Source organism: Galbibacter sp. PAP.153 (genome assembly GCF_037029175.1).
Classification (GTDB): Bacteria; Bacteroidota; Bacteroidia; order Flavobacteriales; family Flavobacteriaceae; genus Galbibacter; species Galbibacter pacificus.
Genome location: NZ_JAZEUN010000004.1, coordinates 57,672 through 173,014 on the forward strand (window position 1 = coordinate 57,672; position 115,343 = coordinate 173,014).

General features: G+C 40.1%; 79 protein-coding genes and 1 tRNA gene (2 of these 80 cut by a window edge). 62 read left to right on the forward strand and 18 right to left on the reverse strand.

The features are described from left to right. From glpK to UXI14_RS03065, 8 genes are all read left to right on the forward strand, one after another. Positions 1–1,190: the 3' portion of a glycerol kinase GlpK gene (gene glpK / locus UXI14_RS03030; RefSeq protein WP_277898358.1), read on the forward strand. 301 nt of this gene lie to the left of the window's left edge; 1,190 of the gene's 1,491 nt are visible here — the last part of the coding sequence; the start codon falls outside the window, past its left edge; its stop codon occupies positions 1,188–1,190. A 17-nt stretch (positions 1,191–1,207) separates the two neighbouring features. After that, complete coding sequence (locus tag UXI14_RS03035; protein ID WP_335964767.1) at positions 1,208–1,939, forward strand: MIP/aquaporin family protein; 732 nt, start codon at positions 1,208–1,210, stop codon at positions 1,937–1,939. A 22-nt stretch (positions 1,940–1,961) separates the two neighbouring features. Continuing rightward, entirely contained in the window at positions 1,962–3,161 is a 1,200-nt protein-coding gene (locus tag UXI14_RS03040; protein ID WP_335964768.1) for a phospholipase D-like domain-containing protein, read from the forward strand. Between the two features lie 335 nt (positions 3,162–3,496). After that, positions 3,497–4,069, forward strand: a complete 573-nt coding sequence (locus UXI14_RS03045) for an RNA polymerase sigma-70 factor (RefSeq protein ID WP_277898361.1) — start codon at positions 3,497–3,499, stop codon at positions 4,067–4,069. 49 nt (positions 4,070–4,118) lie between these two features. After that, complete coding sequence (locus UXI14_RS03050) at positions 4,119–5,252, forward strand: FecR family protein (RefSeq protein ID WP_335964769.1); 1,134 nt, start codon at positions 4,119–4,121, stop codon at positions 5,250–5,252. A gap of 92 nt (positions 5,253–5,344) precedes the next feature. Continuing rightward, entirely contained in the window at positions 5,345–8,701 is a 3,357-nt protein-coding gene (locus UXI14_RS03055; protein WP_335964771.1) for a TonB-dependent receptor, read from the forward strand. An 11-nt stretch (positions 8,702–8,712) separates the two neighbouring features. Further along, a complete protein-coding gene (locus UXI14_RS03060) occupies positions 8,713–10,341 on the forward strand; it encodes a RagB/SusD family nutrient uptake outer membrane protein (RefSeq protein ID WP_335964772.1) in 1,629 nt (542 codons plus the stop codon). Positions 10,342–10,466: 125 nt separating this feature from the next. Then, positions 10,467–12,494, forward strand: coding sequence for a sulfatase-like hydrolase/transferase (locus tag UXI14_RS03065; RefSeq protein ID WP_335964774.1), 2,028 nt, complete (start codon positions 10,467–10,469; stop codon positions 12,492–12,494). Positions 12,495–12,640: 146 nt separating this feature from the next. Here the strand turns inward: UXI14_RS03065 and UXI14_RS03070 are convergent, their stop codons facing one another. After that, positions 12,641–14,239: a DUF6377 domain-containing protein gene (locus UXI14_RS03070; RefSeq protein WP_335964775.1), complete on the reverse strand. Its 1,599-nt coding sequence runs from the start codon at positions 14,237–14,239 to the stop codon at positions 12,641–12,643. A 422-nt stretch (positions 14,240–14,661) separates the two neighbouring features. Between UXI14_RS03070 and UXI14_RS03075 the strand changes: the two genes are divergently transcribed. The 15 genes from UXI14_RS03075 (at position 14,662) to UXI14_RS03145 (ending at position 34,755) form a co-directional block, all read left to right on the forward strand. Continuing rightward, positions 14,662–15,186 carry a DUF5004 domain-containing protein gene (locus UXI14_RS03075; RefSeq protein ID WP_335964777.1) on the forward strand — a complete coding sequence of 175 codons (525 nt, stop codon included), beginning with the start codon at positions 14,662–14,664 and terminating at the stop codon, positions 15,184–15,186. Between the two features lie 7 nt (positions 15,187–15,193). Then, complete coding sequence (locus UXI14_RS03080; protein WP_335964779.1) at positions 15,194–16,267, forward strand: hypothetical protein; 1,074 nt, start codon at positions 15,194–15,196, stop codon at positions 16,265–16,267. Positions 16,268–16,306: 39 nt separating this feature from the next. Continuing rightward, the gene (locus UXI14_RS03085; RefSeq protein ID WP_335964781.1) at positions 16,307–19,240 is read left to right on the forward strand and encodes a TonB-dependent receptor; all 2,934 of its coding nucleotides are present in this window, start codon (positions 16,307–16,309) and stop codon (positions 19,238–19,240) included. Between the two features lie 30 nt (positions 19,241–19,270). Next, positions 19,271–20,773, forward strand: coding sequence for a RagB/SusD family nutrient uptake outer membrane protein (locus UXI14_RS03090; protein WP_335964782.1), 1,503 nt, complete (start codon positions 19,271–19,273; stop codon positions 20,771–20,773). A gap of 126 nt (positions 20,774–20,899) precedes the next feature. Further along, on the forward strand, positions 20,900–22,162 hold the full coding sequence (locus UXI14_RS03095) for a glycoside hydrolase family 71/99-like protein (protein ID WP_335964783.1): 1,263 nt from the start codon (positions 20,900–20,902) through the stop codon (positions 22,160–22,162). Positions 22,163–22,185: 23 nt separating this feature from the next. Then, positions 22,186–24,198 (forward strand): glycoside hydrolase family 97 protein, encoded by a 2,013-nt coding sequence (locus UXI14_RS03100; RefSeq protein WP_335964784.1) that lies wholly within the window; start codon positions 22,186–22,188, stop codon positions 24,196–24,198. A gap of 213 nt (positions 24,199–24,411) precedes the next feature. Further along, positions 24,412–25,371 (forward strand): sugar phosphate isomerase/epimerase family protein, encoded by a 960-nt coding sequence (locus UXI14_RS03105; RefSeq protein ID WP_335964785.1) that lies wholly within the window; start codon positions 24,412–24,414, stop codon positions 25,369–25,371. A gap of 43 nt (positions 25,372–25,414) precedes the next feature. Then, on the forward strand, positions 25,415–26,998 hold the full coding sequence (locus UXI14_RS03110; RefSeq protein ID WP_335964786.1) for a beta-N-acetylhexosaminidase: 1,584 nt from the start codon (positions 25,415–25,417) through the stop codon (positions 26,996–26,998). Positions 26,999–27,199: 201 nt separating this feature from the next. Continuing rightward, positions 27,200–27,273: transfer RNA gene (locus tag UXI14_RS03115), tRNA-Arg, on the forward strand. 442 nt (positions 27,274–27,715) lie between these two features. Beyond that, a complete protein-coding gene (locus UXI14_RS03120; RefSeq protein WP_335964787.1) occupies positions 27,716–28,711 on the forward strand; it encodes a type IV toxin-antitoxin system AbiEi family antitoxin in 996 nt (331 codons plus the stop codon). Then, the gene (locus UXI14_RS03125; RefSeq protein ID WP_335964788.1) at positions 28,686–29,525 is read left to right on the forward strand and encodes a nucleotidyl transferase AbiEii/AbiGii toxin family protein; all 840 of its coding nucleotides are present in this window, start codon (positions 28,686–28,688) and stop codon (positions 29,523–29,525) included. The genes UXI14_RS03120 and UXI14_RS03125 overlap by 26 nt, the downstream gene beginning before the upstream one ends. 1,095 nt (positions 29,526–30,620) lie before the next feature. Next, positions 30,621–31,469 (forward strand): hypothetical protein, encoded by an 849-nt coding sequence (locus UXI14_RS03130; RefSeq protein ID WP_335964789.1) that lies wholly within the window; start codon positions 30,621–30,623, stop codon positions 31,467–31,469. Between the two features lie 34 nt (positions 31,470–31,503). Beyond that, a complete protein-coding gene (locus tag UXI14_RS03135) occupies positions 31,504–32,394 on the forward strand; it encodes a hypothetical protein (protein ID WP_335964790.1) in 891 nt (296 codons plus the stop codon). A gap of 39 nt (positions 32,395–32,433) precedes the next feature. Beyond that, positions 32,434–33,615, forward strand: a complete 1,182-nt coding sequence (locus tag UXI14_RS03140; RefSeq protein WP_335964791.1) for a gliding motility-associated C-terminal domain-containing protein — start codon at positions 32,434–32,436, stop codon at positions 33,613–33,615. 702 nt (positions 33,616–34,317) lie between these two features. Beyond that, on the forward strand, positions 34,318–34,755 hold the full coding sequence (locus UXI14_RS03145; protein WP_335964793.1) for a hypothetical protein: 438 nt from the start codon (positions 34,318–34,320) through the stop codon (positions 34,753–34,755). Here the strand turns inward: UXI14_RS03145 and UXI14_RS03150 are convergent. The 4 genes from UXI14_RS03150 to UXI14_RS03165 form a co-directional block, all read right to left on the reverse strand. Next, positions 34,738–35,019, reverse strand: a complete 282-nt coding sequence (locus UXI14_RS03150) for a hypothetical protein (RefSeq protein WP_277898382.1) — start codon at positions 35,017–35,019, stop codon at positions 34,738–34,740. The two genes, UXI14_RS03145 and UXI14_RS03150, sit on opposite strands and share 18 nt — an antisense overlap. Positions 35,020–35,047: 28 nt before the next feature. After that, positions 35,048–35,506, reverse strand: a complete 459-nt coding sequence (locus UXI14_RS03155) for a hypothetical protein (protein ID WP_335964794.1) — start codon at positions 35,504–35,506, stop codon at positions 35,048–35,050. Positions 35,507–35,528: 22 nt separating this feature from the next. Continuing rightward, the gene (locus UXI14_RS03160) at positions 35,529–35,711 is read right to left on the reverse strand and encodes a hypothetical protein (RefSeq protein WP_277898384.1); all 183 of its coding nucleotides are present in this window, start codon (positions 35,709–35,711) and stop codon (positions 35,529–35,531) included. Between the two features lie 549 nt (positions 35,712–36,260). Then, the gene (locus UXI14_RS03165; RefSeq protein WP_335964795.1) at positions 36,261–37,295 is read right to left on the reverse strand and encodes a LacI family DNA-binding transcriptional regulator; all 1,035 of its coding nucleotides are present in this window, start codon (positions 37,293–37,295) and stop codon (positions 36,261–36,263) included. A gap of 311 nt (positions 37,296–37,606) precedes the next feature. Here UXI14_RS03165 and UXI14_RS03170 point away from each other — a divergent pair, with 311 nt between their 5' ends. The 24 genes from UXI14_RS03170 (at position 37,607) to UXI14_RS03285 (ending at position 67,415) form a co-directional block, all read left to right on the forward strand. Further along, on the forward strand, positions 37,607–39,808 hold the full coding sequence (locus UXI14_RS03170; protein WP_335964796.1) for an SUMF1/EgtB/PvdO family nonheme iron enzyme: 2,202 nt from the start codon (positions 37,607–37,609) through the stop codon (positions 39,806–39,808). Positions 39,809–39,974: 166 nt separating this feature from the next. Further along, positions 39,975–43,100, forward strand: a complete 3,126-nt coding sequence (locus tag UXI14_RS03175; RefSeq protein WP_335964797.1) for a TonB-dependent receptor — start codon at positions 39,975–39,977, stop codon at positions 43,098–43,100. A 32-nt stretch (positions 43,101–43,132) separates the two neighbouring features. Further along, a complete protein-coding gene (locus UXI14_RS03180; RefSeq protein ID WP_335964798.1) occupies positions 43,133–44,713 on the forward strand; it encodes a RagB/SusD family nutrient uptake outer membrane protein in 1,581 nt (526 codons plus the stop codon). Between the two features lie 79 nt (positions 44,714–44,792). Next, complete coding sequence (locus UXI14_RS03185; RefSeq protein ID WP_335964799.1) at positions 44,793–46,409, forward strand: ADP-ribosylglycohydrolase family protein; 1,617 nt, start codon at positions 44,793–44,795, stop codon at positions 46,407–46,409. A gap of 84 nt (positions 46,410–46,493) precedes the next feature. Next, positions 46,494–47,438, forward strand: coding sequence for a ribokinase (gene rbsK, locus UXI14_RS03190; protein WP_335964800.1), 945 nt, complete (start codon positions 46,494–46,496; stop codon positions 47,436–47,438). A gap of 25 nt (positions 47,439–47,463) precedes the next feature. Then, on the forward strand, positions 47,464–48,468 hold the full coding sequence (locus UXI14_RS03195) for a GRP family sugar transporter (RefSeq protein ID WP_335964801.1): 1,005 nt from the start codon (positions 47,464–47,466) through the stop codon (positions 48,466–48,468). 286 nt (positions 48,469–48,754) lie between these two features. Next, entirely contained in the window at positions 48,755–49,045 is a 291-nt protein-coding gene (locus tag UXI14_RS03200) for an RNA polymerase alpha subunit C-terminal domain-containing protein (protein WP_335964802.1), read from the forward strand. A 69-nt stretch (positions 49,046–49,114) separates the two neighbouring features. After that, a complete protein-coding gene (locus tag UXI14_RS03205; RefSeq protein ID WP_335964803.1) occupies positions 49,115–49,711 on the forward strand; it encodes a dihydrofolate reductase family protein in 597 nt (198 codons plus the stop codon). A gap of 118 nt (positions 49,712–49,829) precedes the next feature. Further along, positions 49,830–50,306, forward strand: coding sequence for an anthrone oxygenase family protein (locus UXI14_RS03210; protein WP_335964804.1), 477 nt, complete (start codon positions 49,830–49,832; stop codon positions 50,304–50,306). A gap of 44 nt (positions 50,307–50,350) precedes the next feature. Continuing rightward, positions 50,351–50,839 (forward strand): hypothetical protein, encoded by a 489-nt coding sequence (locus UXI14_RS03215; RefSeq protein WP_335964805.1) that lies wholly within the window; start codon positions 50,351–50,353, stop codon positions 50,837–50,839. Positions 50,840–50,983: 144 nt separating this feature from the next. Then, on the forward strand, positions 50,984–51,433 hold the full coding sequence (locus UXI14_RS03220; RefSeq protein WP_335964806.1) for an SRPBCC family protein: 450 nt from the start codon (positions 50,984–50,986) through the stop codon (positions 51,431–51,433). 134 nt (positions 51,434–51,567) lie between these two features. Further along, positions 51,568–51,984: a DoxX family protein gene (locus UXI14_RS03225; RefSeq protein ID WP_335964808.1), complete on the forward strand. Its 417-nt coding sequence runs from the start codon at positions 51,568–51,570 to the stop codon at positions 51,982–51,984. Then, complete coding sequence (locus tag UXI14_RS03230) at positions 51,977–52,336, forward strand: DUF1801 domain-containing protein (protein WP_277898398.1); 360 nt, start codon at positions 51,977–51,979, stop codon at positions 52,334–52,336. The genes UXI14_RS03225 and UXI14_RS03230 overlap by 8 nt, the downstream gene beginning before the upstream one ends. A gap of 142 nt (positions 52,337–52,478) precedes the next feature. After that, the gene (locus UXI14_RS03235) at positions 52,479–52,931 is read left to right on the forward strand and encodes a VOC family protein (protein WP_335964809.1); all 453 of its coding nucleotides are present in this window, start codon (positions 52,479–52,481) and stop codon (positions 52,929–52,931) included. Between the two features lie 426 nt (positions 52,932–53,357). Next, the gene (gene arr, locus UXI14_RS18135) at positions 53,358–53,765 is read left to right on the forward strand and encodes an NAD(+)--rifampin ADP-ribosyltransferase (protein WP_345786376.1); all 408 of its coding nucleotides are present in this window, start codon (positions 53,358–53,360) and stop codon (positions 53,763–53,765) included. Positions 53,766–53,890: 125 nt separating this feature from the next. Beyond that, the gene (locus tag UXI14_RS03245) at positions 53,891–54,763 is read left to right on the forward strand and encodes a sugar phosphate isomerase/epimerase (RefSeq protein WP_335964811.1); all 873 of its coding nucleotides are present in this window, start codon (positions 53,891–53,893) and stop codon (positions 54,761–54,763) included. A gap of 307 nt (positions 54,764–55,070) precedes the next feature. Next, positions 55,071–55,631, forward strand: a complete 561-nt coding sequence (locus tag UXI14_RS03250) for an RNA polymerase sigma-70 factor (protein ID WP_335964812.1) — start codon at positions 55,071–55,073, stop codon at positions 55,629–55,631. 70 nt (positions 55,632–55,701) lie between these two features. Then, on the forward strand, positions 55,702–56,847 hold the full coding sequence (locus tag UXI14_RS03255) for a FecR domain-containing protein (RefSeq protein WP_335964813.1): 1,146 nt from the start codon (positions 55,702–55,704) through the stop codon (positions 56,845–56,847). A gap of 170 nt (positions 56,848–57,017) precedes the next feature. Continuing rightward, positions 57,018–60,335: a TonB-dependent receptor gene (locus UXI14_RS03260; RefSeq protein ID WP_335964814.1), complete on the forward strand. Its 3,318-nt coding sequence runs from the start codon at positions 57,018–57,020 to the stop codon at positions 60,333–60,335. 23 nt (positions 60,336–60,358) lie between these two features. Continuing rightward, entirely contained in the window at positions 60,359–61,837 is a 1,479-nt protein-coding gene (locus UXI14_RS03265; RefSeq protein WP_335964815.1) for a RagB/SusD family nutrient uptake outer membrane protein, read from the forward strand. A gap of 65 nt (positions 61,838–61,902) precedes the next feature. After that, a complete protein-coding gene (locus tag UXI14_RS03270; RefSeq protein ID WP_335964816.1) occupies positions 61,903–63,504 on the forward strand; it encodes an arylsulfatase in 1,602 nt (533 codons plus the stop codon). 34 nt (positions 63,505–63,538) lie between these two features. Continuing rightward, positions 63,539–65,221: an FAD-dependent oxidoreductase gene (locus tag UXI14_RS03275; protein WP_335964817.1), complete on the forward strand. Its 1,683-nt coding sequence runs from the start codon at positions 63,539–63,541 to the stop codon at positions 65,219–65,221. An 8-nt stretch (positions 65,222–65,229) separates the two neighbouring features. Then, positions 65,230–66,684: a carbon starvation CstA family protein gene (locus UXI14_RS03280; protein ID WP_335964818.1), complete on the forward strand. Its 1,455-nt coding sequence runs from the start codon at positions 65,230–65,232 to the stop codon at positions 66,682–66,684. Next, the gene (locus tag UXI14_RS03285) at positions 66,684–67,415 is read left to right on the forward strand and encodes a GDSL-type esterase/lipase family protein (RefSeq protein ID WP_335964819.1); all 732 of its coding nucleotides are present in this window, start codon (positions 66,684–66,686) and stop codon (positions 67,413–67,415) included. Before UXI14_RS03280 ends, UXI14_RS03285 begins: the two co-directional genes overlap by 1 nt. 83 nt (positions 67,416–67,498) lie before the next feature. Here UXI14_RS03285 and UXI14_RS03290 read toward each other — a convergent pair whose 3' ends face one another. The 4 genes from UXI14_RS03290 to UXI14_RS03305 form a co-directional block, all read right to left on the reverse strand. Continuing rightward, entirely contained in the window at positions 67,499–68,296 is a 798-nt protein-coding gene (locus UXI14_RS03290) for a 6-phosphogluconolactonase (protein WP_335964820.1), read from the reverse strand. Positions 68,297–68,562: 266 nt separating this feature from the next. Continuing rightward, positions 68,563–69,738, reverse strand: coding sequence for a DNA-binding transcriptional regulator (locus UXI14_RS03295; RefSeq protein ID WP_335964821.1), 1,176 nt, complete (start codon positions 69,736–69,738; stop codon positions 68,563–68,565). Positions 69,739–69,878: 140 nt separating this feature from the next. Continuing rightward, positions 69,879–71,489 (reverse strand): SusD/RagB family nutrient-binding outer membrane lipoprotein, encoded by a 1,611-nt coding sequence (locus UXI14_RS03300; protein WP_335964822.1) that lies wholly within the window; start codon positions 71,487–71,489, stop codon positions 69,879–69,881. 12 nt (positions 71,490–71,501) lie between these two features. Beyond that, positions 71,502–74,717 (reverse strand): SusC/RagA family TonB-linked outer membrane protein, encoded by a 3,216-nt coding sequence (locus tag UXI14_RS03305; RefSeq protein ID WP_335964823.1) that lies wholly within the window; start codon positions 74,715–74,717, stop codon positions 71,502–71,504. A 610-nt stretch (positions 74,718–75,327) separates the two neighbouring features. Between UXI14_RS03305 and UXI14_RS03310 the strand changes: the two genes are divergently transcribed. The 14 genes from UXI14_RS03310 (at position 75,328) to UXI14_RS03375 (ending at position 99,078) form a co-directional block, all read left to right on the forward strand. Then, positions 75,328–77,403: a glycosyl hydrolase family 18 protein gene (locus UXI14_RS03310; RefSeq protein WP_335964824.1), complete on the forward strand. Its 2,076-nt coding sequence runs from the start codon at positions 75,328–75,330 to the stop codon at positions 77,401–77,403. Between the two features lie 208 nt (positions 77,404–77,611). Then, on the forward strand, positions 77,612–78,694 hold the full coding sequence (locus UXI14_RS03315) for a glycoside hydrolase family 5 protein (protein WP_335964825.1): 1,083 nt from the start codon (positions 77,612–77,614) through the stop codon (positions 78,692–78,694). Positions 78,695–78,721: 27 nt separating this feature from the next. Then, on the forward strand, positions 78,722–80,287 hold the full coding sequence (locus tag UXI14_RS03320; protein WP_335964826.1) for a beta-N-acetylhexosaminidase: 1,566 nt from the start codon (positions 78,722–78,724) through the stop codon (positions 80,285–80,287). 26 nt (positions 80,288–80,313) lie between these two features. Then, a complete protein-coding gene (locus tag UXI14_RS03325; protein WP_335964828.1) occupies positions 80,314–81,786 on the forward strand; it encodes a sodium:solute symporter family protein in 1,473 nt (490 codons plus the stop codon). A gap of 23 nt (positions 81,787–81,809) precedes the next feature. Continuing rightward, positions 81,810–82,943 carry a hypothetical protein gene (locus UXI14_RS03330; protein ID WP_335964829.1) on the forward strand — a complete coding sequence of 378 codons (1,134 nt, stop codon included), beginning with the start codon at positions 81,810–81,812 and terminating at the stop codon, positions 82,941–82,943. 263 nt (positions 82,944–83,206) lie between these two features. Continuing rightward, positions 83,207–83,800, forward strand: coding sequence for an RNA polymerase sigma-70 factor (locus tag UXI14_RS03335; protein WP_335964830.1), 594 nt, complete (start codon positions 83,207–83,209; stop codon positions 83,798–83,800). A gap of 69 nt (positions 83,801–83,869) precedes the next feature. Beyond that, positions 83,870–84,859 (forward strand): FecR domain-containing protein, encoded by a 990-nt coding sequence (locus tag UXI14_RS03340; RefSeq protein WP_277898422.1) that lies wholly within the window; start codon positions 83,870–83,872, stop codon positions 84,857–84,859. A gap of 143 nt (positions 84,860–85,002) precedes the next feature. After that, a complete protein-coding gene (locus UXI14_RS03345) occupies positions 85,003–86,376 on the forward strand; it encodes a sulfatase-like hydrolase/transferase (RefSeq protein WP_335964831.1) in 1,374 nt (457 codons plus the stop codon). Positions 86,377–86,562: 186 nt separating this feature from the next. Next, positions 86,563–89,847: a TonB-dependent receptor gene (locus UXI14_RS03350; protein WP_335964832.1), complete on the forward strand. Its 3,285-nt coding sequence runs from the start codon at positions 86,563–86,565 to the stop codon at positions 89,845–89,847. Between the two features lie 12 nt (positions 89,848–89,859). Next, positions 89,860–91,515: a RagB/SusD family nutrient uptake outer membrane protein gene (locus UXI14_RS03355; RefSeq protein WP_335964834.1), complete on the forward strand. Its 1,656-nt coding sequence runs from the start codon at positions 89,860–89,862 to the stop codon at positions 91,513–91,515. Between the two features lie 53 nt (positions 91,516–91,568). Further along, positions 91,569–93,044, forward strand: coding sequence for a sulfatase (locus tag UXI14_RS03360; protein ID WP_335964836.1), 1,476 nt, complete (start codon positions 91,569–91,571; stop codon positions 93,042–93,044). A 37-nt stretch (positions 93,045–93,081) separates the two neighbouring features. Beyond that, the gene (locus tag UXI14_RS03365; RefSeq protein ID WP_335964837.1) at positions 93,082–94,947 is read left to right on the forward strand and encodes a sulfatase; all 1,866 of its coding nucleotides are present in this window, start codon (positions 93,082–93,084) and stop codon (positions 94,945–94,947) included. 432 nt (positions 94,948–95,379) lie between these two features. Further along, a complete protein-coding gene (locus tag UXI14_RS03370; protein ID WP_335964838.1) occupies positions 95,380–97,881 on the forward strand; it encodes a TonB-dependent receptor in 2,502 nt (833 codons plus the stop codon). A 66-nt stretch (positions 97,882–97,947) separates the two neighbouring features. Next, positions 97,948–99,078, forward strand: a complete 1,131-nt coding sequence (locus tag UXI14_RS03375) for a PepSY domain-containing protein (RefSeq protein ID WP_335964839.1) — start codon at positions 97,948–97,950, stop codon at positions 99,076–99,078. 297 nt (positions 99,079–99,375) lie between these two features. On the opposite strand, the gene UXI14_RS03380 is transcribed toward UXI14_RS03375, so the two are convergent. Beyond that, entirely contained in the window at positions 99,376–100,254 is an 879-nt protein-coding gene (locus UXI14_RS03380; RefSeq protein ID WP_335964840.1) for a retropepsin-like aspartic protease, read from the reverse strand. A 444-nt stretch (positions 100,255–100,698) separates the two neighbouring features. On the opposite strand from UXI14_RS03380, the gene UXI14_RS03385 reads away from it, so the two are divergent. Next, the gene (locus UXI14_RS03385) at positions 100,699–102,498 is read left to right on the forward strand and encodes a rhamnogalacturonan lyase (protein WP_335964841.1); all 1,800 of its coding nucleotides are present in this window, start codon (positions 100,699–100,701) and stop codon (positions 102,496–102,498) included. Positions 102,499–102,572: 74 nt separating this feature from the next. Here UXI14_RS03385 and UXI14_RS03390 read toward each other — a convergent pair whose 3' ends face one another. From UXI14_RS03390 to UXI14_RS03425, 8 genes are all read right to left on the reverse strand, one after another. Then, positions 102,573–103,571 carry a glycosyl hydrolase gene (locus tag UXI14_RS03390; protein ID WP_335964842.1) on the reverse strand — a complete coding sequence of 333 codons (999 nt, stop codon included), beginning with the start codon at positions 103,569–103,571 and terminating at the stop codon, positions 102,573–102,575. 3 nt (positions 103,572–103,574) lie between these two features. Further along, on the reverse strand, positions 103,575–105,710 hold the full coding sequence (locus tag UXI14_RS03395) for a hypothetical protein (protein WP_335964843.1): 2,136 nt from the start codon (positions 105,708–105,710) through the stop codon (positions 103,575–103,577). A 5-nt stretch (positions 105,711–105,715) separates the two neighbouring features. Further along, a complete protein-coding gene (locus UXI14_RS03400; protein WP_335964844.1) occupies positions 105,716–109,324 on the reverse strand; it encodes a DUF4450 domain-containing protein in 3,609 nt (1,202 codons plus the stop codon). Between the two features lie 110 nt (positions 109,325–109,434). Then, a complete protein-coding gene (locus UXI14_RS03405; protein WP_335964846.1) occupies positions 109,435–110,850 on the reverse strand; it encodes a hypothetical protein in 1,416 nt (471 codons plus the stop codon). Between the two features lie 16 nt (positions 110,851–110,866). Continuing rightward, positions 110,867–112,012 carry an alpha-hydroxy acid oxidase gene (locus UXI14_RS03410; protein WP_335964847.1) on the reverse strand — a complete coding sequence of 382 codons (1,146 nt, stop codon included), beginning with the start codon at positions 112,010–112,012 and terminating at the stop codon, positions 110,867–110,869. A gap of 11 nt (positions 112,013–112,023) precedes the next feature. Continuing rightward, a complete protein-coding gene (locus UXI14_RS03415) occupies positions 112,024–113,397 on the reverse strand; it encodes an FGGY family carbohydrate kinase (RefSeq protein WP_335964848.1) in 1,374 nt (457 codons plus the stop codon). A 10-nt stretch (positions 113,398–113,407) separates the two neighbouring features. Next, the gene (locus tag UXI14_RS03420; RefSeq protein ID WP_335964849.1) at positions 113,408–114,685 is read right to left on the reverse strand and encodes a sugar isomerase; all 1,278 of its coding nucleotides are present in this window, start codon (positions 114,683–114,685) and stop codon (positions 113,408–113,410) included. Between the two features lie 111 nt (positions 114,686–114,796). Then, on the reverse strand, positions 114,797–115,343 hold the 3' end of the coding sequence (locus UXI14_RS03425; RefSeq protein WP_335964850.1) for a bifunctional aldolase/short-chain dehydrogenase. 1,550 nt of this gene lie beyond the right edge of the window; the window shows 547 of its 2,097 coding nt (coding positions 1,551–2,097); its start codon lies off the right edge, out of view; it ends in the stop codon at positions 114,797–114,799.

Here is a 115,343-nt window from a genome sequence, read left to right on the forward strand (position 1 = left end):
TTTGGCAAGACCGTAGAACTTCGGCCTATTGCGATGAATTGATAGATAAAGGCCTTGAACCCATGATTAGGGAAAAAACAGGTTTGGTTATCGATGCCTATTTTGTGGCCACGAAGGTAAAATGGATACTCGATAATGTTCCCGATGCAAGGACAAAGGCTTCTCAAGGGAAATTGGCCTTGGGCACAGTAGATTCTTGGTTGGTATGGAACTTGACCAACAGGGACAAGCATATAACCGATGTTACCAATGCTTCCAGAACACTGCTTTTTAATATAAATACATTGGAATGGGACCAAGAACTATTGGAATTGTTTGATATCCCGGCAACAATGCTGCCAGATGTATGCGATTCCAGTGGAGAACTGGCCAAGACCTCGGGGGCAATATTTGCTAAGAAAATACCAATTACAGGGATAGCCGGAGACCAACACGCAGCTTTATTTGGCCAGATGTGTACAGAGCCGGGAATGGTAAAAAACACTTATGGAACGGGTTGTTTTATGCTGATGAATATTGGCAATAAACCCATTATTTCTAAAAACAAGCTGATAACAACAATAGCTTGGAAACTTGGAGGTCAAATTAATTATGCCCTGGAAGGGAGTATCTTCATTGCCGGCGCAGTCGTGCAATGGTTAAGGGATGGTCTCGGGATTGTTAATTCGGCTTCAGATATTGAAGAATTGGCAACAAAAGTCGAAAATACCGATGGGGTATATTTTGTTCCGGCTTTTACGGGCTTGGGTGCCCCTCATTGGAATCAACATACCCGGGGAACCATAGTGGGAATTACCAGAGGAACAACTTCCAGCCATATTGCACGGGCATCCTTGGAGAGTATTGCATTTCAAACATACGATGTGCTCAAAGCCATGGAAGCCGATGCCAATGTTGAAATTAAAGATTTACGTGTAGATGGCGGGGCTACTGAAAATAACTTTTTAATGCAATTTCAATCCAACATATTAAATGCAAGGATTGAAAAGCCTGAAACTTCAGAAGTAACTGCCTTGGGAGTTGCTTATTTGGCTGGACTTGGAGCCGGAATATGGAAAAATACTGAAGAAATCCGTAATAAATGGAAAACCGAAACCGTATACGAGCCAGATACTAAAATTTCTACCCAAAAGGAGCTCGATAATTGGAAAAAGGCAGTAGAAACTGCCAACACCTGGTCTGATAATTAAATTTAAAAAAATAGATGATGTCACAATTTACAGCAGAATTTTTAGGAACCATGTTTTTAATCCTAATCGGAAATGGAGTTGTAGCCAATGTTTTGCTTAAAGATACAAAAGGAAACAATGGGGGCTGGATAGTAATAACAACAGCATGGGCCCTTGGTGTATTTACAGGGGTTGTTATTGCGGCGCCATATAGTGGGGCCCATTTAAATCCGGCTGTATCCATTGGGCTGGCCATTATTGGCAAGTTTTCATGGAATTTGGTACCCGTGTTTGTTATGGCCCAATTGGGAGGGGCAATGCTTGGTAGCTTTTTAGTGTGGGCAATGTATAACGACCATTATCGGAGAACAGATGATGCAGGACTTAAAATGGCCACCTTTTGTACATCCCCGGCAATAAGGAATAATTTTAAAAACATGTTAAGTGAAATTATCGGGACCTTTACTTTGATCTTTGTCATTTTTCATTTTACAGAACCAGTTATGAACAACGATTTGCAAACCCCCATTGGTATGGGTTCTTTGGGTGCCATACCCGTATCTTTTTTGGTATGGGCAATTGGTCTTGCGCTTGGCGGTACAACGGGCTATGCAATAAACCCGGCCAGGGATCTTGGCCCCAGGATATTATATGCGTTATTGCCCATAAAGGGAAAGACAAATATTTGGGGATATTCATGGATTCCCGTGCTAGGCCCCATAATAGGTGCTGCCATAGCCGCCATACTTTATATTGCTTTAACTGTATAACCAATAAATACCATCTTGTACCATGAAATTTCATAGCCCCATAACCAAAGCTTATAAAAAGCACTGCACGCTTTTAATTATTATACTGTATGCCGTATGTATATCTTGTATTGATAAAAAAACAGAGCGTTCAAAATCAATAGATCATGTTGTATCGTCGCATGTTACTTTGTTTAGCGATCTTAAACTTATAGGAGGACAAAAACCATCGACCATGATCATGGATTCTTTGATAAACCTGGTCGATAGGACTTATGAAAAAGATACCATTTACATGGGGATATACCTGTTTGAGCATCAAGGATTGATAAATGCCCTAATTAGGGCCGGGAAACGAAAAGTACAGTTAAACATATTGGTCGATTCCAGTAAAAGAAGCAATAATGGAAATACTGTAACCACACTTTCTGCCATGAAAGAGCACAGTGAAGTGGTAACCATAAAAAACAATAATGGGGCATCGGCAATTAATCATAACAAGTTTGTACTGTTCTCCGGAACTACTTTTTTAGGTGAAAGACAAAAAAATATAGTGTTTCAAACATCTCATAATTTTATTGAAAAAGGAACGCATAAAATACAAGATGCAAATATTATCTCCAACCGGAACCTATATGATGCGTATGTAGAGTATTGGTTTATGATGAAATCTCATAAAGACAGCACGATGAATAATTATGAGTTTATGGAATTTTATGATGAGCCCTCGCATATCCGGGCGCAATTTTATCCCAAAAGGCACAATGGTAAAGTTATGGAGCCCGACGGAATGGTAACCTTGTTAAAACAAATAAAAAATCCAGATAAAGCTTCAGTCCAAATAGGAATGTCCGACTGGTCTGACTCCCGAACAGAAATAGCCGATGAGCTCATACGGTTATGCGGGCAAGGGACAAAAGTAACGGTAATTACAAAAAATGGAAAAGGGCTCAAATTAATGGGTAAATTAGAAGAAATAAAGCAACAAGGCGGACGAATAAAAATATATAACCTTGTAAATAAGGACAAGCCCAGGATAAACATTCATATGAAAACAATGCTCATCAAGGAAATGGTTCAAGGAAAACCAATGACCAAAGTGGTTACGGGAACACAAAATTTCACCAATAATGCCATTTGGAACAACAACGAGACCACATTGATATTTAACGATACAATTACCTATAAGCATTACAGTTTATTTTTTAAAAAATTGATGGAACTGCCGGGGGTAGACGGTTGAATATTGTGATCTGGGTTTATGTTGGGCAGGATGCCCATGGAGTTGGTCAATATGGAAAGGCGGGTAATTGTTCACAGAAATTTAAAATAAGGTTCATATTTTCTTTGTTTTTTATTGTAAGTTTGAGAACAAAGCCATTCGGCAGATGCATGATAAATTTATTTTGCGGCTGCATATGGGATGGTGTTGTATTAAAGCCTCATTTTTTAATGCTGATATAAAAACTATATTTCCATAGTTTAAAAAATGATGAGGGGCCCATATGCACGGGTTGAACTTTTTATGGATATAAGAAATTTATTGACCGCTATTTTTTTAATGAATATATTGTACTGTTGGACCATAATTTACTATTAATAAGCATTCAAAAAAAAGACACAAGAGCCTTCAAGGTTTTGTTCAATTCTTTATATGAAGATTTGGTGAATTATGCCTTTAGGTATACCTACAACATTAGTGTAAGTGAAGACATTGTGCAGGAGGTTTTTATCTACCTTTGGGAAGAGTCGCATTTAATCTCCATAAAAAAATCTTTAAAATCTTATTTATTTATCACCGTACGCAATCGTTGTATTAACCATTTAAAAACTATTAAAATTACAGATACTGACCATTTAATAGATCTTAATTTAATTACCACACTCAATAGCGATATCTTCGAAACATACAACGATGAGGAAAAAGTACGTCTGTACGAAAAAGTTCACGAAATTATTGCGGTTCTCCCCGACAAAATGAAGCAGATTGTAATAATGAAATACATAAATGATTATAAGTACAAGGAAATTGCAGACGAACTGGATGTTTCCATAAATACGGTAAAAACCCAGCTTAAGCGTGCAAAAGACAGAATTTTGCATGCTTGTACGTTGTTTGCAATAATTTTTCACATTTTTTGTCACCCATAATAACTTTTTTAGTGTCGTATAAATACGGAGACATTATAAATTGTTATAAATGGAGTTTAAGCTCTTGATAAAAAAACTTAACGGAGAACTAACCGATGAAGAAAAAAACAGCTTCGACAGTTGGTATGAAGAATCTGAAAAACACCGGGAATATTTTGCAAAGGTAAAAGAGAATTACTACAAAGAACCTTTTAGTGTAAATACAGATAAGGCCTATTCAAACTTAAAGGGCAAATATAATTTAAAGAAGAAAAAAAATCAGCCCTATAAAAAAGTTGCCATTGCAGCAATTACAGTCGGTGTTGCTTTTATGTCCTATTTATTGTATAAGCCAGGTCTTAAAAAAGAGAAGCAGCCGGCGGTGGTAAGCACAACCCTAGAGATTCCTTATGGCTCGAGTAAGGCAATTTTAAGCAAAGACGACGGAACAAAAGTAGTTCTCAGCAAAGGCGTAAAATACGAAGACGACCAAATTATAAGCAACGGAAAGGAAATTGCATATAAACATGCCGATAATAAAAGCGGGGAGGTCAATTACAACACCTTGAAAGTTCCCAGGGGCGGAATTTTTAAAATAAAACTTTCAGACGGCACCTTGGTCTGGCTCAATTCAGAATCAGAAATCCGCTATCCGGTTTCATTTAACAAAAATCAATCCCGAAAAGTAGAATTACACTACGGAGAAGCCTATTTTGATGTATCTTCCAGTGAAAAAAACCACGGTACTTCTTTTGAAGTTTTGTCGCATAAGCAATCCATAGAAGTTGTGGGCACCCAATTTAACGTAAAGGCATATAAGGAAGATCCGGTAATAGCTACTACTTTGGTGGAAGGTAAGGTAACAATTGAGTCGCCTGTTTCCAGACAAAAATTAGTTCCTGGAAATCAATCCATATTCAACAAAAACAATACTGAAGTTTCTGTAAATACCGTGAACGTCCACGATTATATTTCATGGAAAGAAGGCTGGTTCAGCTTTACCGATAAACCCTTGAAAGAAATCATGAAGGTACTGTCGCGTTGGTACGATGTGGATGTAATTATCGAGAACACAAAGGCCGGCGAAATAAAGTTTAACGGCGTATTTAATAAGAAACAGGATTTAAAACAAATACTTTCAATAATTGAAAAAACTAACGAGATAAATTTTGAAATAACCAATAAAACCGTTGTTATGAAATAAAAAAGAGGATGGCATTTAGACCTGCAAAAATTTAAACTACCATCCTCGACTAATTTAATTAATTAAATATTAACTAACTAAATCTGATTTTTATGTATTCTAAAATTAATGAATTCCTCATAAAATATGGGGGACGCATTGTATTGGGCATTATGAAAACATTTATTTTCTTTTGTTGCTTTATCACATTCGCATTCAACCCCAAAGAGGGCTATTCGCAAAATGCAAAAATCGTAATTAATTCTGATTCTGAGCTTTCTATCGAAGAAATTTTTGGATTGATTAAACGGCAAACGGACTATACCTTTATTTACCGGTCCGATTTATTTGAAGATTTCCCAAAAGTTCAGCTTGAAAAAGGAATTATCAAAGCAGGAGACTTACTGGAGAAGAGCCTTGCCGGTGAAGGTTTCACCTATTCCTTTACCAAGGAAGGAACCATTCTTTTAGAAAAAAAGTCGGTAAAAACACTTAAAACCTTACAGCAAAGCGTGAGCGGAACCGTTTATGATAATGAAGGTTATCCGTTACCGGGTGCAACCGTTTCGGTAAAAAATAACGAAGGGATAGGCACCCAAACCGATTTTAACGGGGTTTACAGCCTAGAGATAAACGACCTTGAAAATACCGTTCTCGTTTTTAGATATTTGGGCTTTAGAACGTTGGAAGTGTCTTTGGATGGTAAAAGCACCTTGGACGTAACTCTGGAAGAAGATGCGCAAAGCCTGGACGAAATCGTGGTGGTTGGGTATGGCAAGCAAAAAAAGGTGTCCATGACAAGTGCGGTATCATCGATTTCCAGTGACGAACTGGTAGAGCGCCCTACAAAAAATCTTAGTGCTGGCCTACAGGGTCTGGCGCCGGGATTGACGGTTATAGATAGAGGCGGTTCGCCGGGCAGCTCAGACGTAAATATGTACATCCGTGGGGTTACAACCTTGGGCAACAACAATCCCTTGGTAATCATCGACGGTATTGAAATGAACATAAATGACGTAGACCCGAATAATGTGGAATCCATATCAGTGCTAAAAGATGCTGCATCTACAGCCATTTATGGTTCTAGGGGGGCCAATGGCGTTATCTTGATAACCACCAAGCGGGGTAAAAAAGGAAAATTTGCCGTAAACTATAACCAAACGCTGGATATGCAAAACCTTACGGTGGAGCCAGAGCATATGGAAACAGAGGCTTATTTGAGGCTACAAAACACGGCATATCAAAACCGTGGAAGCGACCCTTTGTATTCTGAAGAAGAAATACAAAAATACGTAGATGGAAGCGACCGCTTGAGGTACCCGCTCCCGAACGAATTTTTTGATGCCGTAATACAAGACGATGCACCTATGCAAAGGCATGCCTTGTCTATTGCTGGAGGAACCGAAATACTGCGTACCAATGTCATGTTGAATTACTTCGATCAAGACGGGATTTATCCAAATCAAAATCTCAAACGATATAGGGTCCGTGTAAACAACGATATCAATCTTTCCGAAAAACTTTTGGTCAGCGCAGATGTAAGCTTGGCCAAGAAAGACCGCCATACATTTAGGGATCAAGATAATGTTTACCATAGAATGTTGCACAGTTCTCAATTTACGGTTCCGCGATTCCCCGATGGAACATATGGATTGAGCAAACAAAGACACAACCCATTGGCTTGGACAGATACCAATATTGTTGGCGCCACAGATGCCACTACCTATAATGGCCTTGTTAATTTAAAGGCTACTTGGGATATTGTGCCCGGTTTGTCGTTCAGTTCTCAATATGCCGTTGATCTTAGCGATTATTCATCGGTTACAAACATACCTACGTATGAAATTAGGGATTATTTCAATCCGGATGTTGTGCTTAAAAACAACGAGGTAAATCAACTAACGGAATACAGGAGCCAATCTCTTCAAAAAACATGGAACAATACGCTTACATACAATCTCGTCCTTGGAAAACACGATATGAGCGCATTGGCGGGATATTCAGAAATAAGTTATGATTATAAGGAACTCGAAAGCAATGGGCGGAACTTTTATAACGACGACCTTCGCGATCTAAGTCTTAGCGACCCGCTAAACCGTGAAATTAATAGTTTGTATACAGATTGGGGGTTGCGCTCGCTGTTCGGAAGGTTGAATTATTCTTTTGATGAAAAATATATTTTAGAATTCAATATGCGCTACGATGGATCTTCCAGGTTCCCCGAAAACAACAGGTATACTTTTTTCCCTTCAGTGGCCGGGGCTTGGCGAATTTCAAAGGAGCCATTCTGGAATTCGGTTAAAAGCGTAATAAACGAATTTAAAATCAGGGCTTCGTGGGGAGAAACCGGGAATCAAAACGTAGGTCTTTATACGTATTACGATAACCTTAACTTGGCAAATTATTATGTCTTTAACGGTGTTCCCGTTACGGGCGTCCGTCAAACAGATTTTGCAAGCCAAGACCTTACTTGGGAGACCACCACCCAAACCGATATTGGTTTCGACATGAGTTTCTTTCAAAATAAAATCAATATTGCCCTGGACTGGTTTAAAAAGGAAACCGAAGGTATTTTACTGGAACTGCCCATTCCCGGGATTGTTGGTTTAAATCCATCGGCAACCAATGCAGGTTCTGTTGAAAACAAAGGTTGGGAGCTTCAGGTAAACTACCAGAATGCCGTTGGAGATTTTCGGTACAGTATAACCGGGAACATTTCAGATGTAAAAAATAAAATTACAGACTTGGCAGGAACAGGACCTTATTATGCTAACGAGCAGGATATGTTTATCCGCAAGGAAGGAGAATCTATAGATGCCCTGTTTGGGTATGTTACAGATGGCCTTTTAACTCAGGAAGATATCGATAACGATTACCCCACATATGCATCGGATGCAACGGCGGGAGATATTAAATATTTGGACATAAGCGGGCCGGATGGCGTCCCCGATGGAATGATAACTGCCGATGACAGAAAGGTTATTGGATCTTCCATCCCTCGTTTAACATATAGTTCGGTTATAAACCTGGGCTGGAAAAATTTTGATTTCAACCTTCAATTACAAGGAGTTGGAAATAAAGATATAATGCTTTATGGGGCTTTGGTGGAAGCAGGTTCCTGGGAAGGTTTTACAATCGACATTGCAGAGGACTACTGGACACCGGACAATCTTGATGCAAGATTCCCGAGGCCTCAAAAACAAAACAATAAAAACAGTCGCCCTTCAGATTGGTGGATGGTAAATGGGGCATATTTAAGGGTAAAAAACCTTCAGTTTGGGTATAGCCTTCCTACGGATGTAATTAAAAAGTTTGGCGTGAGCAGGTTGCGCCTTTTTGTAGGGGGAACCAACCTTTGGACGATTTCCGACCTGAACGAATGGGGACTTGATGCCGAAGCAGCCACCGGAAGGGGTGTTTTTTACCCAGCTACTAAAACATATACACTAGGATTAAACGTAGGATTTTAAAAATTAGAATCATGAAAATATTCAATATAAAATTACTTATTCCGTTGGTATCCGTACTTGTACTGGTTTCCTGCGAAAAAGATCTTTTAAATACAGAGCCTTCAAACGAATTGAGCAATGCCAATTTCTGGAAGACCCAAAAAGATGCCCTTAATGCCGTAAATGCCATGTATGCTTTTCTACCAGATTATAACGAAGTTGAATGGGACAGGATGACGGATATAGCAACTACCAATAGCCCAGCCCAGCAAACGGTTACCATTGAACGTGGGGAACACGATGCTAGCTTGAGCAGATTTAAATCTAATTGGGATGGTGGATATCAAGCTATAAGGGCCGCCAATTATTTTTTAGAAAACATTGATAAGGTTCGCGAGGAAGACCCTTCGGTAAGTCAAGATATTATCAATAGATACAAAGCAGAAGTACGCTTTGTCAGGGCATTTTTCTATGTTCGTCTAACCATGCTTTTTGGCGATGTGCCCTTGATTACCAGAACCCTTAACATTGAAGAATCAAAAGAAATAACAAGAGACCCCCAACAACAAATATGGGATTTTGTAGCTACAGAATTTGATGAAATAAAAAATGAACTGCCAAAAGCATACAGTGGAAACGACATTGGCCGAATTACAAAAGGGGCCGCCTTATCCATGAAGGCAAGGGCAATGTTGTATGCAGGACGCTGGAACGAAGCTTCGGTAGCCGCAAAAGAAGTTATGGATTTGGGAGAGTATGAGCTTTATCCTAATTTTAAAGATTTATTTAGTTATGAAGCAGAAAATAGCAACGAAATAATTCTGGATAGGCAAAGGGCAAAAGATGTGGCCGCCCATAATTTTTTTGCCAGCCATGCACCGGTTAGTTTAAATGGGAGCGTAGGCATTTGTCCCACTCAAACCCTTGCAAATGCATACGAGACCGTAAATGGTTTGCCAATAGGTGAAGACAATTCTTACAATCCTTTAAACCCGTATGCAAACCGGGATCCTCGAATGGGATATACCATGTTTATTCCTACTTTTTCTGATGATGTACCCGGCGATGTACTTTTTAATGGACAGGTATATGACCCGCGCCCGGATTCTGGCACGGGCGATGAAATTGAAGTGGATTTTTACCGTACAAAAACAGGATATAGCATAAAAAAATATATTAACGAAGAAGAATTGAACGACAGAAGCAATGGAGGCGTTAACTTTATATTGATACGTTATGCCGACGTATTGTTAATGTATGCGGAGGCCAAAATAGAAATGGGCTCCATAGACCAAAGTGTTTACGATGCAATAAATGAAATAAGGGGCCGAAACGATGTTAATATGCCCGCAATAGCACAAGGGTTGTCGCAAACAGAATTACGTAAGGTAGTCCGTCATGAACGAATGGTAGAATTGGCTTTGGAAGGGCTTCGGTTTTTCGATCTGCGCAGGTGGAAAACTGCCGAAAACCTTATGAAAGGAGTTATTCCCGGGATGAATTATATCCCGATAGGGAAGCCTACGGAAGCTTCAGCTATCGAAGAATTAACATATGGGGGTACAACGCGTGCATTCAACCCAAACAGGGATTACCTTTTTCCCATCCCTCAAGAAGAACGGATCCTTGTTCCTTCATTGGAGCAAAACCCAAATTATTAATATTTTAGCAATTGCCCGTAATCATTCAAAATAAAATATTTAATGTCCGCCCATTTTGAAAAGGCATGCTATTACGGATGATTACGGGCATTCAAAATACACTTTAGATTAAAACTTAAGACCTGATGAAATATCTATTTTTTACAGTACTGACATGCCTCTTTATTGGTTGCAAGGAAAAAAAGCAAGTTTCAGAGAATTTTAGCAAGCCAGACCCCAAACCAAATATTATCTTCATTTTGACCGACGATTTGGGGTATGGCGATATTGGGGTGCTTTTCCAAAATCAAAGAAAGAAAGAAGGAAAGCCTCATTTTAAAACCCCGTTTATTGATGAAATGGCAAATAGCGGTATAACCCTTGCAAGGCATTATGTGCCGGCTCCCGTATGTGCACCTTCGAGGGCTTCCTTGTTGTATGGGGTCCACCAAGGACATTCAAACATTAGAAACAACCAATTTGACAAAGCCCTTTCTGACGTTCCAAATATGGCGTCCATGCTCAAGGAAGCAGGCTATGCAACAGCTTTGGTTGGGAAATGGGGGCTACAGGGGTTAACAGGGAACAGCCCAGATACATGGAAAGCATTCCCGACCAAAAGAGGGTTTGATTATTTTTTCGGTTATGTAAGGCATGTAGATGGGCACAATCATTATCCTGCGCACAAAGCACATGACCGGCCTAAAGTAGAATTGTACGAAAATAATGATGAAATTTCGGGAAAATTGGAAGGATGTTATACAACGGACTTGTTCACGGCCGCGGCCAAACATTGGATTTATAATCAGGCAAAAAGTAAAAGCAGACCTTTTTTCTTGGAACTGGCGTTCGATACGCCCCATGCCGGGCTTCAAATTGCACCATCTCCATACCCTGAAGGTGGCGGGGTTAATGGCGGAATTCAATGGAAAGGGACTCCGGGAAGATTTATCAATACGGCAGATACTACCATAGACGACTATTACCATCCCGATTATGCCAAGAAAGATTGGCCAGACCCCCAAAAAAGATTCGCTAGCATGGTGAGGCGCATAGACAATGCCATTGGCGATATCAGGCAACTTTTAAAAGACCTTTCGATAGACAGGGAAACATTGATAGTGTTTACGTCCGATAACGGGCCTCATAACGAATCGTATGGCTATGGAAAATACGATCCTACCTTTTTTGATAGCTTTGCTAATCTTGATGGCATTAAGCGAGATACATGGGAAGGAGGTATCCGTGTGCCCACGTTTGTAAGCTGGCCCGGCCATATCCCGGATGGCATTAAAAACAATCAGCCGAGTGCTTTTTACGATTGGATGCCAACATTTGCTGAAATAGCAGGCATTGCACCCCCTGCCAGGACAGATGGAGTATCGTTATGGCCAATATTGAATGGCGAAAAGGAAACTAACGATGGAATGGTTTATATTGAATATAGCCAAAACGGGAAGACCCCGGAATATTCCGAATTTGAAAAACGGCACCAGGGAGCAAAAAGAGGAGAAATGCAGGTTGTTTATTTGGAAGGCTATAAAGGCATCCGGCAAAACATACAATCTCAAGATGATGATTTTCAGATATACAATATTCAAGAAGATGCTGAAGAAACCAAAGATTTAGCTTCTTCAAGCCCTTATTTTGAAGCACTTCAAACCCGGATGAAGAGCAAAGTGCTACAAAGCCGCCGACCGGATCATGAGGCAAAACGGCCTTATGACGGAATAATTGTTCCCTCGGTTAAATTAAAAAACATAAAAAAAGGCATACAATATACTTCCTACAAAAAAACAACCTCATGGATTCCGGATGTTAGGGTAATAAAGAACCAGCAACTGGCAAATGGAGTGCAAAAGGCATTAAATATAACCAACATTGTTAAAGGAGACTCCATGGTCGTTAGCTACAAAGGATATCTACATGCCCCAACTTCTGGTGAATATACCTTTAGCCTGCAAGCAGATTCAAATAGTATTTTAAGAATCCACAATGCAAAAGTAATCGATATGGAAGATAGGGAAGCGCCTTTAGAAGCCAAGATAATGTTGGAGAAGGGATATCATCCCCTTAATTTAATTTATGCACACAATAAAGGAGAACCCAGCTTATCTCTTAAATCAAAAGGACCAAACGATATTGTTTTTAAAGAAATGGATTTTAGTTATTGATGGAAGTTTGTAAGATTATAGAGTGGAAAATACAGCTATAAGTTATGAACTGAGTAATTTGTATAGTAAGGATTGAGTTTTTGAAACTTATATCTTGGCCATATATTTAAAATTGAATGGATATATTTATAATTACCCCCCAACCATCAATATGTTTTAATCTCCATAATCCGTTTATCAAAATTATCCTTGTGTAGGGATTTACTTTTTATTCTGGTTTTATAGGTATAGATGGTTGTAATGGAAAGTTCCAAAAAATTGGCAATTTGGTTATTGTCCTGTATTCCCAAGCGGTATAATGCAAAAATCCTTAATTCGGGGCTTAAAAGCTCGTTGGTTTTCATATTGTATTGATGCTCAATGGGAAATAGGCTGTTAAATTCTTCAATAAAAGTTGGGAATAATTTCAAAAAGATTTCATCGAATTGACGAAACAGGTTTTCGCGCTCCTTTTTTACACTGTACCTGTTTAGTGCCGGGAGGACATCATCAAACTTCTTCGAAATAATTTTTTGGCGGGTAGTTTTTTGTAAGGTATCCAGTTTATTAATAAAATCGGATGTTGCCTGAATGAAATAGGTAATATATTCTTGCTTTATAGTATCGGCTTCGCGTAAATGCACGTTTAATTCCTGCAATTGTTTGTAGGAGGCCGTTAATTCTTTTCTGGATTTGCTTTTGGACTTAAGCTGTTTAAAAATTATAATTAAAAAAACAATGACAATGATTGCCAAAACGGCCAGTAAGGTAACCATGATTTCAAGGAAGCGGTTTTGCTTCGAGATGTTGTACATCTGGGCTTCCTCGATAATAGGAAGAATACTGGATATTTGAATTTTTCGGTGCCTGGCATTGTAAAAAGTGGCATCGTCCATTGCCAAATGGATATAGGTATTTGCCTTTTTAACATTTCCGGCTTTGTATAGTTCATTGGCAAGATTCCTTAAAGCCACGGTTTCCTTGGTAGCACTTTGAATATCAGAGATGGCAGCCAGGGCCAAGTATTCAATGGCTTTCTCCTTAAACCCGCGCTCCGAGAAAATATAGCCAAGGCTCGAAGTGGCAATCCCATAAAATTCGGGAGAAAGGTCGTAGTTATTGATCCAATATTGAAAGGCAAATTCGGCTCCTTTAAAATCCTGTTGTTTCATGCGCCTCAAACTTTCGGCAGCCCAATAATCGTTATCGTTTTCATCCACCAGCTCCAGAGCTTTGGACAAGCATTCGTTGCCCTGTTGTATGTAATGGATATTAAACCTGCTATCGTTATTATAATCGGCCAGATCGTAATAAGTTCTTGCTTTTACCGAGTAATACTGGAATTTGTTCTCTTTATTCAAGGTTTTTACGTCAATACTGTTTAGTGTATCTATAGCCTCTTTGAAAAGTCCGGAAGATAACAGCACAAAACCTTCCTGTACCTTTATTTCGTTTTGAAGTTCGGGGGTTTTAAGGGCAATGGCCTTTGTTTTTGCTTTTTCGAGGTAATAATATGCAGAGTCGTATTTAAAAGATTTGTATTCTTTAAAGAGCGATAAATAAGTGTGGTATAGTTGAACGCTATTGCCATTTACCACATATTTTTGAACATCTTTTTTAAGCGCCTGTATGGCATCGTATTTTTTTTGAATATAAATTTCTTTTCGGGCAATTTCACGATCAAGCCGATTCAGGGTATTCTGTGGGTCCTGTGAAAAGGATAAAGTATAAATAAGGATAAAAAAAATAGTTGCAGTATAGCGCATGCTGTAGTTGGGTTATATAGGATAAAAATCAATTTAAGAATAATAAAATATAAAGCTTAAATTAATCAAAAAACAGTAAGTTTTTTAATTAAAATGAGTTATTGCCTCAAATGGTCCTATTATTTATTATATCGATAAATATTGGATGCAATATATGTGTTTTTGAAAAAAATACCTCTAAAAAAATACTGTTTTAGCAATGTGTATTGTTTAAAACACCTATAAATTTTTAAATATTATCTAGATTTTTTAGCGGTATAAAAAATATTAATCAATTAAAAATCAATAAATTAAGTTATTTGTTGGCTCGATATTATCTTGATTTTAACTATATCGTTTTCTTTCCCTTCAATTTGCCCATAGTTTTGATTGATTCCAAAATGGAATTGCAACTAACATAAATTAATCAAACAACTAAACGTATGAAAAGTCTACGCCTAAAAATCCTGTTATTGGGGTTATCTCTGGTATGTTTCTGGGGATGCAACAAAACCGACGACGGGAGCTACACAACACCCATTACACTTTATGAAAAAGTAGGCGGTAGTTGGAGCCTAAAAAGCTTGAAAATGGTAGATGAATTTGCAAAGGCAAACGAGATCAAGCCAGACGAGCAGAATTTGGAAAGCTTTTTTAATTATCAGGATTTTAAATTATTGCTGAATGTAGATCAAACAATGAACCCCACTTCTTATAAAGTAGAAGGAAATGTGCCACCATTGTTTGAGCCCTCGGGTTATTGGGAATTAAGCTCACCTTTTCAGCCCACTACTGCCAATGCGGTGCGCATTAAACTTTACAGCGATGCTTCAAAATCAAAACTTACTGAAGAATTGCGGCTAACCTCCATTCCGGGATCTACAAGTGATATGCAGGTGCAATTGGTAAGAAGCTCCGAAGGTACTGCTTACCTCTCTTATATTTTTAATCTAACGGCAACTAACTAACGATATTATGAAAAAACTACTATACGCACTCTTTTTGCTATGTTTTTTAGCACCCATAACGAGCAGGTCGCAAGAGGAAGCCGGGGACGTTTCCAAAATTTGGTCTTACCCCGTAATTTATAATTATGACGAAGAAGTTACTTGGTATTTTGATATGGCCGGAACGACCTTTACCGAGGATGAAGATTTGTATATATGGATTTGGTCACCTTCTGAACCCGATGCCGGGAACTGGGAAAATTCATCAGATTTTGCAAAACTTTCTTATGAAGGAAACTTTATATGGAGCTTTACCTTGACGCCAACAACGTATTTTTCTGTTTCTGCTGAAGATATTGCCGCAAGTGCAGGGTTTTGGCTCCGCCTGAAAAATAAGGACGGAAGCAAGCAATCGGGCGTTGCTCAGGTTAGCTATATGCCTTTCAATGATTTTGAAACTGCCAATGAGCTAATACGTTCCTATCCAACCAAGCCGAGTTTGGACGAAGGCTTGAGCATTCTTTTTAATGCCAATTTAGCCGAAGGCTTCGATGGGGTAGAGAGTGTGCATTTTCATAGCGGACTTAACGATTGGGAAGTATTGCAGGAATATCAGGCATGGCTCCCGGAAATTAGTGCAAAGACCCAATTAAAAGACTTAGGGGGCGGAATCTATAAAATGGACCTTATTCCATCAGAATACTACGGAACGGAAGACGGCTATGTAATGACCAACTTGAATTTTTTAATGGTTGCCAAAGATTGGGCGGCGACCATTCCGGATCAGGTACTTAACGCTGCCGAATACATCCCGCCGCCACCGCCGGAATTTAAGTTTTTCCCCCTTCAGATAAGTCAAAAAGATTTCCTGGGAATGATTAGGACAAACAACGAACGGGGTGTTACAACTTTAAAATATACCATAACGGCCGGTTCTAAAATAATTGAAGGGGAATTTACCGGAGGAACCAGCGAAATTAAGGGTTTTGTGGACTTGGTTACAGAATTGCATGGAATGCCCGGGTTGAGTCAAATTCACGTGTTGGTGAGCGATAACAATGATAGGGTAATTACAGATACAACCATGCCGCTTAAAAAATAGTGCTGGTATATAGCACATTTACAACCAAAAAAATAAAAAATGAATACAAAAAATACAAATTATAAGTTGCCAAAACTTGCATCTTTTAAGGCTTTGGTACTAATTGGGTTATTGCTGATTTCTATTGTTTCGGCCAGGGCCCAGGATAAAAAAACAATATCGGGAACCATTTTCGATAGCGATGGGCAACCACTAGCAGGAGCCACGGTAATGGAAAAGGGGACTTCCAATGGAACTACTGCCGATTTTGATGGAAATTACTCCATAGAAACAACTAACGGAAGCACTTTGGAAATATCGTTTGTTGGGTTTGTTACAAAGCCAATTGTAATTAACAATACAACAGCTTCGCCCCTGAACGTAACCTTGGAAGCCGATATGGTGAGCCTTGATGCCGTAGAATTGGTGGCCGTAGGTTATGGGACCATGCGTAAATCGGATTTAACCGGGGCCATATCAACAGTAAATTCCGAAGAGCTTGTAAAAGGAACATTATCTTCAACAGAACAAGCTTTACAGGGTAAAGTAGCCGGGTTAACGGTTGTTCAAGGTACGGGCGATCCAAGTAGCGGGGCCACTATGCGCTTGCGGGGCGGTACTTCTTTAACGGCCAGCAATAATCCTTTAATTGTAATCGATGGGATTCCCGGCGTGGACATCAATCAGGTGCAACCAAATGATATAGCTTCAGTAGATGTGTTGAAAGATGCTTCGGCCACAGCTATTTACGGTTCCCGTGGGGCCAATGGGGTTATCATCATCACCACAAAAAGCAAGGCAGCAGGGTTTTCCGTGTCCTATTCGGGAATTTCAGGAATTAGTTTTGCTTCCAATCATCTGGATATGTTGTCGGCCAATCAATGGCGGTCTTATGTAAGGGGAAATGAAACCGTTGGTGCTATCGATTACGGGGCAGATACCGATTGGCAGAAGGAGCTGGAACGGGCTGCATACCGCAGATCGCATACCTTGAGTATGTCTGCCGGCGGCGAAAATAGCGGAATGAGAAGTTCCATTACTTATTTTGATAATGAAGGGATTGTCAAGACCACGGGCCTGCAACGGTTAAGCGGAAATATTAATGTGCACCAATTTGCCTTGGATAAGAAAATCCGTTTCGATGTGGGACTTTTTGCTACCATCGATAAATGGCATCCATTGGATTACCGCATTTTTGAACGTGCTTTTAATTTGAATCCTACAATTCCTGTATATGATGAAAATGGGAACTTTACCGAAGTGGGAGGGACCCTTTATGAAAACCCAGTAGAGATCCTGACACATAGAACCACCGATGATAAAAGAAACAGGTTGTTGGGCTATTTTAAAACGGAATTCAATTTTACGCCAGCATTAAAAGGGGTGGTAAATCTTTCGTTGGAAAACAATGCCCATACCGGAAATACCTATAAACCATCTACAGCTGTTTTAGAAGGGCGTACCGAAGGCGGTTATGCCCAGAAAGTATACGACGAATATACCAATATGCAATTGGAAGCTTACTTGAGCTATACCAAAGAATTTGGAAAGCATATGCTTAATGCCATGGGCGGATATTCTTACCTTGAAAATACATATGAGGGGTTTGGGGCTCAAAGAAGTGGCTTTGAAACCGATCTGTTTGAGTACAATAATTTAGGTGCCGGACAGGATTATCGTTTAGGAGATGTATATTCCTACAAAGGAAAGTCTAATTTGGTTTCTTTCTATGCAAGGGCAAATTATTCTTACGACAGTAGGTATATGGTTACGGCCACCGTTAGGGAAGATGGTTCTAGCCGGTTTGGCGATAATAATAAATGGGGATTCTTTCCGTCGGCATCTATGGCATGGAACATTGCCAACGAAGAATTTATGGACGGAACCAATAATTGGTTGAATCAATTGAAACTCCGTGGCGGATATGGAGTAACAGGAAACCAGGATGGAATAGGAGAATATAAATCGTTGTCCATATTGGGCGTGGGGCAGGATAGTTATTACGATCCCGCTACGGATAGCTGGAAGCTGGCATATTCTCCAACACAAAACCCAAATCCGGACCTTAAATGGGAGTCTACCGAGCAATTTAACGTGGGATTGGATTTTGGCTTGTTTGGCAGGATTACAGGTTCCCTGGAATGGTACAGCAAGACAACCAAAGATTTGCTTTATACATACCAGGTTCCCCAACCTCCTTATTTGGTGGGCACCATGCTTGCCAATGTGGGCGAATTGTCTAATAAGGGTATAGAACTCACCCTGAACGCCAACATTATAAACAACGATAAATTTAAATGGGATGCCAATCTTAATTTGTCCAGCAATGAACAAAAAATAGAAAAGCTATCCAATCAGGTTTATGAGACCGACGTAATTTACAGCGGTTCGTTACACGGTTTATCAGGAATGTCCAATCAGTTTTCCCAGATTATCAAAGAAGGATATCCCGTAGGAACTTTTTGGGGTTACGAAAGTAGCGGACTTGATGAAAACGGGGCATTTATCTTAAGCGAAGAAAAAACAGATATCGGCGATATTCAACCTTCCTTAAATGTGGGTATCGGTATGAATTTTACCTATGATAATTTTGATTTCAGCTTCTCGGGTTATGGAATGTTCGGCCAAGATGTGCTAAATGCCACCAATATGATGCTGTACGATCCAAACCGATTGCCAGCATATAATGTGCCTGATGATTTTTTAGATAGCGGAATTACCTCCGATCCAACATATTCAAGTTATTGGGTTGAAGATGCTTCATTTTTTAGGTTACAAAACGTTACGTTCGGTTATACAGTTCCTATGGACAAAGTATTTTCAAAATTACGCTTATACCTAATGGGCGAAAACCTTGCTGTTTTTACTGGGTATAATGGCGTGGATCCCGAGGTAGACATGACCGGGCTTGCAGATCCGGGGCTGGACCGCTTCAACAATTACCCAAGACCAACTACCGTTTCGTTCGGACTTAATATCACATTAAAAAATTAAAGGAACAGTTAGATTATTAAACCTATTAAAATGAAAAAAAATATTATAACCATACTCGTTACAACTTTATTGGTAACTGCTTCCTGTACAAATATGGAAGAAGAACTATACGATAAGGTCCAAGACGACGATTTCGGAACGACTCCCAAAGAAGTGGAAGCTTTGGTTGGGGGTGCGTATTCTTCGTTGCGAGGATTTAGCGATGAAATTTCAAATTCCTTTCCAACCTGCGAATATGTTTTCTTTTTAAATGAAGTAGCCTCTGATGAGGCCACCATCCCGACAAGGGGCCAAGATTGGTACGATGGGGGCCGCTACCAGCAAACACAGCGCCATACATGGGATGCCGAAAACGGAATGATTTTATCGGCTTGGCGGTACTGCTACACAGGCATATCTAAAGTAAACTCCATTATTTACCAAATAGATCAATCGGGGTTAAGTGAGGACGATAAAAAACCTATTTATGCCGAGTTAAAGGCCATAAGGGCATATTATTATTACAGGCTTTTGGACATGTTTGGGAATGTTCCCATTATTACAGACTTTAAGGACCAGGAACTTCCTGCCAATTCCACACGTAAAGAAGTGTACGATTTTGTGGAAAGCGAATTGTTAAATGCCCTCCCTTACCTGCGTTCTGAAATTGTATATTCAAAATTCACAAAGAATGTAGCCTATACCTTGCTTGCCCGGTTGTACCTTAATTCTGAAGCTTTTGTGGGAATTGCACGTTGGCAAGATTGTATTGCCATGTGCCAACAAGTTTCCGGATATTCCATCAACCCAGATTTCTTTGCCAATTTTGCTACGGAAAATCAAGGTTCCAACGAGCTTATTTTTGCCATTCCATACGATTCTGATGCGGGGACTGTTGGAAATTACCTATCGTCCATGACCTATCATTATTTGCACCAGTTTACGGTTTCTGTAACCGGGGATTATCCTTGGTGTGGAAACGGGATTTGTGCACAACCTGGCGCGTATTCTAAGTTTTTGGATACCGATAAACGTAAGGCCAGCATGCTTGAAGGCGAACAAATAAACTTGGCCACCGGCTCGGTATTGATTATGGATAGCGGCGAGCCCCTTATCTATACCGAAGCGATTGAAGATTTTACCAATGCGAAACAAAATGAAGGAGTACGCTTGAGTAAATACGAGGTAAAGGAAGGTGAAAAATGGGAAAGAGACCACGATTGGGTGGTTATGCGCTATGCCGAGGTTTTGATGATGCAGGCAGAATGTTATGTACGCATGGGATCACCAGAATTGGCACGGCCGTTTTTAGACCAAATAGCACAAAGGGCAGGTACTGAAACCCCGGATGTAATAGATCTTGATTATATAAACGACGAATTGTTGAGGGAATTTGCCTTTGAGGGCCGCAGAAGGACAGACAACATACGTTTTGGAACTTTTTTCGAACCGTGGTGGGAGAAGGAAAGCACTCCAAAATATCGTGGGATTTTCCCCATACCGCAATCAGAGCTGGATAAAAACAAAAACCTAAAACAAAATCCGGAATATTAAAATACAGTAGAAGCAAAGGGGCTTAGATTACATATTTATAAACCCAATAGTTAGCTTTTTTGAACACGGCAAGCCCCTTTGTTATACTGGTTTTGGATACTAGATTATTAATTGAAATGAAGAATAATGTACACATACACAAAACTGTTTTTAGGGCTGTTTTACCTCTTTTTTTGCTGTTCTTGTGATGGGGATTCAGGAGAAGAAACGGTTTCTCCAGAAAAAGAGTTTAAAGTAGAAGAATTAGCCGCTAAACCTGTAGATAAATCCAATTCGGCCAAGCTTTTAATGCATTACATGAGCTGGTTTGAAACCAAGGAAAGTAGTGGCAATGGGCAATGGGGCTACCATTGGACCATGAACCATAGCAATCCTGATATTGTAGGAAAAAATGGAAAAAGAGAAATAGCTTCTCATTATTATCCGCTTATCGGGCCTTATCATTCGGGAGATAAAGATGTAATAGAATACCATTTGCTTTTGATGAAATATGCAGGCGTAGATGGAATTTTAATTGATTGGTATGGAACGTACAATTTAAACGACTATGCCATCATCCATGAAAATGCAGGGCAACTTATAGCCATGCTCGATAAAGTTGGACTGGAATATGCTTTTGTTTACGAAGACCGCTTTCTCAATAATATTGTAGAAGCCCAATTGGCCTCAACACCTGTAGAGGCCGCCAAAAAAGATATGGTTTATCTAAAAAATAATCATTTTGGCAATTCAAATTATATCCAACTGGACCAAAAGCCGTTGTTAATGGTCTTTGGCCCCATTACTTTAAAATCACCCGATCAATGGATTTCTGTTTTTGATGAAAGTCAAACCGAACCCTCTTTTTTAACACTTTGGAACCAAATAAACGAGGCCGGAGAAGTTGTCGTGGGAGAATATGCATGGGTTTATAAAGGGCAATCCTATTTAGAAGACTTTTACCAAACACGGATTAAGGAACTGGATTTTTCCATAGGAAGTGCCTATCCCGGATTTGAAGATTTTTATGCCGAGGCCGGAGTAAATGCCGGTATCGATTGGGAAATATCCCCTTTAAACGGGCAAACCTTCAAAGAAACCTTGACCCTCTTTAAAAACTCTTCGTTAGATTGGTTGCAACTTATTACATGGAACGATTTTGGAGAAGGAACTGCCATAGAACCAACAGACGAACTAGGTTTTAAGTACGTTGAAGCACTTCAAGATTTTGCAGAAGTTTCACAAAACAAGGACGTTTTTGACGTAATATATCAATTATATCAGCTAAGAAAACTTCATAAAGACAACAGCTCCATTCAATTGCAACTGGACCAAGCTTTCTACCATTTCGCAGCGCTTCAGCCGCAAGAGGCAAAAACAATAATAAATAGCATAAAAAACAAACCCTGAAAACATATACAATGAATATGCGAATGTTTCAAAGGAATATACTGTTCCTCACATTAATAGGCTTATGCCTTTCCTGTACAAAACCAGTAAACGAAATATTGGTTTCCTCGCCCAACGGAAATCATCAATTACTATTTAAACTGTCAACCAAAGGAGAGCCACTTTATCAAATCAACAGTAATGGAAAAAAAGTGATCACGCCTTCAGAACTCGGAGTCGCTTTTGTAGGTCAAGATAGTTTAAACAGCGGCTTTGAATTACTTGGAGTTGAAAAAAATAGCGTCGATACTACTTGGAGCCAACCATGGGGCGAGTTTGAATTTATTAGGGATCATCATAACGAATTGATTGTACATTTAAAAGAGACCGATAAAAAACACCGTTTGTTGAACATTGTTTTTAGGGCATTCAATGACGGAATTGGTTTTCGTTATGAATTTCCGGAACAACCGGAATTAAAAGAAGTACAAATTTTAGATGAGTTCACGGAATTTAATTTTCCCGAAGACCAAAAAATATGGTGGATCCCCGTACATGGTGAGAATAGTTACTATGAAAGTTTCTACCGAAAAACCCCGATGAGTGAAACAGACACCATTAATACCCCGGCTACCATAGAAACCAACGATAGTCTATTTGTGGCCATACATGAAGCAAATTTAACCGACTTTGCATCCATGACCCTAAAAAATACCGGGGGGAGCCATTTTAAAAGCGAACTGGTCCCTTGGTCGAATGGTGTAAAAGTATATGCCAGCACGCCATTTGTAAGTCCTTGGAGAACACTTGTTATAGGCAAAAAACCAGGCGATCTGGTAACATCGACTTTAATGCTTAATTTAAACGAACCTTCAAAAATAGACGATTTATCGTGGATCAGGCCTTCCAAATACATTGGAATATGGTGGGGAATGCACTTGGAAAAATTTACTTGGGGGCAAGGAGAAAAGCACGGGGCCACAACAGAAAATACCAAAAACTATATTGACTTTGCTGCCGAGAACGGCTTTGATGGCGTCTTGGTTGAAGGTTGGAACCAAGGTTGGGATGGCGACTGGACAGCCGACGGAAATGCTTTTAGCTTTGTGAAACCATACCCAGATTTTGACCTTGAGGAAATAGGCAAATATGCCGTACAAAAAAATGTGCGCTTAATTGGACATCATGAAACGGCAGGGGCAGCCAGGCACTATGAAGATGAAATGGAAGATGCCTTTAAGCTATACCATAAAAATGGGGTCAATACCGTAAAGACCGGATATGTAAATAAATATTTGGATAAAAAAGAATGGCATGATAGTCAATATGGCGTACGGCATTATAGAAAAGTAGTTGAAACAGCGGCAAAATATCACATAATGATCGATAATCATGAACCTGTAAAGGGCACCGGCCTGCAAAGAACATATCCTAATTTAATGACGCAGGAAGGTGGGCGCGGACAAGAATACAATGCCTGGTCGCCCGATGGCGGGAATACCCCCGAACATACAACTGTTGTCCCGTTCACACGGATGCTTTCCGGACCTTTTGATTTTACCCCGGGGAACTTCAATTTTGATTATGAAACCCCAAACGGAGCAATGGTTAATACAACCGTAGCCAAACAGTTGGCTTTGTATGTAGTGGTTTTTAGCCCGTTGCAAATGGCATCAGACCTTCCCGAAAATTACAGGGACCGACCGGCTTTTGAGTTTATTAAAAACGTACCGGTTTCCTGGTCCGATACCAAAGTGTTGAATGCCCAAATTGGTAAATATGTAACCATGGTCAGAAAAGACCGTAAAAGTGGAGACTGGTATCTGGGTTCCATAACCAATAAAGAGGCCCGTAATATGGATATTTCCTGTAATTTTTTAGATAAGGGCAATACATACGAAGCCACTATTTATACTGATGGAGAAGGCGCTAATTATAAAGATAACCCTTATCCGGTAGGAATTACAAAAAGAAAAGTAACATCAAAAGATACCATAAACATACATCTGGCCCCGGGCGGAGGAACGGCCATAGCTTTTAAGGCATTAAAAGAATAATTTAAATTTTGAGTTAGCGTTTTTTAGTTTACATTATCTTTAAAAGATCGTTTAATTATCAATAGACGGTCTTTTTTTATTATATAAAAGCAAGTCTTTGTAAGAAAACGACAATCTATTTGTAACATATTTATAAAAGTGATAGATTTATAGCTTCATTTTTATCAATAATTAAAATATAGACGACATAATTAACTACCAACCGAATCTAAAATGAAACGAAGAAAGTTTGTAAACAATACAGCCAAAACAGGCTTGGCGCTTACCTTTTTGGGGGCCATGGCCTGTAAGGAGCAGTCAAAGAAAAAAGAAGCCCCAATAGCCGAAATGGTAGAAGACGTACCATTGTTTTTTAAAATTTCACTTGCCCAATGGTCTTTTCACCGCGCATTAAAATCTGGGAAAATGGATAATTTGGATTTTGCAGCCAAAGCCCAAGCCCTAGGTTGTGAAGGCTTGGAATATGTAAATCAGTTTTTTGCAGACAAGGCCAAAGATACTGCATATCTTTCCCAAATGAACGACAGGGCAACTTCTGCAGGTATGAAAAATGTTCTTATCATGATTGATGGAGAAGGCCAATTGGCCGATGTCGATGCCAAAAAAAGGATGGAGGCCATAGAAAACCATTACAAATGGGTAGAGGCTGCCAAATTTTTAGGATGCCATGCCATTCGTGTCAATCTGGGCGGTGGAAAGGAAATGGAAGAAGCTTCTAAGGCAGGAATCGATTCATTGACAAAACTGTCGGAATTTGCAGCTCAGGAAAATATCAATATACTGGTAGAAAATCACGGAGGGTTCTCATCAAACGGGGCTTGGTTGGCCAATGTAATGAAACAGGTTGAAATGAAGAATTGCGGGACATTGCCGGATTTTGGAAATTTTTGTGTGGAATATGGCGAAAATTGGAGCTGTAAAAAAGAATACAATAGGTATAAAGGTGTAAAGGAAATGATACCATATGCCAAAGCCGTAAGTGCTAAATCACATGATTTTGATGCTGATGGAAATGAGACCCATACCGATTATTTAAAGATGATGAAAATGGTGAAAGAGGTGGGTTATACCGGCTTTGTGGGCATTGAATACGAAGGCGAAGGCGTTTCAGAAGAAAAAGGAATCGAACTTACCCGGGATTTGCTCATTAAAGTGGGCAAGGAATTAAGCTAATTATATTATTTAACCAACGCTATAGTTTTCTAGATATACATATATGAAACCACTAAAACCCTTGTCAACAAAGCCGTGCTTTTTATTAATGTTCATTGCAGTTATATTTTTGACCTCTTGTGAAAAAAAGGATAAGCCGCACACGCATTTATCCGATCGAAGTTTAATTCCAGTTCCGGCACAGGTGCATGAAATGGATGGAACTTTTGAAATATCAAAAAACACGATTTTATATACTGATGGAAATAAAGAGCTGGACAAAGTAGCCCAGCAATTTATCAATGACTTTAAAGGTCTAGGCAACCTAGAATTGAAAACCGCATCTTTAGCAGAAGGTATTGATAACGGGATTGTTTTTAAACTGTCTCAACAGATCGATACTGAAGAAGGATACACACTAAAGGTAACCGATCACCAGATTCAGCTTGAAGCCAAAAATCCCGAAGGTATTTTTAGGGGGTCACAAACAATTTTACAGTTGCTTCCCGCCAAACAAACAGAAGGCTGGTTGGTACCGGCCGTTGAAATAGAAGATTTCCCGCAATATGCATACAGGGGAGCCATGCTCGACGTGGCCAGACATTTTTTTTCGGTAAATGATGTAAAACGGTATATAGATTTAATGGCCGCATATAAATTTAACGTGTTGCATTTGCATTTAACCGATGACCAAGGTTGGCGAATAGAAATAAAATCGTGGCCAAAACTTACCGAAATTGGCGGAAGCACTGAAGTTGGCGGGGAAAAAGGAGGTTTTTATACCCAGGAAGAATATCAGGACATTGTAAAGTATGCTGCCGAAAAATATATTACCATAATTCCCGAAATAGACATGCCAGGCCATACAAATGCCGCCTTGGCATCATACCCCGAACTTAACTGCAATGGCAAGGCTACCGAACTTTATACGGGTACAGAAGTTGGTTTTAGCTCTTTTTGTACCGATAAGGAAATTACCTATAAGTTTATAGACGATGTAATTAAGGAACTGGTTGCCCTTACGCCAGGGCCTTATATCCATATTGGTGGTGATGAATCGCATTCTACCGAACTGGAAGATTACATACCATTTGTAAACCGTGTGCAAGATATAGTTTATAAATACGGTAAAACCCCCATTGGTTGGGACGAGATACGTCACGCTAAATTAAAGAACACTTCTGTAGTACAGTTTTGGGCCAATAAAGAAAATGCATTGGCAGCTGTGCAACAAGGCGCAAAAGTATTAATGTCGCCTGCTTCCAAGGCATATGTAGATATGAAATACGATTCCATAACGCCGCTAGGATTAAGCTGGGCGGGGATTATAAATGTAAAAACAGCATACAATTGGGACCCGGCAACCTTGGTTGATGGCATTGGCAAGCCGGAGATTGTTGGGATCGAGGCACCTTTGTGGACCGAAACATTGAGCAAAATAGAAGATGTTGAATATATGGCCTACCCAAGATTATTGGGCTACGCAGAAATAGGTTGGTCGCAAGATTCGCTTCGGTATTGGGATTCGTATAAAAAAAGACTGTCAATGCAGTACCAATACTTAAAACAAAAGAACATCAACTTTTACGAGTCGAAATTAATTCCGTGGTATAAAGCAACTGTTGATTCCACAGCACATAAGCACTAAATATTATCTATAACTTTGGGTGATTTAAAGAGGACATTTATTAAATGAAATAAGAGAAAAATTAATACGATTATTGTTTTTCAATGTTTTGCACGGGCAAAAAAAAGGTACAGAGTAATTTTTGAGAAACTTTGGTTTATTATTAATAATAAAATATTATATTTGCACCCGCATTTGCTAATAGTAAAATGCAAAACAAACGGCCTCGTGGCGCAACTGAATAGCGCATCTGATTACGGCTCAGAAGGTTCCAGGTTTGAATCCTGGCGAGGTCACTTTTAAGAATTCAAATTCTTTACAAAACCACGTAATTCCTATGGAGTTGCGTGGTTTTTAAGTTTTTGGGCGTTCATTTAATTTGATGTGATTTCATTGAAAATGTCAGTTATCCGTCAGTTCATTTTCAAAGTGTCAGTTCAACTGACACTTTCATCAAAAAAGCCGTAACGTATTGGTATAGTTGATTTTGACTTTTCGTCTGTAATGTTTAATCATTAAAACGACGACAGCTATGCGTTCTACAAGCTATGTTTTAACGAGTAGTTAGTTCAGTTCAGCCACTTCATTTCCTAAAGCTGTCGTTATAACGGCCTTATCCCTCTATATTTTCTTGCTACCCTACTTGTTTTCCAAATGCTTTTCATATATTTGTTCACTTTTTATATTCGTTCACGAATAATGAACTATGAAATATGATGAACAAAAAGAGTTGACAAAATGAATGAAGTAGATATTTTAAATAAAGCAATTCATAATTTAGAAAAGGACATTCCTATAACTTGGAAATGGAAAAATATGGATTACAATAACGATATGGGTATTGATGGAATATTGGACTTAACGATAAACAAGCATAATATTTTAATGTTTGTTGAGGTCAAGAAAGATGTTAAAAACCATCAGCTATTTAACATTATTGAATACAATAACAGGTTTGAAAATTTTCTTTTAGTTGTCGAAAAGCTATATCCAAAAGTAAAGAGAGAACTTCGGGAAAACCAAGTAAATTATCTTGAAGGGAATGGCAATGTATACATCAATGAAGCTGATTTTTTTCTATATATAGATACTAATAAAACCACCAAAAACCAAAAAGAAAAAGTAAATCGAGCTTTTACAAAAACAGGATTAAAAGTAGTATTCCATTTTTTACTAAATCCACAACTATTAAATGAGACACAACGAGAAATTGCAGGCATTGCCAATGTAGCTTTAGGTAATATTCCCCTTATCATACATGGTTTGTTAGAAAATAATTTTATTTTAAAACTAAATAAAAATGAATACGTCATTAACAATTATGAAGAGTTGTTAAACAAATGGATAACAGAATTTGAGCAGACATTAAAACCCACAATATTCAAGCAACGTTTCAAGTTTCAAAATGAAAATCAAGACTGGAAAACATTACAGTTAAATACAGAAAAAACGGTTTGGGGTGGAGAACCTGCAGGAGATATTATGACCAATCATCTACGTCCGGAAAAATTCACCTTGTACACTAATGAAGCAACAAGGGATTTAATGATAAATTACAGATTATTGCCGGATGACGAAGGTACTATTTGGGTATATGAAAAGTTCTGGGCAACGGATTTCAATAACATAGCACCCAAGGAATTGATTTACGCAGACTTAATGATTAACAACGATAAAAGAAGCAAAGAGACAGCCAAAATGATTTTTGATGAGTACATCCAGCCAAACCTATAAGCAGCTTGCAATTCCTTACTTCAAAGAAGTTTTTGACTGTATTGATGAAGTAATGATAAAACTAAATGTGCCTTATTATTTAATTGGAGCAAGTGCAATAGCACTGGAGCTATTGAAAGACGGGATCAAACCAAGTAGAGGCACAAAAGATATAGATTTTGCCATAATGATAGCTTCCATACAAGAATTTGAATTAATTGTAGAAGAATTAAACAACTACGGTTTTAATAAAGTAGAAGCCCCTTGGACTCTTTATAACAATGAGTTTAATGTGACCATAGATTTACTACCTTTTGGAGAAATCGAAGAAAATTTTACAGTCAATTTCAATGAGCGTTATACCGATTTACACGTTTTGGGCTTTAGTGAAGTATTGCAAAATCCGGAGACAGTTCAGATAGAAGAAAAGTCAGTACAAATTCCGTCCTTACCGGGAATGGTCATTTTAAAACTAATTGCCTGGAGCGACAGGCCCGAAGAACGTGATACTGATTTGTATGATATTTTAAGAATTATTGAACATTATTTCGATTTGAATTTTGATGAAATAGTAGAACATCACAACGACACCTTTCCGGAAGAAGGTGATTTAGACCAACTTAAAATTGCAGCAAGAGTATTGGGCAGAAAAGCAAGCCGGTTTTTAAATATTTCAGAGGTAATTAGCAATAGAATTATAAAAACTCTAAACGATAATATCACAAACCCTAAAAACTCTGCAATAGCAAAACAGTGGGTTAGTAAGAAAGAATGGGACTTGGAATATGTTGTTCAAATTTTGGAGGAGTTTAAAACAGGGTTAAAAGAGCAATGATTTTACATATGGATAAAATTGATAGTGAAAATTTTGAACAACTAACAAAAATTTTTTTTTCAGATTTATTAAGATTGAGTATGTAATCCATAAGGAATGAATTGCAGATTAAGCCCACAGGGCAAAAAATCTCCGCCATTCATCCTTCACGGCTCGCCCGGTCTTTTTTGCCCTTCCCCGTCCAGTCGCCTATGTGGTTTTTTCCAACGCTTCCGGCACTTGGAAAAAACAAGTGCCGGGCTCCAACGCTCGAAACCATCCCAAGCTATGTTTACATAACGGGCAGTTATAGTTCAGCCGCTTCTCCCACTACCCCCTCAAAGCTGAAAGCCATAACGTTATTATGTAAAATAGCGGCGCACCCCTGCTTTTGTCCCGTCTATAAATCTAATTCGCCGCTATTCACGAGTTCCTTTAAAAACAATAAAATCCATACGAGTAAATAGCTGCTCTTCGGGAGAGAAAAGTGATTTTTTATATGCAAATGCCGATGAAAGTACCGCTATGGTTATTGTGAACAGGGAAATGGAATTCAATGGAAGACTGGAAAAGATGTTTTTCACCTTGATTTGGGAAAAGTCAGTTTCAGGATGGAAAATTACCAAAGAATCTGTATCTGTTAAACCAATTTAGTACAAAAGAGGCTGTCTAAAATTAAGTGTTTTTAGACAGCCTCTTTCATCAAAAAAGCCGTAACGTATTGGTATGGTCCATTTTGACTTTCGTCTATGATTGTTTAATCATTGTAGAGACGACTACTATGTCAATTACCGACACATTCTGAGATAGCGCGTATGGAAGCGTATGGGATTGGTTTTCTACAATTTTTTTTATATTTTTATAAATATCAAGACCTCTATGTATCTTTTTAAGATGCATTTTTATGTTTCTTCCCCCGGTCTAAAAATGAATTTACGCTTAACTCCCCCTTACCTCTTTTTTTAAGTTAAACCAAACTATAGATGTTATGAGGACAAATCTACCGTTTTTAAGGACCCTTTTTAAAATAACGATAACACTTCGGAAGGGATTGTTGCTAAGGCGTATGTCAAGTTTTACACTGCTCCATAAATAGACTTTTAAAGCTCCTGAGATTTGAAACTTAACCATTTCCTTATCCTTTCAATAGGGGTATTCATAAATGCCCTTCCAGCCGGTGCCTATGGGCAAAGGGTGTATGCCACGGTACAACAAAACGGTGTTTCTTTACCGTTATTGGCAAATATAGACAATCCACAAGGAGCAGTTGATACCATCTACACCAATTTTTCTACCCTAAATGTGAGTATTGGCGGGGTGGGTCTTGTATATGCCCAGCAGAACCTTCAGTTTACGGGTGCGCTTCGGCCTTCTCCTTCCTCACCGATTATTATAAAATTTGGAGCTGGAAATACACTTTTGGGACTGGTCAATGCATTAATTGTTCAGCGGACCAATGGAGGGATGAATACAACGGTAGGTACGGCATATTCATCATCTAGATTGGCTACACTGATAACCTCTAATGCCGGGTCCAATGCAACGGAAGTATCGATTCCCATACCGGGGCCCAATACTGCAAGCGACGGAATCCGCTTACGGATAAATACTGCTTTGGGAGTGGGAGTAGCTGCTAACCTCTTTTATGCTTTTTTTATCGTGCCCCCGATACCTGTTAATACTGCTATATCCATCTGTGAAGGAGAAACGGGCCTGATTGAGATAGCTAACTTTCAACCGGGTTATACTTATCTATTATATGACTCCCTTATCGGAGGGGCCCCGATATTAAGCGGTAACTCCCAGGTGATTTCCTTTAATGTTGCAGACCTGTCCAGTGGAAATTATTACCTCGAAGCTATAGAACCTGGTACCGATTTTGCATCAGCCAGGGCTGCCATTCAGATAGTAAAGTATTCTAAGCCCGGAAATCCGGATATTGTTATCCATATAAACGAGAACTAAAAACAATTGAAATTTAACCTAAAAATCACTACTAATGAAAACGTTCAGCAAATTTTTTTTTACAACCTTTTTGGTAACACTGTTATTGAGCTCCTATCAAAATTATTCCCAGACTGTACCAGCCCCTCAAGTTCCAATTTCAACCCCAACGGACCTGGATGTAGGGACTATTGATAGCGGGGCGGCAACGGTTACTGTAATGGATGAGGCAGTTCTATTTTATAATCCAGCCACCAGTGGTCCTTCCATTACACTAACGGCCAGTGTGGATGATGGAGAGGGAAATGTATTTGATTCCTATCAGTGGTATCTGGTCACTGCAGATGGAACTGAAAATACGGTAACAGGTCAGACTACCGCAAACCTTACCCTCTCTGGCCTTGCTCCGGGATATCATAAATACCGTATCTATGGATTATTGGATAATGAAGGGGGGACCGTAACCTGTCAATCTGAAGAATATCAGGATATAATCCTTTTTGTGTTGCCGCCTCTTGAGGTGGAAACTACCGTAAATTTAAACGGGAACCCATTGGGATATTGTGCAAATGATATTCCCGATGTGCCCATAAATTTATCGGTTACCAATCTTACGGCTGATTATTCTGCCAGCACCAACGGTTATGAAAATCCCCTGGGAAATGACTTTGAGGTCACCTATAGTTGGTTCGCAGTTTTAGAAGGCGGTACTGCCAATCCTATCGACCTTGGTACAACCACTGACAATTATGATATTTCAATTACGGATGCGGGAAGTTATACCTTTTATGTTGAAGTTGAATATGTGGTCAAGACCGATGACGGTTCAAGGGACTATATAACTTATGCAGGGGATGTGATAGATGGTTCAGGCGACCCATTGGAAATAACCGTCACCCCGATACCCGGAGCTCCGACCATTACCATTGGGGGTATTACCGATTAAATATGTCATGTGTAAAAACAAGGCCTTTTTGTATATATCATGAACTTATCCATGCATATTCGTTTTTCTTTATATCATATCAGGGTATATCTGGGCATGTTGGTTGTTTTTGCCGGGTTCCTTGAGAGCGGTTATGCCCAATCAGAAAATCAACGGATAGTTGTTGCCCCTGGAAAGTCTGTAGAATTAAATATTTCATCAAAAGGAGCAACACACTATATATGGTGGCGAAACGATACAATCATTAATGTGAGTGGCAGTAATTATATGGCAAAAAAGGAAGGGGTATATAGAGCCATGGCATACAATGGGTATGATTGTACGTCGATACTTTCAAATAGTGTCGAGGTTGTGCATGAAAATATCCCTGAAGAGTTTTCCGTGCAGCATTTTTGTGATATGGCAATGCCCACCATTATGGAAATAGATGTTGGTATGGAAGACTTGATTTGGTATGCGACAGAGGAGAGGGAAATAAGCCTACCTGCGACCACACGACTGGAGGATGGAAAAACATATTATGCTTCCAGTATAGGGACACCGGCAAAATATGCCGTTCAGGTATTTATGGATGCCTGTATTGATATTGCCCTCCAAAAAAATGTAGACAGGACCCAAGCCCCTGTCGGGTCATTGGTAAACTTTACTGTTTCGGTTTCCAATAATACCCAAATATCAGCAGCAAATATCCTGGTTAAGGAACCGTTGCCCTCCGGTTATATATACCTTAGCCACCAATCCAGTACCGGTGCTTATCACGTGACCGATGGTATTTGGGAGTTGCCCGTTCTGTTGCCCTATGCGAAGGAGACCCTGGCAATAAAGGTCAGGATTGCCAAAGGAGATAATTATCTCAATAGTGCGGATTTGTTGTATTCTGAACCAGAAGATTTCGTATTGAGGAATAATGTTGCAACCGCGTCCGTAAATCCATTGTGTATAATAGTATTTGATATTTTCACCCCCAATAATGACGGGATGAACGATGCATTTAAAATTGGCTGTATTGAGCATTATCCAGAGAACGTACTCAAAATTTATAATAGAAACGGGGTTTTGGTATATCATAAAAAAAGGTATGACAACAGTTGGAAAGGATATAGTAACGTACATGGTGCAATTAATAAAAACGAACGTTTGCCCGCAGGGATCTATTATTATATTTTGAATTTGGGAACTGATATAAAACCGATAATGGGATGGGTCTATATGGGGTATTAATTTTGGACAGCGATAAGAATGGATTGTTTATGAAAAAGCTTTTTTCAGTATCGATTAACCTTTGAACAACATCTAAATATAAAAGAGAAACTCATTACTGAGATGTAGCTCAAAATATAAAGTAACGGTCCCCCTTATGAGTTTATAACGGTTCCAAGGCATACATACCCCGGCAAGAGAACTATTGTCTAATCCTTTTTGGATATCATTGCTCGAGCTAATATAGTGATGCTACCTTATGCCCGTAGAAGAAGTGGACATATGATATTAGCGGCAAGTATGGTATTTGAGTTGCTATGTTTTTTGTAAAAACGTTTTTTAGGAAAATTAAATATATAGGAGGTAGCTATGACATATATCATATGCTATAAAAATCTTTAGTTTCTCAGCCTTACATTTCCTTTTTATCTGGAAATAGAAAAGGAGATGTTGTAAATAAATTGGACTTTATATGCCCGACCATCATAAAAATGATGGATAAAAATCATTGTATGCATGTTTTATATTCAAATGTTTAGGCAATGCATTGTAAGCCTCAATTTGTTATATTTGTATGGCCTGAAAGAGATTGTTATACTGTAATGAACCATGCTATGGGTTTGTGTTCGTGTAATGTGGTACACTGTTCAATTCGAGTTATGAAATTATAATAAAGATGCCTTGTAAAGGTAATAACGACAAGGGATAAGCAATTAATAAATAATGGCAAAACAGGATTATAATAGGGATATTTTAACGAGTGCTGAAAGATTCAAAGAAGTCTTGAAATTTTTAAAAATGAATGCTTCTCAAATGGACGGTATATTGAAATCAAAAGGGATTTTCAATGGTCGGGCCGTTTTAGACGGCACAGAGGATATCAGTATGCCCATGGCCAGGATCATTATAGAGAAATGGCCCGAGATTAATGAACTATGGTTGTTGACCGGGGAAGGTACCATTACAAAGGGGGAAGTTGAAACTGGGACCGGCATTTCAGTTGGGGATGTTGAAATTGTATTGAGGTGCTTATTGAACCACGAGGAAGTGCTCTTAAAAAATAAGATATTCAATAAGTGGTTGGAAAACAAAATATTAATACGGGAAAATAGTTTATTGAAGGAAATACAGGCCAAATATAATTTAACCGAAAAGGCCTAAACTTTTTCGAATTAAAAGATTCTCCCCTTTATTTTGATAGAATTCGGTTTCAAGCTTTCCGACCAGGTCCAGTTTATATAAAAGCCTTAAAAACTCTTCTTTTACCAACGCAAGCATATCAGCCTCTTCGCCTTTTTTGTGGGACTCTTTATTTTTATATTCATTTATAAGCTGCTCAAACCTCTTTATGGCAATATCATTTCTTAGCTCACCATTTCGATATTCGGATAAGAGTGTTTTTATTTGAATATTTAGTTCTTTCATTTTTAGGTTTTTATGCAGTAGCTTGGCGTTATTGTATTAGGGACTTGTTTACCTCGTTTATGAAACTGAATGCATTCTCAACAAATTCATCAGCTTCTTTTTTCTCCTGTAACCTTTTAATCCTGTAATTATTGAACAACTTGAAAATCAGAAATGAAATAAATAAAGAACAGGTTATATTAGCAATTTCATAGACATAGTCCGGATAGGGAGAATTTGAATCTATGAATACGTAGAATAAGTAATACAAGGCTACCGAACAGAACAATATATTGATCATATACGATAGTCGCTTAACCGATAAATTTTTGTCCGGGATAAAACCTATGACCCAAAAAGTAAACATAGAGAGCCCGAAGAGGATGTAATGGGTTCCAAAAGTATAAAGGAAACTTCGCGTACTGCTAAAGCCAAACAATCCGTCATCAGCTCCTTTTTCGAAAAAGATATGCCAAAAAGGAGCGGTGATAGCGGATAGTGAAAACATAATTAATAGAACAAGATAGATATTATCCCTTGTCCCTTGGGTTTTCAATTTCATCTTTATCGATAAGCTGGTAGTTTTCAATTTTAGATGGCTTTTCTTGGTTTGCTTTGTATAAGCTTTCTGTGTCTGTTACCTGATCATTAGTACATGAAAAACTCAATGTAATAATCATCATTAGTCCGATAAATAAAGATTTTTTGATCATTTTTATATAGTTTAAAAGTTAATAAGTTAAAATTAACTTTCTACTATACGCATATGCCTTCACAGGTTAAAAATTATCAAAAAATTATAAACAAAATCTACATAATGTATTGATTTTCATATGTGTTGATCTTATTCAATAAGATACAATATAATTTAAATTTTAATGGTTAAGGCCTCCCCTCATGCAAGTTAGGAGAACGTCAAATATAAAAAAAAACCTTCATTTAACAGTTATAGGGGACTAGTTTTTTTGATATATCCAACAACCCAAATAAACCCTAACGGATAGGGGTGCCGGGTACATCCTCTTTATAACCATTCCGATTTTTCGCTACCTCAGGGCTCAATCCATAGGAAAGAAATAGAAATTGCAGGACAAATTCCGGCAACATCCTATAGAAAATGTCATTGAAAATATAGAATTGTAAAAATTGCTGCCATAATCAAAGAGGCATAATTTAGGAATCGGGGATATGCCCAATTTTCATGAAATGGAAGTGTATTGCGGAAAAAGGAGCTGTTTTGGCTAGATGAAACTATTGATTTCCTAGTCCATAAGTCTTTTAACTGAATTTCTGATTTTAATAGTAGGCTTTAAAAGGATCTTGGAAGTATTTTGCTCTTCATCATATAATTTGGTATATAATAATTCCACGGCTACTTTACTGATATCTTCTACTGGTTGGACAACGCATGACAATGGTGTCGCCAAAAAATCCAGATAGGGGTGATCGTCAAAGGTAATTAAGGATATATTTTCAGGAATGTCCAATTTAGCCTCTTTAATGGCCTTCATACATCCCATGGCAATGGTATTGCTTAAGGCAAATATGGCGGTAGGCCTGTTTTTTTGTTTGAGCAACAGTCGAGTGGAAAGATATCCGTTTTGAAATGTGAAATTATCACCGATAATATTAAAATCATTGATTCCCGATTCTTTCATGGCCTCTTTAAAACCTTCGATACGGAGCTTATTCGTATTGGACTCTTGCACCCCTTGAATGCATACAATATTATGATGCCCATTTTCAATAAAATATTTAGCGGCCATATAGGCCCCCTTATAATTGTCTGTTGAAACAAAAGGAATGTCCAGATCGATGAAATAACGGTCGATGCATACTACCGGTATGCCTTGATTGTGTATCTCGTCAATATGTTCCCATTGATTTCCACAGGGGACAATAATCAGTCCTTCTATATTTCTGGAGACAAGCTGTCTCAATTCTTTTTTTTCAATTTCAGGATTTTCATCACTTTCCCCGATGATGGTAATGTAACCATGTTTCCTGATTTCTGTATTTATCCTACTGGATATCTCGGCAAAAAAGGGATTATTAAGAGAGGGGACAATTAAGGCTATGGTATTGCTTTTTCCACTTTTTAAATTAGCGGCGAATTGGTTCGGCACATAATTCAGTTCCCTGGCAACTTTTCTTATTTTTTCCTGAGATTTTTTCCCTATCCTATATTCCTTGGCCTTGTTATTTAGGACCCTCGATACAGTTGATATTGATAGACCTGTTTTTTCTGCAATGTCCCTAATATTTATTTTATTGCTATTATTTTCTTTATTTGGCATATATAGGATAAACGTTTGTACAAAGATACTTATTTTTCTTACATGATTTAATTTTTCATGTCATAAAAATTTTTTTTCGATAGATATGTTTGTATAAATTTAACATATCACTAATAATATAATAAAATATAAGGTCTATAAGTATCTTTATATCATTTTTACAAGGTGTTTTTTAAACATTTATCAAAATAATTTGCGCAAACGTTTGCATAATTCAAATTTCTTCTTTAGGTTTGTTTTGTAGAACTATGACAGACTGGTTTTAATATGCACAAACGTTTGTTTTAAATAAACTAAAATCTATTGAATTGATGAAAAGAATTTTGTACTTAATCATTCCCATGTTACTTCTTTTAAATAGAAGTGCTGCACAAGCGGTCGGTTACACAAGTTTATTTGAAGAGGTTTTTGAGGGGCCTGACCAAAATAAAGATTACCAAGCGTGGCACATGTCGATGGATCAATGGCGGGAGACGACCAGAAGGAGTATCGATTATGATTCTTCCCAATATAACAACCGCGAACTGGAGTGGATTAACAGCTCATTTATATATGTCCAAATGATGGCGCATGACCGTTACTTTTATGACCCATTGTCCAGTACCTATACCGTAGATCGTTATTTGGAGGATTTAGAGCAGAGATATGGTGGTATTGATGCTGTCCTGATCTGGCCTACCTATCCGAATATAGGCATAGATAACAGGAATCAGTTTGATCTTCTTCATGATATGCCCGGCGGAATAGAGGGGGTAAAGAAAATGATAGGTGACTTTCATTCAAAAGGGGTAAAAGTATTTTTTCCAATCATGATATGGGATAATGGTACCCGGAAAATCGACCTGCCAATGGCCCTGGCATTGGTAAAGGAAATGAAGCGCCTAGGCGCAGATGGATTAAATGGAGATACAATGTTCGGGGTTACACGGGAATTCATGGCCGCAGCGGACAGCCTAGACTATCCACTGATTTTTCAACCGGAACTCAGCATTGGGAGCCCCCAAAAATTTACACAAAAAAAAGAGACAGACACCTTGGAAGGGGACGGGGTTTCCAAATTAAAGCCTATCGAATGGAACCTGTCGAGCTGGGGTTATTTTTTTCCTTATGAATCCATTACCCCGGGGGTAAGTGTTTATAAATGGTTAGAACCCTCCCATCAGGTTTTTGTTACCAACCGGTGGGCAAGGGATAAAACGGATGATTTACAGCATGCTTTTTTTAACGGCATAGGCTATAATGCCTGGGAAAATATCTGGGGTGTATGGAATCAGATCACGGAAAGGGATGCAGCGGCCATTAAAAGGATATCGACTATTTATAGATCATTTCCGCAGATATGGAAGAGTAAACAATGGCGGCCCTATGTCCCGACCCTTCAATCACGGGTATATGCTTCGGAATTTCCCGGAAATGACCGGACCATTTATACATTAATTAACCGTGACAGTATACCAAGAGAAGGGGTTCAGCTCGAACTCCCCAATAAAAAAGGGGCCCTATATTACGATATTTGGAATGGAAAGGTATTGCAACCAGAAAAGAAAGGCAATAAGGTACTTTTGAACTTTCCGATCGAAGCACATGGATATGGTGCCGTATTGGAAATTTTAAAGGAAAGTGTCGATGGTACCATTGATAGTTTTTTAAAAAAAATGCATGACTTTTCAAATCGTCCTTTAAGTTCATTTTCTCGCAAGTGGGGGCCGCTTCCTCAAAAAATGGTGGAGATACAGGGCACCAGCCCCGTATTGGACATACCGGAAGGGATGATCTATGTTCCCGAAAACAATCATTATGAATTCATTTCAAACGGTGTCATGATCGAGGGGAATGACCTGCCTACTGCCGTAGGCATCCAACACCCATGGGAAAAACATCCCGCTCGTTCCCAGCAGCATTTGATGAGCATCAAGGCTTTTTATATCGATAAGTACCCGGTCACCAATGAACAATACAAATCATTTATGGATGCAACCGGATATGAACCTGAAGATAAGCATAATTTCTTGAAGGATTGGGATAATGGTACATATCCGGAAGGTTGGGCGAATAAGCCCGTGACCTGGGTATCGATAGAAGATGCAAGGGCATACGCCAAATGGGCCGGTAAAAGGTTGCCTCATGAATGGGAATGGCAATATGCGGCACAAGGCGGTAATAAGGACGTATTATACCCATGGGGAAGTATTATGGATACTTCCAGAATACCACCAATTGATTCGACCAGGACTTCCCGTTCAGTAACTGACGTGAATATTTTTCCCCAAGGCGCAAGTTCACTCGAGATAATGGACCTAACAGGTAATATTTGGCAATGGACGGACGAATATAGGGATGAACATACTCGGGCTGCCGTCTTGAAAGGGGGTGGATTTTATCGTTCTGCCACCTCTGATTGGTATTTTCCACGAGCTTATGAACTTAATAAATACGGTAAATATTTACTGATGGCCCCCAGTATGGACCGTTCTGCAACCATCGGGTTCAGATGTGTAGCAGATACACCATAACGAAGCAGGCACACCATTTATTTTTTAATAAATAGAACAAACGTTTGTTTTGTATAAGGACAATTGTAAAAATAATACCAGATCAAATAACTAATTAGCGAAAACACGCAATCAAATTCCTTGATGAAAAGATCGGAAGGCGAATTAACCAAAAACCAAGCAAATTATGAAAAATACTTTTTACGCAAAGGGGCACTATTTGAAGGTTATACCAAAAATTTGGTTCTTATCATGTATACTGATGATGGGTACTTACCATATGGCCAATGCACATAAGCCCATTGATACCGTTCGGATAGACCAAAATAAAGACATATATCAACAGTCCGTAACCGGTATCGTTACGGATGAGCAGGGCGTTCCGTTACCGGGAGCCAATATTGTGGAAAAAGGTACCAGTAATGGGGTAACAGCTGATTTCGATGGAAATTTCTCGATAGATATTTCTAATGGGAATGCAGTTTTGATTGTTTCCTATATTGGATTTGAAACACAGGAGGTTGCCGTTGATGGACAAGCAAACCTTGAAATACTTCTAAAGGAGAATGCTGCAAAGCTTGATGAGGTAGTGGTAATCGGTTATGGAACACAAAAGAAGGTCAGCCTAACCAGTGCGGTTGGTACGGTAGACGGGGAAACTTTGGAAAAAAGAACCGTAAAGAACGTGCAGCAATCGCTTCAGGGAAATGTATCCGGATTGACAATCCAGGATCAGGGAGGGGCGCCGGGGACCTCCAGAATGACAATGAGGATAAGGGGAGTAACGACTTTGAGCAACAATGATCCCTTGGTTATTGTTGACGGGATTGAGCAGGACCTTACCTATCTAAACCCAAATGATATTGAATCCGTATCCGTACTTAAGGATGCCTCTTCAACGGCTATCTACGGATCAAGAGCCTCTAATGGGGTCGTGCTTGTAACGACAAAACGGGCAAAGGAAGGCAAATTGAATGTTTCATGGAATTCCTACTATGCCATACAGAAATCCAATAATCAACCTGAACATATGGGCCTTGAAGATTATATGCGGATGCAGAATGTGGCATGGACCAATTCGTCGGGGAGCCCGATTTATACAGAAGAATACATTCAGGAATATATCCATGCAACGGACCGTCTTAAATACCCGCTCCCCAATACATGGTTTAATGAAGTTTTGCACCCTGCACCTCAAACGAGTAAGGCCTTATCCATATCGGGAGGAACCGAAAATATCAAATCGCTGGTAAGCCTCCGACATTTGGACCAAGAAGGAATTATACCCAATTCGGACTCGAAAATTTCGGAATTACGCATGAACACCGATTTTAAACTAAGCCCTAAATTGAACTTTTCTGCTGATTTCAATTACAGGCACCAAAGCGCTACAAACCCATTGGATGTAGACCATGTAATCAATGGAATGTTGCAAAACTCCCAATGGACGGTTCCGGTTTATCCTGACGGTACTTATGGAGTCTCTGCCGATGGTTCCAGCCCCTTGGTAAGGGCAAATCTTGACGGAACGGCCAAGGATTACCAAGATTATTTCTTGGGAAATTTAAAGGGCATATGGGAAATTGTGGGAGGCTTGAAGTTTACCTTACAGTACAGTCTTCGTGCCACGTTTGATAAAAGCAAGGATTTTTCAAACAAATATCAGGTACTGGACTATTATGACCCAGGTAAAGTATTGGTCAATAAGCCCATCAATAGTTTAACGGAAGGAAGGTCCGATATGCGGGAGACAACGTTGAACGGGCTTCTTAACTATACCAAAACCTTTGGGAACCATGATTTTAATGTGCTGTTGGGGTATTCGGAAATTGAGAACAAGGCCTCTAATTTATCTGCCTATCGTCAGGAATTTTACAGCAATGATATTCAATCGATTTCGCAAGGGGCCAATGATGGGACAAAAGATAATTCGGGTATTGATGTGGAATGGAGTTTACGTTCTTATTTTGGTAGGCTAAACTATTCTTATATGAATAAGTATCTTTTTGAAGCCAATGTCCGGTACGATGGATCTTCACGTTTTGCAAAGGGCAATCAATACAGTACCTTTCCATCCTTTTCTACGGGTTGGAGACTATCTGAGGAGAATTTTTGGAGCGGTTTAAAAAATACGTTCAATGAATTTAAACTAAGGGGTTCTTATGGTAAATCCGGAAACCAGGCGGTCGATCCCTATAGTTTCCTGGCGACATATAACTTACAGAGCTATTCATTTGGAGAGAACCCTGCCGTTGGCTATAGGCAAACAGATTTGGCCAATAGGGATATTTCTTGGGAAACAACTACACAGACCGATGTGGGACTGGATTTGCAAATGCTGACAAATAGGATTACGCTATCAGTTGACTACTATCACAAAAAGACAGAAGATATATTGTTGGAAGTTCCGGTACCGGCAACATTGGGACTGTATGCCTCGGCACAAAATATAGGCAGGGTGGACAATAAGGGATGGGAATTTACCCTGGGCCTACGAAACAGTTTTAATGAATTTAATATAAACAGCAGTTTTAATTTTTCAATCAATAACAACGAGGTAATTGATTTGGGGGGGACCGGCCCCTATATATATGGACTGTATGAAGGAAACGCATATCTAGGGGGTGCTAATGAATCCAGAGTGACTACCAGGGTAGGCCTTCCGATCCATTCATGGTGGGGGTATAAAACCGATGGATATTTTCAAACCCAGGAAGAAGTCGCCAATTATCCCACTATTATAAGTGATGCCCAACCGGGGGATGTTAAGTTCCTTGACGAGAACGGAGATGGAAAGATCACACCGGACGATATGGTTAATTTGGGACAGAGTTTTCCAAAATACAATTTCGGTGCCAATTTTGATTTCTCATATAAGGCATTCGCTTTAAATATCCAGTTACAGGGAGCAGCGGGCTATAAAGCCCGTGTTGGGGGAGCTTTGGCTGAAATGGGGATATGGGGAGGATTTACCCATAAGGTAACCGGGGATTACTGGACCCCCGACAATCCGGATGCGCGATTCCCCAGACCGCTAAAATTTGACCTTAGGAATATAATAATGGCAGATAGGGACCTGCTGGACGGAGCATACCTGCGGGTGAAAAACGTACAGTTGTCCTATAAATTGCCTGTAGCCTTCACAAGTGTATTGGGCATAAGGGATGCCAGTTTATACGTCTCGACAACCAACCTGTTGACCTTCGCCGCTTTAAATGATTTTGATGTGGATCCTGAAGAAGTTATAGGTGGACGTGCCGAACGTTATCCACAGACTTCATTGACTACCTTGGGTGTGAACATTAATTTTTAGAGAATATTGAAAAAAACATAAACTTTACAAAAATGAAAAACTTAAAATATTTCATACTGATAACCTTTATAAGTACTTCTTTTTTTAGTTGTGATGATGATTTTTTGGATACCGTCCCCAATGACAGGATTTCTTCGGAACTTTTTTGGCAAACAGATCAAGACGCAGTATTTGCAGCCAATGCAGTATACCCATTTTTACTGCAGGATGCCTTTAGTTTCACAATGTGGGATGCCATGTCGGATATTGGGCATGTTACCCTGCAATGGCGTGATGAGTCCCTTGTTGAAAAGGGCGCGCACAACTCATCAAATGGGAAGGTGGCTTCTGAATGGGCATTTGCTTATAGAGGGATACAGGCAGCCAATATATTCATGGGCAATGTTGAAAAAATGACCCCCCAGGATCCAGCTCTGATTGAGCGCTTAAAAGCGGAGGTCAAAGTCATTAGGGCATATTCATATATCCGGCTGGCCATATTATACGGGGACGTTCCACTTGTGGATCATGAACTGACCTTGGAAGAAAGCCGGGAATTGACACGGACCCCGGTGGAACAGGTTTGGGATTTTATTTCCGATGAACTCACTGCTGCGGCAGCTTCACTGCCGAAAGTCCAATCCGATAAGGGAAGAATAACAAAAGGAGCTGCCTTGGCCCTTAAGGCCAGGGCAATGCTATACGCTGGTCGATATACGGAAGCTGCCCTGGCAGCTAAAGAGGTGATGGACCTTCAAGTATATAGTTTGAACGCGTCCTATAAAGATTTATTCAGCTACCAGGCACAAAACACTGCCGAGATCATATTGGACCGGCAATTTGCAAAAAATGTCAACAACAACAACATATTCAATTTAACCACCCCCAATAGTATATGGCCACAAGTTAATCAATTTGTACCTCGAAAAAGGGCCGTGGATGCATACCAAATGGCAAACGGAAAGGATATTACCGATCCCACCAGTGGCTTTGATCCATATAATCCTTATATAAACAGGGATCCACGGTTAGGTTATACAATATATACTTTGGGGGATACCTTGTTAAACGGCACAATATACAATCCCGAACCCAATAGTGGAACCGGTGATGCCATAGGGTCATCTGAAAACTCTACCTTTTCGGGATTCAATGTTAAAAAATATTTGAACCCCGAGGATATGGCCCAACCTACCAATTGTGGTATAAACATAATTTTATTGCGTTATGCAGAGGTGCTGCTCACTTATGCCGAGGCTAAAATAGAAGCAAATGATATCGACCAAAGCGTATTGGATGCCATTAATGAAGTACGGCAACGCCCCGATGTTAATATGCCGCCCATAACCGTTATGGGAGGGCAAGAAGAACTCAGGGAAATCGTAAGGAAAGAACGCACCGTAGAGTTGGCATTTGAAGGCCTGCGTTATTTTGACATAAGGAGATGGAGAATTGCAGAAGACCTCACCGGGATTATCAAGGGGATGACTTATGAGAACAATAGCGGGGAGCTGGTGACCATAGCGTTAACGGGCTTTGACATTGCATTTGATAAGGAACGCGATTATTTATGGCCTATTCCCAATGACGAAAGGGTACTGAACCCCAATTTGACCCAAAATCCTGGTTGGTAATGGATTTTTGGCACTAAAAAACTATAAGTATATAAAAGTAAAATTCTTATAAACCGATTATAAACTTCAAAGATAGAATATGAAAACTATAAAAAAGACCAATGGCAGAATATACTCAATAATCGCCATAAGCTTATTGATGTTGAGTTGTGGCAATGAAAGTTCGAAAGCACAAGAACTGCCTTCCGTTACGATGCCCAAAGAAATCACACTGACCAAACAAGAGCTGAAGAATAAAATAAAGGGCGGATGGGCTGGTCAGACAATCGGGGTAACCTACGGGGGGCCTGCTGAATTTCGATTTAACGGAACGATGATCCAGGATTATGTCCAACTTGAATGGAATGATGATTTAATCGGCTGGTTTTATGATAACGAGCCGGGGCTGTACGATGATATCTATATGGACCTTACTTTTGTCGATGTACTTGAAAAAAAGGGGCTGGATGCACCTATTAGTGAGTTTGCAAAGGCATTCGCGTACGCTGAGTACCCATTATGGCATGCCAATCAGGCAGCGCGCTATAATATTATGAACGGTATAGAGGCCCCTGCTTCAGGACATTGGAAGAACAGTATGCATGCTGATGATATCGATTTTCAGATAGAAGCTGATTTTGCAGGTCTGATGTCACCTGGGCTTCCTAATGCCGCTTCCGATATTTGTGACAGGGTAGGACACCTTATGAACTACGGTGACGGTTATTATGCCGGGGTATATGTGGCCAGTATGTATACCCTTGCATTTGTTTCGGACGATGTGAACTTCATTGTGACCGAAGCCTTAAAGAAAATACCTTCCGAAAGCAAGTATTACCGTGCAATGCAGGACGTTATCGGATTTCACGAAAAATTCCCTGATGATTGGAAGCGTGCCTGGTTTGAAATAGAAAGGAGTAAATGGGCCCAGGACCTGCACTGTCCCGATGGTATTTTTTCACCTTTTAATATTGATGCCACTGTGAATTCAGCTTATGTTCTATTGGGACTCTTGTACGGCAAGGGGGATATTGCAAAATCTATGGAGATTGCTACCAGGGCAGGGCAGGATGCCGATTGTAATCCTTCGACCGTTGCCGGGATTTTAGGGACCATGGTCGGATATGACCATATACCGGATAAATGGTTAAAGGGACTAAAGAAGGTAGAGGACAGGGATTTTAAATATACAACGATTTCGTTGAACGATGTTTACGAACTTAGTTATAAACATGCCCTGGAGGTTATTGAAAGAAATAATGGTAAAATTGGTAATGACGAGATACAAATAATTTGTCAATCCCCTAAAACGCTTCCCTTAGAAGTTGCTTACCCCAATATTGAACCTACAGGAAACCTAAAGAGATCACGGGGTTCACTCTTTACGATTAATGACAATAAAGAGCATAGTATCGAATTTAGCGGTACGGGAATCGTTATAAAAGGCGGGATTGCCGGATTAAGCTTTTCCGGAAGCAGTGAACCTTTTGAAAATTATATCTATGAACTGGAGGTCAATCTGGACGGAAAGGTGGATAAGGTGATGAAACTTCCGGTTGATTACAAAAAGCGATCCGCAGAACTTTATTGGAACATGGAACTGCCAAAAGGGGACCATGTAATTAAATTAAAGTGGTTGAACCCTATGGAGCAAGGAAAGATAACCATCAATGAGTATGTGGCTTTTTCAGGCCAAAAAAACACAAATCATAATTAAGGGAACCGTGCTTGTACAAGGCCGTTTTCATTATAAGATATGTATGGAAAAATTTAAATGAAGTCAAATTATTAAGAATTATTGATGAATAAAATAGTAGTAATTGGAAGCTCCAATACTGATTTAATATCGAAAATGGAGCACTTTCCAATCCCCGGTGAAACCATAGAAGGAGAATCCTTTTTTCAGACCATGGGAGGAAAAGGGGCCAATCAGGCCCTGGCAGCACATAAACTGGGAGGAAATGTACAGTTTGTAACCTCTTTGGGAAAAGATTCAAACGGAAAGAGTACTATGAAGTATTATAAACGGGCACAGCTGGATGTGTCTTTATCTTTGATCACGGATGAAATCCCCTCGGGCACGGCTATGATATGGGTCGATGGGAAAGGTGAAAATAGTATTGTCATAAATTCAGGAGCCAATAAAATGCTTTCCAGCACCTATATCGATAAGATACAAAAGGTTATAGCCGAGGCATATATGGTCGTCTTACAACTTGAAATTCCCTATGAGACCGTAAAGAGAGTTTGTGAAATAGCCTCTCGAAACAAAACGAAAATATTTTTTAATCCAGCTCCTGCGCAAAGAATTGATGCAGAGATTATAAAGATGACCGATATTCTCGTGGTCAATGAAACAGAGGCCAGAATTATTTCCGGTGAAAAATCTGGAAAATTGGAACAAGAGAAGATGATTGATAGACTGAGGGCCATGGGAGCAAAAACGGTTATATTGACCTTGGGAAAGAAGGGAAGTATTTTTAAGGATGGCCGGACCATCATATCCGTACCTGCTTTTTCGGTAAATGCGGTAGATAGTACTGCGGCCGGGGATGTTTTTTGTGGTGCCATAGCGGCAGAGCTCTCCAAAGGAAGCTCATGGGAGAATGCCCTTGAGTTTGCGACGGCAGCATCTGCCATATCGGTGACTAAGATGGGGGCACAACCTTCCATCCCAACGGAAAAAGAAGTGTTGGAGTTTTTAAAAAGCAATACCTTAAGAATTAAGGCCAAGGCTGATTTATAAAAATAAACCTAAAATATAAACCATTATGTATATAGTAGATAATTATCTGGCAGCCATCGTTTTTTGTTTTATCACCATGTTGTGTTGGGGTTCTTGGGGAAATACCCAAAAACTTTCCAGCAAAGAATGGCCATTTCAGCTTTTTTATTGGGATTATGCTTTAGGGGTATTTTTAATGACAGTGGTAATTGCATTTACAATGGGTTCGATGGGAGATCAGGGAAGAAGTTTTATTCCGGACTTGCAACAAGCCGATGGGCACTATGTTTTTTATGCACTTTTAGGAGGGGTTATTTTTAACCTGGCCAATTTACTCTTGGTCATCGCCATTGATATTGCGGGAATGGCCATTGCCTTTCCGATAGGAATTGGCCTGGCGCTTGTCCTGGGAGTCGTCACTAATTATATAGACAATCCGGAAGGAAATCCATGGTTACTTTTTTTAGGGGTCCTTTTTGTGGTCATGGCCATTGTTTTGGATGCCATGGCCTATAGACAGATTTCGGAAAAGATCAAAAGTGATTCCAGAAAAGGGATTATTATCTCTTTGTTAGCAGGGGTTGCTATGGGATTCTTTTATAAATATGTTGCGCTTTCCATGTCCATGGATTTTGTAACTCCTGAGGCCGGAAAGCTTACTCCTTATAGCGCATTGGTTATATTTGCCGTTGGACTATTCTTATCGAACTTTGCTTTTAATACCATAAATATGTACCGCCCCATTTCTGGGACCCCTGTTATGTATAAAGATTACTTTGTACAAGGATCGACAAAGCTTCATCTGATAGGGGTTCTCGGAGGTGCTATATGGGGCCTGGGAATGTCTTTTAACATTATCGCTTCGGAACAGGCGGGTCCCGCCATTGCCTATGGCCTGGGGCAGGGGGCTACCATGGTAGCAGCATTATGGGGGGTTTTTATCTGGAAAGAACTGAAAGGGCTCCCGAAATCCAAGAACTGGTTATTGATATTGATGTTTACCTTTTTTGTAATCGGAATAGGATTGATTATTTATTCAAAAGAAATATAAACCAGAAATTCATTTGATTTTTTAGAGTTGTATTAGTTAGCTTTATGTTAAAGAGGCCGCCTTCTATAAAGGCAGCCTCTTTTGTTTTGCAATATGTTGAAGCCTTCCATATAGTACGATGTACTGGCCAAATAGTCTCCCGAGTCCCAAGGTTTTTTTCACTCCATAGGACAGGAGGTGGCAGAATCAACCCTTTTGTTAGTCGTTTTCACACCTCTAAGTTACCAATATTTACTTTTATCTTTGGATAGGCATTAAATTCAACTAAAGAAAAGAGGCATCTAAAATGAAGATATTAAAGACATGCGATAAGGGACATAAATTTTATAAAAGCTCAGATTGCCCCACTTGTCCAATTTGCGAGGCTGAAAGAAAACCTAAAGATGGATTTCTTTCACTTCTTTCAGCCCCGGCGAGAAGGGCATTAGAGAATAACAATATTGCCACTTTGGAAGAGCTTGCAAATCATTCAGAAAAAGAGATACTCAGTTTTCACGGGTTGGGGAAAAGTTCTATCCCGATATTGAAAAATGCCATGAAAGAACAAGGCCTGTCATTTATAGGTGCAGAAGGATAGCAATTTTTAGCTACAATGGATTGAGCATACGGCATATCAAAAATTAAATTGGATTAAAAAGATTTTAAGATGAGAAAAATAACTGTTATGGCCATGATTACAATGGATGGGGTCATGCAAGCTCCGGGCGGGCCTGGAGAAGATAGATCGGGTGGTTTTGAATATGGTGGCTGGGTTGCGACCTATGGCGATGAAACCTATAAAAAAATATTGCAAAAGGAACTGGAACAAAGGGCCGATTATTTACTGGGCAGAAAAACATTTGAGATTTGGGAGGGGTACTGGCCTGAACATAGCGATTTTTGGCCAGGCATCAATGAGGGTACAAAATATGTTTTATCCAATACCAGAGGAGACTCACATTGGAAAAATACCGATTTTATAAAAAGTATAGCAGCTATTAAAAAACTTAAAAACTCGCATGGACCGGATATTCAGGTTTGGGGTAGTAGCAAACTCGTTCAGCTATTACTTAAGAATGACTTGGTGGACGAACTTTGGCTTAAAATTTTTCCATTGACATTGGGTACAGGGAAGAAACTGTATGGCGATGGAACCGTGCCAGCCGCATTTGCATTAACAGAAAGCACCATTACTTCAAAAGGAGTATTTATAGCTAAATATGAGCGTGCCGGCAAAGTTGGTACCGGTAGTGTGAAGGTCTGAAAATAAGTGAAATTTTTCAGCTGCCATATTGGGAATTACTATATAACCATAAAAAAGGCAGAATCTTATATTTTAAAGATTATTGGTTTTTATTAATATAAACTTAAATAAAGAGCCTATGAAGTTTAACATAGTTATAGCTATAAACCTAATATTGTCAATGTTGGTTACCGGTGTTTTCTGGGGCACATGGTTTACATTGACCCGCTCTATAGACCAATTTTCAGCAGCAGAATTTATACATATTGGCAAGGTCATAATTGCGAATGTTGCCAATCCCATGAAAATACTAATGCCGCTGACCATTTTATGGTTAATTGTTCTAACTGGCATGAAATACCCTACAAAGGGCAAGGATTTTTATTTGTTTTTTGGTTCGCTGTTGTTAATGATAACTACTTTATTGATAACTTTATTGGTTGAAGTTCCTATTGATGATGAAATTAAGACTTGGACAGTGAACAATATTCCCAATAATTGGGAATCCATTCGTGAAAAGTGGGCATGGTATCATGGACTGCGTACCGTAACCTCAATTTTTTCATTTGTTGTGCTATGTGTAGGCTCGGTTTTATGTAATAAAAGGCCTGTTTAAACTCAACAGCTAGTGGGTTCTTTTTAAAGCGTTTAATTTTTCATATGAGAAATTTGAATGATATAAGAAAACCTTATAAAGGATTCCATACCAATAATCTGCTAGTGCTTTCACTCTTGGTGGGAACACTGGATATTTTGGCGGCTGTTTTATTAACGCTGTATTATGGTGGAGACCCCATAAAAATGCTCGGTTATATTGCAAGTGGCGCCTTAGGCACGAAAGCTTTATCGGGAGCTTTATATTATGCAGTTATCGGGTTGTTCTTTCATTATGGAATAGCCTTTGTATGGACCGTGATTTTTATGTGGGTATATAAAAAAGTTCCATTTCTGTCACAACACAGAATTTTAACGGGCATGTCATACGGACTTATTATTTGGTCGGTAATGGACCTTATAATTATACCTTTATCATTAATCACCCCAGGTCCGTTTAATATTGCCCGCGCCATAACCGGAGCCTTAATACTTATATTGGCCATAGGGCTGCCACTTTCCTTTATAACAAAAAACAAATTTCCAAAGGGTTAAAGCCAATGTTACTAAAAAGTTGGCCTATTTGGTTTAAGATGACGCAATTGACCCTTTTATTGTGCGTAATCGCAACCCTTTAATTCCATGAATCCGTCTTAATTTTGGAATATAAAACAAGTCGAATTTAAAAATTAAACAATCATGTCAAAAAACACTGTAACATTACACCGTATTCTGGCCACTTCGCCAGCGAAAGTTTTTCGTGCATTTTCCAATGAAGATGCCTATGCATCATGGCTTCCTCCTTATGGTTTTGTCTGTAAGGTCCACCAAATGGAATTCAAGGAGAAGGGCAGCTATAAAATGTCTTTTACAAATTTTTCAACTGGTAATGGACATTCATTTGGGGGAGAATTTATAGAAATAAAAGAAGCAACACTGATTAAATATACGGATAGGTTTGATGACCCCAATTTACCAGGGGAAATGATCACTACCGTGCGGCTATCAAAAGTTTCATGCGGAACAGAACTGCACATTACACAAGAAGGTATTCCCGATGCCATTCCAGTGGAGATGTGTTATTTAGGCTGGCAGGAATCGCTGGAGAAATTGAAAAAATTAGTAGAACCAGAAATACCAGACGCATAGAGCGGGGATGATGAATAATCATACTTCATTAAATAATACATCCAAACCCAATACGGTTAGGCAGGAAAGATAGTTCGGGCATTGGGCAAATTATTAAGCAAAAGTAACATGAAACAATTAAAACAAGGAAAACAATGAAAACTCAGGTGATAGAAAACAAGAATAATAAAAGCATTCATACAAAAAATAAAATAGTCTTTTGGATAGCTACAAGCATTATATTTTTATGGGAAGGATTAATGCCATTGGGCACGCTCTTGTTTGCCCATGAATATTTTAACGCTGGTACCAAACCATTGGGCTATCCCGATTATTTTGCCTATTCACTAATTGTTTGCAAAATTATAGGGGCAACTGCCTTAATGTTGCCAAAACTGCCCATAAAGCTTAGGGAATGGGCATACGCAGGACTGACGTTCAATCTAGTTTTTGCGGTCATTAGCCATCTAGTGGTAGACAAAAACATCGGTTATATTTTAATGCCTGTTGTAATTGGGGCAATACTTTCAGTATCTTATTATCAAAACCAAAAAATTCAAAACAATGGCTAAAACTAACTACCAAACAATTGATGAATACCACAGCACATTCACTGGAGATGTTCTTAAAAGAATGCAGCGCATCCGGGAATTGGTGCATAAGGTTGCACCCGAGGCCAAAGAAGTGATAAGTTATCAAATCCCCGCCTTTAAGATAGACGACAAGTATTATTTAATTTATTATTGCGCATTTAAAAATCATTTAACGCTTTCCAGTCCATGGTCGGAGGCTATTTTAAAGAAATTTGAAGCAGATTTAAAAGGAATGAAAGTATCAAAATCTGCAATACAATTTCCACATAATATGGAATTACCGCTCGATTTAATAGAAAGAATTTTGAGATTTAGAAAGACCGAGATTTAGGCCACTGTTCAAAGATCATCTTTTTCTTCATTTGGGTTTAATGAAAAAAATAAAACCATCAGCATAAAGTATTAACTTTAGTTTACAGATGAAAAACGGAGGAAGGTTTTAAGCATATTTACTAATTAATTACACCAATTCTATGGCAAAAAGTAAATTATTAAGAATGGATAACGTAGGCATCGTGGTAGAATCTCTCGAGGATGCCATCACTTTTTTTACCGAAATGGGCCTAAAATTGGAAGGGCGGGCCACAATTGAAGGAGAATGGGCGGGGCGAGTTACCGGATTGGGCGATCAACGTGTGGAGATTGCCATGATGGTTACTCCCGACGGCCATAGTAGACTTGAACTTTCACGATTTCTTACCCCGCCAATTGTATCAGACCAGAGGACCGTCCCTGTAAACGCTTTGGGTTATTTACGGGCTATGTTTACCGTGCAAAATATAGATAATACGCTCGAAAGGCTCTACAAGCTGGGGGCAGAACTTGTAGGAGAAGTTGTCCAGTATCAGGACTCCTATAAGCTTTGCTATATCCGTGGTCCAGAAGGGCTTCTTATTGGCTTGGCAGAAGAGCTGGGCAATATATGAATTTTGCCCATGGCCGGTTTTATATAGCCCATAGTTGATGCCGTTACACAATTAACAATCCAGTAATAGGACATGAAAAAGAAGCAGAAAATGGAATTTAACCCAAACAACCCTATTGTTAAACTTTGCATCCAGGCCATGGAAATGGAAGGAAAAGGCAAAACTGAAGAAGCATACAGCTTATTTCTTCAAGCTTGGAATGAAGCAACAAATGATTTTGAAAAATTTCTTGCCGCTCATTATATGTCCCGGTATCAAAAGAATAGTTCCGATAACTTGAAGTGGCTCGAAACGGCCTTACAATTCGCCTTAAAAATAAATAATGCATCTGTTCAGAGTGCTTTTCCAGCGCTTTATATAAATATAGCCAAATGCTACGAAGATTTAAAAGATCCCGATAATGCAAAAAAGAACTACGAATTAGCTATTTCATATAAAAATAACCCTATCGACAAAGGCCCTTTTTATCATGGAACAAAAGCAGCTTTGCAAACAGGAGATCTATTAATGGCTGGAGGGAGTTCCAACTACAAGCCAGACCTTAAAATGAATCACATTTACTTTACGGCCCTGGTTAACGGTGCAGGACTTGCAGCCGCATTGGCAAAAGGCGCCGGACGTGAACGGGTTTATATTGTTGAACCGACCGGCAGTTTTGAAAACGACCCGAACGTTACGGATAAAAAATTTCCCGGCAATCCAACACGGTCATATCGCTCTACGGACCCACTTAAAATTGTTGGCGAAGTAACTAATTGGGTAAAACAAACCCCTGAGGAACTTCAAAACTGGCAAAAAAAATTGGCTAATTCCAAGCGAGATATCATCAATTAATCTCCGAACGATTTTTTTGATATTTATTTATAGTTGAGCCATCTTTTTTATAATGGGTACTTATTTATAAGCAAGCTATTAGTATCTTTATAATCTTAAGATGCATTAAAATTTAAAATTTTCTTATGAACAGAAGGAATTTTGTTAAGCAGACAGGCCTGCTTACGGCCGGTGCCATGGCCTTAAGCCATACCAATTTAATGGCACATGTTTTAAACAGCAGATCAATCAATCCGTTCGGGGTACAATTGTATAGCGTTCGGGATGTTTTGCCAAAGGATCCCGAAATGGTTATGAGGCAATTGGCAAAAATGGGATACAGGCAATTTGAGAGCTATAGCGGTCCGGAAGGATTTTTGTGGGGGCTTTCACCAAAAGAGATGCGATCATTTTTAAATGATATAGGGGTAAATATGGTAAGCACCCATTTTAATTATATGGAAGTTGCCAACAAACCGGATAAGTTGAAAAAAAATATTGAAATGGCCCAAGAAGCAGGCCTGAAGTATTTATTGTGCCCATATATAGGTGCACAGAAAACTTGGGATGATTGGAAAAGGATTGCCGAACAATTGAATAAAGTTGGTGAACAGGTAAATGAAAGCGGACTGAAATTCGGGTACCATAACCACGATTACTCATTCAAACCACTGGAGGGGGAGCTGCCCCAAGACTATTTAATTGAAAACACGGAACCCGAGTTTGTTATGTTCGAATTAGACCTCTGCTGGATCGATGTAGCAGGTGTGGATACAGCATTACATTTGCAAAAATATGGGAACCGATATGAATTATGTCATATAAAAGATTACACAATAATAAACGGTAAGCCTCATCAAAATGATCTGGGCCAAGGGAATGTTGATATTAAAAAAACGCTCAAAGCAGCCCTGGAAAGTAATATCAGGTATTTTATTGTAGAACAGGAGGAATATCCAAAAACGTCGCTGGAAAGCCTGGCATATGATGCAACTTATATGAAGGAACTTGAACTGTAAAGAACTTTTATGTTTCATAAAGACGGGTTGATTATTTTACTTCAATACTTGTGAAAAAATAATATAGCCAAAGAGGCTATTCCATATATGATGGGATAGCCTTTTTTATAAAACAAACATATCTGAAACACTTAATGTCCCTAACTTTTTACCCCTGGAAATTTATAGGGATGGTTTTTTTATATTTTGTGAACATGATCACGTAATTTATAATGGTAATATGGTATTATTATAAGAGGTTTTTTCATAGAAACATATTTTTTGTATAAATTTATTGCGATTTATATAAAAATAAAAGGTTGTTGCATTGGAAAAAGCAAATCTAAACATACATAAAACTTCAGCAGATAGTGATAACGACAGTTTATTTGATCATGTTTTCCGATTGTACTATGATAAATTGCTCCATATTGCTCTCGGATATTTGAATTGTAAGGAAGATGCCGAAGAGATCGTGCAGAACACCTTTTTAAAGTTATGGGAACGTCGGAAACAAATTGACAAAATAGCAAACCTGAACAATTATCTTTATACGCTAACAAAAAATGGTTGTCTGGATCTTGTAAAGCACCAGAAAATTAAAATAGGGTATTCCAGACAACATCAAACCATGCAACAGGAGTTCATCAACGATCAGGCAGCTTCGCTACTTATTGAAAATGAACTTAAAAGTAAAATAGACCAAAGCATAGAGCTTCTTCCGGAAAAATGTAGGCAAGTGTTCGTGAAAAGTAGGGTTGAAGGGTTGAAAAGAAATGAAATTGCAACCATTTTAAATATTTCCCCAAGGACCGTAGATAACCATATAGCGAATGCCCTTAAACATATGAAATTTCATTTAAGGGACTTTATATCCTTTCTTTTTTAATTTTTTAGAATTCTTTTTTAGGTAATCTTAACTTTTGAATCGTCTATATAATACTTAGGCATAGAATGGCATGGACGATTTAATATGGAAATACGTTAAGGGGGAGACCAATACACTCGAGTCGGAGCAGGTAGAAAACTGGATCAATGCCTCTGAAGGGCACCGCAAAAAATATCATTTGATAAAGGCAAAGTATGTATTGGGGACATTTGATGTAACCCAGGGCAATATCGATGTCGAAGCTAGGTTGACGAGTTTTAAAACTATGGCAACTAAACAACCAGCCCCATCTCTTAAGCCTTTGTTGAGGTATGCTGCGGCCTTTATTGTATTAATTGGTCTTGGTACGCTGTTTTTACTGATGAAGGGCGGCGATGTCAATATGACCGCACCTGAAAATGCAATAGTGCTTGAGATGGAAGATGGCAGTACAAGGGTGGTAACGGAAAATAATAAAGAAATTCTTAGAAATAAACAGGGTGAGGTAATTGGGGTACAACAAGAAAACGAACTGGTTTATACGAAGAAGGAGACAGCCGTCGGTACTGATCAGGTAAACTATAATACCCTTAAAGTCCCTTATGGGAAACGTTTTAATATAACATTATCAGACGGATCCAAGGTATATTTAAATTCAGGGACCTCCATGAGGTACCCGACTCAATTTTCCAATAAGGGGAACAGGGAGGTATATTTACAGGGGGAGGCTTTTTTTGAAGTAGCCAAGGATTCTAAACATCCATTTATAGTATCCTCTAACAATCTGAATGTTCGGGTTTTGGGAACTAAGTTCAATGTGTCCTCTTATGAAGAAGATAGTTCTGTGCAAACAGTTCTGGTAGAAGGCGCGGTAAGCTTGTATAATAGTGACGATAGTTACGATACTTCCAAAAAAACATACCTAACACCGGGACATAAGGCAATATGGGATAAAAAGCAACATGATATACAAGTTGAACAGGCCGATGTGTCCATATATACTTCTTGGATGGACGGTCAAATGGTTTATAAACATATGGCCCTTAAAAATATTTTGAAAAAGCTGGAGCGCCAATACAATGTAACGATTGAAAAGCCTTCCGATTCCTTGGGGAATCAAAAGTTTACTGCCACTTTTGACGGTACACAGTCGATTTATGAAGTATTGAAGACCTTTAAGAAGCACTATGGAATACAATATCGTATGGAAGGAGGAAAATTTATCATTAATAAATAAATATCAATTAACCTTTAAATAAAAATACAATGGATACAGACTAACTTTAAAAAGATCAAAAAGCACTCACAACGATAGTTACTTCTATAAAAGAAAATCGGAAAATGCGGCAACATTTCCCGATTTAGAAGTGATTAAATTTTATTAACCACAAACAGATTTATAAAAGTATGAAAAAACTACCTAATATAAGGGAAGAAATTCCCTTAGTTTTAAGTTATAGCTTAAAAATGAAACTTTCCGCCATACTGTTTTTCTTTATTCTCATCCAGGCAAACGCTAATTTAACTTATGGGCAGAAGGATAAAATATCATTACAGCTCGAACAAGTAAGCTTGGATAAAGTACTGAACAGTATTGAAAATCAAACCGATTACCGGTTTATTTATAAAGACGATGAAATTAATTATTCCCATTTGGTATCGGTACATGCAGATAAGCTGCCCTTGAGAAAGGTGCTGCCTAGGCTTTTTAAGGGCATGCAGATCGATTTTTATATAATGGATAATCAAATAGTCTTAAAACCAAGAAAGCCTGCCGTTCATAAGGGTTCGCTGCTAAAGCAGGTTCAGGTTAACAATATGCAACAGTCCGTTAAGGGCACCGTTGTCGATGAACAGGGACAGCCACTTCCCGGTGCAAGTATTATTGAAAAGGGTACCTCAAATGGGGTGGTGACCGATTTTGACGGAAATTATTCAATAACGGTATCGGGGCCAGCATCTATATTGGTATTTAGTTACGTGGGATTTGAAACCCGTGAAATGACCGTAGGAACTCAGACCACTATGGAAGTCTCCCTTTTGGCAAGTTCCCAAGGTCTTGAGGAGGTGGTTGTTGTAGGCTACGGGTCCGTTAGTAAGAGTGATTTAACGGGGGCGGTTTCAACTGTTGACTCTGAAACGATTAACGCCTTTCCTACAACCGATGTTCAACAGGCATTAAAGGGAAGATCGGCCGGTGTCAGGGTAGTACAGAATTCCGGACAGCCCGGCTCGGGAGTGCAGGTACAGGTACGCGGAGGAAATTCCTATTTAGGGAACAACAATCCTCTGTACGTAGTTGACGGGTTCCCGATTACCGGCGGGATTGATTTTTTGAACCCTACCGATATCGAGAGCATTAATATCCTAAAAGACGCTTCTGCAACGGCTATTTATGGCTCCAGGGGCGCCAATGGCGTAGTGATGATTACCACCAAGGGTGGGAGCAAGGGACGACGGGGTAATATTAATGTTCAAAGTTATTACGGGATACAGACCGTTATTGATACCTATGAGCTGCTCAATAACAGGGAATTTGCCCAAGTTGCGAATGCGGCAGCGGCGAATGAAGGAATCTCGGCGCCGTTCGACCTGAACAATTTACCAACCGTTGAAACGGATTGGCAAGATATAATTTTTAGGGAAGCGGCCATTCAGAGCCATACTATTACTTTTTCCGGAGGAAGTGAGTCGTCTTCCTATTCTGCCTCTGCAAATTATTTTGAAAACGATGGTATCATCATAGGAACGGGACAGAAACGGGGATCGGCCAGGCTTACTTTAGATCAAAAAGTGAACGATTGGGCGCGCATAAATGCCAACACCGTGGTAACACGGTTACAAATCGACGATGCAAATGTCAACAACGGCAATAGCGGAAGCAATATTTGGTCTGCCGCATTACAGGCCCCGCCAATGGTGCCCCCTTATGATGAAGCAGGAGGCTATAGCCCTGTCGATAGCTATCCTTTTAGTCCTGTGTCCATAAACAACCCATTATTGTACAATGAGGTGAAAAATCAAGTACTTTCTTCTAAAATGTTGGCCAATATGGCATTGGAACTAAGTTTTAACGAAAACCTAAAATTAAAAATCCAAGGTGGTACCGAGCAGGAATTTAGGGAACGGAATTACTATTCGCCGTCCATTTTAGTGAAAACGTCCCCTCAGGGTAATGCCGCTACCGATATTACCAGAGATGTATCTTACCTAAATGAAAATATACTTTCTTATGATAAAAATATAGGTGAAGACGATAAATTGTCAGCAATTGCAGGTTTTACCTATCAAACTTTTAAAAGGAGGTATAACCGTTCAAGTGCCACGGGTTTTCCAAACGATATTTTGGAAAATAATGCATTGGGAGGGGCAGAAAACACCAATCCTAATGAGTCTTCTGTGACGGATTGGAAATTACTTTCATGGTTGGGGCGTGTAAATTATAACCTGGATAATAAATACCTTTTTACGGCCAGTATCCGTGCCGATGGTTCTTCCCGATTTGGAGAAAATAATAAATGGGGGGTATTCTCTTCCGGGGCCTTTGCATGGCGGCTCAGCAATGAAAATTTCCTTAAGGACTGGGAAAGCCTTTCTGATATGAAATTGAGAATAGGGTATGGGCAAACCGGGAGTACTGCAATCAATTCTTACCAGTCTTTAAACACCCTTGGGCAGGTAAGGGCTACCTTTGGGAAATCCGATGCTATTGGTTATGCCAGTGTTTCGGCACCAAACCCGAACTTAAAATGGGAGACAACGACACAATTGGGAATAGGTTTGGATATGGCCTTTTTAAACAATAAATACAGATTTACGGTAGATTATTATAAAAAGAACACCAAAAACTTACTCGCCATTATCCCATTGCCCGGTTCTACCGGTTTCACCTCTCAGATTACCAATCTGGGGGAAATACAGAACACCGGGATGGAGTTTAGCCTCGGGGCCATTTTTGGGAAAAATGATTTTACCTGGGACGTTTCCGGGCAATTGTCTTATAACCGGAACGAAGTTATTACCATTGGCCAGGATATTTTGGGGGCGCCTTTGGACATTCCCTTTAGTTCTTCGGTAAATATCGCCAGGGAGGGAGAACCCTTGGGGATGTTTTATGGATTTCTTGAGGATGGATACGACGATCAGGGAGTCATTAAATACAAAGACTTAAATGAAGATGGCGTTATCAATAACGACGACCAGACTATTTTGGGAAATCCATATCCCGATTTTGTATTTGGGCTGAACAGTACATTGGCTTATAAAGATGTTAGTTTAAATATATTCCTTGAAGGATCGCAAGGGAACGAATTGTTCTGGGCAACCGGGGGCTATATAGCCAATTCATTTAGCACCGGCGGTAACCAACTGGTAGATGTATATAAGGATTATTGGACACCCGATAATACCGATGCTGCTTATCCGGCCCCCAGTGAAAATAGGTCCCAATTGCGTACATCGGACCGTTTTGTGGAGGATGCTTCATATATCAGGCTTAAAAATGTGAAATTGGCATATGATTTACCAGTGGATAAATTGGATGTTGGCATTTCGGCCTTGCAATTATATATCAGTGGACAAAACCTACTCACCATTTCAGATTTTCCGGGCCTGGACCCTGATGTTAATACGCGGGCTTCCACCGGGGACCTAAGAATAGGGATTGCACAAACGCCCTATCCGAATGCCAAGACCTTTACCTTGGGATTAAATATCAAACTATAACAAAATATATAAACAACGAAGACATGAAAAAACTATTCATACTTCTGATCATTGCAACGGTCAGCAGATCGCTTGTTCAGTGCGAAGGGGCATTGGAGGAATCTCCCGAGAGCCTTCTTGTCAAAGAAAATTTTTATCAAAACGAAGCAGATGCTTTTGCCGCTTTAACGGCCGTTTACGGTACTTTTAGTTCAGCCGGAGATTATCCTACCATCTATTATATGGCTCTTCTGGAGAACAGGGCGGATTATTCTAATGGAAGGGGTAGCCAGGCCGGGATCAGTAAATACGACGTTCCTTTGGACAATACGACCCAAAGCAGGGTCTTTAATGCCTATAACGACCTGTATTTAGGGATTAACCGGGCCAATGCAGTTATCGGTAATTTACCGGGTATCGAAGCTATGAGTGCCCCTGTAAAAGCACAATATATTGCTGAAGCCAAGTTCCTAAGGGCTTTTTTTTACATGAACCTTGTTAAGTACTGGGGGGGAGTGCCCATTCGTTTGGAGGAATTTACCTCACTGGATCAAATAGCCGCCCCAAGGGCTTCTGCACAGGAAATATGGGACTTGGTAATTAATGATTTAACGGAAGCGCTTCCGGATTTGGCGGATTCATTTCCCGAATCAGAGAGCGGGCGTGCTACGGTATGGGCGGCAAAGGCAGCTTTGGCCGACGCCTATTTAAATACTGAAGATTGGGCCAATGCGAAGGAAATGGCCAATGATATTATAGATAACGGTCCATACACACTGGTAGAGGTAGGACAGGCCAACGATTTTATGAAAATCTATGGCCCCGATGTCGTAACGCATGCCGAAGATATTTTCTCGGCACACCAAACAGCCACTAACGGAAATGCCATAGCCTTATATATTCACAGGGCCAATACCGGGTATTCGGTCGGGGGTTATCATGCATGGCTTCCCGCTGAAAATTCAGTAATCGGTACCAGTTGGGATACGGCCGATCTGAGGCGTCAATTTAGTATCTATACCGAATATACCGATGTAAATGGGGTTGTACAGCCTCTTCCGGATGACTCCCCGATGCTTTTTAATAAATATAGGGATCCTGGTGCTACCAATGGTTTTCAGGGGAGGAATAATGTGCCTTTTTACCGTTTGGCGGAAATGTACCTCATTTATGCGGAGGCATCTAGCGAAGAGGCCGGAGGGCCCGATGCTCTGGCCACCGAACGGTTGAATATTGTACGGAGAAGGGGATATGGGTTGCCGCTCAATAGTCCGTCCGCTGAGGATTATCCTGAGGGGATGAGCGCTACTGCTTTCAAGGATGTGGTCTTAAAAGAGCGGGCTTATGAATTAAATTTGGAAATGAAGCGTTGGAACGATCTCTTGAGGACCGGGAGGGCACAACAGGCAATTGAAGCAACGGGAAAGGCATGGAGCGATACAAGCTTGTTGTTCCCATTGCCCGTGGATGAAATTAATAACAATCCCGCATTAAGTCCCAGTGATCAAAATCCGGGGTATTGAGTCATATTATGTAATAGGGGGAATTGAATAATTTTTATTTGATCCCCTTTTAAAAGGATTTAATAATGAAAACATTATATCGAAAAAGGGAAAATACCTGCTCATGGAGTTTTCTGTTAAAACAGATATCCCTATATATTGGGTTTTGTTTTATGTTGGGATGTACGGGCATTCCTGACGAAAAGTCCGTCGAATCGGATATCAGCTCAAAACCAAATGTATTGATAATATTGGCAGATGATTTGGGATATGGAGACTTAGGGGCCTATAATGAACAATCTTTGGTACCTACACCAAATTTGGATACCTTGGCCTTACAAGGTGTTAAGTTTGTCAATGCCTATTGTCCCATAGCTGTTTGTTCTCCTAGTCGTTATGCCCTGATGACCGGTACTTACCCATGGAGGAGCTGGAATGTTTCCGGGGTCATGCGCAATTACGAGCGGTCCATGATGGCACCAGGACAGTTAACCCTGCCGGCCATGTTTAAGGCCTCGGGATATACCACTGCCGGTTTTGGTAAATGGCACCTAGGGGCTTCTTTTCCCACAACCGACGGAAAAAAACCAATAGGACATGGTAAATTTTACGACCCGGATAATGGCGCTAATATTGATTTAACGGGCGCTGTCCATGACGGGCCTATAGATCATGGTTTTGAGCAATGGTTGGGCTTTAGTTGTGCCAGTGAATGCTGGGTTTTGAAAGATAAAACCATTATAGGTGCTATGCAGCACGATTATTATACGGTAGAAAAGCATTCACAAGCAGGAAAAATAAAACAAATTCCCATGGATAGTTATCTTCCCATGATTACAAAGGCCTCACAAAACTTTCTAAAAGAAAAAGTTTCCAAAAAGGGAAAGCCGTTTTTTTTGTATTACGCGCCCTATGTTCCCCATGTTCCTTTAGCTGTTAGTAAGTCTTTTTTAGGAAGAACCCCGGCCGGGGCATATGGGGACTATGTTCATGAACTTGATTTCTATATTGGCGAATTGCTCCATACATTGGACAGTTTGAAATTGTCTGATAACACTGTCGTACTCTTTGCCAGTGACAACGGTTCGGCATTTAGAACTACCTATCAAGGGATGAACGCCTCAAATGCAGCCAATAAACTGCCAGGGCATTTTCGCGACACCATGGGCATTTATAAGGCACCTGCCAGTTCTTCTTTATCAGAAAAAGTACATAGCCCTAATGGGGCGCTGCGCGGTATTAAGAGCACAGCCTGGGAAGGTGGCGTAAGGAGCCCTTTAATTGTACGTTGGCCGGGGCATTTCCCTAAAGGGCTAACAACAGCAGCGCTTTTTGGCATGAACGATGTTATGGCAACCCTAGCACCGCTTACTGGATATATGTTAAAAGGGGGCGTAACTACAGATGGAATGAACTTATTGCCTGTGTTTTACGGGAAAGGAACAAAGAGTCGTAAATCCATAGTAGTTCAATCGGGAAACAATATTTATGGGTTGCGTAATGAAAAATGGAAATATATTGAAATGCCATTAAAAGAAGGAGGGACTTATGATGAATTGTACAACCTCGAAGAAGATCCTTCTGAAAATCATAACCTGGCAACTGTATATCCCGAACGGTTAGAGCAGATGAAAAAAGAGTTAGAGCAAATATTACAGGGGCAATCCACAACTGTAAAAACAAATTGAAAATCTAGTATAGGATAACTGAAAAAAATAAAATATGAACACAAAAAAGTACATAAGAGTATTGGCAATATTTTTACTGGTAACTACCAGTTGTAGGTCGAAACAAATGGAAGACAAAACAGGAATTGGGTCCCCACAAACAGCGGATGTTATTGTTTACGGCGGGACCTCTGCGGCTATTACAACCGCAGTCCAAGTAAAGAAAATGGGAAAATCGGTCATAGTGATCTCGCCCGATAAACATCTGGGCGGATTGTCTTCTTCCGGATTGGGCTATACAGATACCGGAAATAAAGAAGTTATAGGTGGGCTCTCAAGGGAGTTTTACCAGCGCATATATAATTACTATGCAAAAGATAGCGCATGGAAATGGCAGACCAGGAAGGATTATGGAAATGTAGGACAGGGAACACCGGCCATTGACGGTGCCAATAGGACTATGTGGATATTTGAGCCTCATGTGGCCGAGCAGGTATTTGAAGATTTTGTTTCAGAGTACAATATCCCGGTTGTTCGCGATGCTTATTTAAATAGGGAAAGTGGTATTGTTATAAAAGACGGGAACATTCAAAGTATTACGACTACAGACGGTCAAAGGTATTCAGGGACCGTTTTTATCGATGCTACCTATGAAGGCGATCTTATGGCATTGGCAGGAGTACCTTACACTGTGGGAAGGGAATCCAATACAACCTATGGGGAACGATGGAACGGGGTACAAACCAATGTTTTTCAGCACCCCCATAATTTCGGGGATCTGCATGTCAACCCATATAAGGTGCCGGGAGATCCCAATAGCGGTTTGGTAATGGGCGTCTCGAAAGAAGGGCCCGGAAATTACGGGGAGGCCGATGACAAAGTACAGGCCTATAATTTTAGAATGTGCCTTACGCAGTTGGACGAAAACAAGGTTCCTTTTAAAAAACCTGCCAATTATAATCCAGAACGCTATGAACTTTTGGCAAGGGTGTATGCAAAAGGCTGGGATCAGACCTTTCAAAAATTTGACCCAATACCGAATTTAAAAACCGACACCAATAATCACGGTCCTTTCAATACCGATTATATCGGGATGAGCTATGATTATCCGGAAGCGGATTATAAGCGCCGGAAGGAAATTGTAAAGGAGCACCGGGAATACCAACAGGGGCTTATGTATTTTATAGCTACAGATCCCCGTATTCCGGGGAAAGTCCGAGAAGAATTTAAAAAATGGGGATATGCAAAGGATGAATTCCAGGACAATGGAAATTGGCCCTATCAGATATATGTAAGGGAGGCCCGTAGGATGTTAGGGCAGTTCGTAATGACAGAGAACGAGATCTTGGGTAAAAAGAAAGTTGAAAAATCTATCGGTATGGGGTCTTATACAATGGATTCCCATAATGTACAACGGTACATTACCAAAGATGGGTTTGTGCAAAATGAAGGGGATATCGGTGTGCATCCCCACGAACCCTATAAAATTGATCTGGGCACCATACTCCCCAAGAAAGGTGCATGCACTAATTTGATTGTGCCGGTAGCGGTGTCGAGCTCTCATATCGCCTTTGGTTCTATCCGTATGGAACCGGTATTTATGATCCTAGGGCAAAGTGCAGCAACACTAGCGGTGATGGCTATTGAAACAAGCAAAGCTGTTCAGGATATAGCCTACGCAGATTTGAAAGCACAGTTGCTCAAAGATGGGCAACGCCTCGAGTTGGAAAAACATTAAAACAGGCTATGATTTCATTTTTGATATCCATCGCGGCATTAATCCTAGGTTATTTTTTATATGCCACTTTTTTGGAAAAAGTGTTCGGCATCGATAGGAACCGGACCACGCCGGCTTACCATTTAAAAGACGGCGTGGATTTCATTCCCCTCCCTACTTGGAAGATTTTTATGATACAGTTTCTTAATATTGCAGGGCTTGGGCCTATTTTTGGCGCCATTGCAGGTGCCATGTTTGGACCATCGGCCTTCTTGTGGATTGTACTGGGGAGTATCTTTGCAGGCGCGGCTCATGATTATTTCTCCGGGATGCTGTCCGTGAGGCATAATGGATTGAGCATTAGTGAGATTTCCGGAATTTATTTAGGTTCTTGGTCCAAACATTTAATGCGGTTCTTTACCATCATCCTTTTATTATTTGTAGGGACTGTTTTTATGATGGGCCCTGCTAAAATTATCGATGGAATGAGCAGCCATATCCTGAATTTCTGGATATGGGTGTTTATTATTCTCTGTTATTATTTTTTCTCTACATTGTTGCCGATAGATAAGCTTATCAGTAAGTTATATCCAATATTTGGTATTGCGATGTTTGTAATGACCATTGGCTTGATCATGGTGCTCTTTACCGGAGAGTACCATGTTCCCGAAATTCAATGGGGAAATTTGCACAATATGACAAGTTATCCGGAACAAACCCCAATGTTTCCGATATTATTTGTAACAATTGCCTGCGGTGCTATTTCAGGTTTCCATGCCACCCAATCCCCTTTAATGGCCCGTTGTATCAAAAGCGAGAGAAATGGAAAATTTGTTTTCTCTGGTGCAATGATTACCGAAGGTGTCGTTGCCTTGGTATGGGCGGCCGTATCGATGGCTTATTTTGGCGATGTTAGAGGATTGAACATAGCTATGGAAACCCATGACCACAATACTGCTTGGGCGGCTAATGAAATTTCCTTGAATATGTTGGGGGGAATTGGCGGGGTCTTGGCACTAATAGGTATCGTAGCTGCCCCCATTACCTCTGGTGATACAGCCTTTAGGTCCTGTAGGTTGATTCTGGCAGATATTTTTAAGTTGGATCAAAAGAAAGTCAATAAAAGACTTTATATAAGCATTCCTTTATTTATAACGGCCTTTGTGCTTACCCAAATAGAATTCGATATACTATGGCGTTATTTTGCATGGAGTAACCAAACATTGGCGGTGGTGGTACTTTGGACCATTACGGCCTACCTTATCAGGGAACAGAAATTGGCTTGGGTGACCTATGTCCCTGCCGTTTTTATGACCATGGTCAGTGCCACATATATCTTAATAGCCCCTGAAGGTTTTGAGTTGCCCAATATCTATGCCTATATAGGTGGAGCCTTTTTAACGTTGTTGGTTATACTGTTATTTCAAAATTATGTCAACAACAAACAGGGAAATATTTTAAAAGCCATAAACATATGGAAATAATGTCAAAAAGGGTAGGCGTTAGAAAATACCTGTTAGCAATCAGTAGTTTTTTAGTTGTAGCGTGTTCCAGTAATTCCCGGCAGGTAAAAGTGATTAATGCCGGGATTCCTGGAAATAATTCCGAAGAATTACTAAACCGTATACGGAGCGGATTTCCTTTGCCAATACCTGATATTGCAATAATTATGGTAGGAACAAACGATATGCTGAATACCGGTAAAATGTTGACCTATCATGATTATGAACATAATTTAAAGCTTTTGGTAGCATATTTTCAAAGAAAAGGGTCAAAAGTTATTTTGGCAAGCCCACCGCCTATAGACAGCATTTATTTATTTGAAAGACATGACAAAAAGGATTTTTTGCAATCACCAAATGTGAAGCTCGATTCTGTTAGAGAAAAAGCAAGACAAGTAAGTGCTGCCCTTAAAACGGGATTTGTGGATGTTTTCAAAGCGTTTAAAAACAAAAAGATCCCCGATCACAATCGGGATATTTTTATCCAGAATCCCATTAATACGGGTCAAAGGGATGGTGTGCACCCGACAGCCGAAGGAGCCAGGTTGATAGCCAGGTTGATGGCCGGTTATATACAAGACAATGGACTATGCCGGTCCGGGTGCAGCATATATTGTTTGGGCGATTCCATTACCTATGGGAAAGGGCTCAAAGGTGAAGGGTCAACCAATGGCGAGACGTACCCGGCTTTTTTGTCAAGGCTGCTGCACTAAAAACAAGGGGGGTGAAGGCCCTTTTGCATATAATTTAAATATAACAGGGACATTGTATAAGGGATTGTGCCACTGCACTTAATTTATATCGGATCGGGCTCAAAGGCATTGTTTGTATTTATTTTAATCCCGCCACCACTTTTTGCATCTAAGTATAATATGGCATGTTCCTTGTTTCGGAGAATTGTAGAGGGCCATTCTTCGGTAATTTCAGAAAAAAGGGTCTTTTTAACGGCCTTTGCCTTTGTTTTACCCGGCACCACACAAAACATATACAGGGAAGAGAGCAATGTGGGAATTGTGACCGTAATGGCCCGTTCGGGAACCGATGCCATGTCGGGAAAACAACCGTCGTTAACCTGTTGCATTTTACAATCAGCGTCCAAGGTTACAATTTTCACCGCTTTGCCATCTTTAAAATCCGCAGTATGCGGATCGTTAAATGCCAGGTGGCCATTTTCACCGATACCCAGACAGGCTATATCGATAGGGAAATTCGATAATAACCGTGCGTATCTATGACATTCAACCTCAAGGTCTTTTGCCCGTCCATTGATGTAATGAACACTTTTAAAATTAACTGCGCCAAAAATACGTTCCTTTAGATAGTACCCAAAACTTTGTGGGTCCTCCATGTTCAGCCCAATATATTCGTCCATATGGAAGGCATTCACCCTGCTCCAATCTATGTCCTGATTGGAAACTAATCGATTTAAAAGCTCATTTTGGGAAGGAGCTGCTGCAAAAACCATGTTTATTTCCTTTTTTACGGTCAATAATTCCTGGATTTTATTGGAAACATCAAGTGCTGCAGCAATTCCGATTCCACTTCTATCTAATAACAAATTGATTTTAAGTTTATCTTTATATATAGGGCTCATTAATTACCTTTCTTTATATTCGTTTACCGGATCCGTTATGGAGCCGTATTTTGTTTTGTCGTATGTTTTTACATCTTCAAAAGAAATAAATTCAAACCTAACTCTGTACTTAAAACACGTATTGTAAACCTCAAAAAACGTATATTTTCGGTTATGTTTTGAAAGGTGTGTTTCTTTTGGATTATACCCATAAAAAGAAATGCCTTTTTATCAAAGAGTAGGGACATCTATTTTTTGATATTTCAGCCTAGGTTCCATATAAGGGGTTAAAGGCTATTTTCATCGCCACGGTGAAAATGCATTTTTCTGTATTGTCCGGGACTCATGCTTTTAAATTTCTGAAAAATCCTAAAGATGTTTTTATAATCGCTGAAGCCTACCATCCTAGCGGCTTCTATAAGGGATAGTTCGGTAGTGATCAGCAGTCTTGAAAATTTTTCGACCCGCACCAGTTGGATGTATTGATAAATGGTGGTACCGGTTTCCTTTTTAAAGGTCTTTTCCAGGACACGCCTGGACATGGGAACCATATCGATGATTGTTTTTACGGAAATGGATTCGGCATAATTTTTTTCGATGTATTGAATTATCTGCCCAACATATTTATTGGAGACCACAAGCCTTTCGGTCGATTCCCTGGTAACGATGCTAATAGGTTTTATAATGACGTCAACAGGGGGGATTACTTTTTTGTTAAAGAAAGAATTTAAAAGCTCCCCGGTTAAAAAACCACCGTTGACAACGTCCAATTCAATAGACGACAGTTTGGGATCGGATATGTTGCACAACAGGTCATCGTTGTCCACTCCCAATACCGAAATCTCATTAGGGATATGGATTCCGGAGATTTTGCACAGTTCCGTGATGTGCAGTGCATGCTGATCGTCGCATGCAAACAGTGCAATGGGCTTTGGCAGATTTTCCAGCCATTTTCTTAAATTCTTATGGTTGACCTCCAACTTTTCATTTTGTTCCTCTTCGCTTGAATTGTACAGAATTACCTCGCCCCCTTTTTTTTCAATAGTGGAAATATATCCTTCGCCCCGCTCGCGCATCCATACTGTTTTTTTTACGTCATAATAAGCAAATTGGCGATACCCTTTCCTGTAAAAAAAATTGGCGGCCATGACCCCCGCATTAAAATAATCACCTGTAATATTGGAAGTTTGCTTGTTTCTCTCTTTATAGTTTTGGGCAATGATGGGAATGTTTAATTCCGTCAGCAAATGAATGTCTATTTCGTCGAATTGAGAGATAATGGCATCCGCTCCCCATTTTTTAGCCCATTTTATAACCCCTTCGGCTCCATAGAGCTCTTTATAGTACAATGGAAGCCTATAGAAATTCCACAAACAGGATTCTTTGGAGTAGTGTACGATCCCTTTCAGTAATTTCCTATTGTAATCACTGGACAAATCTGTTAATAGGAGTATTTTTTTCATAGGTGTTTTTTCATTGGACCGATAGTTTAAACTATGTATTTATGTGTGTCTATCAAGGGGTTATGGGCAAATATAGAGATAATCCTGCAAGTTGCCTGTATCGGCCTTGCAGGATTTTTTCAGCTAACTCAACATGATTTTTATTGTTCCACGTCCCACCAAACACGCTTTAACCAGTCGTCTTCACCTATTCTGGAAACAGCTTCTTCATAACTGCTTGTGTTTAGTTCCGCCTCTTGGCTCGGGTATTCCATCCTGCGGGGCATTTGTCCATTGGATTGGTTAAGGGACGGGACATAATTATGAAAAGTAACCTCGGGCATGCCGGAACGGCGATAGTTCGACCAGGCTTCCATGGGGTCCAATATATGCAATACCCATAGTTGTGTATTGATGTCCATAAGCTCTTGCCCGGGGGTGAGCGGGTTGGCATTGCTAAAGGCCGTAACATCGCTTTCATTTACTTCGGCGCCAAATATACGCCATTGCCTTACGGAGGCTTCTAGCCCATTCTTGTAATGTTCTGCGGCCGAACCCGGAACGTTCCAGCCCCTAAAAGCAGCTTCGGCCAGTAAAAACTCGACTTCGGCATAGCCAATATTGATAAAGGGCGCATCAAAAGCCTGAATGTATTTTGATGCACGCAGCAGGCTGTACCGGTATTCAATGGCCACTTCTTCGCCATTATAATTTATAGTCACCGGACCGCCGGGATATTTTGAGTTGGGATCCCAGGCATACCTTTGTGCCTGCATGGTGGAGGCAGCATAGGGTCCGCCACGTTCATTTAAGACCAGATCGGTAACATCGGTCCGGTTTTCATCCCTTAATTGAATGGTAGCATAATATCCATTGAGCAACCGCGGATCGTTCATGGCCTCCATGACTTCCACGATTTCGGTTGTAAGCCAAAACTCGCTCCCCCTGTCCGCACTGGACCCATATATTAAGTTTGCCACTCCATTTCCTTTTCCTATGCCCGTGGATGGGTTGCGGAAATCTTCATAGGTAACTGCGCAAATGTCTTCATTTGAAGTAAATACACCAGCTGCAACGGCCGTTTCTGCTTCTTGTTTGGCTTTTGCAGGATTTACCTTTACCAGCCGCATGGCTATGCGGAGCCGCAATGAATTTGCATATTTTTTCCACTCATTGATGTTGCTGTCGTATATGGCATCGTATTTGGCCAGTGGCTTGGAGGCGTCCAAAGCCTTGGAAGCTTCATCGAGTTCTTTAAAAAAATCATTGTAGATATCTTCCTGCCGATCGTATTGGGTAATGAGCTTATCTTCCAGATATCCCTTTCCTGCGTCAAAATAGGGGATATCACCATAATAATCGGTCAACCTTAAAAAGCACTGTACTTTTATTATCCTGGCCATGGAGTTTATATTAACAAGTGCCGGATCATCTTTGGTCGCATCGATTAAGGTGATGGTTTTATTGATGACATCCGGATAGTATTTCAACCATAGCCGTGACATTTCGGGCGCACTTTTTTGTGCGTTTCCACCATATTCTACCATTCCCCATAGCCCGGTCCACTGATTCATAAAACCGCCCGGATAATAAAAATATCGTGTTTGATCTTGCCAATTGGCGCCGGGTAGAAACTCAATGGTGGTTAGCATAATTTCTGGGTCGATTGTAGCTGAGGTATTCGGGTTGGTGTTCAGGTCATCAAAATTGGAACATCCCAACCACGATAGGCTCGCTATAATGAGGATGGAATATGTTTTTATATTTTTCATCTTTTATTTTTATTAGAATTTAACGTTTAATCCAAAACCGATAGTCCTTCTGGATGGCAGGGAGCCGTATTCGAATCCTTGACCGTTTGAAGAATTATATCCGGATTCCGGGTCTATGTTCTTAACCTTGGAATATAAAGTTGCCAAATTTCTGCCATAAAGAGATAGGGATACGCCCGTTAACGGGGTCTTGTCCAAGATCCTAGATGGAATGTTGTACGAAAGGTTCAATTCCCTTAATTTAATATAGGAGGCATCATCGATAAAAGGCTCGGGGGAATTGGAGGCTACGTTCGTCCAATAATCCTGAGGGTCTACATATACGTCATTGGGGACATATTCCGGGGCTTCTTCGGTACCGATATTTTTAACCCCTTGACCTATATATCCGCCTGTGGGAACCCAATCTTCGGTAGTTTCCCCGGCAGCAATACGCGCTGCTTCCGAAGCATACCACCCGGCACGCCCTTCAAGGGTTTCTTTGGTGGTCCCCATTTGATTGGAAAGCATGTGGCTCATGGAAAAAATATCCAATCCCCATTTCATGTCAAATAAGACCCTTAGACTAAAATCCTTGTACCTGAACAATTGATTAAGTCCCGCGGTGAAATCGGGGACCCCATTTCCCAGAATTTCATTTTCGCTTTCGTAGGTGGGCATCCCGTTTTCAAAGATAACCGCACCATCTTCATTGCGTTTAAAAGGTTTGCCCACAATGACCCCGTAATTTTCACCTTCCATAGCATAGATATAAGTGTCCAACCACCGTGCTTCTGCCAGGGTATAGGTTTTTATGTCGGGGTGCAATGCCACGACCTCATTGTTGTTATTGGCATAGGTCAGGGTAGCGTCCCAATGAAAGTCCCTGGTCTCTACCGGGGTTACCGATAGGGCCACCTCAAAGCCTTTATTGACGATTTTTCCAGAATTAATGGAAGCGCTATTATATCCGGTGGTCGTGGAGGTGGTAAGTTCCAGTATCTGGTCCACGGTTTCCTGATTGTAATAACTTACATCCAGTTTGATCCTGTTTTTGAAAAACCGCAGGTCGGTTCCCACTTCATAGGAGTTGGTGCGGGTGGGTTTGAGGTTTTTATTGGGAACCACCGTAGATTTGATTTCCCCCAAAGAATAATCGTTAAAGGTAAAATCGTACAGGCCATAATTCAGTCCCAATTTATAAGGATCGGTGTCACCACCGACCTGTGCCCATGAGGCCCTCAATTTTCCAAAAGAAAGGAACCCTTTGTCCATATTAAATAGGCTTGAAAAAACCAAACTTCCGGATAGGGATGGGTACCAATAAGAACGGTTGTTGGACGAAAGCGTTGATGAAACATCGTTTCTCCAGGTAAAATCCAAATATGCAAAATCGTCGTACCCAAGGTTCACGGCACCGTACACCGAGTTTACCTGCTTTCTGTATAAATCGTTGGAGAGGGTATAGGTGCGGTAGTTCAGTATGGATTTAAGTCCGCTTAGCACTTCGTTAACCCCGCTGTTTACATAGGTCTCACTTTCGTTGTACCGAATGTTGCCGGCAATGAGCGAAGAAACGCTAAGTTTGTTAAATTTCTTATCGAACCGGAGCATTGCCTCAAAATTATTTTCAACTACCGAGACCTGCCTGTGGACAAAGCTGCCATCCAATTGTGTAGGGGAATGCCTGGGTGTAAAATCATCCGACTTAAAGGTATAAAAGTCTGTTCCTCCATTTAGGCGCATGGAAAGAAAAGGAAGGATCTGATAATTTAATTGGAGGTAGCCCATGACCCGTTTCTTCTCGGAGTTGTTGCTCATTTCATTGATGGTCCAATAGGGGTTTATACGGTAGATATTCCCCCCGTTCCAGTCCACATACCTGCCTTCTTCGTCTTTGTAATTTTCGGAAAGCCATTTTTGGTTAAAATTGGGGGCAATACCGATAATGGCATTGCCCACATTATTTGGGTGGTCGGACAATGCCGGTCTGTTTTTTACATCTTCAATGGTATAGTTGACCCTTCCCTGTACGGTCAGCTTTTCCCCAAAATCCGACTTTCCATTGAGCATGAAGGTAGTGCGCCTCATATCGGAATTGGGGACGATATCATTATAATTCATATCCGAAACAGAGGCCCTAAAACCATTTCCGCTTGAAAAAGAAACGGAGTTGGTGGTGGTCCCACCGGTTCTGAAAAAGGATAATATATTGTCCGGAACATTCTGGTAAGGCTTCAGTTCGCCATTGTAGATATATGTGCTTAGGGAAGGGTCCAGTTTTGCGCCCCAGGCCGCTTGTGTTGTTGTTTGCCCATCATCTAAAGTAATGGGCGCCTCACCATTGCGGCCTTGTCCGTATTCCCTTTGGTAATCGTCAAAGTTCGAGGCCAGTTTTACAAAATTAAACCTCGAAGAAAATTCAATGCCCAAACCGGTTTTCTTTTTCCCCGATTTGGTGGTTATCAATATTACGCCATTGGAAGCCCTGGATCCGTAGAGTGCGGAAGCCGAGGCGCCTTTTAATACAGAAATCGTTTCTATGTCTTCCGGGGAAATAGCACTTAGTCCGTCCCCATAATCATAGCCTCCCCATTTATCGGCTTGCCCCAATTGTGTATTGTCCATAGGAACCCCGTCAATTACATATAGGGGGGTGTTGTTTCCCGTAAGTTGTGAATTTCCCCTGATTACCACCCGTGTACTTCCGGCAGGCCCTGCTATTGTAGGCGAAATGTCAACACCGGCCACTTTGCCGGTCAATGCTTTCATGGCATTGTTCTCGCCACCTGCATTTAGGTTATCACTTTCTACCTCGGAGATGGCATAGCCTACGGCCCTGGACTCTCTTTTAATACCAAGGGCGGTTACCACCACCTCCTTTAAATTTGTGGCATCTTCCGTTAATTGAACATTTATCGATGAACGGCCATGGATGTTAATTTCTTTCGGGAGGAAACCTATGTACGAGATTACGATCGTTGCATTTTCATCGGAACAGCTAATGGTATACTTTCCGTCAAAATCGGTTGCAACACCGTTTTGGGTCCCCTTTTCGGTCACGGTGGCCCCTATCAAGGGAATATTATCGGATGCCGATGTAACGGTACCGCTAATGGTCTTTGTGTTTTGGGCTGTTGCCGGGATACTCATTATCGCAAATAAGAATATCAAAATGCAACGGGCTGCTGTCTTTTGAATTTTTTTATTCAAATACAGCTTTTGTTGTATGATTTTAAGTTTAGCCATATTAAATTAGTTTAATTTGTTGGTTTTTAGAATGTTATGAATTGATTAAAAAATTGGGATTTCACAAATATAAAAGAGAAGAAATGTGTTTTATTGGGCGATATGCGTATAAAAAACCTCAAAATACGTCAGTTGTATTAACGGTAGCCTTTTATGGTTATAATACGCGGTCCTTGTTTTTTTATAAGAAGAGCGCATCTGTTTTTAAGGTATGGTCGGAAAAGGAATAATTAGGAGATTATAATGGAATTGTTTGCCTATATGACTTTTAAAGTGTATTAATTTGAACTAATTAACTATTTTATTAAATAATCTATAGCCATTACAACTTCATCTCCTTATTGAAAAAGTGAAATTTTAGACTTTGGCATACTTCCGTCTATCGAATATTATGAAGTGAACATAAAATTATCTTGACGCTTTTTGAAGTAAAACAACCGCTTTTAGCCATTATTTGAGAGCTAAAGCCAACTTACTTTTATGGCTGAGTTCATATACTGCATTTTAAGGGTCTTTTGGCTGTTCATTTTTTATTGAATATGATACTTGAAATAGCTGTTTGCCTTAAATGCGGATATGATTCTATTAACTAACCTAAATTTCAAGAAAGATGAAACAGAAAGCAAACTTTTGGTTGATGGTTTCCTTATGGGGATGTATTCAACTTCTGTCGGGATGTAATTTTGAAAACCTACCTGAAGAATCGTATGAGAGCATACATTTCATTTCAGGGGATGACAAGGTGGTAATCGGGTATATTCCTACGTATGTGGATATGGAAAGCACCATTGATAGTACAGATCTGGATATTCTAACACATATAAACATAGCATTTATGAACCCTGACGCATCTGGTACATTTTTATCGGGTGGTGAACCCGTTTGCAGCAATGCCTCGGCTTCTGATATCAATTATGTAGTAAACAAAGCACATCAGGAAAACGTAAAAGTCCTTGTTTCTTTAGGAGGAGGATCGGTCCCTGGTTGTTCGGGCGATTGGGAGACTTTATTGCAATCCTCTAATAGAACAACTGTAGTGAACAATCTTTCTGCACTTGTACAATATTTTAACCTCGATGGGATTGATGTAGACATAGAAGGCGCATTATTATCGTCTATTAGCAGTGCTGGAAATTACACTCCTTTTATTCAGGAATTAAGAAATGCACTTAACCCTCAGGGAAAACTGGTTACCTGTGCCACGGCAACATATACTGGTGGGCGCATACCTACTTCGTCCATAGCCTATTTTGACTTTATCAATATTATGTCATACGACAATGGTTGGGGAGGTACCGGGAATCACTCTACATATGCCGATGCGGTAAGCCATATGCAAACCTGGCTTGGACTTGGATGTCCCGCAGAAAAGTTGGTATTGGGAGTACCGTTTTATGGTTATCAGGGCACAGTGGGGAGTGGCGATGTTTCTTACAGCGATATTATAGTTCTGGATCCCAGTGCTGCTTATATGGATGAGTATCAAGGGTATAAATATAACGGAATTCCGACTATTGAGGCAAAAACGGCATATGCGCTGCAAAATGGTGCAGGCGTAATGATTTGGGAGCTCTCCCAAGATACTTTTGATAGCCTGAGCTTGCTCCAGGCCATAGGTAGAAAATTGTCTGAAGCGCCACCAGTTGGTGGCGGAGATGGGGAGATCCTTGGCTATTATACGGAAAGATCGGTTACCGATGATGTTTTCTCCATTGTCAATTTAAATACAAGCTCCATGACGGCCAACACTGCCTACCCCGATGCAGGAACCGATGGCGGAAGCACGGTCATCGAGGCCAAGGCCACGACCGGAGGTTCGGCTACCAATTACGCCACTTATTTTAATTATCCGGGGAGCCCTAACCAGGATTTAAGTTCATACAGCGTTTTCCACCTTTCCCTAAAGTCGTCCAGCCCCGACGAGACCGTTATCAGGCTGGAAGATGCCAACGGGCAACAAATAAACCTGGACCCCACGACATATGGCTTTTCCTATGACGGAAACTGGCATGCCATGGGCATCCCCTTTACGGATATGTACACACAGAACCCGAGCTTTGATTTTACCGATGTAAATGATGTGGTAGTGGTAAAGAGCATTCCCGGGATGGCCGCAAGCATCAACCCGGCAACCTATGTTTTTTATGTAGATGATGTATATTTTTCCACAGGGGAACGTCTTGGCTATTATACGGAAAGATCGGTTACCGATGATGTTTTCTCCATCGTCAATTTAAATACAAGCTCCATGACGGCCAATGCCGCCTACCCCGATGCAGGAACCGATGGCGGAAGCACGGTCATCGAGGCCAAGGCCACGACCGGAGGTTCGGCTACCAATTACGCCACTTATTTTAACTATCCGGGGAGCCCTAACCAGGATTTAAGTTCATACAGCGTTTTCCACCTTTCCCTAAAGTCGTCCAGCCCCGACGAGACCGTTATCAGGCTGGAAGATGCCAACGGGCAACAAATAAACCTGGACCCCACGACATATGGCTTTTCCTATGACGGAAACTGGCACGCCATGGGCATCCCCTTTACGGATATGTACACACAGAACCCGAGCTTTGATTTTACCGATGTAAATGATGTGGTAGTGGTAAAGAGCATTCCCGGGATGGCCGCAAGCATCAACCCGGCAACCTATGTTTTTTATGTAGATGACGTGTATTTTTCGTATTGATGATCAATAAAAAAGAAATGTCAATTAAGTGATGCTCCCTTTTTATCGGGGGAACTTAATTGACGTTTTTTGAGGCTATAGTTCAGGGAACGACCCTTTTTAGGAAATAAAAATTCATTTTTTTTGTCTTTAAAAGTATAGAAGGATTGCATCTCAGGCTTATATTTTAAATAAAAGATTCAGGGATTTATTGTTAAAAAAACGATATATGTTTATCACTATTAAAAAGTGGCGCAATGGCATACTAATGGTATATGCTTTTTGTATGCATTCTTATGCATTAATGCCCAATACAACGATTTGCTTTTCCCAAAGGGATAATGATACCATTGGGCAGGGTCATTCTTTAACAAAGGTCAGCCCTTTTAAGGCCAATGGGGAACTGCAACTAAAGGGTACCCAGATTTGTAATAAAAATGGAGACCCGATTCAGCTCAGGGGGATGAGCACCCATGGTTTGCAGTATCGTGGGAACTGTTACAATGATGCTTCGCTGGGCGTTCTGGTAAATAATTGGGGGGTTGATATTATCCGGTTGTCCATGTATGTGCAAGAAGGGGGGTATGCATCAAATCCCGAATACTGGACGCAATATGTGGATACGCTGATAGAGAAGGTTTCTAGTCTTGGGGTTTATATTTTACTGGATTGGCATATGTTGCATCCGGGCGATCCAAATGCAAATAGAATACTCGCAAAGAAGTTTTTTGAACACATGTCAAAACGCCATGCGGAAAAAACGAATATTATTTATGAAATATGTAATGAACCGAACGATGACAATCATGAAGTTACATGGGCACTTATTAAAAGATACGCTGAAGAAATAATTCCAGTGATAAGGAAGAATGCCCCTAATTCCCTAATCGTTGTGGGAACCCCTAAATTTTGTTCAAGGCCCAATGATGTTATCGGAAATGAATTAAAATACCCGAATATACTGTATACCGCCCATGTATATGTGGGGGATGATGATCAGTTGCAGCGAATGGAAAATACCAAGGAGGCCCTAGCGGCAGGGGTGCCGATTTTTGTCACCGAATGGGGCACGCAAAACGGATGGGGGGACGGGACCAACGACTTTGCAAAGGCACTGAAATGGATCGATTTTATGAAAGAAAATAAAATATCATGGTGTAACTGGAATTATTCAGATAGTCCGTTAAGCGGGGCTTCCTGGAAAAATGGCACTTGCCCTGATGGTCCCTGGAGCGATGAAAACCTGAAAGAGTCGGGAAAATGGATTAAAAACCACATTGATACCCCCATGGATTCATGGGCAAGAGAATAGTGATGGAAAATTAGTATATTTCAAATGATGAACAAAAATAAACAAGGCTTACTTTTATTGGTTACTTTTTTAGTGGTATCCGTTAATATAGGGTTCTCCCAAACTCAACAAAAAAAGGAAAAAGATTTTGAAATTGTAGGGTTTCATCTGGACCTGCGCATACAGGTAATGAAACCAAAGGCCCTAAGGGAACTTGTGGATGAGCTGGCATATTTTGGGGTCAACACCCTTATTATGGAATGGGAAGGTACTTTTCCCTTTCAGACCAATCCCGTAATTGCCAATAAATATGCCTATACAAAAGAAGAAATCAAGGACTTTATAGCGTATTGCGGTCAAAAGAACATAGAAGTAATACCCCTTCAACAAAGTTTGGGGCATTTAGAATATGTTTTAAGGAATTATAGATATGCAGAACAAAGGGAAGACCAAAAAGATGTTTCCCAAGTTTGTCCCATGGAATTTGCATTGAACAAAAAATTGTTTACCGAGCTCATTACCGAAATGGCCGAAATACATCCATCAAAATATTTTCATATTGGCGGTGATGAGGCCTATCTGTTGGGCCATTGTGATAAATGCAAGGAAAAGATAGCTAAGAGCGGGAAAGCGGCCCTGCTGGCCGACCACCTTAAAATGATTACCGATATTGTGGTATCACTTGGGAAAATACCGGTCATATGGTCTGACATAGCGACCAGTTATCCCGGGGAATTGAACAAATTGCCCAAGGAGACCATATTCATTGTTTGGAATTACGGTTGGGACGTAGACCGGTTTGGTATCGTGAACGAACTTACCAAAAAGGGGTTTGAAGTATGGGGTTCACCGGCCTTAAGGAGCAATCCGGATAATTATTTTTTAACGGATTGGAAAAATCATTTTGACAATATAAAAGATTTTATCCCTTTTTGCAGGGAAAGCAACTACAATGGAGTCGTGATGACCTCTTGGTCCACTTCCGGGATTTATTCTCCCGTCTTTGAAGACCATCATACAATTACCGATTTAGTACCTGTTAGACGTGTTTATCCGCTTTCCGGTTTTAGGATACTTTTGGCGGCATATTCCCAGAGCATGCAGCAAACGGCACCTTTAAATGCAAAACGGTTTATCGTTTCTTATGCTGAAAAGCGTTTTGGGTTTAACAAAAGAGAATCCCGTGAGTTTTACAGGGCACTTTTGGGGAGCCCGTACCAGGTTATCAATGGGGAAGTAGAAAATCATTCCGAATTGACAGTGCCCATGTTGTACGATTCTGTCAAAGGATACCAAATGGTTTTTAACAAGTTGCGACCAGAAAGAAATCAAAAGGAATTTGAACATATAAGGCTTATGAAAGATATAAGGGAGAATTATATGCATTTCAAAAAAGTGGAGGGAAGAGTGAACAGTGATTCTTTTACCAAAGCCATGTTTCCACAAGTGATTTCGGAATTAGCTGAAATTATAAAAAAATACGATAGCCTGGGCCAGCGGTATACCAATTTAAATAGCGGATATTTATACCCCGAGGCCATTGATGAAGAAAATTACACACGTACAGTGCCCGTTAAAATACTGTATGAACGTTTAAAGGGACAAAAAAAATAACCTAACCGACTATAACCAACTAAATTATGACGCTTAAATTATGGGACTGGATGGTCATTATTGCTTTTTTTATGGCAATGGTCGCCATTGGTGTATGGGCACATTTTAAAAATAAAGATTCCAGTGATTATTTTATTGCCAGTGGAGGGCTTCCCTGGTGGCTGTCCGGCATTTCACATCATGTTTCCGGTTATAGTGGAGCTGTATTTGTCGCCTATGCGGGACTGGCCTATACACATGGTTTTTCAATTTATGTTTGGTGGGCAATGACGGTGGGGATTTCCATTTTAATGACCATCAATGTTTTTCCTGTACGTTGGGTTCGGTTAAGAAAAAAGTTTGCCATACAATCTCCCTTGGAATACCTTTCTGTTCGTTATGGCATTAAAACGCAACAGGTAATGGCATGGAGCGGGGTACTCCTTAAATTATTCGATGTGGCTGCCAAATGGGCCGCCATCGCTATTTTGTTGCGGGTATTTACCGGGGTTCCTATACTTTACGGGGTGCTTTTCTCAGGCGGGATTTCCATCATCTATATTACCATTGGCGGGCTTTGGGCGGTAACCATAAGCGATTTTATTCAATTTATCGTTCAAATTGGAGCCGGTATCGCGCTGTTTATCGCAACCATTACCAAGCTAGGCGGTATAGAAAGTGTTTTTACCATCTGGGACCAGTTGCCGGAAAGGAACAGCGAGTTTTTTGCCGAGCCGTATACCGTTGGTTTTGCCCTTGCATTTTTATGTATAAATACATTTAGTTATAATGGGGGGACATGGAATCTGGCCACCAAGTATATATCCTCCCCCGATGAATCCAACACAAAAAAAGCGGCGATTTTATCTGGGGCATTGTATTTAATCTGGCCGTTGATCTTATTTTTCCCCATGTGGGCGGCTCCTGTATTATTGCCGGGCCTGACCGATCCTACGGAATCGTACGGACTGTTAACAATTCACCTTTTGCCTCCAGGGGTGGTCGGTTTGGTCCTGGCATCTATGTTTGCCACGACCATGTCCATGACTTCCAGTGATGCCAATACCATTGCCGCTGTTATTATACGCGATATATTACCGGTACAGTTAAAGAAATATAAGTTGATAAAAAACATAAATTCGTTACAGATAGCAAGGTGGGTTACCTTCGTATTTGTGTTTTTCACCATTGTCATTGCCACCCAGTACGAATCTTTTGGTGGAATTTTAGGATTGATAGTTTCATGGTTTGCAGCCCTTGTTGGGCCTATTGCCGTTCCCATGCTGTTGGGTATGCTCCCAGCATTTAAAAAATGTGGAGCCGTTGCAGCATTATGTGCTATTTTTTTAGGATTTTTAAGCTTTATTTTTACAAAAATATATGCTGCCAATCTTTCATATACCCTAGAAGTAGGCTTGCCATTATTTATTTCATTGTTGGTATACGTGGGAATAGGATTTTTAAATTATAAAAAGAAAGTCTCCAAGAAAGTAATCGATTTGTTGAAGGCTATCGATTAAAATGATAAATCAAATTTTGAAAGATGAAAGAAGTCATTTACTGTGCTGACTGTTTTACAAATGAAAATTTTCAGATAACCCTGAAAAATGGACAGGTTGTTTCTATGGCCAAGGTTGATTCGCACGATCGCAAGGTACTGTACATGGCCCCGGGATTGTTCGATATTCAGATAAATGGTTTCCTCAATACCGATTTCAATTCTTTTCCCATACTTGAGAACGATTTTTTAAAGGTCATTGACCAGATGTCAAAACAAGGGGTATTGTCCTTCCTTCCAACGGTAATTACGAATTCCGATTCCAATATGATATCCCTTTTGGAAAATATAAATGAATTATGTCTGAAAAACCCTGTTATCCAATCCTATGTCGCCGGGATTCATTTGGAAGGACCTTTTATTTCACCGGACTCGCAGGCAAGGGGTGCTCATGACGGTGCCCATGTTAAAGCCCCCGATTGGGAACTGTTTACCGCATTTCAAAAGGCTTCCGGAAATCGCATAAAGTTGGTTACTTTGAGCCCGGAATGGGAAAATTCCGTCGAATTTATAAAAAAATGTGTACAGGACAATGTAAAAGTTGCCCTTGGACATACCATGGCCACCGATGAACAAATTGAAGAAGCCGTCCTGGCAGGGGCATCCCTATCTACTCATCTTGGGAATGGTGCCCCCTTGTTCCTCTCCAGGAACAAGAACATAATCTACGATCAGTTGGCAAACGATTTGCTCGTGCCCAGTTTGATAACCGACGGATTTCATTTGCCGGTTAATTTTATAAAGACCGTTTTAAAAGTAAAGAAAAACCAGATTATTTTGGTAAGCGATGCTACGATGTTTGCAGGCATGGCGCCCGGGGTATACAACTCACATATTGGCGGTAAGGTAAGACTAGACGGTAAGGGGAGGCTTTCCCTGTACGAACATAAAGAATTGCTTGCCGGATCGGCAGCTTCCCTTTTGGATTGTATTAATTTTTTACTCAAACAAGGTTTGTCCACGTTTGAAGAAGCCTGGGAAATGGCATCCAATATCCCCTATAAACTTATGTATCCTGAAAGAGAAAATACCGATCTGGTCTTGTTTGGCTTGGCTGACGGGGAAATTGTCATCCATAGTGCCTTTAAATCGGGTAAGCGGGTATATAAAAAGCATTGATGGGACACAATTAGTTTTTTTTAGATAGTTAGCGTTTAGCGGCGTTAAAGAAAATCGGACAGGGAGTTTTTTTCCTTGTCCGTTTTTTAATTGCATTCATTAATCAATAATTGTAAATAATTACAATGAAATGTAAAACAATGGGGTATTGCTAAATAATTGGCATTAAAATTAGTGAAAAACAAATTTTAATTCAGGTAAATTTTACTTTTATTATTTTTTTAAGTATTATTGTCACTACAAAACTAACTGAAAACCCAATAATGAAGGATACCGACGATCATTTTCTTTTCATTAAATTGAAACAGGATGATATAGCGGCTTTTGAGGCCATATTCTCCCATTATAGGCTTCCCATACTCAAATTCATTGTAAGTTATGCCAAATCCGTTGAAGTAGCGGAAGAATTGACCCAGGAAACATTTATCAGGTTATGGGAGTCCAGGGCGACTCTCAATGCCCAAAAAAGTTGCAGGTCCTTTTTGTATACCATTGCCAAAAACCTTTCGCTTAATTATTTAAGAAGTAACACAAAAGAAGAAACCCTTAAACAAGAATTATGGGACCGGGTAAAAATGGCACAGGCCAATCCCGAAGAACGTATTGTCTTTGAGGAATACCAAACTATCTTTAATCAGATTCTTGAGGAACTTCCCCAAAAGAAGCGGACGATCTACATTATGTCCAAATATGAAGGGAGGAGCAACGAAGAAATTGCAACTACATTGGGCGTAACAAAAAAGACGGTAAAAAACAACCTATGGGAGACTTTACGGATTATTAAAGACCGCTTGGAACCCTATTTGGAATACACCATCAGAATCGTGTCGATTTCTTTTTTTTCTACCTTTTTTTAAATTTTCAATCGATTTCGTCGGGACTTTTTCTAATTCCCGTGTATTATAGGTACAGCGCAATTGCTATTTATGGCCCAGGAAGAAAGAATAAAATATTTAATTGAAGTTTACCGGAACAATTCAATTTCCAAGGATGAATACGAAGAATTTGTTGCCTACCTTCAAGATCCCGTTTATAACGACCTTATTTTATTTTTGATGGACGATGGTACCGCACCGGAAATCAATATAAGTGAAAGGACTGAAAGCAAAACAGTTGATTTTAACCGTTTTGTCCGATCCCGGACCGGCCGTAAGCACTTTAAAAGGGCAATGCCATGGATCATGGCCACAGCTGCCGTTTTGGCCGTATTGATGATAGCCCGTATATATCCCGAACTAAGGGCCATGAAGGAGCAGCGGTTGGTAACCATGACCACCCCTATGGGAGAGAAGCGCAATATAACCCTTCCCGACGGCTCCTCCGTATTTTTAAACGCAGGTTCCAAACTGGTATATCCTCGGGAATTTAAAAAAGAACAGCGTGAAGTACGGCTTGAGGGCGAGGCATTTTTTGAGGTAGTGCACCGACCGGAACATCCGTTTGTGGTTTTAGCGGGCAATGTAAGGACCGAGGTGCTAGGAACTTCTTTCAACATACGATCTTACAAGGGCGATGCACAGGAACGGATAAGCGTGGCAACGGGAAAGGTGATGGTTTCTTCAAATGAGCTGAAAAAAGACAGGCAAGTGGTTTTGCTCCCCAATGAGCAGGCCATCTACCAAAGTGGCCATATGGACAAAAAGAAAGTAAATATCTCGAGGGCCCTGGCATGGAAAAATGGAATTTTGGTATTTGAACAAACCCCTTTGGATCAAGCTGCAATAATGTTGGAGCGATGGTATGGAGTACGTATTGTCATAAAAAATAAAGCACTCAACAAATGTACCGTTACCGGTGAGTTTTACAAGAAGGCCAGCTTAAAACAGATTTTGGAAAATTTTAGATATGTACTGGATGTAGATTATGAATATGTATCGGCCAATGTAGTGGAAATTGATGGAAACCCGTGTCATTAAAAAAATATTTAAAAAACTAAAACGATTAAGTATATGAACCTTATAAAAACTTCCGTGAAGCGATGATGCCATTAAAATATGTAATAATGCCTAATCCGGATATTAATTTTATATAATTCAACATGAAAAACTTTCATATAAAAATGCTCAAGCTACTTTTAATAATGGGAGTCCTGCTTTTTAACATCGCTGGATTTTCACAGGATAAACCAAATATTATTGTTATTCTTACAGATGACATGGGGTTTAGCGATATTCAGACTTTTGGGGGTGCCGGCATACCCACGCCTAATATAGACCGTTTGGCAAAAGAAGGTACTAAATTTACCCAATATTACAGTGCGGCCCCTATTTGTAGCCCGTCGCGAACCAGCATTTTAACCGGTATGTTCCCCGCAAAATGGAACTTTACCACTTTTTTAAATGACAGAAAGAGTAACGGGGCCGCAGAACAGGCCAATTATTTAAATGTAAATGCACCTTCCATGGCCAAAATATTGAAGCGGGGAGGGTATGTTACCGGACATTTTGGAAAATGGCACATGGGTGGCGGCCGCGATATTAAAAATGCACCCAATTTTGATAAATATGGTTTCGATGAGCACATAAGCACCTATGAAAGCCCGGATCCAGATCCCATTATTACTGCCACCAATTGGATATGGTCTCCTGAAGATAGCATAAAACGTTGGGATAGGACAAGGTATTTTGTTGATAAAACCCTGGATTTCCTTAAAAGGCACAAAGGAAAACCCTGTTTCGTAAATCTATGGCCAGATGATATGCATACGCCTTGGGTGCCGGAAGTAGATTTTCGTTTTACGGGCAAATTTCCCATGGACCCGGAAGAAGAAAAAGCTTTCCAAATGGTGCTAAAGGAATACGACAAACAAATTGGTAGGCTCCTTGACGGAATAAAAAAAATGGGGATCGAAGATAATACCATTATTATTTTCACCAGTGACAATGGGCCCCTGCCGAGTTTTAGGGGCAGCCGTTCGGGAGGACTTCGCGGTACAAAGTTGTCCCTTTATGAAGGAGGGGTACGCATGCCGTTTATCGCCAAATGGCCCGGGCATATACCGGCAGGTAAAGCCGATGATGTTTCGGTATTGAATTCTACAGACCTGTTGCCTACATTGGCCGATATTGCTTCGGTAGAATTGCCCACTAATTATCAGGGAGATGGAGAAATCAGGACATCGGTATTGTTGGGCAGTCCGTCCCAACGCAAAAAGGATATGTACTGGGAATACGGAAGGAATCAACATGCCTTTAACTATCCGAAGGGAAAGGACAAGAGCCCGAACCTTGCCATAAGGTCCGGAAAATGGAAGTTGCTGGTCGATTACCACCGTAACAATGCCGAACTCTATAATATGGAGAAGGATAAGTTTGAAACCACTAACCTTGCCGGACAATATCCGGAAATAGTAAAAGAATTGAAACAAAAAGTAATCACCTGGAGGACATACTTACCCGAATTAACACCAGAACGGGCCAATCCTGCCAGATAATATGTAAACAATGAAACGATAACTAACCAAACTAAAACAATTAGAACATATGAAGACCTAAAAAAAATGGCCTTCCGTTAATTGGTGACGCAATTAGCAGGGAAGGCCTTACTGAAACTTAAAATACGTTCCATAAATCAATTACACAAAATTATGAAAAATAATCTTATTAAGACGTGTGTATCTATGACTATACGTTCATTAATAATCTGTATCTGGGTGTTTTCAAACTTCACCCTGGCCAATAAGGCAAAAGCCCAGGACCTTAATCAGGTGTACCTGTCCATGGATGTTACCGAAGCAACTTTGCAACAGGTAATCCATCAAATACAGCAACAAACGGTATTTACTTTTTTTTATCAGGACGGTTTGTTGGATACTAAAGGTAAAAAAGTGTCCATTTCCGCAGGAAATGTTCCGCTAAGGGGCATCCTAGATGAAATTGCCGATCAGTTGCAGCTTAGTTACAAGCAGACCAATAATACTATTGCACTTAAAAAACGGGAAGAAAAACCGGAAATAACAGAGCAATCATATTTAGAACTTCCCCAGACGGGCATAACGGGAACGGTATCTGATGATACCGGTCCGTTACCGGGCGTTAATATTGTAGTTAAAGGGACTTCCATAGGAACGCAAACCGATTTTGACGGTCATTATAGCCTGACGGATGTTCCAGATGGTGCCATTTTGGTATTTAGTTACATAGGTTTTGTAACCCAGGAAATCAAGGCGGCCAATCAGACCACTATCGATGTTACCTTAAGGCAAGATGCTCAGGCCCTGGATGAAGTAGTGGTTATAGGTTATGGTACCCGTAAACGAAAAGATGTAACTGGAGCCGTGGGAAGTGCAAACCTTGAAGATTTTAGACAAGTTCCCGTAAGTAATGTCGGGCAATTATTGCAAGGAAATTTACCGGGGCTTAATGTAGGGCCGGTAGTGAGCGCAGGGTCAACACCTTCTATTTCGGTAAGGGGCAGAACCACCATATCGGGAAATCAAAATGTGTTGATTATCTTGGACGGAATACAATACAACGGTTCTCTGGAATCTATTAATCCAAATGATATTGAATCCATGGACGTATTGAAGGATGCAAGTTCAGTAGCTGTTTATGGTGCTCAAGGGGCAAATGGCGTAATTCTCATTACCACAAAACAGGGAAAGAAGAATCAACGGCCAAGAGTAACAATTTCTACTTCATATGCAACTCAAGAGCCTTCCAAGGATTTAAGTCCATTAAATCGTGATGATTATTTAGAACATATTAGAAAGCTTCAATATGAAAATGCTTATTTGGGGCCCGATTATATAAACCCGAACCCCGATTTCGATCTGGCCGATTATATAGATTCTTCCATGTTGGACGAAAATGGAAACATTGTAGATACCAATTTCAATTGGTGGGATGAAGGAACCCAACTCGGTTTTATAAACGAGCAAAAAATAAGTGTTTCGGGCGGATCAGAAAAAATAAGGTTTTTAATATCCCTTGACCATACCAATCAGGAAGGGTTCATTGTAAACGATAAATTTCAGCGTAAAGGCGCAAGGATTAACCTTTCTACCAATGCAACGGATTGGTGGGAAGTAGGCGTTCAAAGTTTTGCTTCCTTTGTAAATAAAGACGGCGCCGAGCCAAGTATTACAGATTTGGTGCGTACTTCCCCCTTATTAAAACCTTTTGATGAAGAAGGAAACTTAATCCCAAACCCTGCCAATACAGCAGTACAGAATCCATTTATTCCTTATTATGTGGACAATTATGAGCGGCACGATTATTTCTTTGCCAACTTTTTCTCGAAAATCGATTTTCCATTTTTGGAAGGGCTTTCGTATAGGGTAAATTTTGGTAATAATTACAGGATCAATAAAAATTATGGAGCCAGCGAATATGGCTCGGGCTTAACGGGGTCTGCTTATAAAAACCATGATTTTTATTACGATTATAATTTAGATAACATAATAAATTACAACAGGACTTTTGGCAAGCACGCTATAGACCTGACTTTGTTGTACGGAGCTATAGAAAGAAAATTTGAATATACAGGTGCAAGCGCAAATGATTTTGCAAGGTTGGACCTTGGATATAACAGCCTTGAACAGGGCGTTAACCAGTTTACCTACTCCGATGCTTGGCGGGAAGCGCTAAATTATCAAATGGCAAGGCTTGATTACAGGTTTGATGACAGGTACCTGTTAACGGCCACCATTAGGAGGGACGGTTTTTCAGGATTTGCCGCCAATAATAAATATGGTTATTTTCCATCGGTTGCACTGGCCTGGAATATAAACAATGAAAACTTCTTTAAGGCAGATTGGGTAAGTAATTTAAAGTTGCGCGTAGGTTACGGGACCAGCAGTAACCAGACCAGCAGATATAGTTCTTTGGCAGGTGTAACAACCCGGGCTGCCTATGTTTTTGGTGATGGTGGAAGTACGGTGTTTGGGCAACAGCTAACCTCGTTGGCAAATCCCAACCTGAGATGGGAACGAACCACAGGTATTAATCTAGGGCTGGAATATGGTTTTTTAAACTCTAGGATCAATGGTACGGTTGAATATTATTATACCAGGACCAATGATTTACTATTTGATGTTGCCATCCCGGATATTACAGGTTTTGAAACCATAAGGACCAACATTGGTGAAATTGAAAACCAGGGGTTTGAATTTGCTATTAAAAGCCTGAATATTGGTACAGATAATTTTAAATGGAACACTACCGTTAACTTCGCTACCAATACTACAGAGGTCTTGGAATTAATAGGACGGGATAACGATGGAGATGGTGTAGAAGACGACCTTACCGCTAGCAATTTGTTTATTGGCGAACCATTGGGGGTTATTTATGATTATGAGACCGATGGGATCTATCAAATCGGAGACGATATACCCGATGGCTATTTCCCTGGGAGCTATAGAATAATAGACCAAAACGGGGACGGTGAAATTACCCCGGCCGACGATAGGGTTATTTTAGGACATTCCAACCCGGCATATCGATTTAGTATCTTAAATACTTTTAAATACAAAGGCATAAGCTTAAGGGTATTTATAAATTCCATACAGGGAGGTAAAAATGGCTACATGCAAAACAACATTTACCCCATAACCCTCGACGATAACAATATTAGATGGAATTATTTAAATGACAGGGATTTATGGCAACCAAACCACCCGGAGGGCATAGATCCTGTATTTCCCGGAAAGAACCCACGGGTTTCCCCAGCCGTATATGGCGACCGCAGTTTTGTTAGGTTACAGGATATTAGCCTTAGTTACGACTTTGATAAAGACTTGGTTAACAAACTAAAAATGGAAAGTTTACAAGTGTTTATAAGTGGGAAGAATATCGCTACATGGACCAAATGGAGGGGGTGGGACCCCGAAACAGGTGTTGGATTGGGATCTGGTGGCAGGCCACTTCTTAGAAGCTATTCCCTTGGCCTAAACGTAACCTTTTAAAAGAAAGAAAAAATGAGAAAAATAATACTAATAGTTTCAACAATACTTTTGGCAACAACTTCTTGCAATGATGATTTTTTAGAAGAGAAGCCATTGGATTTTTTAAGCAATGTAAATGCTTATGATACCTACGAGGGCTTAAATGCCACCGTTAATAATTTATATTGGTTTTCCAGAAGAATTTTTTTCGACAGGGATGAACACCGTCCTTTTGACTTTATTTATGGAACCGATTTGGTTTACGATGGGCAGTCGAGCACCGATAGGCATACCAATATGATCGCAGCTTACGACCCTAATAGCGGTATCCCTGCTACACATTGGGACAATCTTTATACAATGGTTGTCGAGTCTAATATTGTTATAAGTAGGGCACCGGTTGCAGATATTACGGAAGAACAACAAATAGAAATATTGGCCCAGGCAAGGTTTTTTAGGGCATTTGCATACAGGGCATTGGTGTATATATGGGGCGGGGTGCCTTTGGTAACAGAAGAGATTACCGAACCGCGAACAGATTTTGTAAGGGCTTCAAAAGAAGAAGTTTTAAACCAGATAATCGAAGACTTAAATTATGCCGCCAATAACCTGCCCGGTATTACCGAAGCAAAAGATGGCAAACTTAACAATCTTGCTGCAAGGCATTTATTGTCTGAAGTTTATCTTGCCGCAAATCGGCCACAAGATGCCGTAAATGCTGCATCGGTTGTAATTAACGACCCCGCGACGGCTTTAATGCAAAATAGATTTGGGTCAAGGGCCAATGAAACGCCGGGTGATGTATATTGGGACCTGTTCAGGATGAATAATCAAAATAGGGGCTCGGGAAATACAGAAGCACTTTGGGTGATTCAGTTTGAAACTGATGTATTGGGAGGAAGTACCGTATCTGGAGGCAGAGGTGGCTCGTATATGTTGGAAAGACACCATGCACCCTTTATAAGAAATGTCAAAGTTAATGGAGAGTCTCCCTTTTTGTGGCCCAAGAGCGATTATACAGGTGGCCGTGGAATAGGTTGGGCCGTTCCTACTTATCATTTTACCAACGAAATATGGGAAAGCGATTTTGACAACGATATCCGAAATGCAAACCATAACTTTGTGAGGGAATTCACGGCCGATAATCCAAATTCATCTTATTATGGGCAGGTTTTTTCAACGGAAAACCCTCCAGAAGGGGTTGATACCACCCGCGATTTTTATGCTTATCAATCTAAGGTTACTACCCCCATGAACCATCCCGATGGACTTTATGACGATAAGGAACTTGGTACCTTAAAGAGTTCTGCGGGAGCGACCTATACCGACCAATATATGTTCCGGATGGCAGAAACATATCTCTTAAGGGCAGAAGCATATATGGACCTTGGTAACAATGCCAAAGCAGCAGCAGATATTAATAAGGTTAGGGAAAGGGCACATGCCAATCCAGTGGCTGCCGGTGATGTTGATATTGACTATATTTTGGATGAGCGGATGAGGGAACTGGGCGTGGAAGAAAAAAGAAGGCTTACCCTAATGAGGCTGGGATTGCTATATGATAGGGTAAAAAGGTTTAACCCCTATTATGCAGATGAAATTTTGCCCAAATATAATCTTTGGCCTATTCCAGCTGCTGAAATAGAAAGGAATATTGATGCGGAATTGGAACAGAATCCCGGCTATTGATACTGTTAACATAGTAAAGCTTACTTGCAAATGAAGTTTTTAAATAGTATACCATGAGATACCTTATTTTTTTAGCATTCTTATCCTTTTTTAAGGGTTTCTCTTTTCAGGCAAAAAATGACACGCCACCAAATGTCCTGTTTATTTTTGTGGACGACTTACGTCCAGAACTTGGGTGTTATGGTACTAAAATAATAAAAACGCCAAACATAGATCGGTTGGCCTCACATGGGAGTGTTTTTAACAAGCATTATGTACAGGTGCCAACTTGTGGTGCTTCAAGGTATGCCCTGCTTACTGGTTTATTGCCAAAAGCAAAGAACCAATTGAGTAATGAGGCTATTAGGACCTATATTTCCGGTCAACCTGAAAAGGACACACCGGAGACTTTCATTCATCAACTAAGAAGAAATGGATATTTTACCGTGGGAATAGGTAAAATAAGCCATTATATCGATGGGCTCTATGGTTATGCTGAATCCTCTAAAGGCGCAAAGCCCGAACTTCCCTATAGTTGGGATAAAAATTTATTTGATTCGGGGAAATGGAAAGATGGCTGGGATGCATTTTTTGCTTATGCTGATGGCAGTAGCAGAATAACAAAAAAACGGCAGGTGAAACCCTATGAAAATGGAAATGTAGGGGATGAAGGATATCCTGATGGGCTTTCGGCAAAATTGGCATTGCATCAACTGGATTCTCTGTCAAATTCAAAAAGGCCCTTTTTTCTTGCAGTCGGGTTTTTTAAACCGCACTTGCCGTTCAATGCTCCAAAAAAATACTGGAACATGTACCCGGAAAACAGTATTCCCCTGACTCCCTCACCAGAGATCCCTGAATATATAAACCTGGCCAGCCTTCATAATAGTCCAGAATTTAACAGGTATGCACTGGGAGAAGAAAAGCCAGACTTAAATACCCCGGCCTCAAAGGCATATGCACAAAAAATAAGACATGCATATTATGCGGCGGTAAGCTATATGGATGCCCAAGTGGGTAAGCTTATAGAAAAGCTTAAAGAAAAGGGGCTTGATAAAAATACCGTTGTAGTACTCTGGGGAGACCATGGCTGGCAACTTGGCGACCATAGGGTATGGGGCAAGCATACTTTGTTTGAAAGGGCACTCCGCAGTCCATTGATTATTATGGATCCCAGGATAAAGGAACAGAAAAAGAAAATTGACAAAATTGTTAGTTCCATAGATATTTATCCTACTCTAATGGAGATGTGTAATGTAGAAATGCCCTATAAAACCAAAGGAAGAAGCATGATAGGCCTACTTTACCAAAACGAATTGGATAAGGCATGGAAAGAGGCTTCATACAGTTATTTCAACAAGGGAATATCCGTAAGGGTACCCCGTTATAGATATACAAAATATTTTAGGGATGAATTTCCTGTCGTTGAATTATATGACCATACTGTCGATCCCAATGAAAATGTCAATATTGCGGCAACCAAGCCTCACCTGGTAAAAAAGCTGGATAGTATATTAGAAGAAGGAGATACAGGGCTTTATTTAAAATGAGAGTAAAAAAGAAAGGTATAAATACTAAAAACCACTTATGAATCTGAATCTTAAATTTCAACCCGTTTCAAGAAATGTACTGTGGGTATTCCTCTTAACGGCCTGTGTTTTGCAGGCTCAAAAATCAAAACCGAATATTATAATTTTTATCAGTGATGACCAGAGCCAAATAGATGTTGGCTGTTATGGAAACACCGATGTTTATACCCCAAACATGGACCAGCTCGCCATGGAAGGGATGCGGTTTACTGCTGCTTATGCGGCAACTCCCATGTGCGCTCCTTCCAGAAGTAATATGTTAACCGGTCTGTATCCTTTTCGGAATGGTTCGCAAATGAATCACTTTGCCTTAAATCCCGAAACCAAGACCTTGCCCGATTATTTAAAAAAGCTGGGCTATTATGTGGCCATAGCCGGAAAGGTCGATGTATATCCCAAACCAAATTTCGATAGGCATATTGGTGAATACTTTGGAAAATATTTTCCGGTAGAAAATAGAAACGACCCCCGAAATGCCACGACAGAATTCATAAATGGTTATTTTAAGGGCGAAAATAAAAATAAGCCCCTGTGCCTAATTGTAGCTACTTGGTTACCCCATGTGCCATGGCAGGAAGGGGGCAACTATGCCCCCGAAAAGTTAAAATTGCCCGGTTATTTAGTAGATACCCCACAGACCCGAGAAGCTCTGGCCGCTTACTACCAGAGTATTGCCAAGGCCGATAAAATGCTTGGGAAAATATTGGAGTCGGTTGACCAGAGCGGAGAAGGGGACAATACCGTTTTTATGTTTTTTTCCGATCAGGGCACGCAATTTCCGGGAGCCAAATGGACCACTTACGATCAAGGCCTGAACGTTCCCTTCGTGGTGCGGTGGCCCGGAAAGGTAAAAGCGGGCACAACCACCGATGCCCTTATTTCCTTGACCGATCTCACCCCGACCTTGATAGACTTGGCAGGAGGGGAACCGATAAAAAATCTGGACGGTATAAGTTTTAAGGACGTTTTACTGGGTAAAAAAGAACAACACCGCGACTATGTTTTTGGAGAGACCTCGATGGAACCTCAATATTGGTACAATTATACCCCTTCCAGAACCGTTATCGATGCCAATGGTTGGCAGTATATTAAAAATTATCACCCCGAGAGACGTTTTATAACCCATATAGATAAAGTGGAACAGAATATGTTTTATTTTGATTCCTGGGTGGAAAAAGCTAAGGCCAGCGACCGCGCCAATTTCCTTTTGAACAGGTACAGTTACCGTCCGCCGGAAGAATTGTACAACCTAAAGACCGATCCCTGGGAAACGGAAAATTTAATTAAAGGACATACATTTTCCCGCAAGGAAGAACAGTTGAAACGGCAATTGAACAACGAACTCTTAAGACAGGGCGAAGGCATGGCCACGATCCTTCAAGGAGATTTGCCTGTTTTTCACAGCAATTCATATAGCATATCACAGGGGATGAGCGTAAGCGACCTTTCTTTTGAACGGGATAGATGGTCCCCAAAGACCCTTATCATGAATTTGTACATTGACGGAACCGGGAACAACGGTGTGCTTTGCGAATATTTTAACCAGTTTAGGCTCATCTTAAAAAACAGAAAGCTTGGCATTGTTTTAGGGGACGGACGTGAATTTTTCAGCGATATTTTATCAGATGTAAACGGGCACCTTTTGTTTCAGCTTTCAAATAAAGGGAAATTGTCGGTTTCCTTTAACGGAGCCGACATAGTAAACCATTCCCTTGAAAAAGATTTTACGGCTATTAATTCTGGATATTTTTCATGTGGGCTGGCCAGAATGCAGCAATTAAACCAGGGAGAACAAAATTACTTTAAGGGAAAAATAAGCGGTATAACAGTTTCCATGAATAAATTGATTCGAGAGCCCCGTTAAACTCAGCTAATAAAAGGATAATCAAAATATAAAAGAAGAGTAGATTAGTTTTAATTTAGTTAGCAGTTTAGTTTTAACTTGTCTGAAGATCGTTCGGGGTTATCAATAGCCCTGAACGATTCTTTTTTTGAATTGGTTAAGCCTTTCAAAAAACATTATCCTAAAACAAAGTCCAAAGTGATTGTGTACTTTCAATGTTGTATAAATACCGGCGTTGGTATCACAAAAAAATGTCCCAAAAACAAGTTTTACAGGCATATACAACTTCAATATATAAATATTTCTATTAAAAATATTTCAACTTCCATATGATACATTCAATCATGAAGTTTTCAAGAATATTTAATTCCCAACAAAGAAAATTATTTTTATTAAATCTAAATAAATATATTTGTGTCGATTTATAACTGATCACGATACAAACTAAAAACTATGAAAAATATATACATAGCACTTACCTGCTTAGTCTTTGCATTTGCATCATTGCCTACACATGCATCCTACCGTATAATAGACCCCAACAATGATATACAAGAATACTTTAGGGTAGCGGGTAGTGTTTTAAGTGGGTCTCAAGCCCCGGTTGCCAATGCATCGATTATGATAAGGGAATTGCAAAAAGGCACGGTAACGGACAGCAATGGAAATTATGTATTTGAACAAGTGCCAACTGGAAATTATACAATAGAAGTGCGTTATGTAGGAAAAAAAATGGTTTCTAAAAAAATAACGGTTAATGACAATTCCATTTTTGATATTGTACTTTATAATGAAAATGAAGAATTAGAAGAAGTTACCCTTGAAGGCCAGACAAAAAATAAATTTGAAGCATCCAAAGAAACCAGCTCTGTTGGTAAAATGCCGTTAAGGGCCATAGAAACCCCACAGGTTTATACATCTATTGATGGCGAGGTATTAAAAAATCAATTTATTTTTACCGTAGACGATGCCTACCGGAACATTACGGGGCTCCAAAAAATGTGGAGTGCTACCAATAGGGCCGGGGACGGGGGAGCATTTGTAAACTTAAGGGGCTTTATTGTTAACAATCCATTGAGAAACGGACTTGTAGCTCCGGTAACGACCACGATTGATGCTATTAACATTGAAAAACTGGAAGTTTTAAAAGGCCCATCTGCAACGCTTTTTGGTAGTAATGTAACCTCCTATGGTGGGATTATTAACAGGGTTACCAAAAAGCCCAATGAAAATTTTGGGGGCGAAGTGGCAGTGGCCGGTGGAAGCAACAATTATTACAGGGCCCAGGCCGATATAAATACCCCACTAACAAACGACAAAAAACTTCTTTTTAGGGTAAATACGGCATATACCAATAGCGGAAACTTCCAAAAAAAGGATGCCGAAAATTCATTTTTGGTATTTATACCTTCCCTTACCTATAAGTTTACGGAAAACCTGGACGTTAACCTGGAGTTTGAAATGTTGGACACCGATGCGGTACCCGACCAGTTTTTATTTTATTTGAGCCCGGCCTTAGGGGTGGATAATATAGAAGCTATTGAAGATTGGGGGTTGGACTATAAAAATTCTTATATGGGAGACGGTCTAAAGACCAAATCTAAAACACGAAACCTGTACGGTGCCATAAATTATACCATTAGCGACCATATTAAGTCATCGACCAACATCAATTCTTCGTATTCACAATCAAACGGATATAACCCCTATTTTTATATAGCACCAGAATCTACATTTACACAGGATCCTGCCGATACGGAAATGGGCGTAATACGCTCCGACCAATCTACGGTAGATAGCAAGCAAAAATATTTTCAGGTTCAGCAAAACTTTAATTTCGATTTCCATTTATTTAATATGAGAAACCGCACGGCCGCAGGTTTTGATTATTTAAGAAGGGAAGACGAGCAGATGTTTATTTTTCTAAGCGCATTCGACTGGGTTCCGTTTGCCGGAGGCAATTATGATTCTTTAAATGCGGAAAGCTTGGAAACAACTTATGAAACTTTACGAAATACACCGGGTTACGATTTTGATGCGAATAATACCTACCCCATAACCGGGGTTTTAAACACATATAGTGGGTATATTTCCAATGTTTTGACTCCTGTGCCGGGATTAAATGTACTGACATCCCTTCGCTATGAAAGTAATAATTTTGAAGGTGGTAAAAGCGGTCAGGCAGCTACTCCCGAATACACTCAAGGTGCATGGTCGCCAAAATTTGGGCTAGTCTATGAACTGGTAAAGGATAAGGTTTCTGTTTTTGGGAACTATCAAAACAGTTTTACCAGCAATGGATATATTTTAACAAGTAGCGACGGCGAATTTGTCCTGTCCGATCCCGAAAGGGCCAATCAGTGGGAAGGTGGTTTTAAAACCAATCTCATGGACGGAAGGGTGAATGCCACGATAAGTTATTATAACATTGACGTGAAAAATTCACTGCTAAACACCGGTGAGTATGTAGGTGCCCAAGCTGTACAGAAACAATCGGGAAGCCTAACGAGCAAGGGGGTGGAATTTGAAGTAAGTGCATTTTTGGCAAAAGGCTTTTCTTTAATAGCAGGAACCAGTTATAACGACTCAAGATATACCAGTAAAGATGAACTTGATGCCGATGTTTATAATAGACGCCCCACAACGGCTTCTTCGCCTTGGTTGACCAATTTTAATGCCAGTTACCGTTTTATGGACGGCAAACTAGAAGGTCTTGGCTTTGGTGCTGGGGGCAATTATGCGAGCGATAATAAAATTGTTAACTCAAACTCGCAAGGAGTATTTATACTGCCTTCTTATTTCGTGTTGAATGCAAATGCCTATTACGATATACATAAATTCCGTTTTTCAATAAAGGCAGACAACCTTACCGATGCGCATTATTGGACCGGATATACCACGGCTAACCCACAATCGCTTTTGAGCGTGGTAGGAGGAATTACCTATAGGCTGTAACTATTGTATGGTTCAACTAAAAAATAGTATTGTTTTTAATTGAAGCAACAGCAATAAAAAAGAAAAATGAAACTTAAAACTGCAAAACGTTGGTTTTCATGGCATAAATGGACAAGTTTGATTTGTACAATTTTTCTCCTATTGCTATGTTTAACGGGACTGCCACTTATCTTTCATGAAGAAATTGAGCATCTACAGGAGAATTTTACCGTAGAAACCATCGAAGGGCAGCAAAGGTTGAGTTATGACAAACTGGTTGAAATTGCAGAATCCAAGAATCCCGGAAAACATGTAAGGTATGCTTTTTGGGAAAAAGATGAGCATCCAAACCAAGTGCTTTTTGATGTTGTTGAACATCCTGACGATCATTTTGAAAAGAGCAAATATGTATTGATAAATGAGTACACGGGAGCGGTTTTAAGCGAACCCGAAAACGAAGGGTTTATGTACATAATGCTCCGCCTGCATACCGATATGTTTGCGGGAATCCCTGGAAAATTGTTTATGGGGCTTATGGGGATCCTCTTTATTATTTCGATTGTTTCGGGCATTGTACTTTACGGTCCCATCATGAAGAATTTTGACTTTGGGATGGTAAGGAAGCATAAATCTAAAAGGTTGCAATGGCTGGATACCCATAATTTACTGGGAATTGTAATGGTGGTATGGTTAACGGTCGTAGGCTTGACCGGTATTATAAATACCTTATCCGATGTAGTTTTGGGGCTGTGGCAACAGGGACAACTTGCAGAAATGACGGCCCCCTATAAAAATGAAAAGCCAATAGAAGGAAGTTTAAGTTCTCTGGAAGCTGCTGTAAATGTAGCCGAAAATAAAATACCCACCATGGATGTTTCTTTAGTTGCCTATCCTGGTACCCCTTTTACAAGCAAGCACCATTATGCCGTGTTTATGAAGGGAAATACAGAACTTACCTCCAGACTGTTAATGCCCGTACTTATTGATGCAAAATCGGGCACTATTACAGACGCACGTAAAATGCCGTGGTATGTGGATACACTTTTTATCTCACAGCCACTCCATTTTGGCGATTATGGCGGGATAACCTTAAAGATAATCTGGGCTGTTTTTGATGTATTGACAATCGTAATCCTTATCACAGGACTATATCTATGGTTTGAAAGAAGAAAGTCTAAAATAACTTTTTCAAAAAATAACAGTAAAGTTAAAGGATGATGCGAAACAAACGATTTAAACTCTGGGGAATACCAATTGTTTTGGCAATCATTTCGTTATATGCTTTGATATCTGCCTTGGTAGGAGGATGGGTTACCGATATTATCGCAAGTATATTATTGGCCATTCCAATCTATATTATGTTTAAAAAATATATATGGCATTCGTCAAAATAATCTAGGACTGTATAAAACTATGGTCCCGGCTATGTTTTTTTATAATACCTGATGGCGATTAATTTATAAGCTTCAAATTTTGATATAAAGTTGCATTTATTACTATCCAGATACCGGAGCGCTATTTTGTTACAAACATTTTTTTATCCGGAATATCGATTGTCAGTTTTTTTCCTATCCAATTTATTCCCATAATCCCTTCATAAATCAAGCCCTCAATAAATGTAGCTTTGAAATTTTCAATGGAGACATTCCTGTTTTTATCTTCCATTTTTGGTAATCGGGAATAATAATAGGTGTTTCCGCTTTCGGGCTTGAAATAACTTGCCTTAAATTCACTTTTTACCGCTGTTTTGTCGATTCCCAGTGTTTCCATAAAACGGGCATTAAATCGGAATACATCAAATCCTGCACCGCTGTCCAGTCTTACACTCAACGTCAGTTTGTCATTAAGTCTCACTTGCGTTGATATATTTATTTCGATTTCACGATCGTTTGAAATTTCAATGGGCATTTCAAAGTCTTCTTGTTGTTTAATTTCTTTTAACGTGGTATCAGATTCGATATTCAGTGTCTTATTCTCAAAATCGATGGTGAAAGGGGTATTTTTCAATGGTGTTAGCGAAATTAATCCGTCAAGCGGGAACTTGATGTCATAAACGGCAAAAGTCTCATTATCGATCTTGAAGTCTTCAACCTTTAGGGATTTGGACTTCCATAAATCTACTTGAAGTTCTTCGCCTGTTGCCCTATGTCCTGTATAAAAATGGTCGGTTTTTTCTAAATCGGTTATTTTGTCGGCAAAATCTTTAGTGAGAAGGTTTATTCCTGCCCCAGTATCAAAAATAAAGTTTCCTTTAATCCCATTGACTTCGGCCGAAATAACGATATGTCCACCCTGTGTTAGCGTAAATGGAATTTTGATTTGGGATTTTGGTTTTTCCTGCGCATAAGTAAGTGGGGATATTAAAATTAAAAGGATTAAAATAAGTTTGTTCATAAAGCTGTAGCATTTTGTGTGTATGTACGACGATTGCCTTTCTAATTTGTTACAATTTAAAACATGTCCTTATCTGGTACAGTTGGAAAATTATTGATTTAATGGTTATGTCCTGTGGCAGATTAGTAAAATCATATAATTTCGGATTAATTCCCATTAATAACACGTTTTCATTTTATAAAGATTGATGTTTTACTTGCAAAATTTTCTTAAATAGGATTACATGAGAAAATGTTTGGCAAGCTTTTATTGCCAGAAAAGGAAGCATAAGCCGTTCCGGTTTTTGTTGCTAGTTTCCTTCAGCATAGTACAGGATACAAATCACTATAAACAACCTTAGCTTTATTTCTTTTAAAGAAATCTACAGTAAGGGTTTTTATTGAGGAGTTTTCACGAACAATAAAAGTAATTAACTGCTAAACTATCAACAATTAATATAGAAAGATGAAAAATTATTACCTGCTCATTGTGTTTTTTGCATTTACCATATTATCCCCGATAAATGCCCAGAACAAAATGGAAAAACTAAACAAGGGCCTTGTGGCCGTTAGAATTAATGAAAATAAAGTATATATTAGTTGGAGGCTTTTTGTAAATGATTCCGAAAACATTGGTTTTAATTTATACCGAGATGGTGTATTAGTTAATAAAAAGCCGATACATAATTCAACAAACTTTACGGATAATACCACAAAAGATGGAATTTATCAGATAAAAACAATAGTTAACGGTAAAGAAACCTCTTCTTCTGAAACGGTAAATGTCTGGCAACATGATTATTTGGAAATCCCGTTGCAAATACCGCCCGGAGGAACTACGCCCGATGGAGTTTCGTACACATATACGGCCAATGATGCCAGCGTGGGCGACCTGGATGGCGATGGCCAATATGAGATTATACTGAAATGGGACCCGACCAATGCTAAGGACAATTCGCACAATGGTTATACGGGAAATGTTTATTTAGATGCATATACCCTTTCGGGAGAATTCAAATGGCGTATTGATTTAGGCGGTAATATAAGGGCAGGAGCTCATTACACACAGTTTATGGTATATGACCTTGATGGCGATGGAAAAGCAGAAGTGGCATGCAAAACTGCAGATGGAACAATCGATGGGACCGGAAATGTTATTGGCAATCCCGATGCGGATTACAGAAATAAGAGCGGAAGGGTTCTCGAAGGTGCCGAATACCTGACTGTTTTTGAAGGGGATACCGGTAAGGCCATAACTACTACAGACTATATACCCGGAAGGAGAAATGTAGGCTCCTGGGGAGATACATATGGTAACCGTTCCGATCGTTTTTTAGGTGCGGTGGCTTATTTAGATGGACGACATCCCAGCCTGGTGATGTGCCGTGGGTATTATACACGGACAGTAATTGCCTCTTGGGATTTTAAAGATGGGCAACTTAAAAAAAGATGGATTTTTGATACAGATGATACAGGGAACCAAGCATATGCCGGACAGGGAAACCATAATTTGAGTATAGCCGATGTGGATGCCGATGGCAAAGATGAAATCGTATATGGTTCCATGACAGTTGATGATAATGGCAAAGGACTGTATACAACCGGCTTGGGGCACGGAGATGCCCTGCATGTTTCCGATTTTGATCCGGAAAGGCCAGGGCTGGAAGTTTTTATGCCCCATGAAAATAAAGTTGATGGCGTAACTTTTAGAAGTGCCCGTACAGGAGAAGTCATTTGGCAGCATAAGAAAAAAATGGATGTAGGAAGGGGGCTCGCTGCCGATATTGATGCTACACAAGTAGGGGCAGAATTTTGGGCTTCCGGAGACCTTGGGGTTTATAATACTGATGGGAAACAGGTAGGAACCGAGATCCCTTCCATTAATTTTGCCATTTGGTGGGACGATGAATTGGATAGAGAACTATTGGACGGGAATTCCATCTCAAAATATGGTGTTGGAACTGTTTTTACTGCAGAAGGATGTAAATCAAATAATGGGACCAAGGCTACACCAAGCCTTCAGGCAGACCTTTTTGGTGATTGGCGGGAAGAGGTAATGCTACGTACTTCCGATAATTCGGCGCTGCGGATATTTATAAATCCGGAAATGTCTACCCGAAAATTGCCCACCTTAATGCAGGACAGGCAATACAGAATGTCAATTGTTTGGCAAAATGTTGGTTATAACCAACCGCCATGGCCTTCCTTTTATTTAGGGTACAATATGGAATTTTATAAAAAAACCGAAAAGCACTCAAAAAAATAGAAAATACTAATTAAAATACTTTCATTGCTTTAAAATTTTGTCTTTGTAATAATAATCGAACTCAGGTTAGTAAATTAATTAGGGATTAGACTGATGCTTGCTTTTTTATTTCGGTCACAGCCAATGCTTTGGTCTTCTACATTGTAATATAATTCTGCGACCTGAATACTGCTCCTACGGGTTTCGTAGGTATCTATTCCTTTGCTGGACGGCACCCTTCCCGGATGCGTAAAATAAAAAACATAGGCTTTGTCGTTGCTAATCACCACATCAGGATGCCCGCCTTTTACCTTATCGTCAATACCTTTTCCCGGTTCTTTTAAGATGTTGTGCGCTTGTTTGTTCCATGTTGCAAGATCGGTTGAACTATAAACAGAGAGACCATCCCAACTGTCGCAGATCATCCAGAATTTCCCTTTCCATTTAAATGTTACCGGGCCTTCGCCACGGTCTTTCGCGGCTTTTTTGCTTTTGTTTGGCCAATGGTACAAATCATCGCTATCTGTATAATAAATTGACTTCCCGTCATTTTCATTGTTATAAAACAAACGCCATTTTCCATTGGGAAGCCGAATAACATCGGCATCGATACATCTTTCGGAGGCTAATTTCAATTCAGATTCAAACTTCCAGCTAAGTAAATCGGTACTTGTTAAGTGAATAATTTTACGAGGATGGTACCAATCAGAAAAAATACCGGGAACATAGGTTAAATACATATGATAAATTCCTTTGTTTTCAATAACGTCTGGTGCCCAATACGAGTATTCTTCGGTTGGCCGATAATCAATATTGCATATACCTTTATATTTCCAACTGGCGCCGCCATTTGAAGATTCTGCAATGCCTATTTGTGTACCGTGCACCCAACTAATGGTATCCAAACTATCGACATTGGCCCTGCGATTGGTATAAAACATATACCATTTGTTTGCCTGTTCGTTCCAAATTACCGTTGGATCGGCTGCTCCATCGTGTACGGGGTCTCTGTATAATGGCTTATCGGCTGTTTGCCCTTGCGTATTAACGATACCACAAATGCACATTAAAAATAATTGAACTGTTGTTTTCATATATTAAAACATTTTTTGAAGTCCTTCCCATTTTACGTTCCATTTTCCATCTTTTGGGAACCCGGGATTTTCTATGGTATTTCCGTCCCATCCGGCACACATAAGGGCAACGGCAGTTAGGATCCCCCCATTTCCGGGCAGGTAAATGGTAAGCCGCTCGTCCTGAAAATTATGGCCATTGGGAAGATATGTATTGGTACGGATATCCATTAATAGTGCTTCGACTGCTTTTTCAGGCATGTGCAAACGCGTAGCCGTCATGGCAGCCATGGGGAAGTCCCAGCCCCATGTATCGTCCCATGTCCAGTCTGTCCAAATGAGATGAAAGGTATTCTTCATAATTCCTACATCAACCTTTTCGGTTAAGGGGAGCATCCCCAATGTTCCCAAAACAGAAGGATGGTCTGTCTTGAAAACGGGATTTGTATAGGAGTCCCGTGCACTTTCCGTTGCCAGGTATACCTTGTTCAAAACGGGAAGCTCCGATAAGTTGTTCATTACTTCAACCCATTTCTTCGGTGGGGTCTCACCAAGCCTTGCTTTCCATTCAATGGCGGTTTTCAGGCCCCAGAACCAATAGTTTAGTTCGTAGGTAGGGTTGAAGGTTTCCATTGCTTTAAAGCGTTCTTGTGCGGCAATTACGCCCGGCCCGAGCTCATACCGTTTTTTTTCTTTATTGAAATGGGCGAAAGAGGCCATGAAATCGGCCGTGGCAAACACGTTTTTTTTATAGGTATTTAAAATGTCCCTGGAAGGGTTTCCTTGGTAAAGTAGTTCGGCAAAGGTGATGTAATGCGGCTGCTGCCAAATCAGAAATGAACCTACCGAAGATGGGCTTTCATTTCCATAGGGATCGGTCATTTTTTGCCATCGAAGCCCATCAAAACCTTGCCTTTTCGCAATTTTAAAGGCTTTGTCGCGTACCTTGTCATACCAATTCAAAGATTTTTGTAGTAAATTACTGCGGTTCCATAAGGCAAAATGAACCCCATGCCACCAATGCATTTCCAAATGCGGTTTTCCATACCAGCTGTTATAGGTAAGTCCGGTTTCTTGTGGGGGTTGGTTTCCGGAACACTGTAATTTGGTTAAATACTGGGAGAGTACCACGCGCCGCTCTATTTCAAAAGCCCTTTTATCGGTACACTGTGAAAAATCGACCGCACCACCGCTGAGCCAAAAACGTTTCCAGTTTTCTTTGCTGTTTGTCAGGGTCTCATTATAATCGGGGGTGCTTTTAGTGTTTTTTTCAGTAGTGAACTTACAGGTAAAAGAGAAACTTTTTTCAGTTGGGGCAATGATAAAATAATGCTTTTCTTTTTCGGTAATGGTGGCCTTATTTTTCCATAAAAATTTGGCATGATAAATTAAAGAATCCATGCGGTGTGTTATCCAAGCCCCATTATTTGTTGTTTTTAAAGTGCTCGTGTAATTTTTGTTACTTTGCCGGTTTACGCCCGTATCTTTCCATTTTCCCGAAGGATATGGAATGCGGAACCTAATTTTAAGTTGCCCTTTTGTAATTAAATCCGATGTTACTTTTACGGCGATAACGTCCTGTTTTTGGTGCGAAGCGGTTTCAACTTTAACGGGAGCCCCCTCAATATAAAATTCACTGGTTATAATGCCCGTCCATAAATTTAATTCCTGATGAATGCCTGTAAGGTCTTTGGGCGTTATTTGTTCCCCGTTTTTTTTGGTAATTTCAAATCCCAGATTTCCCAGCTGTATGCGGTGTGGGTTTTCCCTGAACCAATTTACGGCCTGCTTGCTGCGTTCCGGGGTTTTTATTTGCACGGAATAAGGTACCTTTCGGCCATATTGGTCATAGTTTTTCAAAGTTTCTTCGAAAATGTACGAATCCGGGTTTTTATAAGAATCCCATCCCCATTCCGATTGTGTCCCCAAAGAAACGCCCCCCTGGTAATATTCAGCAAAGGTTTGAAGCCCGGTCACATCGGTTGTAAAAGCAAAGCTGCCGTTCCCAACACTAAGTGAGGCTAATGTGTCGAGAGAAGTGACAATAACATTGTGGCGGGTAACCAAAGCCTTTCGGTCTATTTCTTGGGAATGTCCCTTAAAAGCCATACCGAAAAGCAAAAGAAAAGAACAAAATTTAAGGTTGGAATATGTTTTCATGATAATTATTTTAAAAGCGTAATACTCATAATACCGATTATAACGTCGTTGGCGGTCGTTTTTAATTCTATGTTTTTTAATTTTTTTTCAGGATTTAAGGGAAGGTCCAAAATAGTTGCCGAACCACCATCTATGGCATAGTCTGTAAATCCTTTTATAGTTGTATAATCTTTAAAATCGAGGAAAACTTTTCCTGTTTTTAAATGCACTCTTGGTGGCTTTGGGGCATTGGTAGTAAAGGCATATCCATCTGTATAATAATCCTGTTCAATAGGCCACCAATTTTCTGGATTTCTCAGGGATAAATTTGTTTGTGAACCATCTTGGTAGTGAACTATAATTTCTCCGTTCTGGAAATGGCTTTGCATGGGGTTGGTAGTTCCCGCCATTAATAAATATAGGTGTTTTGCCTTACCGGATAGTTTTAGTTGAACGCTTTCCGGGAAATTGTCCCATTGAGAGGTGAAAACAATATCATTGGTGTTTTCCGGGGCTATTTTAAAGGGAATGTTGTTATAAAATAGGTTTCCGTTGTTTCTTTGGGCCACTTGTTTTAAGCCCGAATCGTTAATTTCCGGAGCTATAAATGGGTAACACCAATTCCCGATACCTTGTGTTGGAAGCTGAAGTGTTGGCGAAGTTGGACGGGGCGATACATATGCCTGCTTGAAAATATGGGTTACTTTACCATTAAAACGGTCCTGTAGGTCAATAGTTTCAAATTTACTCCTATCAGGGGCTTGTATGTTCCAATTTTGAAAATTTTGGACATACATAGAATGATTTCCCTGTGCATTAATCTGTAATATATTGGTTCCTGGAACTAAGGCACTTTCGGCAATGTTAATATTCAAATCATTAGTAATGGAAATCTTTCTTTTATAATGGTTAACAGAATAAGTAATGTCGAAAGCTTTATCGCTATTGTTTTTTAAAGTAAGGGTGGTCCCTTTTTTAGTTGATGAGGTTTGTGCCAATTCTATTTCGGGGAGCAATTTTACATCAATGGGCTGCCACCAGGTAAAGTCCCCTTGTTGTAATTGAATGAAAAAGGTTTTATGCCCTAAATCATTATTAAACTCTGCCAAAAAACCGTGCTTGCTAATTTGATGGGCTTTCAGAACCGATTGCGGGTCGTATGATTTTAGGAATTTTACAGCCTTGTTGGCTATTTTAAAGGCACTGTTCTTGGTATAATTTTCCGGAAATGTAAGTTTTTCGATGTCGCTGCCCTTCCAGATAATTTCTATGTTATAATCGGTCTTGTAGGTATCGGTAATTATAACTTTTGGTGAAACGATTGCAGTTTCATCAACATACCATGTGGTTATTTTTTTATTGTTGATTTTAATTTGTCCAATGGCATCTTTTTCAGCATTGACAATCAGTTTCAACGTCATTTTTTTTGGAAAAAGGGGTTTGATATGAAAAATACTCTTATCGCCTTTTGAAGCATACGAGTAATGTATGTCAGGAATTTTAATACTTGCTTTGTCCCAGCTTTCAGGAAAGCCGGGCTGAAGGGTCAAGGTGTCCGAAATTGCATTTGGTTTAATTCCATAAAGGCCTTCGACCAGACTTCGGGCGGCCATCCCTATCGGGTCGGCAAAGTCCCTATAGAGTTCACCGCGCATGGCATCATAAAAAGATAGTTGTTGGAAACCTCCGGGCGAAGCCCCCAGATACATGCTTTCTATAATTCCGCTTTGCCATAGTTTGAATGCTTTTTCGGGGCGTTGCCCTTGCCAATATGCCAAAGAGGTATGTAAAACTTCCGCAAGAGCAACATTGTTGACCGACCAGGTATAGGGCTGCCAATTGGTGGTAGCGATAAGTTGTAAGTCATTTTGGGGCAAACCTTTTGCTCTTATGGGAATATGAGGGATTTCGGTGTCGATATAACGGAGCATCTGGTAAGCCTTAAAATTATCGGGAACGCCTTCGTCAATGGTATGGTAAATGCTCCAAATTCCGGGCTTATTATGTGTTAATTGCTTGCCTAATAAATCTTTGTATTCTGCGTAAATTCCTTTATTTGAAATCCAGAGCGCTGTATTTAAAGCCTTTTTTATGCGGTGTGCTTCTTGCTGGTAATTTAAATGGTCTGGAATTGTCAAATTATTTTTTTGGGCAATAGCGGCAGCCAGTTTATTGGCACTGTAATTATAAGCCGAAGCATAGCTTACAGACCCGCCACTGTATTGTAGCGCATCACTTGCCCAAATACAGGCATAGGCATCGTATAAATAATTGTTGTCGGTATCAAAATTTCTTTTTTCCCAAGCCAGGTGCCGCTCTATAGCTGGCCATATATTTTTAATAAATTCTTCATTGCCAGTCCAGAGATAATGGCGGAGCACCTGATTAAAAAAAACCGAATTCATATCATAATGGTGCGCAACCGTATTGTTGTTTGGGTGCCTGCTTATATACCCCCGGCTGAACATGGCCGTCCCGATTTTTTCTTTTTGGCGCGCAAAGTTTCGAGCGGTATCCGGGACAACTGGCCCCGAAGGGGGATCGGTTACCTGCGAATTGGCATAACTTGTAAAATGAAGTTCAGCCCGGTCATGCCAGCCCAATGGATCGGCCACATAAGCTCCTCGCCAGGCATTTAAGTGCATACGCCACGCTATGGAACCGTGTAAAAATGCTGGGCTTTCCCAAATAGCATCCCCGGCGGTAGCCAATGCGCCCCCAAGGGGATTTATATATGGATCTGGAGTTGCTACCGTTAAAATAGCGGCTGTTTTTTGTGCTTTTTTAATCCCTTTTTCAAAACTGGCTGCTGGCGACGCTGCTTTTGACATGGTAGCCGTATTTTCAAATTTCCAAAAAACAGATTTTTTTGGCGATTTGATTTTACCTGTTATGACCGGAAAGGAATTTTCTTCAGATTGGAAAATACTTAACGGACTATCTTGATGTGAAGCAGATGCAATTTTGACCTCTGAGGCTGGAAATTGCCCCGTTATGGATTTATTGTTTCTTGAACCGTATTTTACCGTAAACGAATTTCCTTTAATGGAATACTCATTGTTAGCACAATATTCCGGTTGTAGATAAAAAACCGATTCCGGGTCCGCGCCAATATCTCCGTCCCGGTGAAATTTTTTACCACTGGCACCGCCATATACCCAAATTATATCTACCGTTTCGGGAATGTTTTCCGAAGTAAGCCGAAGCATAAAACCCTCGCTTTCGGGCAAGGCAACGACTTGAAGGTGAATTTTCCCCTGTTTTAATAAAGGGTCGGTAATCTGATAAGACATAATTCCGGGGGTATAAGTCGTTTTAATGCTATCACATTCCGTTAACCATTTACTGGTTTCTTTGCCTAAAGAAGAAATGCCCAGTTTAAAATTACCGCCCATTCCGGGCATGTACATGGCAAATTCCGGTAAGTCGCCGGTTTCGACCCTAAACCCCGTATGGGTACCATACAAAGCCCTGTTGAATTTTCGGTGCCCATTTTTTAATTCGAAACTTTTTCCTTTAGGCGCATAATGTATCTTTCGGATGCTATCGTGCCAATATTGATGACTTTGTGCATTTATACCAAGTGAAATAAAGAAGCAAAAAAAGATGATATAAAGTTTGGATAAATTTATCATTAGGGTTGGTTATTTTCGAACCATAATATTCAAAAAAAATCCCGAAGGTTCCATCCTGTACATCCATGCATAAAAAAAACTGCCTTTAGAAAGACAGTTTTACTATGTTTTTAAAAAGTATGTTTTTTCTGATAATACCTGCTAAAAACCAGGTATAAAAATCCGCAGCAAATCCATGTGGGCAATGTAACGAAGGATAAGAAAACATTAAACTTCAACGAAATAAAATAAAAAATACCAAAGCTGATTAGCCATGCCCATAATACGGCATAATTGAAATTAATATTTGTTTTTTCAGCATAAAAAGAGGTAATTCCTGCTCTTTTGGCAAAGAAATAATCAAAAACTATAATGGCGCCAATTGGAGCAAGGATAAAGCCGTAAAGTGCTACAAAATCCAATAATTTCATGGCAAATGCAGGAAAAAGTCCGGCAATGGTAGCTATTGCACCCGCTAAAATAGTAACCCAAAAAGTAGAGGCTTTCGGTATAATGGCTTGAAAGGCAAGTCCGGCTCGGTAAATTGTTGGATTTGCCGTTGTCCAACCTGCTAAAATAACCGCGAGTATACCAAAAATGCCAATCGCATTGTGGGCCAATGGGCCTGGTGCTACCGTTGGTGCTTGTCCGTTTGCCAAAAAAGCCTGGGCTTCCGGGGATTTTAAATAAACGGCATATAACAAAGCTGCTGCAATCCAGGCAATGTAATGTCCAATATAGATCCCGCCGGCGGTTGTCCAGCCGATAGAAGGGTTTTTGGCAAACCTGAAAACAGAGAGGTCGGACATGCCAATGTGCATGGCCGCATTGGCAAACCAAGACCATAAAAACACATGCCAGAACGTATATTTTATCTGTCCCGGAAACGGATCGCTGCCTTCCCCCCAAAGGTTCCAAAAATCTGAAAAACTGTGTACTTCCAATTGAGACAAGGCAACGATGCCACAAACAATAAATGCCAAAACAATTATGGGCGACATCCAGTTGGCCGCTTTGGCCACCGTATTGTATCCTTTTGCAGCGATTATCGAAATAACGGCCCCCAAAACCAGTACAATGGTTATCCATGTAATGCCATTGGGCAGGGTATCGGTTAATTTGGGCATTTCCATATTAAAGGGAATTCCAACGGCGGTTGCCGAAACGGTTATCATGGCCCCGGCCAAAAAACAGAACAATACCCCATTTGCCAAATTATAAACAGTCACCAATTTTTTACCACATATTTTTTCTAAATGAAAATAAAGGGTATACCTAAACTTTGTCCCGATTTCAGCAGTTAAAAAGCGCCAGCTCAATACGGCCATTAAGTTCCCGAGCAAAAGCCCGACAATTAAATCAAAAGCACTTACGCCCGTTGTGAGAAACAAAGGTCCGATTACAAATTCGGTTCCGGCGGCGTGTTCCCCGGCATACATTCCCAAAAAGCTTTTCCATCCTTTTAGTTTAGAATCCGGAACGCGTTCCCTTTCATATTCGCCTCCTGCAATTTGCTCGATATCTTCTTCAATGGTGTATTGTGTCATAATTTAGTTTTGGTTGTTAAATTAAGTGTTTGGGTAAGTCGGCAATTTTTTCGCAGCAAAGCTGATCCATTACTTGCTTTAATTGAACCTTTAACATAGATATGGTATGGTCGCCCCCTTTATTGCCCAAAGCCGCGGCTCCATACATAAAAGACCTTCCCATAAAGGTAAATTTGGCACCACTGGCCAAACTCCTTGCTACATCCGGGCCAGAACGTAGCCCGCTGTCCATCATGACTTCAATCTGGTCGCCGTATTTTTCTGCAATGGTTGTAAGTGGTTTTATGGTAGATTCCCCTGCATCGAGTTGCCTCCCGCCATGATTGGAGACAATTATGCCATCAAACCCTAAACGGATGGCTTCCCGGGTATCTTCTTCAGAGGCAACTCCTTTTAACACCAATTTTCCCTTCCATTGGTCGCGAATGGGTTTGATACGGTCCTCATTGAGCCTGCCGGAAAAAGTTTCATCCATGAATTTTCCCAATTGCTTTAAATTAAGACCGTTTGGCATATAGGGCTTGATATTTTCAAAATTGGGCTGTCCATGTTTAAGTGTTTCCATGGCCCAAATCGGCTTACCGAGAATTTGTAAAATATTTTGCAGGCTCATCTTTGGCGGAAGTGCCAAACCATTTCTAAAATCCCTTGGCCGATACCCAAATGTGGGTACATCGCATAATAATACCAATACGGGGCAACCGGCATCACCGGCACGCTTTATAATATCTTTTCTGATGGAATCATCAACAGGATTATAAAGTTGAAACCAGGCATTTCCTTCGGTAAGTTCGCTGGCCCTTTCAATATCCATGGTTGTTACCGTACTTAAAATAAAGGGAATGTTATGTTGAAAAGCCGCTTTGGCTAAAATTTCAGGAGAATTTGGCCACATAAGCCCTTGAAGGCCAACCGGGGCAACACCAAAAGGCGCATCGTATTCTTTCCCGAAAAGTGTGGTTTTGATAGACGGGTCTTTGTAGTTTTTTAGGTAACGGGGCTCCAACTGGACTTCTCTGAGTTCGGCGGTATTCCGGTGTATGTTTACATCTTCATTGCAACCGCCGTCCAAGTATTCAAAAGCAAACCTTGGAATTCTTTTTTGTGCTTTTTTCCTTAAATCGTCAACCGATGGATATTTATAATCGAAACTTAATGCCATGTAATGTTTTGTTATTTTATTATGAGCGGAACATGTTTTTTTAACGAATAATTCTTTTTAAGGAATTTAGAATTAAGCTGCGTGTCCGAAATACTAATGGCCGCCCCCAGGGCAGACCCCAAGGAAGCATCTGTTGTGCTCAATTCCATATTCCTTAAATAATGCGATAATAATTTTATATAGATGTCATTATCGCTAAAACCGCCGTCAATATACAATTTTGTAATAATGTCGCCTCCTTTGACCATTTCTATGCTTTTAACCTGTAGTTTAACCAGTTCGATCATTAAATGGTGATAGGCATCTTCAAAAGTATCATAAGGTAGCTCGGTGGCAACTAACGGCACTTCGTTGGGAATGCTTTCCCATTTAAAGAGGTGTTCAAATTCTTTGGTGATTTCATAATAAGCATCTTCGTTGAATTTTACTGTTTTATGATAATCTTGTGGAACCCCGTACATTTCTGCCAACTTTTTTACCTGAATTTTATATTCGTTGCCCAAGAATAACCGCGAAGCTTTTACCTGTTTTCCGTTAATCCGCATATAATTGATACAATTTTTTGCAACATCGTTTGTGGTTAATTCAGATGACGAAAAGGGATTTAAAGCAATACTCCAAGTACCTGTGGAAACCAATATAAACGGATCGCTCAAACTTCTTACATATGGTAATAAAGCCGCGGAGCTATCGTGAATGCCAACGCCAATTTTAATGCGCTTTCCATTGTAGTTCATGTTAATACTGGTCTCGGTAGAAACAATGGGCGGTAAAATTTTATGGATATCCTCTTGATAAACCCACTGGTGATAATCTTTTTTGTAGTAATCCCATAAGGCGGTGTGGCAGCCAATACTGGTGTATTCGCTTAGTGGAATTCCCGTAAAAATATAGCTGAGGTATTGTGGCAGGTGTAGCGAATACTTGATCTTTTTAAATATTTCGGGTTTGGTATGTTTAAGCCAATACAATTGCATGCCCGAATTGAGCATGCCTTCCCTGGAGGAACCCGTTTGTCTTGTAAAACCTATTTCCGGGCCGTATTTTTTATAAAATGAATCGATTAACGATTTTTCGATGGGCTTGGTATAATTGTAAAGGGGGGTGAGCGCCTCCCCGTTTTCGTCCAAATGGACAAAGCTGGCCCCGTAGGATGAAAAGTTAATAGCCTTTACATCAAATTCTTTCGCCTCTAAAATTTGGTGGAACAGGTCTTTTAGCCAATTTTGAAGTTTTTCCAGGTTTTCGGTCGGGTGGCCGTCTTCATCTTCAATCGGATCAAAGCGTACATATTCACGATACACCTCCTGAAACTCTTCATCAAAAAGGAAAAACTTTTTATTGGTCTTTCCGATATCGAATACAGCGGTAACTTTCTTTTTCATCTTTCTATCGTTATAGGCCGGTGGCAACCGTATGCTTTCCACGTTCTTTTACCAGTTGTTCCCTTACCAAAAGCGACCTGTATGTTTTTAGGGGGTCGATGGCTCCATGTTGTTGCAGCCGGGCTTGTTTTACAAGCGGTCGGACATCTGTTAAATAGGCACTTTGAAGTATTTCTTGGCACAAGGTAATATCATTATTTTTTTGTGCTTCTTTAAGTTGATGTTGGTCTACCAATAACGCTTTGGCATAGGTAACCTGAATGGCTTCCAAAGATTGGATGAGGTCTTCCAATGGGTCTTTTAAATTATGGCTGGCATCGATCATCCAGGAAAGCTCCGGGTTTTGCGGGTTGTTGTTCATTCCGTAGACCAATTCATTAAAAATAAGGAAAAGTGCATATGGCTTTATGGAACCTACCGTTATATCGTCATCGCCATACTTGCTGTCGTTAAAATGAAAACCGCCCAACTTGCCTTTCCACATCAGGGTAGCAACTATTTGTTCGATATTGGTATTGGGTAAATGATGCCCCAAATCTACCAAAGTATAGGCCTTTTCGCCACATTCGTTGGCCAGCAGGAAAGAAGTGCCCCAATCTTGAATAACCGTACTGTAAAAGTAAGGCTCGTAAGGTTTGTATTCAATAAACAATTTCCAGTCATCGGGAAGGACATCATAAATTTCCTTTAGGCTATTTTGCGTGTGCGAAAGCGCCGTTTGAAAGTTGTTTTGCCCGGGAAACGAACTCCCGTCTGCCAACCAAACGGTAATACTTTTAGAACCTAGTTCTTTGCCAATATCGATAACTTCCCTGTTATGGGCAATGGCCTGGTCTCTTACAGTTTTGCTGGTATTGCTGAGCGATCCAAATTTATACGATTCTTTGGCATTGGGCTGGTCTTGAAATGTATTGGAGTTTACCGCATCGAATTTTATATCCAAACTATTTGCCAGCTCCTTAATTGCTTTATAATCTTCAGGAATATCCCATGGAATATGCAGGGAAACAGCTCCGGCACTTTTTGTAAGGGCATGGATTATCCCAATATCTTCCAGTTTTTGTTCTAATGAAGCCGGTTCGCCATAATATGAAAAGCGCCCAAATCGGGTTCCTCCGGCTCCTAATGCCCAACTGGGTATGGCAACTTGAAAATTGGCTAATTTGTCAACAATTTGATCTACTTCTATACCTTGTTTTGAAAGAGATGAAGCTAAATGATCGAATTGGTTTTTATGAATGGAAATATCGTTTTTATTGGTGTTTAGTTGGTCTGGGTTAATAATCATATGTTTAGATTGTTTACAGGTTTTTTAAAACCTGAGTGAATTTAAAAATAAATCTCCATAGGTTGGTAAAACCTATGGAAGATTTACTTAAGCTAACTAACAACTGTGCATCTATCTAACAAATGCATTTGCCATTCCACCGTCCACATTTATTATGTTTCCGGTAGATTTATCCAGAATGGCCACGAGTGAAAATACACCATTGGCAATATCTTCCGGATAAATAATTTCGTTCAATAAATTTCTTTTTGCATAGTGGGCGGGAAGCTCGTCTACGGAAATTCCATAGGCTTTGGCACGGCCTTCGGCCCATTCGCCTTCCCAAATTTTACTTCCTACAATAACACCGTCGGGATTTACGGTATTGACCCTTATTTTGTTGGCCCCGAGCTCGGCGGCCAAAAGGCGGGTCATATGTTGTTGGGCCGCTTTTGCGGTTCCATAACCTACATTGTTCGGCCCGGATACCAGTCCGTTTTTACTGGCAATGTTTACGATATCACCTCCCAGGCCTTGTTTTTTTAGGATGGCAACCCCTTGTTGGGCCATTAAGAATTGTCCTTTTACAAGAATATTTTGCAACAGGTCCCAATCTTTTAAGGTAGTATCTTCTAAAGATTTGGAGATGGCCAATCCTGCGGAATGAACAATAATATCT

Excerpts from the sequence above, each read along its gene's own strand:
- UXI14_RS03035 (WP_335964767.1), top strand. The coding sequence starts at position 1,208 with ATGTCACAATTTACAGCAGAATTTTTAGGAACCATGTTTTTAATCCTA.
- UXI14_RS03040 (WP_335964768.1), top strand. The coding sequence starts at position 1,962 with ATGAAATTTCATAGCCCCATAACCAAAGCTTATAAAAAGCACTGCACG.
- UXI14_RS03050 (WP_335964769.1), top strand. The coding sequence starts at position 4,119 with ATGGAGTTTAAGCTCTTGATAAAAAAACTTAACGGAGAACTAACCGAT.
- UXI14_RS03055 (WP_335964771.1), top strand. The coding sequence starts at position 5,345 with ATGTATTCTAAAATTAATGAATTCCTCATAAAATATGGGGGACGCATT.
- UXI14_RS03060 (WP_335964772.1), top strand. The coding sequence starts at position 8,713 with ATGAAAATATTCAATATAAAATTACTTATTCCGTTGGTATCCGTACTT.
- UXI14_RS03065 (WP_335964774.1), top strand. The coding sequence starts at position 10,467 with ATGAAATATCTATTTTTTACAGTACTGACATGCCTCTTTATTGGTTGC.
- UXI14_RS03070 (WP_335964775.1), bottom strand. The coding sequence starts at position 14,239 with ATGCGCTATACTGCAACTATTTTTTTTATCCTTATTTATACTTTATCC.
- UXI14_RS03075 (WP_335964777.1), top strand. The coding sequence starts at position 14,662 with ATGAAAAGTCTACGCCTAAAAATCCTGTTATTGGGGTTATCTCTGGTA.
- UXI14_RS03080 (WP_335964779.1), top strand. The coding sequence starts at position 15,194 with ATGAAAAAACTACTATACGCACTCTTTTTGCTATGTTTTTTAGCACCC.
- UXI14_RS03085 (WP_335964781.1), top strand. The coding sequence starts at position 16,307 with ATGAATACAAAAAATACAAATTATAAGTTGCCAAAACTTGCATCTTTT.
- UXI14_RS03090 (WP_335964782.1), top strand. The coding sequence starts at position 19,271 with ATGAAAAAAAATATTATAACCATACTCGTTACAACTTTATTGGTAACT.
- UXI14_RS03095 (WP_335964783.1), top strand. The coding sequence starts at position 20,900 with ATGTACACATACACAAAACTGTTTTTAGGGCTGTTTTACCTCTTTTTT.
- UXI14_RS03100 (WP_335964784.1), top strand. The coding sequence starts at position 22,186 with ATGTTTCAAAGGAATATACTGTTCCTCACATTAATAGGCTTATGCCTT.
- UXI14_RS03105 (WP_335964785.1), top strand. The coding sequence starts at position 24,412 with ATGAAACGAAGAAAGTTTGTAAACAATACAGCCAAAACAGGCTTGGCG.
- UXI14_RS03110 (WP_335964786.1), top strand. The coding sequence starts at position 25,415 with ATGAAACCACTAAAACCCTTGTCAACAAAGCCGTGCTTTTTATTAATG.
- UXI14_RS03120 (WP_335964787.1), top strand. The coding sequence starts at position 27,716 with ATGAATGAAGTAGATATTTTAAATAAAGCAATTCATAATTTAGAAAAG.
- UXI14_RS03125 (WP_335964788.1), top strand. The coding sequence starts at position 28,686 with ATGAGTACATCCAGCCAAACCTATAAGCAGCTTGCAATTCCTTACTTC.
- UXI14_RS03135 (WP_335964790.1), top strand. The coding sequence starts at position 31,504 with ATGAAAACGTTCAGCAAATTTTTTTTTACAACCTTTTTGGTAACACTG.
- UXI14_RS03140 (WP_335964791.1), top strand. The coding sequence starts at position 32,434 with ATGAACTTATCCATGCATATTCGTTTTTCTTTATATCATATCAGGGTA.
- UXI14_RS03145 (WP_335964793.1), top strand. The coding sequence starts at position 34,318 with ATGGCAAAACAGGATTATAATAGGGATATTTTAACGAGTGCTGAAAGA.
- UXI14_RS03150 (WP_277898382.1), bottom strand. The coding sequence starts at position 35,019 with ATGAAAGAACTAAATATTCAAATAAAAACACTCTTATCCGAATATCGA.
- UXI14_RS03155 (WP_335964794.1), bottom strand. The coding sequence starts at position 35,506 with ATGTTTTCACTATCCGCTATCACCGCTCCTTTTTGGCATATCTTTTTC.
- UXI14_RS03160 (WP_277898384.1), bottom strand. The coding sequence starts at position 35,711 with ATGATCAAAAAATCTTTATTTATCGGACTAATGATGATTATTACATTG.
- UXI14_RS03165 (WP_335964795.1), bottom strand. The coding sequence starts at position 37,295 with ATGCCAAATAAAGAAAATAATAGCAATAAAATAAATATTAGGGACATT.
- UXI14_RS03170 (WP_335964796.1), top strand. The coding sequence starts at position 37,607 with ATGAAAAGAATTTTGTACTTAATCATTCCCATGTTACTTCTTTTAAAT.
- UXI14_RS03175 (WP_335964797.1), top strand. The coding sequence starts at position 39,975 with ATGAAAAATACTTTTTACGCAAAGGGGCACTATTTGAAGGTTATACCA.
- UXI14_RS03180 (WP_335964798.1), top strand. The coding sequence starts at position 43,133 with ATGAAAAACTTAAAATATTTCATACTGATAACCTTTATAAGTACTTCT.
- UXI14_RS03185 (WP_335964799.1), top strand. The coding sequence starts at position 44,793 with ATGAAAACTATAAAAAAGACCAATGGCAGAATATACTCAATAATCGCC.
- rbsK (WP_335964800.1), top strand. The coding sequence starts at position 46,494 with ATGAATAAAATAGTAGTAATTGGAAGCTCCAATACTGATTTAATATCG.
- UXI14_RS03195 (WP_335964801.1), top strand. The coding sequence starts at position 47,464 with ATGTATATAGTAGATAATTATCTGGCAGCCATCGTTTTTTGTTTTATC.
- UXI14_RS03200 (WP_335964802.1), top strand. The coding sequence starts at position 48,755 with ATGAAGATATTAAAGACATGCGATAAGGGACATAAATTTTATAAAAGC.
- UXI14_RS03205 (WP_335964803.1), top strand. The coding sequence starts at position 49,115 with ATGAGAAAAATAACTGTTATGGCCATGATTACAATGGATGGGGTCATG.
- UXI14_RS03210 (WP_335964804.1), top strand. The coding sequence starts at position 49,830 with ATGAAGTTTAACATAGTTATAGCTATAAACCTAATATTGTCAATGTTG.
- UXI14_RS03215 (WP_335964805.1), top strand. The coding sequence starts at position 50,351 with ATGAGAAATTTGAATGATATAAGAAAACCTTATAAAGGATTCCATACC.
- UXI14_RS03220 (WP_335964806.1), top strand. The coding sequence starts at position 50,984 with ATGTCAAAAAACACTGTAACATTACACCGTATTCTGGCCACTTCGCCA.
- UXI14_RS03225 (WP_335964808.1), top strand. The coding sequence starts at position 51,568 with ATGAAAACTCAGGTGATAGAAAACAAGAATAATAAAAGCATTCATACA.
- UXI14_RS03230 (WP_277898398.1), top strand. The coding sequence starts at position 51,977 with ATGGCTAAAACTAACTACCAAACAATTGATGAATACCACAGCACATTC.
- UXI14_RS03235 (WP_335964809.1), top strand. The coding sequence starts at position 52,479 with ATGGCAAAAAGTAAATTATTAAGAATGGATAACGTAGGCATCGTGGTA.
- UXI14_RS03245 (WP_335964811.1), top strand. The coding sequence starts at position 53,891 with ATGAACAGAAGGAATTTTGTTAAGCAGACAGGCCTGCTTACGGCCGGT.
- UXI14_RS03255 (WP_335964813.1), top strand. The coding sequence starts at position 55,702 with ATGGACGATTTAATATGGAAATACGTTAAGGGGGAGACCAATACACTC.
- UXI14_RS03260 (WP_335964814.1), top strand. The coding sequence starts at position 57,018 with ATGAAAAAACTACCTAATATAAGGGAAGAAATTCCCTTAGTTTTAAGT.
- UXI14_RS03265 (WP_335964815.1), top strand. The coding sequence starts at position 60,359 with ATGAAAAAACTATTCATACTTCTGATCATTGCAACGGTCAGCAGATCG.
- UXI14_RS03270 (WP_335964816.1), top strand. The coding sequence starts at position 61,903 with ATGAAAACATTATATCGAAAAAGGGAAAATACCTGCTCATGGAGTTTT.
- UXI14_RS03275 (WP_335964817.1), top strand. The coding sequence starts at position 63,539 with ATGAACACAAAAAAGTACATAAGAGTATTGGCAATATTTTTACTGGTA.
- UXI14_RS03280 (WP_335964818.1), top strand. The coding sequence starts at position 65,230 with ATGATTTCATTTTTGATATCCATCGCGGCATTAATCCTAGGTTATTTT.
- UXI14_RS03285 (WP_335964819.1), top strand. The coding sequence starts at position 66,684 with ATGTCAAAAAGGGTAGGCGTTAGAAAATACCTGTTAGCAATCAGTAGT.
- UXI14_RS03290 (WP_335964820.1), bottom strand. The coding sequence starts at position 68,296 with ATGAGCCCTATATATAAAGATAAACTTAAAATCAATTTGTTATTAGAT.
- UXI14_RS03295 (WP_335964821.1), bottom strand. The coding sequence starts at position 69,738 with ATGAAAAAAATACTCCTATTAACAGATTTGTCCAGTGATTACAATAGG.
- UXI14_RS03300 (WP_335964822.1), bottom strand. The coding sequence starts at position 71,489 with ATGAAAAATATAAAAACATATTCCATCCTCATTATAGCGAGCCTATCG.
- UXI14_RS03305 (WP_335964823.1), bottom strand. The coding sequence starts at position 74,717 with ATGGCTAAACTTAAAATCATACAACAAAAGCTGTATTTGAATAAAAAA.
- UXI14_RS03310 (WP_335964824.1), top strand. The coding sequence starts at position 75,328 with ATGAAACAGAAAGCAAACTTTTGGTTGATGGTTTCCTTATGGGGATGT.
- UXI14_RS03315 (WP_335964825.1), top strand. The coding sequence starts at position 77,612 with ATGTTTATCACTATTAAAAAGTGGCGCAATGGCATACTAATGGTATAT.
- UXI14_RS03320 (WP_335964826.1), top strand. The coding sequence starts at position 78,722 with ATGAACAAAAATAAACAAGGCTTACTTTTATTGGTTACTTTTTTAGTG.
- UXI14_RS03325 (WP_335964828.1), top strand. The coding sequence starts at position 80,314 with ATGACGCTTAAATTATGGGACTGGATGGTCATTATTGCTTTTTTTATG.
- UXI14_RS03330 (WP_335964829.1), top strand. The coding sequence starts at position 81,810 with ATGAAAGAAGTCATTTACTGTGCTGACTGTTTTACAAATGAAAATTTT.
- UXI14_RS03335 (WP_335964830.1), top strand. The coding sequence starts at position 83,207 with ATGAAGGATACCGACGATCATTTTCTTTTCATTAAATTGAAACAGGAT.
- UXI14_RS03340 (WP_277898422.1), top strand. The coding sequence starts at position 83,870 with ATGGCCCAGGAAGAAAGAATAAAATATTTAATTGAAGTTTACCGGAAC.
- UXI14_RS03345 (WP_335964831.1), top strand. The coding sequence starts at position 85,003 with ATGCTCAAGCTACTTTTAATAATGGGAGTCCTGCTTTTTAACATCGCT.
- UXI14_RS03350 (WP_335964832.1), top strand. The coding sequence starts at position 86,563 with ATGACTATACGTTCATTAATAATCTGTATCTGGGTGTTTTCAAACTTC.
- UXI14_RS03355 (WP_335964834.1), top strand. The coding sequence starts at position 89,860 with ATGAGAAAAATAATACTAATAGTTTCAACAATACTTTTGGCAACAACT.
- UXI14_RS03360 (WP_335964836.1), top strand. The coding sequence starts at position 91,569 with ATGAGATACCTTATTTTTTTAGCATTCTTATCCTTTTTTAAGGGTTTC.
- UXI14_RS03365 (WP_335964837.1), top strand. The coding sequence starts at position 93,082 with ATGAATCTGAATCTTAAATTTCAACCCGTTTCAAGAAATGTACTGTGG.
- UXI14_RS03370 (WP_335964838.1), top strand. The coding sequence starts at position 95,380 with ATGAAAAATATATACATAGCACTTACCTGCTTAGTCTTTGCATTTGCA.
- UXI14_RS03375 (WP_335964839.1), top strand. The coding sequence starts at position 97,948 with ATGAAACTTAAAACTGCAAAACGTTGGTTTTCATGGCATAAATGGACA.
- UXI14_RS03380 (WP_335964840.1), bottom strand. The coding sequence starts at position 100,254 with ATGAACAAACTTATTTTAATCCTTTTAATTTTAATATCCCCACTTACT.
- UXI14_RS03385 (WP_335964841.1), top strand. The coding sequence starts at position 100,699 with ATGAAAAATTATTACCTGCTCATTGTGTTTTTTGCATTTACCATATTA.
- UXI14_RS03390 (WP_335964842.1), bottom strand. The coding sequence starts at position 103,571 with ATGAAAACAACAGTTCAATTATTTTTAATGTGCATTTGTGGTATCGTT.
- UXI14_RS03395 (WP_335964843.1), bottom strand. The coding sequence starts at position 105,710 with ATGAAAACATATTCCAACCTTAAATTTTGTTCTTTTCTTTTGCTTTTC.
- UXI14_RS03400 (WP_335964844.1), bottom strand. The coding sequence starts at position 109,324 with ATGATAAATTTATCCAAACTTTATATCATCTTTTTTTGCTTCTTTATT.
- UXI14_RS03405 (WP_335964846.1), bottom strand. The coding sequence starts at position 110,850 with ATGACACAATACACCATTGAAGAAGATATCGAGCAAATTGCAGGAGGC.
- UXI14_RS03410 (WP_335964847.1), bottom strand. The coding sequence starts at position 112,012 with ATGGCATTAAGTTTCGATTATAAATATCCATCGGTTGACGATTTAAGG.
- UXI14_RS03415 (WP_335964848.1), bottom strand. The coding sequence starts at position 113,397 with ATGAAAAAGAAAGTTACCGCTGTATTCGATATCGGAAAGACCAATAAA.
- UXI14_RS03420 (WP_335964849.1), bottom strand. The coding sequence starts at position 114,685 with ATGATTATTAACCCAGACCAACTAAACACCAATAAAAACGATATTTCC.